95 protein-coding genes and 1 pseudogene (1 of these 96 running past the window's edge) are annotated in these 115,343 nt (G+C 63.2%); 69 read left to right on the top strand and 27 right to left on the bottom strand.

Going from position 1 to position 115,343, the window contains the following annotated elements:
• From G3574_RS28855 to G3574_RS21960, 3 genes are all read left to right on the top strand, one after another.
• A protein-coding gene (locus tag G3574_RS28855) for a methyl-accepting chemotaxis protein (protein WP_163967679.1) crosses the window boundary here: on the top strand, positions 1 to 1,021 show its 3' portion. The gene continues 695 nt to the left of window position 1, outside the view; the window shows 1,021 of its 1,716 coding nt (coding positions 696-1,716); the start codon falls outside the window, past its left edge; it ends in the stop codon at positions 1,019 to 1,021.
• Between the two features lie 96 nt (positions 1,022 to 1,117).
• Positions 1,118 to 1,861: an alpha/beta fold hydrolase gene (locus G3574_RS21965; protein ID WP_163967678.1), complete on the top strand. Its 744-nt coding sequence runs from the start codon at positions 1,118 to 1,120 to the stop codon at positions 1,859 to 1,861.
• The gene (locus G3574_RS21960) at positions 1,858 to 4,359 is read left to right on the top strand and encodes a sensor domain-containing protein (RefSeq protein WP_235953556.1); all 2,502 of its coding nucleotides are present in this window, start codon (positions 1,858 to 1,860) and stop codon (positions 4,357 to 4,359) included. Before G3574_RS21965 ends, G3574_RS21960 begins: the two co-directional genes overlap by 4 nt.
• Before the next feature lie 157 nt (positions 4,360 to 4,516).
• Here G3574_RS21960 and G3574_RS21955 read toward each other — a convergent pair whose 3' ends face one another.
• The 3 genes from G3574_RS21955 to G3574_RS21945 all read right to left on the bottom strand — a co-directional run bounded on the left by G3574_RS21955 (position 4,517) and on the right by G3574_RS21945 (position 8,607).
• Complete coding sequence (locus G3574_RS21955; protein ID WP_163967677.1) at positions 4,517 to 5,071, bottom strand: GAF domain-containing protein; 555 nt, start codon at positions 5,069 to 5,071, stop codon at positions 4,517 to 4,519.
• Between the two features lie 640 nt (positions 5,072 to 5,711).
• Positions 5,712 to 7,706, bottom strand: coding sequence for an N-6 DNA methylase (locus G3574_RS21950; protein WP_163967676.1), 1,995 nt, complete (start codon positions 7,704 to 7,706; stop codon positions 5,712 to 5,714).
• The gene (locus tag G3574_RS21945) at positions 7,690 to 8,607 is read right to left on the bottom strand and encodes a LysR family transcriptional regulator (RefSeq protein ID WP_163967675.1); all 918 of its coding nucleotides are present in this window, start codon (positions 8,605 to 8,607) and stop codon (positions 7,690 to 7,692) included. The genes G3574_RS21950 and G3574_RS21945 overlap by 17 nt, the downstream gene beginning before the upstream one ends.
• Positions 8,608 to 8,870: 263 nt before the next feature.
• On the opposite strand from G3574_RS21945, the gene G3574_RS21940 reads away from it, so the two are divergent.
• The 6 genes from G3574_RS21940 to G3574_RS21915 all read left to right on the top strand — a co-directional run bounded on the left by G3574_RS21940 (position 8,871) and on the right by G3574_RS21915 (position 15,808).
• Complete coding sequence (locus tag G3574_RS21940) at positions 8,871 to 9,569, top strand: RraA family protein (RefSeq protein WP_163967674.1); 699 nt, start codon at positions 8,871 to 8,873, stop codon at positions 9,567 to 9,569.
• On the top strand, positions 9,566 to 10,510 hold the full coding sequence (locus G3574_RS21935) for a hydroxyacid dehydrogenase (RefSeq protein ID WP_163967673.1): 945 nt from the start codon (positions 9,566 to 9,568) through the stop codon (positions 10,508 to 10,510). The genes G3574_RS21940 and G3574_RS21935 overlap by 4 nt, the downstream gene beginning before the upstream one ends.
• Positions 10,511 to 10,583: 73 nt before the next feature.
• Complete coding sequence (locus G3574_RS21930) at positions 10,584 to 11,897, top strand: MFS transporter (protein WP_163967672.1); 1,314 nt, start codon at positions 10,584 to 10,586, stop codon at positions 11,895 to 11,897.
• A gap of 87 nt (positions 11,898 to 11,984) precedes the next feature.
• Positions 11,985 to 13,508 (top strand): DUF4175 family protein, encoded by a 1,524-nt coding sequence (locus G3574_RS21925; RefSeq protein WP_163967671.1) that lies wholly within the window; start codon positions 11,985 to 11,987, stop codon positions 13,506 to 13,508.
• Positions 13,509 to 13,568: 60 nt separating this feature from the next.
• Positions 13,569 to 14,513, top strand: a complete 945-nt coding sequence (locus G3574_RS21920) for an amidohydrolase family protein (RefSeq protein WP_205609879.1) — start codon at positions 13,569 to 13,571, stop codon at positions 14,511 to 14,513.
• 164 nt (positions 14,514 to 14,677) lie between these two features.
• On the top strand, positions 14,678 to 15,808 hold the full coding sequence (locus G3574_RS21915; protein WP_163967670.1) for a porin: 1,131 nt from the start codon (positions 14,678 to 14,680) through the stop codon (positions 15,806 to 15,808).
• A gap of 6 nt (positions 15,809 to 15,814) precedes the next feature.
• Here the strand turns inward: G3574_RS21915 and G3574_RS21910 are convergent, their stop codons facing one another.
• Both G3574_RS21910 and G3574_RS21905 read right to left on the bottom strand, forming a co-directional pair.
• On the bottom strand, positions 15,815 to 17,497 hold the full coding sequence (locus G3574_RS21910; RefSeq protein WP_163967669.1) for a class I adenylate-forming enzyme family protein: 1,683 nt from the start codon (positions 17,495 to 17,497) through the stop codon (positions 15,815 to 15,817).
• A 96-nt stretch (positions 17,498 to 17,593) separates the two neighbouring features.
• Complete coding sequence (locus G3574_RS21905) at positions 17,594 to 18,838, bottom strand: branched-chain amino acid ABC transporter substrate-binding protein (RefSeq protein WP_163967668.1); 1,245 nt, start codon at positions 18,836 to 18,838, stop codon at positions 17,594 to 17,596.
• Between the two features lie 615 nt (positions 18,839 to 19,453).
• Here G3574_RS21905 and G3574_RS21900 point away from each other — a divergent pair.
• From G3574_RS21900 to G3574_RS21870, 7 genes are all read left to right on the top strand, one after another.
• Positions 19,454 to 20,278, top strand: a complete 825-nt coding sequence (locus G3574_RS21900; RefSeq protein ID WP_163967667.1) for a helix-turn-helix domain-containing protein — start codon at positions 19,454 to 19,456, stop codon at positions 20,276 to 20,278.
• Positions 20,279 to 20,301: 23 nt separating this feature from the next.
• Positions 20,302 to 20,979: a TetR/AcrR family transcriptional regulator gene (locus G3574_RS21895; RefSeq protein ID WP_163967666.1), complete on the top strand. Its 678-nt coding sequence runs from the start codon at positions 20,302 to 20,304 to the stop codon at positions 20,977 to 20,979.
• Positions 20,976 to 21,740 (top strand): SDR family NAD(P)-dependent oxidoreductase, encoded by a 765-nt coding sequence (locus tag G3574_RS21890; protein WP_163967665.1) that lies wholly within the window; start codon positions 20,976 to 20,978, stop codon positions 21,738 to 21,740. Before G3574_RS21895 ends, G3574_RS21890 begins: the two co-directional genes overlap by 4 nt.
• A 62-nt stretch (positions 21,741 to 21,802) precedes the next feature.
• Positions 21,803 to 22,567: a crotonase/enoyl-CoA hydratase family protein gene (locus G3574_RS21885; RefSeq protein WP_163967664.1), complete on the top strand. Its 765-nt coding sequence runs from the start codon at positions 21,803 to 21,805 to the stop codon at positions 22,565 to 22,567.
• Between the two features lie 105 nt (positions 22,568 to 22,672).
• Positions 22,673 to 23,251 (top strand): transglutaminase-like domain-containing protein, encoded by a 579-nt coding sequence (locus G3574_RS21880; RefSeq protein WP_163967663.1) that lies wholly within the window; start codon positions 22,673 to 22,675, stop codon positions 23,249 to 23,251.
• Between the two features lie 157 nt (positions 23,252 to 23,408).
• Positions 23,409 to 23,915: a hypothetical protein gene (locus G3574_RS21875; protein WP_163967662.1), complete on the top strand. Its 507-nt coding sequence runs from the start codon at positions 23,409 to 23,411 to the stop codon at positions 23,913 to 23,915.
• A 199-nt stretch (positions 23,916 to 24,114) separates the two neighbouring features.
• Positions 24,115 to 25,149, top strand: a complete 1,035-nt coding sequence (locus G3574_RS21870) for a SurA N-terminal domain-containing protein (RefSeq protein WP_163967661.1) — start codon at positions 24,115 to 24,117, stop codon at positions 25,147 to 25,149.
• A 5-nt stretch (positions 25,150 to 25,154) separates the two neighbouring features.
• Here G3574_RS21870 and G3574_RS21865 read toward each other — a convergent pair whose 3' ends face one another.
• Entirely contained in the window at positions 25,155 to 27,710 is a 2,556-nt protein-coding gene (locus G3574_RS21865) for a bifunctional diguanylate cyclase/phosphodiesterase (protein WP_163967660.1), read from the bottom strand.
• A gap of 21 nt (positions 27,711 to 27,731) precedes the next feature.
• Here G3574_RS21865 and G3574_RS28980 point away from each other — a divergent pair, with 21 nt between their 5' ends.
• Positions 27,732 to 28,160 (top strand): hypothetical protein, encoded by a 429-nt coding sequence (locus G3574_RS28980; RefSeq protein ID WP_163967659.1) that lies wholly within the window; start codon positions 27,732 to 27,734, stop codon positions 28,158 to 28,160.
• A gap of 493 nt (positions 28,161 to 28,653) precedes the next feature.
• On the opposite strand, the gene G3574_RS21855 is transcribed toward G3574_RS28980, so the two are convergent.
• Positions 28,654 to 29,106 (bottom strand): YaiI/YqxD family protein, encoded by a 453-nt coding sequence (locus G3574_RS21855; protein WP_163967658.1) that lies wholly within the window; start codon positions 29,104 to 29,106, stop codon positions 28,654 to 28,656.
• An 87-nt stretch (positions 29,107 to 29,193) separates the two neighbouring features.
• Positions 29,194 to 30,102, bottom strand: a complete 909-nt coding sequence (locus tag G3574_RS21850; protein ID WP_163967657.1) for a DMT family transporter — start codon at positions 30,100 to 30,102, stop codon at positions 29,194 to 29,196.
• Positions 30,103 to 30,311: 209 nt separating this feature from the next.
• Between G3574_RS21850 and G3574_RS21845 the strand changes: the two genes are divergently transcribed.
• The 16 genes from G3574_RS21845 to G3574_RS21770 all read left to right on the top strand — a co-directional run bounded on the left by G3574_RS21845 (position 30,312) and on the right by G3574_RS21770 (position 49,380).
• Positions 30,312 to 32,426: a 3-hydroxyacyl-CoA dehydrogenase NAD-binding domain-containing protein gene (locus G3574_RS21845; protein WP_163967656.1), complete on the top strand. Its 2,115-nt coding sequence runs from the start codon at positions 30,312 to 30,314 to the stop codon at positions 32,424 to 32,426.
• A 43-nt stretch (positions 32,427 to 32,469) separates the two neighbouring features.
• Complete coding sequence (locus G3574_RS21840) at positions 32,470 to 33,654, top strand: acetyl-CoA C-acyltransferase (protein WP_163967655.1); 1,185 nt, start codon at positions 32,470 to 32,472, stop codon at positions 33,652 to 33,654.
• A gap of 94 nt (positions 33,655 to 33,748) precedes the next feature.
• Positions 33,749 to 35,329: a long-chain-fatty-acid--CoA ligase gene (locus tag G3574_RS21835; RefSeq protein WP_163967654.1), complete on the top strand. Its 1,581-nt coding sequence runs from the start codon at positions 33,749 to 33,751 to the stop codon at positions 35,327 to 35,329.
• Positions 35,330 to 35,531: 202 nt separating this feature from the next.
• Positions 35,532 to 37,091 carry an acyl-CoA synthetase gene (locus G3574_RS21830; RefSeq protein ID WP_163967653.1) on the top strand — a complete coding sequence of 520 codons (1,560 nt, stop codon included), beginning with the start codon at positions 35,532 to 35,534 and terminating at the stop codon, positions 37,089 to 37,091.
• 54 nt (positions 37,092 to 37,145) lie between these two features.
• Complete coding sequence (locus G3574_RS21825) at positions 37,146 to 38,348, top strand: substrate-binding domain-containing protein (RefSeq protein WP_163967652.1); 1,203 nt, start codon at positions 37,146 to 37,148, stop codon at positions 38,346 to 38,348.
• A 241-nt stretch (positions 38,349 to 38,589) separates the two neighbouring features.
• A complete protein-coding gene (locus G3574_RS21820) occupies positions 38,590 to 39,390 on the top strand; it encodes an ABC transporter ATP-binding protein (protein WP_163967651.1) in 801 nt (266 codons plus the stop codon).
• On the top strand, positions 39,383 to 40,114 hold the full coding sequence (locus G3574_RS21815; RefSeq protein ID WP_163967650.1) for an ABC transporter ATP-binding protein: 732 nt from the start codon (positions 39,383 to 39,385) through the stop codon (positions 40,112 to 40,114). Before G3574_RS21820 ends, G3574_RS21815 begins: the two co-directional genes overlap by 8 nt.
• Before the next feature lie 58 nt (positions 40,115 to 40,172).
• Positions 40,173 to 41,165 (top strand): branched-chain amino acid ABC transporter permease, encoded by a 993-nt coding sequence (locus tag G3574_RS21810; RefSeq protein WP_163967692.1) that lies wholly within the window; start codon positions 40,173 to 40,175, stop codon positions 41,163 to 41,165.
• A gap of 8 nt (positions 41,166 to 41,173) precedes the next feature.
• Positions 41,174 to 42,253, top strand: a complete 1,080-nt coding sequence (locus G3574_RS21805) for a branched-chain amino acid ABC transporter permease (RefSeq protein WP_163967649.1) — start codon at positions 41,174 to 41,176, stop codon at positions 42,251 to 42,253.
• A gap of 223 nt (positions 42,254 to 42,476) precedes the next feature.
• Positions 42,477 to 43,244 (top strand): glucose 1-dehydrogenase, encoded by a 768-nt coding sequence (locus tag G3574_RS21800; protein WP_163967648.1) that lies wholly within the window; start codon positions 42,477 to 42,479, stop codon positions 43,242 to 43,244.
• Positions 43,241 to 44,257 carry a phosphotransferase family protein gene (locus G3574_RS21795; protein ID WP_328804829.1) on the top strand — a complete coding sequence of 339 codons (1,017 nt, stop codon included), beginning with the start codon at positions 43,241 to 43,243 and terminating at the stop codon, positions 44,255 to 44,257. The genes G3574_RS21800 and G3574_RS21795 overlap by 4 nt, the downstream gene beginning before the upstream one ends.
• Complete coding sequence (locus G3574_RS21790) at positions 44,257 to 44,649, top strand: DUF6285 domain-containing protein (protein WP_163967647.1); 393 nt, start codon at positions 44,257 to 44,259, stop codon at positions 44,647 to 44,649. The genes G3574_RS21795 and G3574_RS21790 overlap by 1 nt, the downstream gene beginning before the upstream one ends.
• Positions 44,649 to 46,334 carry an AMP-binding protein gene (locus G3574_RS21785; RefSeq protein ID WP_163967646.1) on the top strand — a complete coding sequence of 562 codons (1,686 nt, stop codon included), beginning with the start codon at positions 44,649 to 44,651 and terminating at the stop codon, positions 46,332 to 46,334. Before G3574_RS21790 ends, G3574_RS21785 begins: the two co-directional genes overlap by 1 nt.
• A gap of 40 nt (positions 46,335 to 46,374) precedes the next feature.
• Positions 46,375 to 47,154, top strand: a complete 780-nt coding sequence (locus tag G3574_RS21780; RefSeq protein WP_163967645.1) for an SDR family oxidoreductase — start codon at positions 46,375 to 46,377, stop codon at positions 47,152 to 47,154.
• 13 nt (positions 47,155 to 47,167) lie between these two features.
• Positions 47,168 to 48,391 carry an acyl-CoA dehydrogenase family protein gene (locus G3574_RS21775; protein WP_163967644.1) on the top strand — a complete coding sequence of 408 codons (1,224 nt, stop codon included), beginning with the start codon at positions 47,168 to 47,170 and terminating at the stop codon, positions 48,389 to 48,391.
• Positions 48,388 to 49,380 carry an NADPH:quinone oxidoreductase family protein gene (locus tag G3574_RS21770; RefSeq protein WP_163967643.1) on the top strand — a complete coding sequence of 331 codons (993 nt, stop codon included), beginning with the start codon at positions 48,388 to 48,390 and terminating at the stop codon, positions 49,378 to 49,380. Before G3574_RS21775 ends, G3574_RS21770 begins: the two co-directional genes overlap by 4 nt.
• Before the next feature lie 226 nt (positions 49,381 to 49,606).
• Here G3574_RS21770 and G3574_RS21765 read toward each other — a convergent pair whose 3' ends face one another.
• Together G3574_RS21765 and G3574_RS21760 are read right to left on the bottom strand one after the other, a co-directional pair.
• Positions 49,607 to 50,569, bottom strand: a complete 963-nt coding sequence (locus G3574_RS21765; protein ID WP_163967642.1) for a cupin-like domain-containing protein — start codon at positions 50,567 to 50,569, stop codon at positions 49,607 to 49,609.
• Between the two features lie 910 nt (positions 50,570 to 51,479).
• The gene (locus tag G3574_RS21760) at positions 51,480 to 53,675 is read right to left on the bottom strand and encodes a hybrid sensor histidine kinase/response regulator (protein ID WP_163967641.1); all 2,196 of its coding nucleotides are present in this window, start codon (positions 53,673 to 53,675) and stop codon (positions 51,480 to 51,482) included.
• 581 nt (positions 53,676 to 54,256) lie between these two features.
• On the opposite strand from G3574_RS21760, the gene G3574_RS21755 reads away from it, so the two are divergent.
• From G3574_RS21755 to G3574_RS21695, 13 genes are all read left to right on the top strand, one after another.
• Positions 54,257 to 54,724 (top strand): cache domain-containing protein, encoded by a 468-nt coding sequence (locus G3574_RS21755; RefSeq protein WP_163967640.1) that lies wholly within the window; start codon positions 54,257 to 54,259, stop codon positions 54,722 to 54,724.
• A gap of 37 nt (positions 54,725 to 54,761) precedes the next feature.
• Positions 54,762 to 55,136 carry a response regulator gene (locus tag G3574_RS21750; protein ID WP_163967639.1) on the top strand — a complete coding sequence of 125 codons (375 nt, stop codon included), beginning with the start codon at positions 54,762 to 54,764 and terminating at the stop codon, positions 55,134 to 55,136.
• 566 nt (positions 55,137 to 55,702) lie between these two features.
• Positions 55,703 to 55,945, top strand: a complete 243-nt coding sequence (locus G3574_RS21745) for a hypothetical protein (protein WP_163967638.1) — start codon at positions 55,703 to 55,705, stop codon at positions 55,943 to 55,945.
• Between the two features lie 59 nt (positions 55,946 to 56,004).
• Positions 56,005 to 56,787, top strand: coding sequence for an enoyl-CoA hydratase-related protein (locus tag G3574_RS21740; protein WP_163967637.1), 783 nt, complete (start codon positions 56,005 to 56,007; stop codon positions 56,785 to 56,787).
• A 59-nt stretch (positions 56,788 to 56,846) separates the two neighbouring features.
• Positions 56,847 to 57,647 carry a TIGR03084 family metal-binding protein gene (locus G3574_RS21735; protein ID WP_163967636.1) on the top strand — a complete coding sequence of 267 codons (801 nt, stop codon included), beginning with the start codon at positions 56,847 to 56,849 and terminating at the stop codon, positions 57,645 to 57,647.
• A 19-nt stretch (positions 57,648 to 57,666) separates the two neighbouring features.
• Entirely contained in the window at positions 57,667 to 58,578 is a 912-nt protein-coding gene (locus G3574_RS21730; RefSeq protein ID WP_163967635.1) for a phosphatidylglycerol lysyltransferase domain-containing protein, read from the top strand.
• Between the two features lie 94 nt (positions 58,579 to 58,672).
• On the top strand, positions 58,673 to 60,304 hold the full coding sequence (locus tag G3574_RS21725) for an acyl-CoA carboxylase subunit beta (RefSeq protein WP_163967634.1): 1,632 nt from the start codon (positions 58,673 to 58,675) through the stop codon (positions 60,302 to 60,304).
• Positions 60,305 to 60,347: 43 nt separating this feature from the next.
• Positions 60,348 to 61,502, top strand: a complete 1,155-nt coding sequence (locus G3574_RS21720) for an acyl-CoA dehydrogenase family protein (RefSeq protein WP_163967633.1) — start codon at positions 60,348 to 60,350, stop codon at positions 61,500 to 61,502.
• Positions 61,503 to 61,555: 53 nt separating this feature from the next.
• On the top strand, positions 61,556 to 63,532 hold the full coding sequence (locus G3574_RS21715; protein WP_163967632.1) for an acetyl-CoA carboxylase biotin carboxylase subunit: 1,977 nt from the start codon (positions 61,556 to 61,558) through the stop codon (positions 63,530 to 63,532).
• Positions 63,533 to 63,555: 23 nt separating this feature from the next.
• A complete protein-coding gene (locus G3574_RS21710; protein WP_163967631.1) occupies positions 63,556 to 64,329 on the top strand; it encodes an enoyl-CoA hydratase/isomerase family protein in 774 nt (257 codons plus the stop codon).
• A gap of 15 nt (positions 64,330 to 64,344) precedes the next feature.
• On the top strand, positions 64,345 to 66,159 hold the full coding sequence (locus G3574_RS21705) for an acyclic terpene utilization AtuA family protein (RefSeq protein ID WP_163967630.1): 1,815 nt from the start codon (positions 64,345 to 64,347) through the stop codon (positions 66,157 to 66,159).
• Entirely contained in the window at positions 66,160 to 66,981 is an 822-nt protein-coding gene (locus G3574_RS21700) for an SDR family oxidoreductase (RefSeq protein ID WP_163967629.1), read from the top strand.
• 43 nt (positions 66,982 to 67,024) lie between these two features.
• On the top strand, positions 67,025 to 67,837 hold the full coding sequence (locus tag G3574_RS21695; RefSeq protein ID WP_328804826.1) for a crotonase/enoyl-CoA hydratase family protein: 813 nt from the start codon (positions 67,025 to 67,027) through the stop codon (positions 67,835 to 67,837).
• 108 nt (positions 67,838 to 67,945) lie between these two features.
• Here G3574_RS21695 and G3574_RS21690 read toward each other — a convergent pair whose 3' ends face one another.
• Positions 67,946 to 68,554 (bottom strand): methyltransferase domain-containing protein, encoded by a 609-nt coding sequence (locus G3574_RS21690; RefSeq protein ID WP_163967628.1) that lies wholly within the window; start codon positions 68,552 to 68,554, stop codon positions 67,946 to 67,948.
• Positions 68,555 to 68,714: 160 nt separating this feature from the next.
• Between G3574_RS21690 and G3574_RS21685 the strand changes: the two genes are divergently transcribed.
• The 3 genes from G3574_RS21685 (at position 68,715) to G3574_RS21675 (ending at position 72,339) form a co-directional block, all read left to right on the top strand.
• Positions 68,715 to 69,779 (top strand): phosphotransferase, encoded by a 1,065-nt coding sequence (locus tag G3574_RS21685; RefSeq protein ID WP_163967627.1) that lies wholly within the window; start codon positions 68,715 to 68,717, stop codon positions 69,777 to 69,779.
• Between the two features lie 26 nt (positions 69,780 to 69,805).
• A complete protein-coding gene (locus tag G3574_RS21680; protein WP_205609878.1) occupies positions 69,806 to 71,014 on the top strand; it encodes an acyl-CoA dehydrogenase family protein in 1,209 nt (402 codons plus the stop codon).
• Positions 71,015 to 71,154: 140 nt separating this feature from the next.
• A complete protein-coding gene (locus G3574_RS21675; RefSeq protein WP_163967626.1) occupies positions 71,155 to 72,339 on the top strand; it encodes an acyl-CoA dehydrogenase family protein in 1,185 nt (394 codons plus the stop codon).
• Between the two features lie 8 nt (positions 72,340 to 72,347).
• On the opposite strand, the gene G3574_RS21670 is transcribed toward G3574_RS21675, so the two are convergent.
• Entirely contained in the window at positions 72,348 to 74,132 is a 1,785-nt protein-coding gene (locus G3574_RS21670) for an acyl-CoA dehydrogenase (protein WP_163967625.1), read from the bottom strand.
• 269 nt (positions 74,133 to 74,401) lie between these two features.
• On the opposite strand from G3574_RS21670, the gene G3574_RS21665 reads away from it, so the two are divergent.
• From G3574_RS21665 to G3574_RS21645, 5 genes are all read left to right on the top strand, one after another.
• Positions 74,402 to 75,898 (top strand): methyl-accepting chemotaxis protein, encoded by a 1,497-nt coding sequence (locus G3574_RS21665; RefSeq protein ID WP_163967624.1) that lies wholly within the window; start codon positions 74,402 to 74,404, stop codon positions 75,896 to 75,898.
• Between the two features lie 214 nt (positions 75,899 to 76,112).
• Positions 76,113 to 77,765: a 3-(methylthio)propionyl-CoA ligase gene (locus tag G3574_RS21660; RefSeq protein ID WP_163967623.1), complete on the top strand. Its 1,653-nt coding sequence runs from the start codon at positions 76,113 to 76,115 to the stop codon at positions 77,763 to 77,765.
• A gap of 289 nt (positions 77,766 to 78,054) precedes the next feature.
• Positions 78,055 to 79,767 (top strand): carboxylesterase/lipase family protein, encoded by a 1,713-nt coding sequence (locus tag G3574_RS21655; RefSeq protein ID WP_163967622.1) that lies wholly within the window; start codon positions 78,055 to 78,057, stop codon positions 79,765 to 79,767.
• 117 nt (positions 79,768 to 79,884) lie between these two features.
• Positions 79,885 to 81,108: an ABC transporter substrate-binding protein gene (locus G3574_RS21650; protein WP_163967621.1), complete on the top strand. Its 1,224-nt coding sequence runs from the start codon at positions 79,885 to 79,887 to the stop codon at positions 81,106 to 81,108.
• A gap of 164 nt (positions 81,109 to 81,272) precedes the next feature.
• Positions 81,273 to 82,382, top strand: coding sequence for an ABC transporter substrate-binding protein (locus G3574_RS21645; protein ID WP_163967620.1), 1,110 nt, complete (start codon positions 81,273 to 81,275; stop codon positions 82,380 to 82,382).
• Positions 82,383 to 82,409: 27 nt separating this feature from the next.
• Here the strand turns inward: G3574_RS21645 and G3574_RS21640 are convergent, their stop codons facing one another.
• From G3574_RS21640 to G3574_RS21625, 4 genes are all read right to left on the bottom strand, one after another.
• On the bottom strand, positions 82,410 to 83,342 hold the full coding sequence (locus tag G3574_RS21640; RefSeq protein ID WP_163967619.1) for an AraC family transcriptional regulator: 933 nt from the start codon (positions 83,340 to 83,342) through the stop codon (positions 82,410 to 82,412).
• Between the two features lie 210 nt (positions 83,343 to 83,552).
• On the bottom strand, positions 83,553 to 85,721 hold the full coding sequence (locus tag G3574_RS21635; protein WP_163967618.1) for an amylo-alpha-1,6-glucosidase: 2,169 nt from the start codon (positions 85,719 to 85,721) through the stop codon (positions 83,553 to 83,555).
• Complete coding sequence (locus tag G3574_RS21630) at positions 85,718 to 86,800, bottom strand: glycosyltransferase family 4 protein (protein WP_163967617.1); 1,083 nt, start codon at positions 86,798 to 86,800, stop codon at positions 85,718 to 85,720. The genes G3574_RS21635 and G3574_RS21630 overlap by 4 nt, the downstream gene beginning before the upstream one ends.
• Positions 86,801 to 86,893: 93 nt before the next feature.
• A complete protein-coding gene (locus tag G3574_RS21625) occupies positions 86,894 to 87,103 on the bottom strand; it encodes a hypothetical protein (RefSeq protein ID WP_163967616.1) in 210 nt (69 codons plus the stop codon).
• On the opposite strand from G3574_RS21625, the gene G3574_RS21620 reads away from it, so the two are divergent.
• Positions 87,102 to 90,017: a beta-phosphoglucomutase family hydrolase gene (locus tag G3574_RS21620; protein ID WP_163967615.1), complete on the top strand. Its 2,916-nt coding sequence runs from the start codon at positions 87,102 to 87,104 to the stop codon at positions 90,015 to 90,017. The genes G3574_RS21625 and G3574_RS21620 overlap by 2 nt on opposite strands.
• Positions 90,014 to 90,877: a universal stress protein gene (locus G3574_RS21615; RefSeq protein ID WP_163967614.1), complete on the top strand. Its 864-nt coding sequence runs from the start codon at positions 90,014 to 90,016 to the stop codon at positions 90,875 to 90,877. The genes G3574_RS21620 and G3574_RS21615 overlap by 4 nt, the downstream gene beginning before the upstream one ends.
• 340 nt (positions 90,878 to 91,217) lie before the next feature.
• Here G3574_RS21615 and G3574_RS21610 read toward each other — a convergent pair whose 3' ends face one another.
• Positions 91,218 to 92,138, bottom strand: a complete 921-nt coding sequence (locus G3574_RS21610) for a LysR family transcriptional regulator (RefSeq protein ID WP_163967613.1) — start codon at positions 92,136 to 92,138, stop codon at positions 91,218 to 91,220.
• A gap of 149 nt (positions 92,139 to 92,287) precedes the next feature.
• On the opposite strand from G3574_RS21610, the gene G3574_RS21605 reads away from it, so the two are divergent.
• Complete coding sequence (locus G3574_RS21605; RefSeq protein WP_163967612.1) at positions 92,288 to 93,043, top strand: SDR family oxidoreductase; 756 nt, start codon at positions 92,288 to 92,290, stop codon at positions 93,041 to 93,043.
• Positions 93,044 to 93,442: 399 nt separating this feature from the next.
• Here G3574_RS21605 and G3574_RS21600 read toward each other — a convergent pair whose 3' ends face one another.
• From G3574_RS21600 to G3574_RS21585, 4 genes are all read right to left on the bottom strand, one after another.
• Positions 93,443 to 94,048 (bottom strand): DUF938 domain-containing protein, encoded by a 606-nt coding sequence (locus tag G3574_RS21600; RefSeq protein ID WP_163967611.1) that lies wholly within the window; start codon positions 94,046 to 94,048, stop codon positions 93,443 to 93,445.
• 276 nt (positions 94,049 to 94,324) lie between these two features.
• The gene (gene mctP / locus G3574_RS21595; RefSeq protein WP_163967688.1) at positions 94,325 to 95,836 is read right to left on the bottom strand and encodes a monocarboxylate uptake permease MctP; all 1,512 of its coding nucleotides are present in this window, start codon (positions 95,834 to 95,836) and stop codon (positions 94,325 to 94,327) included.
• Positions 95,836 to 96,015 carry a DUF3311 domain-containing protein gene (locus tag G3574_RS21590; RefSeq protein ID WP_163967687.1) on the bottom strand — a complete coding sequence of 60 codons (180 nt, stop codon included), beginning with the start codon at positions 96,013 to 96,015 and terminating at the stop codon, positions 95,836 to 95,838. Before G3574_RS21590 ends, mctP begins: the two co-directional genes overlap by 1 nt.
• Positions 96,016 to 96,040: 25 nt before the next feature.
• The gene (locus tag G3574_RS21585) at positions 96,041 to 96,514 is read right to left on the bottom strand and encodes a helix-turn-helix domain-containing protein (RefSeq protein ID WP_163967610.1); all 474 of its coding nucleotides are present in this window, start codon (positions 96,512 to 96,514) and stop codon (positions 96,041 to 96,043) included.
• A gap of 547 nt (positions 96,515 to 97,061) precedes the next feature.
• Between G3574_RS21585 and G3574_RS21580 the strand changes: the two genes are divergently transcribed.
• Entirely contained in the window at positions 97,062 to 97,526 is a 465-nt protein-coding gene (locus G3574_RS21580) for a cache domain-containing protein (protein WP_235953553.1), read from the top strand.
• A gap of 143 nt (positions 97,527 to 97,669) precedes the next feature.
• Here G3574_RS21580 and G3574_RS21570 read toward each other — a convergent pair whose 3' ends face one another.
• The 6 genes and pseudogenes from G3574_RS21570 to fdxA all read right to left on the bottom strand — a co-directional run bounded on the left by G3574_RS21570 (position 97,670) and on the right by fdxA (position 102,092).
• On the bottom strand, positions 97,670 to 98,599 hold the full coding sequence (locus tag G3574_RS21570; RefSeq protein WP_163967609.1) for a DMT family transporter: 930 nt from the start codon (positions 98,597 to 98,599) through the stop codon (positions 97,670 to 97,672).
• An 11-nt stretch (positions 98,600 to 98,610) separates the two neighbouring features.
• Positions 98,611 to 98,829: a hypothetical protein gene (locus G3574_RS21565; RefSeq protein WP_163967608.1), complete on the bottom strand. Its 219-nt coding sequence runs from the start codon at positions 98,827 to 98,829 to the stop codon at positions 98,611 to 98,613.
• Positions 98,830 to 98,920: 91 nt separating this feature from the next.
• Positions 98,921 to 100,129, bottom strand: a complete 1,209-nt coding sequence (locus G3574_RS21560; protein WP_163967607.1) for an amidohydrolase family protein — start codon at positions 100,127 to 100,129, stop codon at positions 98,921 to 98,923.
• Between the two features lie 45 nt (positions 100,130 to 100,174).
• Positions 100,175 to 100,900, bottom strand: coding sequence for a TetR/AcrR family transcriptional regulator (locus tag G3574_RS21555; protein WP_163967606.1), 726 nt, complete (start codon positions 100,898 to 100,900; stop codon positions 100,175 to 100,177).
• A 60-nt stretch (positions 100,901 to 100,960) separates the two neighbouring features.
• Positions 100,961 to 101,734 (bottom strand): ferredoxin--NADP reductase, encoded by a 774-nt coding sequence (locus G3574_RS21550; RefSeq protein WP_163967605.1) that lies wholly within the window; start codon positions 101,732 to 101,734, stop codon positions 100,961 to 100,963.
• A 35-nt stretch (positions 101,735 to 101,769) separates the two neighbouring features.
• Positions 101,770 to 102,092, bottom strand: a pseudogene (gene fdxA, locus G3574_RS21545) (ferredoxin FdxA).
• 141 nt (positions 102,093 to 102,233) lie between these two features.
• Between fdxA and G3574_RS21540 the strand changes: the two are divergent.
• The 11 genes from G3574_RS21540 to G3574_RS21490 all read left to right on the top strand — a co-directional run.
• On the top strand, positions 102,234 to 103,850 hold the full coding sequence (locus G3574_RS21540) for a 6-hydroxynicotinate reductase (RefSeq protein ID WP_163967604.1): 1,617 nt from the start codon (positions 102,234 to 102,236) through the stop codon (positions 103,848 to 103,850).
• 16 nt (positions 103,851 to 103,866) lie between these two features.
• Positions 103,867 to 104,796, top strand: coding sequence for a UPF0280 family protein (locus G3574_RS21535; protein WP_163967603.1), 930 nt, complete (start codon positions 103,867 to 103,869; stop codon positions 104,794 to 104,796).
• Entirely contained in the window at positions 104,793 to 105,434 is a 642-nt protein-coding gene (locus tag G3574_RS21530) for an amino acid synthesis family protein (RefSeq protein WP_163967602.1), read from the top strand. Before G3574_RS21535 ends, G3574_RS21530 begins: the two co-directional genes overlap by 4 nt.
• 40 nt (positions 105,435 to 105,474) lie before the next feature.
• Entirely contained in the window at positions 105,475 to 106,059 is a 585-nt protein-coding gene (locus G3574_RS21525) for an amino acid synthesis family protein (protein WP_163967601.1), read from the top strand.
• A gap of 57 nt (positions 106,060 to 106,116) precedes the next feature.
• Positions 106,117 to 107,325 (top strand): ABC transporter substrate-binding protein, encoded by a 1,209-nt coding sequence (locus G3574_RS21520; RefSeq protein WP_205609876.1) that lies wholly within the window; start codon positions 106,117 to 106,119, stop codon positions 107,323 to 107,325.
• Between the two features lie 61 nt (positions 107,326 to 107,386).
• Positions 107,387 to 109,282, top strand: a complete 1,896-nt coding sequence (locus G3574_RS21515; protein WP_163967600.1) for an ABC transporter permease — start codon at positions 107,387 to 107,389, stop codon at positions 109,280 to 109,282.
• Positions 109,279 to 110,058: an ABC transporter ATP-binding protein gene (locus G3574_RS21510; protein WP_163967599.1), complete on the top strand. Its 780-nt coding sequence runs from the start codon at positions 109,279 to 109,281 to the stop codon at positions 110,056 to 110,058. The genes G3574_RS21515 and G3574_RS21510 overlap by 4 nt, the downstream gene beginning before the upstream one ends.
• Positions 110,058 to 110,834, top strand: a complete 777-nt coding sequence (locus tag G3574_RS21505) for an ABC transporter ATP-binding protein (protein ID WP_163967684.1) — start codon at positions 110,058 to 110,060, stop codon at positions 110,832 to 110,834. Before G3574_RS21510 ends, G3574_RS21505 begins: the two co-directional genes overlap by 1 nt.
• Positions 110,835 to 110,847: 13 nt before the next feature.
• Complete coding sequence (locus G3574_RS21500) at positions 110,848 to 111,348, top strand: (2Fe-2S)-binding protein (protein WP_163967598.1); 501 nt, start codon at positions 110,848 to 110,850, stop codon at positions 111,346 to 111,348.
• Positions 111,345 to 114,965, top strand: a complete 3,621-nt coding sequence (locus tag G3574_RS21495; protein ID WP_163967597.1) for a molybdopterin cofactor-binding domain-containing protein — start codon at positions 111,345 to 111,347, stop codon at positions 114,963 to 114,965. Before G3574_RS21500 ends, G3574_RS21495 begins: the two co-directional genes overlap by 4 nt.
• Positions 114,966 to 115,024: 59 nt before the next feature.
• Positions 115,025 to 115,343, top strand: a 319-nt coding sequence (locus tag G3574_RS21490; protein WP_205609875.1) for an acyl-CoA dehydrogenase family protein, incomplete at its 3' end; no start/stop codon positions are given.

Below are 115,343 nucleotides of genomic sequence, written 5' to 3'. Positions count from 1 at the left end.
CGCCTCCGGCGACCTGGCGGTGGACGTCGCGGTGCGCCCGGGCGACGAATCGAGCATGCTCTACGCAATGAAGAGGATGCGCTCCAGCCTGGCGGAAATCGTTGCCGAGGTGCGGGCGGGTACGGATTCCATGGCCTCCGCCGCGACCCAGATCGCGACCGGCAACCTCGACCTGTCGTCCCGGACCGAGGAACAGGCATCCTCCCTGGAAGAAACGGCGTCCTCGATGGAAGAACTGACTTCCACCGTCAAGCAGAACGCGGACAACGCGCGCCAGGCCAATGCGCTCGCGTCAACCGCATCGCGCGTGGCGGCGGAAGGCGGCCAGGTGGTCCAGAGCGTGGTGCATACCATGGGCGCCATCCATGATGCATCGACGAAGATCGTCGACATCATCGCCGTCATCGATGGCATCGCCTTCCAGACCAACATCCTCGCGCTGAACGCCGCGGTGGAAGCCGCCAGGGCGGGCGAACAGGGACGCGGCTTCGCCGTCGTCGCCACCGAAGTGCGCACCCTCGCGCAGCGCAGCGCCAACGCCGCCAAGGAGATCCGCCACCTCATCGATAATTCCGTGACCCAGGTGACGGCCGGCACCGACCAGGTGAACCGCGCCGGCGCCACCATGGAGGAAGTCGTTGCCAGCGTCAAGCGCGTGACCGACATCATCAGCGAGATTTCCACCGCCAGCGCAGAACAGACGTCCGGCATCGAACAGATCAACCAGGCGATCACCCAGATGGATGACGTCACCCAACAGAACGCTTCCCTGGTGGAAGAGGCGGCAGCGGCATCCGAAGCCATGCAGGAACAGGCGCACAAGCTATCCGACCTGGTCAGCATCTTCCGGCTCGACGCAGCCAGCGCCGCCGCAAGGTCCTCCGCAAGCGCCGCGATCCCGACAAGGCGACCAGCGAAGGCCAGCCAGCCAGCGCAGCTGCCGCCTCCCGCGAAGACGACGTCGCTTCGCCTGCCGGCGAAACCGGCGGCCGGGCAGGCGTCTTCGCTCCGTGCCGCATGAGCGGACAGGTTCGCTGAACGGCGCCGCCATTGCAGGAGGGACTCTGGCTTGATTCGCTTCAACATTCACCGCTCGGGGAAAGGGCCGCAGCCGATCATGTTCGCGCATGGATTCGGCTGTAACCAGACAGTGTGGCGCGACATCGCGCCGGCATTCGAACAAACTCGCGAGGTCGTGCTGTTCGACCAGGTCGGCGCGACCCTGAGCAACTGCTCCTATTTTGATCCGCACGAGTACAATTCACTGGAGCGCTATGCCGACGATGTGATCGAGATCATCGATGCACTGGACCTGCCGCCGGTCAATTTCGTCGGCCATTCCGTGGCTGCCATGATCGGCCTGATCGCCGCGGTGCGGGCGCCCTACCTGTTTTCGTCGCTCGTGCTCGTCGCTCCTTCGCCTTGCTACGTCAACGACGAACACTACCTCGGCGGATTCAGCCGGGCCGAGATCAACGACATGCTCGCGGCGCTGGACGACAACTATCCGCTGTGGGCGCAATCGATCGCCAGCACGATCATGGCCAACCCGGACCGGCCCCTGCTCAGGAAGAACCTCGCGAGCAGTTTCTGCGAGACCGATCCGGACGTGGCGCGGCACTTCGCCCGCCTGACCTTCCTGTCCGATTCGCGTTCCTACCTTCCGCTCGTCAGCACGCCAACCCTGGTCATGCAATGCAGGAACGACGTCGTCGCACCGGAGTCGGTCGGGCGTTATCTCTGCGCCATGATTCCCGGCGTGAAGCATGTCTTGCTGGACGCAACTGGTCATTGCCCCCACCTGAGCGCCCCGGCCGAGGTCGTCGGCGCGCTCACCGATTTCCTGAAAGGCGAGCCATGATCATCAGTCCAGTCCTCGGCGCTTCTTCGCATGCCGACGCGCAAGACGGGCGCGATGGCGGACCGCATGCGGGCTTGCCCGCCGCCGTCCTGGAACTGTCCATGGATGGCCAGATCATCTCCGCCAATCGCACCGCGTCGAACTGGACAGGCTATTCGTGCCTTCTACTGGCAACGATGCGCATCCACGACCTGATCGGCGCGGGGAAGGGCGTGTTCTTCGAAACGAATGTCGCGCCGCGCGTGCAGTTCGATGGCTTGATGGAAGAGGTCGCGCTCGACCTGCGCACGACCCGCGGAGACCTCATCCCCGTGCTGGTGAACCTGACGCTGACCAGGCCCGCCCGAAACGGTCCGGCATGCATGACGGCGGTCATGATGCGGGCAACGGAGCGCCGGCGCTTCGAGCGTCTCCTGCGAAGCAAGGAAGCCCAGTTGCAGCATAACGAACGTCTTCTTGGCATCGCTTGCCGCATGACCCGGGTCGGCGCCTGGGAATACGATCCGGCGAAGGACCGCTTCACCTGGTCGCGCGAACTCATCGAATTGCTTGGCTTGAACCTGTCCGGCCTGCAGACCGGCCTGGATGGCATGCTTGGCCTCGTCGCCCCGGCTTCGAGAGATGCTGTCGTTCCCGCATGGCGGCAGGCCGTCATCGCGGGCGAATCCTTCGACGCCGAACTCGGCCTGACGCGGCACGATGGCACACCCATGTGGGTAAGGGTCGCGTGCGAACCCGTGAGCCGTCCGGAAGGCCATGTCATTGAAGGCGTGATCAAGGATCTGTCGGTGGTGCGCGCGGCGCAGGGCGAAGTGCGGCGCCTGTCGAACCGGCTTTCCACGACCCTCGAGGAATTGACGGACGCATTCTTTTCCCTCGACAAGCAATGGCATTTCACCTTCGTCAATCATGAAACCGAGCGCGTGCTGCAGCGTCCCCGCGACGAGATCATCGGCAAGGAAATCTGGGAGGCGTTTCCCAAGCTTCGCGGCACCGCTTTCGAGGCGGGATACCGGCAGGCCGTCGAAAGCCAGCGCAAGGTGACCTTCGAGGCGTATTATCCGCCGCGCCATGCCTGGTTCGAAACGACCGTCTATCCTTCCGAAGAAGGACTCACCGTGTATTGCCGCGACGTCAGCGAGCGCAAGATCGCCGAGGAAGAAGTGCAGCGCCTCGCCTTCTACGACCCCTTGACCGGGCTCGCGAACAGGCGCCTGCTCATCGACCGACTCAAGCATTCGCTTGCCCGCCTGCGCCGCCAACAGCGTTGCGCGGCGCTGCTCCTGATCGACCTGGACAACTTCAAGCTTCTCAACGACACCGCCGGCCATGACCGTGGCGACGCCCTGCTTCGCGAGGTGGCGACGCGGCTACGCCAAAGCGTGCGCTCCTCCGATACGGTCGCGCGGATCGGAGGAGACGAATTCGTCGTGCTCGTCGAACTGCAGACACGTTCCGGCGAGGTCAGCGCACGACGCGCGGCCTCGGTTGCCGACAAGGTGCTCCGTGCGATGTGCGTCCCTTTCCCTCTAACCGACCTGCTTCATCATGCGTCCGCCAGCGTCGGCGTGACGCTGCTGGACGGGACGATCAATGACGTCGGCGAGGCGTTGCGACAGGCAGACCTTGCGATGTACCAGTCCAAGTCGCGCGGGCGCAATGCGGTGAGCTTCTATGATCCCGGCATGCAGGCCGCGGTGGCGGAAAGAGTCGCCTTGCAGGGAGACATGCTCCGCGGCATCGAGGTTGGTCAGTTCCACCTGCACTACCAGCCGCAGGTCGATGAACATGGCAACGTGACCGGCGCCGAGGCGCTGCTGCGCTGGCAGCATCCGCAGCGCGGGTGGATCAGCCCGGCGACCTTCATTCCGATCGCGGAAGAATCGGGACACATCATTTCCCTCGGCAACTGGGTGCTGGAAACGGCGTGCCGGCAGGTTGCGGACTGGCGCAGGATGCCGGGCCGGGAACGCATGACCATGGCGGTCAACGTGAGCGCGGTGCAGCTCCGCCGCCCCGATTTCGTTCAGACGGTCATGCAGACCCTGTGCGCGACCGAAGCGCCGCCCGACAGCCTGCGGCTGGAGTTGACCGAGTCGCTGCTGCTGCATGACATCGACGACACCATCGCCAAGATGGAAGCCTTGCGGGCCCATGGCGTGGGCTTCGAGATCGACGATTTCGGAACGGGGTATTCCTCGCTGTCCTACCTCAAGCGCCTGCCGATCAATGTGCTGAAGATCGACCGGACCTTCGTGCGCGACCTGCTCGAGAACGATCGCGACGCCGCTATCGTTCATACCATCATCACGCTTGCGGATAGTCTCGGCATCGGGGTCATTGCCGAAGGCGTCGAAACCAAGGAACAGTACGACGACCTGCAGCGCCTGGGCTGCCGTGCCTTCCAGGGCTACCTGTTCGGTTATCCCGTACCCGCTGGCGAGTTCTGCACACGCAAGGACCTGGAAGCAGCGTGCGGAGCAGTGCCGGCCGCCTGAGCGGAATCCTTGCATCGAAAAAAGAAAACCCATGCTCTGCGAGAGAGCATGGGCTCAAATGTGCGCACATGCATGTGCCAAAGCGGCAGGGGTCTCCTTTCATTTGCATGGACGCACGGCCGGACAGGACCGAACTTCCTCAAGGCGTGCAATGCGGTCAATCGGTAATCAAGGTGGCGGCATGGGCCGTAAGCAGTGACATGATGCGCAGGTCATCGATGCTGAAGCGCTTCTCGAGGTCATGCGTCAGCGCCCAGATCACGCCGTAGGGACGTATCGTTCCGGGGTAGTGCAGCGGCACGACCAGTCCCTCGAAGACGGTCATCTCGCCCTTTTCCATCCAGTTGAAATAGCGTGCCGGACGCTCGAACAATTGCGCGGAATTGCGGTCGATGGTGTAGCCGCAGGGGCTGTCGAAGCGCGCCGACGCGCCTCCCTCGTAACGCTCGAAAACGCCCGTCACCACATCCCACCGGAGATCTTCGTCGAGCAGGCCGAGCCTGCTGAAGCCGGCCGATCCGCACTTGCACAACGCGAGCACGGCAAGGCAGGTGGCGCGCAGCACGGAATAGTCGCCGAGCGAAGCATGCGCGGTGATCAGCCGGAATGACGGCGTCAGGTCGAGAGGATAGGTTCCCTGCCGCGGCCGGTGCAGCAGTTCATGCGTGATGACGACGTCTTCCAGACGCAGCTCGATTATTGTCTCGTTCATTTCTCCCCCTGTCTTTTAATGTTCTGCATTGCCGCAGCATCGCCGCGTGCGGCAATGACTGCATGTCTGGCTGATGACCATCCGGCTGCGTAGAACATGTGGGGGATCGAATCCATGGCCGCCGATAACCAGACATTTGATCAGGCATTCGCACAAGCGTGATGCGATGCCGTGGTTGATGCTGACTACCCTGCGCCCCGACTGTTCCTTCTCATTAGTAGGAACCATACTAGCAGCGTAAAACGTAGTGTCAATGAATTTTCGGAGCTTTGATGATTTCGTTAGTTCATGCTTGAAGAGGGTAAGGTCCGATGCTGTAAATGACGATCATCGCAATTAAATTGCACGCTATTTATTTGCGCCGTCTTTGTCATGGACGAAGCAATATGGCCATTGCGATTGCTGGGTGTACTAAGTTTTTGTGTCAGATCACGCTGGCGGCCGGCATGCCTGTCGTTGCGGGAACATGCATAGGGTTTTGATGACTTGGGAAGAGAAGCGAAGCCGGCTTCGCCTGATACGGGACGCTGCAATGCCGGCGTGGCAAAGTCGTGAATGCGATGACCGGGCGGCATTGTCCACGTCAAAGGAAATGGCACTTGGGCGCACGGATGTTTAGTTCGGGAGCAAGTCCCGACCATCACTCCGGCTTGATGATGGCATCCGCTTTTCGCACCGCTTCTTGCACGAGGGATTCGGCTTCCCTGTAACGATTGGCCGCGATCGCGATGGCATGTGAACAGCCCGCCTGGTTTTCAAGCAGCGACGAGGGGAGCGGCAAGGACAGCAGGACCGATTCGTCGAACCTGGGATGATGTCCGCCTTCCTGTGCTGCCGCGAGGACCTCCTGGACAGGAGCGGACAGGAGATATGGCACGAGGAATCCGATGTCCATGCCGGACTTCGACCTGAGCACGAAGAATTCGGTCGAGCAGGCGAGTTCCGCGCCATTCGCGTTCAAGACAAATCCATGGTCGGCGATGCCGACCTGCCTCAGGTAGGGACGAAGCCTTGATACGAGAACGTCGCCTTTCGCGAAGGTCTTCTTCGTGCTTCCGATCGACGTCCCCGCCACGCGGACCTTTCTGCCAACGATGAATCCCTCGCGCACGTCGGAGGTGTCCAGGACGATGAATGTTCGTTCGCTTGCGGCTTTCGATGCGGGACTGACCGTGCGCGTGACGATGTCCACGATGTCGCCCAGGACAACGTGCTGCGATTCATCTCCCGCGCGATGAAGGGCGCTGCGCCGCATATCGTATCGTTCCGGCGCGAGCACCAGCGCCGGTCCCAGTTCGCTGATGCGTTTGGCCGTGATGCCAGCGGAGCCTGCACCGAAGCTGATCGTTTCTCCGGCACGACAAGCTGAAAACGCGCGCTCGATGTCTTCGAGATCATGATCCACCCATGTCCACTGCGGTCCGTTCGATGCGGCCCCAGGCCTTCGGCGCAGCTTGCCCTTCGTATTCTTTCCTTCCCGCTCGCTGACCGCAAGGAAGATGTCTTCGTCCGGCTGCATGTCGCCGCCGGAAGCCCGCTTCTGCAGGAACAGGATGCTCGCCTTTTGATGAGTGTGCGGCAGGAAGGTATTCCTGGGCAGCGCGACCACGCCGAGCACCTTGCAGGTGTTCAGCAAGCGCGCCCTGTCATTCGCGAATTCGCTCGACGCAAATTTATTATGCGGCAGGACCATCGCCAGGCGCCCCCCCGGCCTAAGCAGATCGACGCATCTTTCGATGAACAGCACGTCGCGTTCCACCCGCTGCTTGCCGCGGCTCGCGTGATAGCCATCGAGGATGTGGCGCTCCATCACTTCTCCCGCGAAGGGCGGATTGGTGAGGATCACATCGAATCCCTCGTGGCTGGGACGCCTCTCCGCGACCACGTGCTCGACGGTAAGGTCGGCGAAGTCGCCTGATGTCGATTGGCCGGACAGGAATGCCATGTCGGGTCGCAGCAGGCTATTCAAGCGGAAGAGCTGGCTCCGGCCGTCGCCGGCGAGAACCATCAATGCTTTCGCTACCCGGATCGCCCTGGGGTCGATGTCGAATCCCCACAAGCTGGCGCTGCAATAGCGTGCCGCTGCCGCTTCGTCCAGACGTTCGGCTTGCCGCACGTAAGCCAGCGCGTGGAACAGGAAGCCGCCCGATCCGCATGCCGGGTCCAGCACGGTTTCATCGCTGCGCGGCTTCAGCATGCGGACGCAGAAATCCACGACATATCGCGGCGTGAAGTATTGGCCCTTGTTACCCTTTGCCGTTCGCGACACCATGAATTCAAAGAAGCTGTCGAGGACATCCAGTCCATCCCTGGACACGTCGTGCATGGCCAGCGCTTCGACGCAGACGTGAAGATGTTCGTCCACGAGACGGAAACGCGCATCCTCCTCGAGGATGCCGGGCCATTTTTCCAATGCGTCCCGCAGCAGGGCGTGAATTTGCCGTGCTGTCTCGCGCTGCGTGCCCTTGGCGGTGAATCGTTCTGCCTGTCCCGTCAGTTGCGCATACAGCTTAGCGACGAGCAGCTTGAAAACTTCCTCGAATTCGTCTTCGCCGGAATTCGCGAGGACCAGTTCCTCGAGCCGCAGGAACATGGACTCGAGGTTGCCGCCGTGGTTGCTATGCCGTTTCGCCATCGATGCGTCCGTCCTCGTTCATGCCTGCCGCTTTCCGGCGCAGCAGATTGACCAGGCGCTGGGTAGCAGGAGGGAGGTAGGCGTCGCTGCGGTAAGCCATCCCCATGCGGCGGTTCATCGTGGTGAGGTCGAAAGGCACTTCCTTCAGCTGGCTTCGCCCCATGCGCAGGTTCAGCTCGGAGGCAAAACCCAGCAGCCCGGTTTGCTCGATCATGGGCAGGATCATGTTGAGGACGGTAGGGCAGATCTGTACCCGCGGCCCGGACAATCCATGCTGGTCGAAGACGTTGTCCAGCCATTGGCGACTGGCGACCGACCGTGCCGGCAATACCCAGTCGTATTCGAGCAGGGTCTCGAGCGTGACGGGACGGGAAAAAATGGCGTGCCGCGCACTCGCCATCACCACCATCTTGTCGCGCATGATTTCTTCCGAGACGATGGCGGCGTCATTCTGTACCACAGGCCCGAGCACGAGGTCGAGTTCGCCGGCGCGCAGGCCCTCCAGCAGCGCATCGTTCATTCCGACCTTCAAATCGATCGTGACCTTCGGCGCTTCCGCCAGCAATTCCTGGCAGACCTGCGGCAACAGGTGCTCGGCGAGGGTGGGTACGCAACCCAGCCGGATGTGTCCCTCGACGCCCTTGGCGTGGTCGCCGATTTCGCGGACGGTGTCGTCCATCATCAATGCCATCTGCCGCGTGCGTGCCAGCAGCACCTCGCCAAGCGGCGTCAGGCGCAAGCCGCGCCCCGCGCGCTCGAAGAGTTTCGCGCCAAGTTCGTCCTCCAGGCGGTCTATGCATTTCGTCAATGCCGGCTGGGTGCGGAACAGCTTTTCGGCGGCCCGCCCGAGGTGGCCTTCCTCGGCGATGGCTTCGAAATACTTGAGGTCCCGGAAATCCACGACTTATTCCTCGGATTCATACAACACGAAAAAAAAGAAAATATACATTATCAGTGGTGCTTCGTACACTTTCTTCCAAGCCGCTCCACCCAACAACAAGAACATTTTCCGGGGCGCCAACAAGGAGACGCCAATTCCCGCCGAACGCCATATCCGCCGACCACGACGAAGCTTCCTCCACGAGGCATGCACCCGCCTGATGGCGGCCGCGATTCGCGCAACGCATCGGCCTCTCCATTCCACCTGACTTGCAAGGAACCAGCATGACCGTTATCAATCAGCAACCCGATGTCGTGCGCGACATCGAGCGTGTCGATGCCGACACCGTCAAGGACGCTTCGCGTTTCGCCGCCTCCATTCTCGCCGACGTCGCGGGCCGCCGCGGCACCCTCTGCAGCCGCATTGCGCCGCTTTCTCCCGGCATGCGCATCGCCGGGCCAGCCATCACCGTTGAAGTGCGCCCCGGCGACAACCTCATGATCCATGCCGCCATGGCAATCGCCAAGCCGGGCGACGTGCTCGTGATCGACGGCAAGGGTGACGAGACCTGCGCCCTGATGGGTGAAATCATGGTGTCGCAGTGTAAGGCGATCGGCCTGGCCGGCATCGTGATCCATGGCTCCGTGCGCGACACCGAGGCCATCCGCGAGATCGGGTTCCCGGTATATGCGGTGGGCGCCAATCCGAACGGCCCCACCAAGCTCATCCCCGGCCGGGTGAACTGGCCGATCTCGGTGGGCGGCACGGCGGTGAATCCCGGCGACCTGATCGTGGGCGATGCCGACGGCGTGGTCGTGGTGGAAAAGGAAAAGGCCGCGTCGCTGCTAGGCGCAGCCGCGCAGAAGGTCGTCGACGAAACCAAGCGCATCGCCGGCATCCGCAGCGGCGAACAGCTGCGCCCCACCTGGCTGGACGGCGCATTGCGCAAGGCCGGCGTGCTGAAGGAAGGAGAAACGCTATGAGCGACGCCGCCATCCGTCCGGTGATCCTGGTCACCGGCGCCGACCTGGCTCCGCAAGCCGTTGCCATGTTGGAAGGTTTCGCCCTCGTCTATGCGGGCAAGGCGCCCACCGAGGACGAACTCGTCGCCTTGTGCGAACGGCATCAGCCGACGGCGATCATCGTGCGCTATGGCCGCATCACGCGGCGCATCATCGACGCATGCCGCCAGCTGCAGGTGATTTCAAAGCATGGCACCGGCATCGACACCATCGACGTGAAAACGGCCGCCGAACGCGGCATCGCCGTCAAGGCGGCGGCCGGCGCGAACGCGGCGGCGGTGGCCGAGCATACCTGGGCGCTGATCTTCGCCTGCGCCAAGAGCGTGGTGACGCTGGACCGGCGCATGCGCGAAGGACACTGGGACAAGTCGACGCACAAGAGCATGGAATTGAAAGGGCGTACGATCGGCCTCGTCGGCCTGGGCGCGATCGGTTCGCGGGTGGCGGACGTCGCCCTTGCCCTCGGCATGCAGGTTCTTGCCTACGATCCGTTTGCCTCCGCCGCGCGCGACGGCGTACGCCTCGCGGACCTGGACACCTTGCTGCGCTCGTCGGACGTGGTATCGCTGCATTGCCCCCTGACCTCGGACAACAGGCACATGATCAACCAGGCAAGCCTGGCGCGCATGAAGGAAGGCGCGATTCTCGTCAATACCGCCCGCGGCGGGCTGATCGACGAAGCGGCACTGGCCGCGGCATTGACAGCGGGCAAGCTGCATTCCGCCGGCCTCGACAGCTTCGAGCAGGAGCCTTTGGCGGTGCCGCATGCCCTTCAGGACATCCAGAACGTGATCCTGAGCCCGCACATCGGCGGCGTGACGGCAGATGCCTACATCGGCATGGGCACCGGCGCGGCGAACAACGTGCTGGCCGTGCTGAACGCGGCGGGCGTGCCGGCCTGACGCCAATCCATCGCCAGTGCAGCGCCGCCGGCGATGGACCGAGCCTACAAGAAAGCCTATATTGGAGACTATCATGCACGACGATCAACAACTGGAAAAGGAAACCATCCGCAAGGTCAGCCTGCGGCTGATTCCCTTCCTGATGGTGTGTTACCTGTTCGCCTTCATCGACCGCGGCAACATCGGCATGGCTTCATTGCAGATGAACCATGACCTCGGCCTCTCGCCGAAGATGTTCGGTTTCGCCAGCAGCCTGTTTTTCTTTTCATATTTCCTGTTCGAGGTGCCGAGCAACCTGGCGCTGCAGCGTTTCGGCGCGCGCAAGTGGCTTGCCCGCATCATGATCACCTGGGGCCTCGTTTCCGCTTGCACCGCCTTCGTGCAGGGCGCCAATTCGCTCTATGCCATCCGCTTCATCCTCGGCGCGGCCGAAGCCGGCTTCTTCCCCGGCGTGCTGCTTTACCTGACCTACTGGGTGCCGGCGGCCTACCGCGCGCGCATCGTTGCCGTCTTCATGGTCGCCATTCCCGCCGCCAGCTTCATCAGTTCGCCGGTGTCGGCGATGCTGCTGCAGATGGATGGCACGCTCGGCCTGCGCGGCTGGCACTGGCTGTTCCTGCTCGAAGGCTTGCCGACCGTGCTGCTGGGCCTGGTCTGCCTCGCCTTCCTGACCGACACGCCGGCCGAAGCGAAATGGCTGACCGCACCGCAGCGCGAATGGCTGGTGCGCCGCATGGACCATGAGCGCGGGGAACGCCATGCCAGCGAGCGCGTCTCTACCTGGAAGCTGTTCCGCAACCCGGTGGTATGGGGCATGGCCCTGGTGTGTTCCTGCGCTTCCGCTGCCGGCACGGTCCTGAACGTCTGGCAGCCCCAGTTGCTCAAGTCCTTCGGACTGACCGTAATGCAGACCGGCCTGCTCAATTCCGTGCCTTATCTTGCCGCGTCCATCCTGATGATCTGGTGGGGCCGCCACTCCGACCGCACCGCCGAACGCCGCTGGCATACCGCCATTCCGCTGCTGCTGATCTCATGCGGCCTGGGCGCCACGCACCTGAGCTCTTCGCTTGCCCCGGTGGTCGTCATGCTCTGCATGATCCTGATCGGCGCCTATTCTTTCAAGGGCCCGTTCTGGGCGCTCGCATCCGGCTGGCTCGCCACCGGTTCCGCCGCGGCCGGGCTGGCCGCCATCAATGCCGTTTCCAACCTCATCGGCGGCGGCCTGATGGTCAACGTCTACGGGTGGGTCAAGGAAGAGACCGGCAGCTATGCGCTCGCCTTACTGCCGCTCGCCATCCTGTCTTTCCTGAGCGTCACCGTGCTGCTCTACCTGAGCCGCAACGCCAGTGCCGCCGAAGCGGCCGCGCCGCAACGGCGTACCGCCTGAAATCTACCCGCTCGTGCCGCGTGATCCCGCGGCACGGGCCCTCGCTACGCGACTTCCTCCTTCCCCTCGACACGACCGGGATATTCCATGCACAGCTTCGCTGACCTGCCGATCGGGCGCCGGCTTGGTGCCGGCTTCGCGCTGACCATCGCGTTATGCCTGGCAATGGCAGCCGTCGGGTGCTGGCGCATGGCTCGCCTCGCCGGCGACACCCGGACGATGATGCAGCTTCCTCTTGCCAAGGAGAGGATGGTTGCCGACTGGTACCGCAACATCTACAGCGGCATCCGCCTCGGGCCATTCTTTTCGAAGGACGCGCAGTCCGCCGCCAACAGCGCCGCAATCAGCGACCTGCAGAAAAACATCGAGGCACTGCTCGACAGCGACGCCGAAAGGGCTGCGTTCGCGGAAATCGGCCGCCGGCGCAAGGCCTACATCGCGGCCCGCGACGAAGCGAAGCGCCTCAAGCAAGAGGCAGACGAGGCAACGCTCGGCCGGTTTCTCGAAACGGCGTACCGCCCGGCCGCGTCGGCCTACCAGGAAGCGGTGCAAGGCCTCCTGGAATTGCAGCGCCGGACGATAGGCGAGATCGCGAACGGCATCGACAAGGAGGCGGCGCGCAGCCAGACGGTGCAGGCGGCACTCGGCTTGCTATGCGCGGCATGCGGCGCGCTGTTTGCGGTGTTCCTTACGCGAAGCGTGACCGTGCCTCTGAAGCTCGCCGCCAGCGTCGCGCAACGGGTGGCGGAGGGGGACCTGACGTGTGAAGTCGCCGCAGGCTCCCGCGATGAAGCCGGGCAGCTTCTTGAGTCGCTGCAGGCCATGACACGCAGCCTGCGGCGGATCGTGACGGATGTGCGGAGCGGGACTGACGCCATCGAAACGGCATCTGCCGGCATCGCCGCCGGCAACCTGGACTTGTCTGCGCGTACCGAACGGCAGGCGAGCGCGCTTGAGCAGACCGCGTCCACCATCGAGGAGATCACTGCCGCCGTGGCGCATAACGCCGACAACGCGCGCGCGGCGAGCGCGTCGGTACAAATTGCGTCCGGTGTCGCGCAGGAAGGCGGGGTCGCGGTGCGCAAGGTTATCGACACCATGTCGTTGATCGGCCGTTCCTCCAGCGAGATCAATGCCATCACCGCAACGATCGACGGCATCTCCTTCCAGATCAACCTGCTCGCGATCAATGCGGCGGTGGAAGCCGCCCGCGCCGGACCTGCCGGCCGCGGCTTCGCAGTGGTGGCCTCAGAAGTGCGCCACCTTGCGCAACGGTCTGCGGCGTCGGCGCGTGAAATCAAGAACCTGATCCAGCGCTGCACGGGTGAGGTCGGGCAGGGCAGAGAGCATGTCGACGATGCCGGAAGAACCATGGATCGCGCCGTCACGAGCGTGGCGCACGTCCGGGAACTGGTCGGCGACATTGCCGCGGCGAGCGACGAGCAACGGACAGCCATCGAACAGATCAACGGCGCCATTGCCGACCTGGACCAGGTGACGCAGCAGAACGCCACGCTGGTTGAACAATCTGCGGCTGCGGCGCAGGCGATGAATGAGCAGGCAAGGATGTTGAAGCAACGAGTCAGCGTTTTCAGAATGACGGCGGCCTGAGAGATGCCCTTCGCCGCCGGCATCCCGTGACGATTCCACCCAACAGCAACAGAGATCATCATGACCAACCGAAACCAGTCCCGCCGGACCTTCCTGCGCAATGCAAGCATGATCGCCCTTGGAAACGTGCTTGCATCGGCGGCACGCGCAGCCGACACGCTGATCCCGTTCTCATCGTACAGCCACGCCGCGGCACACAAGCTGCCAGCAAATGCATGCGATTGCCACATGCACATCTACGACAGCCGCTTCGCGCCGGCGCCGCAAGCCAAGCTCAGGCCGCCCCCGGCGACCGTGGACATGTACCGGGTGCTGCAACGCCATCTTGGAACGCAGCGCACGGTCGTGGTCACGCCCTCGACCTACGGTACGGACAACGGCTGCACCCTGGATGCGCTGGCAACGTTGGGCAAGCAGGCGCGCGGCATCGCCGTCGCCGACACGTCCATCACGGATGCCGAACTTGAACGGCTGGACCATGCCGGCATCCGCGGCCTGCGCTTCAACCTGGCGGTCGGCGCCGTCACCACGCCGGACATGATAGAGCCGCTGGCAAGACGGATCGCGCCCCTAGGCTGGCATGTGCAGATCAACATGCCGGTCGGCGAACTCGAACAGCATGCCGCGATGCTGGGCAGGCTGCCCGTCCCCATCGTCTTCGATCACCTCGCGCGCATCCCGCTGCCCGCCGGCGAGGCGCATCCGGCCTTCGCCTTCATCCGGGGGCTCATGCAGGAGCAACGCGCCTGGGTCAAGCTGTCCGGCGCCTACATCGCCAGCAAGACCGGCGCGCCGCAGTACTGCGACGTCGGGCCGCTCGTGCAGGCATCCATCCACGCGGCGCCGGAACAGCTCGTCTGGGGCAGCGACTGGCCTCACCCGACGGAAACCCATAAGCCGGACGACGTCGCGCTACTCGATCTTCTGAGCGATTGGACCGCGAACGATGACCGGGTGCGCGACTGCATCCTCGTCGGCAATCCCGCCCACCTGTACCGATTCTAGTGCGGATTTTTCCTGGCCGGCTCAGTCGAGGCAACGCAATGCCCGGGCCAAGGCTGCCTGCATCGGCGGGCCAGTCGGGATAGATCCGCGCACACCACCCGCGCGCGCAAACAGCCTTTTTCAGGGAGGGCGGCGCGCGCCATTACCATAAGGAGAAATAACCAATGAAACGCCAATCGCTCGTCGCCGCCATCGCGGCGCTCGTTGCCGGAAGCGCCCATGCCCAGGCGGACAGCGTCACCATCTACGGCAGGCTCAACGTCGACGTCGAATCCGTCAAGGCCAGCGGTGGAAGCGGCGCCGGGGTCACCTCCACCGCGCGCCTGACCAGCAATTCGTCGCTGATCGGATTCCGCGGCGAGGAGGACCTCGGCGGCGGCATGAAGGCCTTGTTCCAGCTCGAGAATTCCGTTGGACTCGACACAGGTTCGGGCACCTTCGTCGGCCGCAACAGCGGCGTCGGCATCGGCGGCGCCTATGGCACGCTGATCATGGGCCAATGGGACACGCCTTACAAGGCGTCGACCACCCGCCTCGATCCCTTCGGCGACACGACCATCGCCGGCTATGGCGCGGTCCTGTATGGCGATGCATCGAACACGGCCGCCAATGCGGCAAACCGCAATTCCTTCGACCGCCGCCAGCGCAACGTGATCCAGTACTGGACGCCGAACGTGGCGGGCTTCTCCGGCCGTCTCGCCTATGGCGTGAATGAAGAGAAGGGGACTTGCGCGGTGGCTTGCGATCCGAAGCTCTGGTCGCTGTCGGCCGCTTATGAGCAGGGACCGCTCTTCCTCGGCGCGGCGGTCGAACAGCATGACGAGTACGCCAATACGGCAACCGCACGCACCCAGGATACGGGCTTCAAGCTGGCCGGATCGTACACCTTCGGCGCCACGACGGTCAGCGCCCTGGCCGAGCGTCTGCGTTTTTCGGGCAATCTTGCCGCGACCGGACTGCCCAAGGTATTCACGGTTGGCGCAGCGACCGAAGCAAAGCTCGACACCTTCTGGCTTGCCGCCGTGCACAGGATAGGCGCGCACAACCTGCGTCTCGCCCTTGGCAAAAGCCGTGAGCTGAAGCTCAACCTTGGAAGCGCGCCGGGAACCGATGCACGCTACGTGGCGCTCGGTTACGGCTACACGTTCTCGAAACGGACCGAGGCGTATGCCATGTTCACCAAGATAAGCAATGGCGGCAACTCGCGCAACGACTTTGCCGTGAACGGCATTGGCGGCGTCACGAATGGCGCCAGCCCGCAGGGCCTTGCGGTCGGCATGATCCATTCGTTCTGACGCGCGCTAGCGCAACTCGCGGCGGAGAATCTTGCCAGTTACGGTCTTGGGCAATTCATCCAGGATGATCACCTGCCGCGGGTACTTGTAGGCCGCCATCCTTTCCTTGCAAAACGCGATCAGCTCGGCCGAGTCGAGCGACATGCCCGGCTTGAGCGAGACCACCGCCTTGACGGTCTCTCCGCGATAGTCGTCCTTGACGCCGACGACGGCCGCTTCGCGGATCGCGGGATGGCCATAGATCACGTCTTCCACTTCCTTGGGCCAGACTTTGTAGCCGGATGCACTGATCATGTCCTTCTTGCGGTCCACGATGAAGAGCCAGCCTTCGGCGTTCATGTATCCCACGTCCCCGGTGCGCAGGTAGCCGTCGAAGAATGCCTCGCGCGTCGCATCCTCGCGCTGCCAGTATCCCGACACCACCTGCGGTCCGCGCAGGAAGATCTCGCCGACTTCATCCGGTGGCAGGCGCTTGCCGGTTTCGTCGGCGACATAGGCATCGGTGCCGAACACCGGCACGCCGATGGCGCATGCGCCGTTTGCGTCCACGGGCGTCGTGCGGTCGCGCGGCACCGCGACGGCAAGCGAGGTGCTTTCCGTCAGGCCGTAGGTGGACCGGATGACGATGCCGAACTTGCGGCCGAATTCGTCGACGACGGATGCCGGCACGGGCGCGCCGCCTGTGTATGCCTTTTCGATGGTCCGCAGATACTCGGGCCTGACCTCCGGCGAATTCATGATGGCAATGAAAGCAGTGATGGCGCCGACCGCGAATTCGGCCTGGTATTCTGCCGCGCTTTCGGCCATGACTGCGGGATGGAAGCGCTTCGACAGGATCATCGCCGAATTCGTGGCAAATGCCGCGCCGATATGCCCGACCAGGCCGGTAATGTGGAACAGGGGCGCGATCGCCAGGATGGGACCGCCTTCCCGCAGGTCCATCCAGGCGCGCCAGATGTCGGCATCGACCGCGAAATTGCGGTGCGATACCACCGCGCCCTTCGGCACGCCCGTGGTGCCGGAGGTGTAGACGATGATGGCCGGCTGGTCCGCGTCGGCCTGGGTGCGCAACGGCGTCGGCGCCGAGGAGGAAGCGGTATCTGCTGCGGAACCGAGCAATGCCATCAAGTCATGCGTTCCCGGGCAGCTTTCCGGTTCGGCTTCGCCGAGCACGCGCGGATCGTCGCGGCCCTGGAAGTCGCGGGCGGATGTCGTGACAGCCAGGATGCCGGGGAAGTCCTGCAAGACCTCCCTCGCCACTTCCTCATGCAGGTCGCGGTGGGCCACCAGGACACGGGCGCCGCTGTCCGCCAGCAGCAGCCGCAGTTCGCGCGACCGGTTCATCGGGTTGATGGTGACGGCGATGGCGCCCAGCTTCCATGCAGCCAGCATGCCGATCAGAAACGAGGGCACGTTCTGCAGGTAAAGCGCGATGCGGTCGCCCTCGGCGATGCCTTGATCATAAAGGAAACGCGCGAACGCGTCGGACATCCGGTCGAGCCCGGCGTAGTCGATGCTCCGGTCGAAATAATGGATCGCGGCGTTGGCGGGCCTGGTGGCCACCGCATGCCGGAAGAGCGACAGCGCGTCCGCGAAGCGGGCGGAAAACGGGGCGCGCCCGGCCTGGGCGGCGTCGATGCCATCGGAAGGATAGAGCGCCAGCCAGGGGCGGGGCAGGTCGTCGGTCATGCGGTCTCCTCGACAGGAAAGCCCGGGGCGCGTCTCGATGGAAGACGTCGTCCCCGGGCCGGGATCGCGGAAGGCGTGAAAGGATGCGGGAAGCGTCTACGCCCCGGGCCGCTTCATCTTGCAGCTTGTCGGCTGCGTCGCGACGTCGGCCGGGACCTTCTTTTCCGTCTTCCATCCGTAGCCGGTGTTTTCCTGGTCGAACCGGACGTCCTTGCCGCCGGCCTTGGACCACACCGCGATGTAAAGCGGCTGCTGCATCTGGTGGTCGCTCGCGCGCATGGTCACGTCGCCGTTGAGGCTCTTGACGGTCATGCCTTCCATCTTGCGCGCGACCTGCACCGGATCGACCGACTTGCTCTCACGGATTGCCTTGGAGAGCATCGTTACCGCCGAGTGGGTCTGCATCCAGGTGTAGTCATCGTTGTACTTGGCCTTGAACGCTTCGACGATATCCTTGCCCGCATAGGTTTCATTGTTGACGTTCCACACGCCGACATACTTGACCTTGCCGGCGCCGTTGCTGCCCATGGCCGTCGGCGCGCCTTTCAGCACCGCGTAGTAGGTATAGAAGTTGGCATCCACGCCGGCCTCCTTGGCCGCCTTGATCAGCAGGGCCAGGTCGGCGCCCCAGTTGCCGGTGATGACAGTGTCTGCGCCCGAGGCCTTGATTTTCGCGACGTAGGGCGCGAAATCCTTGACCTGGCCGATCGGATGGAGGTCGTCGCCGACGATCTCCACGTCAGGCCGCCTGGCCTTCAGGTATTCCTTGCCGGACCGGCTCACCGAGCGCCCGAACGCATAGTCCTGGCCGATGATGTAGACCTTCTTCATCGCCTTGTCTTGGGACATGTGGTCGACCAGCGCCTGCATCTTCATGTCGGAGTTGGAATCGAAGCTGAAATGCCAGAAACTGCACTTGCCGTTGGTCAGCTCCGGATCCACCGCGCCGTGGTTGATGTAGATGATTTCCTTGCCGGGATTGCGCTCGTTGTGCTTGTTGATGGCATCGATCAGCGCCAGGCCCGCGCCGGACCCGTTCGCCTGGGCGATATAGCGAAAGCCGCCATCGATCGCCCGCTTGAGCTGGTTCAGGCTTTCCTGCGGGCTGGCCTTGTTGTCGAATGGAACGAATTCCAGCGTATGCTCGCCGGCCCATTTTTCCTTGTTGGCGATCTCCGCCATGATCTGCCAGCTTTTCAGCTGGTTCTCGCCCAGCGCCGCAAAGGGGCCGGAGAGCGGATCGATCACGGCGATCTTTACGGTGTCCGCCATCGCGGACGTTGCGGTCAGGACGAGCGCCGCGGCAATGGCGCGGGCGAGGTTGGAAGAGCTGAGGGGCATCGTGTTTTCCTTCGTCTGCGTGGCGTGTTGGACTTTTATGCAGAGGCAATCTAGCACGGCGGTGTCGGGGAGACTTGTGAAAACGTGCTATTTCGCCTGGGGCGGAGGGATGGGAGCGACGCGCTCAAGCAAGCAGGATGGTACCAAGCAGGTGTTCGGTATTGGGGTCGATGCTTCTTTATTTCGTTTTTCGCCGATGATTACTCCGCCTACCTGGCTCGTACTGCCGTGCTCCCTCCCCTTCAAGGGGAGGGTTGGGGTGGGGATGGGTGTCGGTTGCGAGCAAAGAACAGGCTGAGAGATTGAATGAGACGTACTGGGCTTGCCCTGAGAAGAAAGGCTGTTCTCTCATCGCGCCGGAAACCCATCCCCACCCCAGCCCTCCCCTTGAAGGGGAGGGAGCGAAGTTGGAGCGCAAGGGAGCGCGCGGGGGTAAGCGGCTGGGAGGCAGCGCCTCCCTCAACACCAACCTTTGACAATTCTCAACCCTCAACCAAAACCAAGCAATTGCTTTGTCAACGCACGCGTGGCATGCTATAAAAAATTACCGAGCTGCACATCGCCCCGGAACCCGATTCCGCCAGCGACCGCCGGCACCAGACAAGGAGACAGGCAATGCCCATGACATCCGCGTTGAACACCCAGCAACTCACCGGGCGCAGCGACAAGCTGATGCTGATCACGCCGGACCGCATCTGCTATGCCGGCGCGCTCGGCAGGCCGCACACCCGGCAGTTCGGCGCGATCACGGTGTATGTCTCGCTCGGGTCGCCGCTGCATATCCTGTTCCAGGATGGCAAGCGGTACAGCACGGACATCTGCGTGGTGCAGCCGGACACGCCGCACGAGATCGCCACCGTGGACCGCAGGATCGGCGTCTACATGATCGAGCCGGAAAGCATCGACATGGACAGGTTGCCGGAGTGGTTCACGGCCGACCAGGCCGCGCTGCCGGCGGCCCTGCACCAGCGCCTGCGCGATGCCTTCCTGTCGCTGGCCGACGGCTCGGTGCACGTCAATGCCATCCGGCCCCGCCTGGACGAGTTTTTCCTCGGCCATGCCTTGCCGTCGCGGAAACTGGAGTGGCGCATGGCCGCCGTCGTCAACCGCATCAAGCGCAATCCCTCCGACAGCGTGGGCGCGGAAGAATATGCCGACCAGGTCGACCTCTCGTTCTCGCGCTTCCTGCATCTGTTCAAGGAAGAAGTCGGCACCACATTCCGGCGCTTCCGCGCCTGGAAGCGCGCCCGCAATTTCATGTCGTATGTCAATACCGAGCGCAACCTGACGGACATCGCGCTGGAAACGGGTTTCCCAGACTCCTCGCACTTCAGCCATACCGTGCGTCATTACTGGGGCCTCACTCCGCGCGACATCATTGCCGGTTCGCGCCGGCTGGCAGTGATTAATGACGCCAGCTTCGTGTCGACGGCGCACTAAGCAAACTGACGGCGAACCACGCGATGGACCAGAAACTGGACACGAACGAAGCCCGCAAGGCCCGGCGCAACGCCAGGGCGGAGCGGCGCACCGTCGATCCGGCGGTGCCGCGCGAACGCATCCTCAACGTGGCTGCCTCGCTATTCAGGCAGCGCGGCTACAACGGCACGACGGTGCGCGACATCGCCGCGGAAGTCGGCATCCTGTCGGGCAGCCTGTTCCATCATTTCCAGTCGAAGGAAGAAATCCTCCTGGAGATCATGCGCGAGGCGGCGTTCACCATCTGCGTACGTGCGGAAAAGACGCTGGAAGATGCGGAAACGCCATGGCAGCAATTGCGCGAGCTGGTCCGCCTGGAACTCGAATCGATCGTGGGCGGCGTGCGCAAGGACTACCACGCGGTGCTGTTCTTCGAGTGGCGGGACTTGCCCGAGGCAGCCAAGCCGGAACTGACTCGCCTGCAGAAGCGCTACAACCGCAGCTGGCGTCAGGCGGCAGAGGCCTGCCACGCGGCCGGACTGCTGCGCTGCGAGCCGGATGCGGCGGTGCTGATCCTGCATGGGTCGGTGCGCGGCGCGATGACCTGGTTCAGGCCGGGCGGACGCTACAGCACAGACGAATTCGGCGACATCCTGACCGCGCTGGTCGCGATCGACATCAAGGACAACGGTAAAGACAACCACAAGGGCAGCAAGCCATGACGGATTCCCTCTTCAGCCTGCAAGGCAAGACCGCGCTCATCACAGGCGCTTCCAGCGGCATCGGGTTGCACATTGCCGGCGTCTACGCCCGTGCCGGCGCGCATGTGGTGCTGGCTGCGCGGCGCACGGATCGCGTCGACGAAGCGGCAGCGGCATTGCGGGCTGCCGGCCACGCCGCCAGCGGCATCCATCTCGACGTCACGCGCGGCGACACCATCGCCGCCGCCTTCGACGCGGCGGAGCAGGCGGCCGGCGCGCCGGTCGACATCCTGTACAACAATTCCGGCGTGATCTATACCAAGCCCTTCATGGAGCAGGAAGAGGCCGAGATCGCCCGCGTCTTCGACACCAACCTGAAAGGCGCCATGCTGGTCGCGCAGGAAGCGGCGAGGCGCATGGCCGCACGGCGCAGCGGCATCATCATCAACATCGCCTCCACCGCCGGCCTGCGCGCGGGCGGCACGCTGTCGAGCTATTGCGCATCCAAGGCGGGGCTCATCCATCTCACGCATGTGATGGCCCTGGAACTGGCAGGCAAGGGCATCCGCGTCAACGCGATCTGCCCGGGCAACATCGAGACCGACATGCAGCAATCGCTCAAGGATTTCGAGCAAGCGCTGGTCAAGCGCACGCCGATGCGCCGATTCGGCCGTCCCGACGACCTCGACGGCGTTTCGCTGCTGCTGGCGAGCGATGCCGGACGCTACATCACCGGCGCCGCCATCCCGGTGGACGGCGGCCAGGCGTTGACCTGGATGTAGTTGCCAGGACGGGCGCTGCCGGCGCCTTCAAGCATTTCATTTCCATAGAGAGGAAGCCTGCCATGGCTGACGAGATACTCGCGCGCGCCGAGGGCGCGGTGCTGATTTTGACCCTGAACCGCCCCGAGGCGCGGAATGCCGTCAACGGCGCCCTGGCCCACGCTCTTGCCGAAGCACTGGCCCGCTACGATGCCGATCCAGCCTTGCGCATGGCGGTGCTTACCGGCGCGGGCGGCAGCTTCTGCGCCGGCATGGACCTGAAGGCCTTCGCCCGCGGCGAGCATCCCTGGGTTCCGGGAGCCGGATTCGCCGGCATCGCCGAACGTCCGCCAACCAAGCCAATCATTGCGGCGGTCGAGGGCTACGCCGTGGCCGGCGGGTTCGAAATCGCCCTGTCCTGCGACCTCATCGTTGCCGCCGACAATGCCCGCTTCGCCCTGCCCGAGGTGAAACGCGGCCTCGTCGCGGCAGCCGGCGGCCTGCTGCGCCTGCCGCGACGCCTGCCTTATCACCTGGCGATGGAGCTGGCCCTGACCGGCGACACCATCGACGCGCCGCGCGCCGCCTCGCTCGGCCTGGTCAACCGCATTGCCGCCCCGGGAGACGCCCTTGCGACGGCCCTGCGGCTGGCAACCGCGATTGCCGAAAATGCGCCGCTGGCCGTCGCCGCGAGCAAGCGCCTCATCGCGGAGTCGGTATCGTGGCCTGTGGAAACTATGTTCCGGCAGCAGGCGGCCATCGCCGATCCGGTGGTGAAGTCGGAAGACGCGCAGGAAGGGGCGCGGGCATTCGCCGAGAAGCGGCCGGCGGTCTGGCGCGGACGTTGAACGGTTTGTGGCTGCACCGGGGTTGGCGCCGCGCTTCCTGCCGTTCGAATGCGGCACCGGGCATATCCTAGTATGCTGCACGCTTTCCTGTCCGACGCATCCGTGATGAAACAGTATCTCTCAGCCAGCAAATACATCGACTTCGACCATCCCGACGTGGCGGCGCTGGCGAAGGAACTGGCGCTTGGCGCCGCCGGGGAATTCGACCTCGTGCGCCGCTGCTTCGAGTACGTCCGCGATGACATCCGCCACAGCTCCGACTTCAAGCTGAACCCGGTCACCTGCCGTGCCTCCGAAGTGCTGAGGCACAAGACCGGCTATTGCTATGCCAAAAGCCACCTGCTGGCCGCACTGCTGCGGGCGAACGGGATTCCAACCGGCTTGTGCTATCAACGGCTATCCGTGGGCGACGCGGGCGCGCCTTACTGCCTGCATGGCTTGAACGCAGTGCATCTCCCGGACCTGGGCTGGTATCGGCTGGACCCCCGGGGCAACAAGCCGGGTATCGACGCGCAGTTCTCTCCTCCTGCCGAGCGCCTTGCGTTTGCGATCAAAGCGGCGCAGGAGCGCGACCTGCCGGAGATCTGGGCGGAGCCGCTTGCCATCGTGGTCGAGACGCTTGAACGCCACGACAGCTACGACCAGGTCCTCGCCAACCTGCCCGACGTGGAGCTTGCCGGCTGATTTCAGGCCGCGCGCAAGTCTTGCGGTCTGACAAGCTGCGCGAGGCATTCGATCCGGGGTTGACGATTACAATGCGGTTATGCCAATCCGCGCGATTGCGTGAATCCGGCAAAGACTGCCTGTACGGCGCACGCGGACCTCCATCCAGGAAAAGCTAATGAAAAGCCTGATACGCCTGTCTTCCGCGATTCATGCCTTGATCACCGTGTTCTTCGTGGCTGCGGCGCTCTGCCTGATCGTCATCGCCGCCAATACCGGCCTGCAGGCCATCCTCGCCGATGGCTTGACCAGCAAGGCGGCGCAGGGATTGATCGAGGCGATCGGCCTGATGGCCGCGGCGGTCGTCGCCGTGCAGATCGCGCAGACGATCGGCGAAGAAGAGGTGATCCGCGATGCGCACATCAGCAGCCCGACGCGGGTGCGCCGCTACCTTTCGCGGTTCACGGTGGTCATCATCGTCGCGCTCTCGGTCGAGGGCATGGTGGGCGCGTTCAAGGCGCTGCACGAGAACATGCAATTGCTTCCCCACGTCGCGGCGCTGCTCGCCGGCGTGGCCTTGCTGCTCGCCGCATGGGGCGTCTTCGTCAAGTTCAATCGCGACGCCGAGGAACTCGAACCGGATGAAATGGAAAAGGCGAAGGCCGAGGACAGCAAGCTGGAGTAAGGGAAGCTTGCCGGCGCATCAGCTCAGGTCAGCCCGAATGCAGTAATATGCTTGGCTTTCGACGTTCTGCCACGCCTATAGTTGACTTCGGGCAACATCTCATCCCGCATTTACATTTTCCATCAGCAATGCATAATGGCAACCAGAGCCCGGTGCCTTGATCCCGGCTTGTCCATCGTTAACCACTCGAGGAAGCCACATGGAAATCGCACACCTTCTCCGCTCGGGCAGCAAGGCATTAGTCACGATTGGCCTGGTCCTTCTGCCATTCGTCAGCACTGCACAAGTATCGATCGATAATGAAGCAGGCAGCTCGTTCAATGGCACGAAGCGCGTCGCGATTGCCCAGTTCGGCATCGAGTATTACACCCAGCTGACGCTCGTCGGAAGATCGGGCGGGAACACCGCGGTCCAGGTCTCGAATCTATCTGGAGTCTCAGACCAGGCCATGCAGGCGATGGTCGACCAGTTGTATGCGCAGACCATTGAAAAGCTCAAGTCCGCCGGATTCGAAGTCGTGGACCAGGCGCTGGTAAAGGCCGACCCGGGCTACCAGGAACTCGTCGCTTCGTATGCCAAGCCGTCTCCGATGGTGATCAATGACAGCCAGGGCGTGCTCAATGGAAATCACCAGAGCAAGGTTTTCGCACCGACGGGAATGATGGCGTTTTTCGCGACGGGCGGTTCGAGCGGTCCGCTTCGCGGGAACATGAGTGACCGCATCAATTCCCAGAATTACGGCATCGCTTCGCGTGAAGCGGAAGTGGCGAAGCGCCTCAATGCAACGCTCCTGAAGTTCAGCTTCCTGGCGAACTACGGCATGATGCAGGCAAGCAAGAATGGCTTTCTTGCGACCTATGCCAACGCGGCGGCAAAGGTCGCGCTGGAAACGGCGGCGGTACTGCAGCCTTACGATACCCAAGTCCAGTGGGTCGACGCTTCCGGAGCACGGGCCTTTGGTAACGTACGCCGTTCTGGCGCAACGGGCGCGTTCTATCTCGACAAGCCCCTGAAAGGCGCGGAAGCATTCACGGTCGTGGAAACCACCAGTGCCGAAAGCAAGGGCAGCGACAACATGGTGAACGCCGTGTTCGATCTCCTTGGTTCGAAGAATGCCAAGAAAAACCAGGCTATCCAGGTCAATTCCACGGATGAGGCCTATACCGCAGCGTTCACGCCCATTCTTGGCGCGGCCGACGATGCGCTGATCTCTGCCCTGAAGAACGGCCGCTGATCGATTCAAACGCTTGCATGGGAACGATGCAGCCACAATTTGACGGGCACCGGGGGTGACAGCAGATATCCCTGCAGCAGGTCACACCCGGCCGCCTGGAGGAATTCAACCTGTTCCCGGGACTCGACGCCTTCCGCAACCACCTTCAGGTTCAGGTTCTTGGCGAGGGAGAGTATCGATTGAACGATTGCCGTATCTCCCGGATCGTGCGGTGTCGATTTGACGAAGCTTCGGTCGATCTTCAATTCGTACAGAGGAAGCCGGCGCAGGTAGGCAAGGCTCGAATATCCCGTTCCGAAATCGTCGATGGAAAACCGGATGCCGAGCGCTGCCAGTTCGTGCATGCGGGCGATGGTGTTCTCGATGCCTTCGATCAGCAATCCCTCGGTCACCTCGAAGATCAGCCTGGAGGCCGGGGCTCCCGTTTCGGCCAGGATGTGGCGCACCTTGCCAACGAATCCGGACTCGTGAAACTGGCGCGGACTGACATTAACGGAAACCGTGATCGGATTCGTTTCGGATTGCAGCGCCAGAAGGGCGTTGCATCCCTCCCGGATCGCCCATTCGCCCAGGCGGCAGATCAGGTCGGATTCTTCCGCGATCGGGATGAACGCGGCAGGAGAAAGCCTGCCACGCACCGGATGCGTCCAGCGCACAAGCAGTTCACCGCCAAGGACCTGGCCATTCACATCGAACTGGGGCTGCAGAAACATCTCCAGCTGGACCGTGCCGAGGGCGCGGGCGAGTTCGTTTTCCAGCGACAGGCGTTCCTCGACCTGCGCCTGCATGGAGTCCTCGAAAAACGCGATACGGTTTCTTCCGGACTGTTTCGCCCGATACATGGCGGTGTCCGCCTCCCGCAGAAGATCCTCGGCGGTCTGGTTAGGCTTCGGCAGCATCGTCACCCCGATGCTCGCGGCCGCGCTGTAGGCCTGTCCGTTGATGTCGAACGGCTGCCCAAGCGCCTCGCGAATCTTGTCCGCGACCGCCATCGCATGCTGGCCGCAGCTTTGCAGCTCGTTCCCCAGGTCGGGAATCAGTACCACGAACTCATCGCCGCCGATCCGGGCGACGGTATCCTCGGCGCGCATCAGCAGTGAAAGGCGTTTCGCCACTTGCTGCAGCAAGGCGTCGCCGGTCGCATGGCCGCGCGCGTCGTTGACATTCTTGAAGTGGTCGAGGTCGATGTACAGCACCGCGCCTATCTGGTTGTTGCGCTGTGCCGCCGCATGCAGCAAGGCCAGCCGGTCCATCAGGAGCCGCCGGTTGGGCAGCTGGGTCAAGCCATCGAAGAACGCCAGAAGGTGGATGTTCTGCTCCGCCTTGAGCCGTTCCGTAATGTCCCGCAAGATGAGGCTGCCGATCAGGTTTCCGTCGTCATCCTGATAAACCGAGGAAGCCAGTTCCGCCTCGAAATGCGTGCCGTCTCCACGCACCATCGTCAGCACGCCGCGCGCCTGGCCGAACCTGTCCCGTTCATTCAGCAGTGCAGCAAGGCGAGGATCGCCCCGGAGTACCACCCCGTTTCGTCCGCGCGCGATCAGCTCCGCTTCCGACATGTCAAAGATCCGGCAGGCTGCGGGGTTGGCCCGCAGGATGCTGCCATCGGGCGCCGTTTGCAACACGCCGTCGAGGCTGTTCTCGAAAAGCAGCCGGTAGCGGTTTTCATTGGCACGCGTTTCCTGCTCGGCCAGCTTTCGGTCGGTGATGTCCTGTATGGCGCCGGAATACGACACCGGTACGCCATGCTCATCCTTCTGCAGGAATCCGTAGCCGTCGATCCAGCGTATCGTGCCATCGCTCCGGACCAGCCGGTATTGGAGCCGCAGCGGCTTGCCACCCGCAAAGAGCATGTCCCGATGCTGGCTGACGAGTTGCCGGTCGTCGGGATGGATCATGGATTGATACTGTTCGATCGTGAGAGGACCGATCGCCGGGTCCAGGCCCAGGATGTCGTAAACGATGGGAGAGGCTGAGTAAAGCCGGTTCTGCAGATCGAGCTGATAGAAGCCAACGCGGGTGATCTGCTGCGCCCGCATCAACTGCTTCTGGTTTTGTTCCAGCTTCGACAGCATGCTGGAAAAGACATCGTTCAGCTCGGCGAACTCGACGTTGGTGGCAAGTGCCGGCGGTCCCGCCTCGAAGCCGTTTCCTTGTTCCACCGCCCGCATCCGTTCAAGCAATGTCGTGACCGGCCGTGCAAGATGTCGCTGGGCAAACATCCATGCCGCCAGCAATCCGATCAGGGAGGCCAGCCCCATCAATGCAAGCTGGGTATTGAAGTGCTTGTTGATAGCGGACACCACGTCGGACTGCTTCACGCTGACCGCGGCGAAAAGAGACTGGCCAGCGTTGCCGTCGATGGCTTTCAGGGTATGGAACCAGGCTGTCCCTTGCACATCGGTACTCGTATAGTCGCCGCTGGCGCGATTGCGGATGGCGGCGAGAACGACCGGGTTCGATACCGTCGTCGCTGGCTTCGCGGATCCCTTGGCGGTCGATGCGAGGACGCGGCCGTCCGCGTCGACGATACTGATGTCAATCTGGTCTGGCAGGTCCACGGATCGGAGCTGGCGGTTGACGTGCTCCAGATCAAGCAAAGCGAAGGCAATGCCACGCGGATGCCCGGCATAGTCATGAACCGGCATGCCGAAGGCAATCGATTTTCTGCCGTCCGCCAGGTCGACAGCGTTTCCGCCTACGGTAAATTGTCGAGCTTCAATGGTGGCTTTGAAGAGGGTCTGGAGGCCTGCTTCCGCCATTTCCGCAATCGCCTTGCCCTGGCAAGCGATTCTTCCCTCTATGTCGAGGAAGCCGATGTTGAAATTGTTCGGGGCAGCGGCGAGGACATTCCCCAGGAATTCATTGCACAAGTATTGCAGGTCATCCCGCCGGACGGACGGGCCGCTTGCCACCGTGGCGAGGATCTGGCGCTCGCCTTCCAGCAGCTGCCTTTGGTTCGCGACGACGAGACTGGCGACCGACTCGATCTCCGCTTTGCCATTGTTTAGCTCATCCCGTTGAATGATCCTTGCGGAATACAGGACGGCGATCAGTCCAGGCGCAAAGGAAATCAAGGCCAGCAAGCTCAATAGCGAACGTAACCGAAACTTCCGGTTCGACGCGCGCAACTTGAAGCGTTTGAAAGAATCGTCCATCTTGCGTGGCAAGTGATGTCCCAGACCGTTCGCTTTGGATTCGTGTCGACGATGCCATGCGGAGGACATCTCCCGGAGTTCACTCCACCGCCTCTGCCTCCGAGGCTGGGAGCAGTTGGAGACGATCCAACCACGGTAACGCATTCATGGTATCGCCTGGATAAGCGAAAGTGCATGATTCAAGCAAATTTATGCCTGCTTTGTCGCTTTTGCAATATTCGATGTCGTTGCTCCGAGGGAGCTTGCAGGCCTGTATTCGCCCAAGTGTGTATCGTTGCCGAAGATGACTTTCTGATGGTTGATCCTCATCGGGGGGCAACGCCTCCAGACGTCCAGGACACCATCGTCATGGACGCTTGATCCGCGCGAGTTCGCGGTCGAGCGCATTGGCAAATTTCTGGCGGTCGGCGTGGCTGAATTTGGCAGGGCCGCCGGTGTCGACCCCACTGCTGCGCAGCTCTTCCATGAACGCCCGCATCGCCAGTTGCTGGCCGATACTGTCCTTGGTGAACCAGTCGCCGCGCGGACTGAGCGGCAAGCCGCCCTTGTCCAGCACCAGGGAGGCCAGGGGAATGTCGTTGGTCACGACGATGTCGCCGGGGCTGACGCGCTCGACGATCTTGTCGTCTGCCGAATCCGCACCCATCGGAACCTGGAACGCATGGATGAAGCGCGAGCCCGGCACGCGGATCAGCTGATTGGCAATCAGCGTGACGTCGAGCTGCAAGCGTTCGGCTACCCGGAACAGGATGTCCTTGATGACGGCGGGGCAGGCGTCGGCGTCGACCCAGATGTGCATGGCAAATTAAATGAGATCAGCGGAATGGCGCATTGTAACCGGCGATGCGCATTCATCTCCGGTTGGTTCGGCGCGAGGGCCGATTGCCTATGCCCTGGAAGCGCGCAGTGTGAAAGCGACTCCTGCAAGCGTCATGGACATTGCCAGGATCTCTTTCAGGCCGAGAGGTTCTCCCAGGCTGATGGCGGCCGCCAGCACCCCGACGACCGGTGTCAGGAGCGTTGCGACGGATGCCACCGCGGGCGGCAAGCGCCGGAGAGCGGCGAACCAGGTGACGTAACACAGTCCCATTGGCACGAGCGTCATGTACACCATGACGGCCAGTCCGGTTCCGCTGAGTCCGTGCAGGTCGGGGCGTTCGGCAACCAGGCCGATCAGGAACATCGGCAGGCAGCCGATGAGGAGCTGCCATGCCACGGAGGCCAGCGGAGGGAGGGCAAGCGGCTTCAGGGAGATGGTCCCGAAGGCAAACAGCAAGGCAGCGCCCAGCGCGAACAAGACCCCCGCGCCCTGGTCCGGGCGTATCCCCGATTCCGCTCCCGCAAACAACAAGGCGATCCCCGACAGGCAGAGAACCAGTCCGGCGATGCTTGCCATGGTGGGTCGTTTGCCCAGGACAGGCCAGGCGAGCAGGGTTGCCCAGACCGGCATGGTGTAGACCAGGAGTGCCCCCTGTCCGGCGTTCAGCCAACGCATGGAAAGCGTTGAAAATCCCATCCATGAGAAGACGTTGAGGAATGCGGCGAGGGTCATTTTCCCCCACAGGTGACGCGGCAGGGAAAGGCGCTGGCCCGACTTCGCGGCAAGGAAGCCGATCAGGATCGCGGCGCACAATCCGGACGTACCCCGGGCAAACAGCGGCGGCCATTCCTTCAGCAGGAACTTCATCGCCGGCCAGTTCATGCCCCATCCGACCGAGGTCACCAACAAGCAGAGCAAGCCGATGGCGCGCGAATTCGAAGCGGTCGAGGCGGAGGTCGTATGTGGATTATCCATTGCCAAATTTTACCTCCGGCACAGGAAATATCTCCGCCAGCCCGCAATTGCCTTTCGCCAATGTTCGTCTGGACAGCCGCCTTCCCGGTGTTGCGGCATGCCGGAGAGCCGGCACCGGAGCTGAATTCCCCTCCCGCCAGCAACTTAACGCAAGCCCCGGCGGCCCTATCCCTGATAGCGTGAGGTTTTCCTCACATTTTCGGTTCGACATGAGCAACCTGGTTACCCTGCAGGCCCACAGCAGCATTGGCGTGCTGCGCATCGCTTCTCCCCCCGTCAATGCCTTGTCGCGCGGCGTCGTGCAGGGCATCCGCGAGGCCGTGGACCAATTCGAGGCGGACCGGTCGCTGCAGGCGCTGGTGGTACATGCCGACGGCCGGACCTTCGTGGCCGGCGGCGACATCTCTGAATTCTCGAAACCGGATTTCGAGGCAAAAACCTACAACGCCACGCTGGGCCGCATCGAGAACCTCGACCGGCCGGTGGTCGCGGCCTTGCACGGCACCGTGCTCGGCGGCGGCCTGGAACTGGCGATGGCCTGCCATTACCGGATCGCGGTCCGCGATACCCGCCTCGGCCTGCCGGAAGTGCTGCTGGGTCTCCTGCCGGGGTCGCTCGGCACCCAGCGGCTGCCGCGCCTGGTCGGCGTGCGCCTGGCGCTCGACATGATGTTGAGCGGCAAGCCGATTACCGCGGCCAAGGCGCTGGAATGCGGCCTTGTCGATGCGGTGCTGGAGCCGATGGACAACGACGCGCTGCTGGCGGCGGCGGTGGCCCATGCACAAGCCCTGGTGAAGCAAGGCAAGGGGCCGCGCAGGACGCGCGAGCGCATGCCATCGATGGAGGGCGTCGCGCCGGACTTCTTCGCGAAGGCGTTGGAAGAGGCCGAGACGAAAAAGGCCGCGTATCCCGCCCCGCGCCGCATCGTCCGCTGCGTACAGGCCGCGGCCACCCTGCCGTTCGAGAAAGGCGAGGCGGTCGAGGCGGAACTGTTCGAGGAATGCCGGGCCTCGCCGCAATCCGTGGCCATGCGGCACCTGTTTTTCGCGGAGCGCGCGGCCGGCAAGATTCCCGGCGTGCCTTCCGATTTCACGCCGCGCGCCATCCGCAAGGTGGGCGTGCTCGGCGCGGGCACCATGGGCGGCGGCATCGCGATGAACTTCGCCAATGCCGGCATCCCGGTCACCATCGTCGAGACCGCCGCCGATGCCCTGGAGCGCGGACTGGGCATCGTCCGCAAGAACTACGAGGCGAGCGCCGCCAAGGGCAAGCTGCGGCCGGAGGATCCGGCCAAACGCATGGCGCTGCTCACCGGATCGCTGGATGTCGCCGAACTGGCGGACTGCGACCTCGTGATCGAAGCCGTCTTCGAAAACATGGACATCAAGAAGCAGGTTGCGAAGCGGCTGGGCGAGGTCTGCAAGCCGGGCGCCATCATCGCCACCAATACCTCCACCCTGGACGTGAACGTGCTGGCCGATGCCAGCGGCCGCGCCGGCGAATTCATCGGCATGCATTTCTTCAGCCCCGCCAACGTCATGCGCCTGCTGGAGATCGTGCGTGGCGACCGGACCGACCCGCAGGTGCTGGGCACCGTCGTCAGGCTGGCGCGCACCATCGGCAAGGTGCCGGTGGTCTCAGGGGTGTGCTACGGCTTCATCGGCAACCGCATGCTCGAACCCTACCTGCGGGAATCCGAGTTCCTGATGATGGAAGGCGCGAGCCCGGCACAGATCGATCGCGCCATCCAGTCGCTTGGCCTGCCGATGGGTCCGTGCCGGATGCTCGACCTGGCCGGACTGGACGTGGCCGCCAAGGTGGTGGTCGAACGCGGCAAGGCGGGCGGACTGCCCGACGACCCGTCCTACCGCGCCGTCGTGCAAAAAATGATGGAACTGGGCCGCTTCGGACAGAAAACCGGCGCGGGCTACTACCGCTACGAAGGCCGCACTCCCGTACCCGACCCCGAGGTGGAACGCATCTGCGCCGCGCTCGCCGAGCAATATGGCATCGCCCGCCGCAGCGAGATCAGCGACCAGGAAATCATCGAGCGCTGCGTCTACCCGCTGATCAACGAAGGCGCGAAGATCCTGGAGGAGGGCATCGCCTACCGTCCGGGCGACATCGACCTGGTCTGGGTGAACGGCTACGGCTTCCCCGATTTCCGGGGCGGTCCGATGCACATGGCGGACACCATCGGCCTGGACAAGATCGCGGACCGCCTCGACCACTACGCCGCCGAGCGGGGAAACCGGGACGGCTACTGGTCCCGCGCGACGCTGCTGGGCGAGATGATCGCCAGCGGACGAAAGTTTGCCGACTGATCCGCTCGACCATCCAAACCGACATTATCCTCCGGAGCCCGACATGACTGAAGCCGTCATCGTATCCACCGCACGCACCCCGATCGGCCGCGCTTTCCGCGGCGCGCTCAACAACATCAAGTCGCCCACGCTGATGGGCCATGCCATCCGCCATGCCGTCGCGCGGGCTGGCGTGGAGGGCGGGGAAATCGACGACGTGGTCATCGGCGCCGTGCTGACCGCCGGCACCGCCGGCGGCAACCTCGCCCGCACCGCCGCGCTCGCCGCAGGCCTGCCTATTACCGTGTCCGGCCAGACGCTCGACCGCCAGTGTTCCTCCGGCCTGATGGCGATCGCCACCGCCGCCAAGCAGATCATGGTGGACGGCATGCAGGTGGCCGTCGCCGGCGGGCAGGACAACATCTCGGCGGTGCAGCAGCGCTACATGGCCTGGACCGCGGAAGAGATCGACCCCAACGTGGTGGCGGCCGCGCGCCATGCCTACATGCCGATGCTGCAGACCGCCGAGTTCGTGGCGAACAAGTACGGCATCTCGCGCGAGATGCAGGACGCCTATTCGGCCGAATCGCAGCGGCGCACCGCCCTGGCGCAGCAGCAAGGCTTGTTCGACGACGAGATCGTGCCGATCTCCGCCAGCATGGCGGTGGTCGACAAGGAAACCAGGGCGGTCAGCTACAAGGACGTCACCCTTTCGCGCGACGAAGGCAACCGGCCCGAAACGACGCGGGACAGCCTGGCCGCGCTCAAGCCGGTGATCGACGGCGGCGTGGTGACCGCCGGCAACGCCAGCCAGCTGTCGGACGGCGCGTCCGCCTGCGTGCTGATGGACGGCAAGCTCGCCGAGCGCCGGGGGCTGGCGCCGCTGGGCATCTACCGCGGCATGGCGGTCGCCGGCTGCGCGCCGGAAGAGATGGGCATCGGCCCGGTGTACGCCATTCCCAAGCTGCTCAAGCAGCATGGCCTGACGGTCAAGGACATCGGCCTGTGGGAGCTCAACGAAGCCTTCGCCTGCCAGGTGCTTTACTGCCGCGACAAGCTCGACATCGACCCCGGCAAATACAACGTCAACGGCGGCGCGATCTCTATCGGCCATCCCTACGGCATGACGGGCGCGCGGCTGGTGGGGCATGCCCTGATCGAGGGCAAGCGCCGCGGCGTCCGCTACGTGGTGGTGTCGATGTGCGTCGGCGGCGGCATGGGGGCGGCGGCGCTGTTCGAGGTTGCTTGAGCGGATGTGTTCCCTCCCTTTCAAGGGGAGGGGACATGCGATGGGCAAGCGGAAAGATCACACCACACCGAACGACATGAGACGAGGAGACGACATGCGCGATACGACGCTGACCGAAGCCGTGCGCCGGCAGTCCCGGGAGCGGCCCGGCGACACGGCCTTCATCACCCCGGAACGCACCTGGACGTTTGCGCAGATCCACGAGGAATCCAGCCGCGTGGCCCAGGGCCTGGCCAGCCTCGGCATCGGCCCCGGCGACCGGGTTGCCTGCCTGACCAAGCAGACCGACCGGGCGGTGGTGCTGCTGATGGCGGCCTGCAAGGTGGGCGCCGTCGGCATGCCGGTCAACTGGCGCCTGGCGCCGCCGGAAATCGAATACGTGCTGAACAACGGCGAGGCGCGGTTCCTGATGATCGACGAAGTGTTCCAGGAAGCGCTGGCGCGGATTTCCGTGCCCAGCCTGCGCCTGACCGTCGCAAGTGATGCTAAGGCTGACGGAAAGAACCTGCCCCTCTTCGACGCGTGGCGGGCCGGCTTCCAGCCGGAAGATCCGGGTCACGAGGCAAACCCCGACGACACGGCGCTGCAGCTGTTTTCCTCGGGCACGACCGGACTGCCGAAGGGCATCGAGCTGACCCACGCCAACCTCACGCTCATGAACGAGCTTTATGCCGAGTCGACCGGTTTCGACGGCGCGCGCTCGGTTTTCTTCAACGCCTTGCCGATCTTTCACATCGCCGGCATCAACAGCGCCTTCATGCCGCTGATCGAGGGCGGCCGCAACCTGCTGCTGCCGGATTTCGATCCCGCCCGGGTCATTGCCGCCATCGGCGAGCACCGGGTCAGCCATACCTTCCTCGTGCCGGCGATGATGCTGTTCATGCTGCAGACGCCCGGGGTGGAGAAGGCGGATTTTTCCTCGCTCGAGCTGATCGCCTATGGCGGTTCGCCCGCCGGCGAAAAGCTGATGATCGACGCGCAGCGGGTGTTCGGCTGCAAGCTGCTGCAAATCTACGGCATGACCGAAGCCGCCGGCACGCTCACGGCGCTGTCGCCGGAAGACCATGATCCGGGCGGGGCGCGCGCGCACCTGCTGCGCTCGGCGGGCAAGCCCATCCGCAGCGTGGACATGCGCATCGTCGATCCGGGCACGCTGGAAGAGGTTGGAGAAGGCGAGGTCGGCGAGGTGGTGGTGCGCGCCCTGCACAACATGAAGGGATACTGGCGCAATCCGCGCGCCACGGCCGAGGTCTTCCCGCATGGCCGCGACGAGCGCGGCGGATGGATGCGCACCGGGGACGCCGGCTACCTGCGCGAGGGGTATCTCTACATTCACGACCGGATCAAGGACATGATCATTTCCGGCGGGGAAAACATTTATCCGGCCGAAGTCGAGAATGCGCTCTCGTATCATCCCGCCGTCGCCGAATGCGCGGTCATCGGCGTGCCCGACGAGAAGTGGGGCGAGGCCGTCAAGGCTTGCGTGGTGCTCAAGCCGAATGCCAGCGCCGACGCCCGGGAAATCATCACCTTCACCCGCGAGCGGCTCGCGCATTACAAGTGCCCGAAGTCGGTCGACATCGTCGCCGCTCTGCCGCGCAATCCTTCGGGAAAGCTGTTGAAGCGCATCCTGCGGGAACCCTACTGGAAGGACGCCGCGCGCCAGGTCAGCTAAGCCCGCGCAAATGGAAGCGGCCCGCCTGTCCCTGCGTATCCCCGGGGACAGGCGGGCCGCTTTCATTACGCTTTCGGACGACAATCCCATCCCGGCGCATAGCATGTTTACGCAAGACAGCGTCGCTCCCGCCTCGTAACCTGCTTCAAACGGCGCGGCATCAGCGTCAAGCCGCGATGCCGCACGACACCAGGAGACGAGCATGCGAGTCACACCCGCCATTGCGCTTGGCCAGTGGATCACCGAAAGGGCGGACCGCGCCCCGCAGCGCAAGGCCCTGAGCTTCGAGGACGCGACGTGGACCTATGCCGAGTTCGTGGACCATATCGACCGGCTGGCGGCGGTGCTCAGGCAGGGCGGCGTGGCGCGGGGCGACCGCGTGGGCTTCCTCGCATTCAATCATCCGCTCTTCCTCGTCACCCTGTTCGCGGCCTCCCGACTCGGTGCGATCTTCGTGCCGCTCAACTTCCGCCTCACCGGCCCTGAACTCGAATTCATCATCAACGACGCCGGCGTGCACAGCCTCATCGTCGGTCCGGACCACCAGGCGGTGATCGGCCCGGTGCGTCCGGCGCTGCGCTGCCAGCGCTACTACGGTTTCGGCGGGAAGGATGGCCGCAATGGCGCCGAAGCCTGGCCCGACCTCGCCGGCTTCATGGCAGAGTGCCAGCCGCTGCGGGACGCCGCCGAGCTTGCCGAGGACGACGTCGCCGCCCTGATGTACACCTCCGGCACGACCGGCCACCCGAAGGGATCGATGATGACCGTCGGGAACATCTGGTGGAACATGGTCAGCGAACTGGTCACGGTGGACATCAGCAGCAACGACGTGCTGCTGACCTATGCGCCCCTGTTCCATGTCGGCGGACTCAACGTCCTCACGCTGAGCTGCCTGCTCAAGGGCGTGCACGTGGTCCTGCATCCGGCCTTCGATCCGGCGCGGGTGATCGCCGACGTGCCCCGCCACGGCGTCAGCCTGATGTTCGCGGTGCCCGCGATGCTGCTCTTCATCAGCCAGCATCCGGATTTCGAACGGGCCGACATGTCCACCGTCCGTTCGATCATGGTCGGCGGCGCGCCTTGCCCGGAAACCCTGCTGCGCCTGTTCAACGAACGCGGCATCGCGGTCAACCAGGGCTACGGCCTGACCGAGACGGCCGCCATGGCCAGCTTCCTCACGCCCGAATGGTGCTGGGACAAGATGGGCTCCGTCGGCAAGCCGCCCATCCTCACCCGCATGCGCCTGATCGACGCGGACGGCAAGGTCATCACCGCGCCCCATGTGAAGGGCGAGGTCTGCGTGCGCGGCATGAACGTGACGCTCGGATACTGGAACCGCCCCGACGCCACGCGCGACGCCATCGACCCGGACGGCTGGTTCCGTACCGGCGACATCGGCTACGTCGACGAGGATGGTTTCTACACCATCTGCGACCGCGTCAAGGACATGGTCATTTCCGGCGGCGAGAACGTCTATCCGGCCGAGGTGGAAAGCGTGCTGTACGAACACCCCGCCATCGCCGAAGTCGCGGTCATCGGCCAGCCCGACGAAACCTGGGGAGAAAAGGTGGTCGCGGTGGTGGCGCTGAAGCCGGGCGCCCGGCTCGACCTCGAAGCGCTACAGGCCTTCGCCGGCAGCCGGCTGGCGCGCTACAAGGTGCCGCGCCAGCTTCGCATCGTTCCCGGCTTGCCGCGCAATCCGACCGGCAAGGTCTTGAAATACCGGCTTCGCGAGCAGGTCGAATTGGCCCTGCCGGAATAAAGCAGCGGCGCCCCGGTTCGCCGGCGGCGGTCATTCATCGTTAAGGAGACAAGGATGTTCAGGTCAATTGCAGTCACGCTCGGCGCAGTCGCCGCCATGTCAGCCGCCGGAGCCGCCTTCGCGCAATCCAGCGGGCCGATCCGGATCGCGCTCATCGCGAGCAAGACGGGTCCCTCGGAAACTTATGCCCGCGACACCGAGCGGGGCGTGCGGCTGGGGCTGGAGTACCTCACCAACAACACCATGGCGATCAATGGCCGCAAGATCGAGCTGATCGTCAAGGACGACCAGTTCAAGCCGGAACTCTCCAAGGCCTTGCTGGCGGAAGCCTATGGCGACGACAAGGCCGACATCGCGATCGGCACCAGCTGGTCCGGCGGCGCGCTGGCGATGATGCCCGTCGCGGCGGAATACCGGAAGATATTCATCGCGGAGCCGGCGATCGCCGACTCGATCACCGGCGAGAAGTCCAACCGCTACGTCTTCCGCGCCAGCCGCAATTCTTTCCAGGACGCGCTCGCCACCGCGGTGACCGCCGGCAAGGGCGCCAACATCGCCTTCCTCGCGCCCGACTATGTGTATGGCCGCGATGGCGTCAAGTCGTTCAAGGAAGCGCTCGCCGCCATCAAGAGCGATGCCAAGGTGGTGCACGAGGAATACATCCCCTTGTCGACCAGCGATTTCACGGCGTCCTACCAGCGCATCGTCGATGCCCTCAAGGACAAGCAGGGACCGAAGAAACTTTATGTGGTCTGGGGCGCGCCCAATCCCATCAAGAAGATCGCCGACATGGGGCCGGAACGCTACGGCATCCAGATCGGCTCGGTGGGCGGCGCCAGCCTGGATTACCTGAAGAACTGGCCCGGCCTCAATGTCGAGGGCGGCACGTTCTACTACTACAACTTCCCGAAGAACAAGATGAACGACTGGCTCGTGGCCGAACACCAGAAGCGCTACAAGGTACCGCCTGACCTGTTCACCGCCGGCGGCTTCACCGCGATCGCCGCTGCCATCGAAGGCATCCGCAAGGCAGGGTCCACCGACACCAACAAGCTGATCGCCGCCATGGAAGGCATGACCTTCGACACGCCCAAGGGACCGATCACCTTCCGCAAGGAAGACCACCAGGGCATGCAGTCGCAGTATTACTTCCGCACCAAGAAAGCCGGGCAGGATGAATGGGATCTGCTGGAGCTGGTGCGCGAGATTCCGGCGTCGGAGATGCCGGTGCCGATTGGCCGGCGGAATGGTAACTAGGCAGGTTTGGCGGCGTACATGGGATCAGCCCGCAGGCGCCTGAACAACCTCTGCCGTGTCCCCTCCCCTTCAAGGGGAGGGCTAGGGTGGGGATGGGTTTCGGTCGCATGCAAAGAACAGACTTCGGATAGCTCGTGATGTCCATATTGTTCTATGCGCACTCCCGAAACCCATCCCAACCTTCCCCTTGAAGGGGAAGGAGCTCAACCCAGACCGCGCAAACACCCACGAACACATGGACATGAAAACGCTTCCGGGCGACCCCGCCACATCGGATCGCCAGCCGGCCCTGGAAACACGAGGCCTGACGATCCGCTTCGGCGGCCACGTCGCCGTCAGCGATGTCAGCGCGGCCTTCCACGCCGGCACCCTGACCGCCATCGTCGGCCCGAACGGGGCGGGCAAGACCACGTATTTCAACCTGATCTCCGGCCAGCTGCGGCCGACATCCGGCAGCGTGCTGCTGGCGGGCGAGGACGTCACCCGCACGCCGCCCTCGCATCGCACCCGGCACGGCATGGGGCGCGGTTTCCAGCTCACCAATCTTTTCCCCGGCCTGTCGGTGCAGGAAAACATCCGGCTGGCGGTGCAAAGCCGGCGCGGCGGCCGGGTCAACCTCACTTCCATGTGGTCGCGCCATGTCGCGCTGATCGAACGCGCCGACCATTGCCTCAACGAAGTCCGGCTCTATGACAAGCGGCATGCGCTAGCGTCTTCCCTGTCGCACGGCGACCAGCGCAAGCTGGAGGTCGGCATTCTGCTGGCGCTGGAATCCGAGGTGTTCATGTTCGACGAGCCGACCGCCGGCATGAGCGTGGACGAGGTGCCCGTCGTTCTCGACCTGATCCAGAAGATCAAGCAGCAGAAGGGCAAGACGATCCTGCTGGTGGAACACAAGCTAGACGTCATCCGCTCCCTCGCCGACCGCATCGTCGTGCTGCATAACGGCTGCAAGGTCGCCGACGGACGGCCGGAGGACGTGATGGCCTCGGCCATCGTGAAGGAAGCCTATCTCGGATCCAAGGTGGCCGCCCATGCCTGACAACAGCGACATCCTGCTGCAGCTCTCCGGCGTGCACATGCACGTCGGCCAATACCACATCCTCCAGGGCGTCGACCTGGTCGTGCCGCGACGGGGATTGACCGTCCTGCTGGGACGCAACGGCGCCGGCAAGACCAGCACGCTGCGCACCATCGTCGGCATGTGGAAAGCCAGCTGCGGCACGGTGCGCTTCGACGGCACCGACATCACCCAGGCCGCCACGCCCGACATCGCGCGCAGCGGCATCGCCTACGTCCCGGAAAACATGGCGATCTTTTCCGACCTGACGGTGCGCGAGAACCTGCACCTCGCGGCCCGCGCCGGCAAGATGGACCAGGCCAGGCTCGACTGGATCTTCGGCATCTTCCCCGCGCTCAAGCGCTTCTGGCAGACCCCCGCCGGAAACCTGTCGGGCGGGCAGAAGCAGATGGTGGCCATCGCCCGCGCAATGATCGAGCCGCGCAAGCTCCTGCTGATCGACGAGCCGACCAAGGGACTCGCGCCCGCCATCGTGCAGCACCTGATGGATGCCTTGCAACAGCTCAAGGCAACGGATACCACCATCCTGCTGGTGGAACAGAATTTCAACTTCGTGCGCCACCTAGGCGACACCGTGGCGGTGATGGATGACGGCCATGTGGTGCATGCCGGCACCATGGCCGATCTCGCCGCCGACGCCAGCCTGCAGGAGCGCCTGCTCGGGCTCAGCCTGACCGAACATTGAAGCAACGTTGAAGGAAGACATCGTGAGCGCGACACCCGAATCGATTGCCGCCGTATCCATGCCCGAACTGCCGCCGGTGCGCACCGACCTGCTGCCCATCTGGCTGCTGCTTGGCGCCATGGCCGTCGCCTTGCCGCTGGTGGGCGGCGTTCCGGCATGGGTCACGCTGACCGTGGCGGGACTTGCCATGGGCATGATGATCTTCCTGATGGCGAGCGGCCTCACGCTCGTCTTCGGGCTTATGGACGTGCTTAACCTCGGCCACGGCGCCTTCGTCTCGATCGGCGCCTTCGTCGGCACGCTGGTGCTGTTTCCGCTGCGCGCCTGGCTGCAGGCCGATTCCATCCTGCTCAACCTCGCCGTGCTGCTGGCGGCGCTGGTGGTTTCCATGCTGGCGACCGGCATCGTGGGCCTGGTATTCGAACGGCTGGTGATCCGCCCGGTGTACGGCCTGCACCTGAAGCAGATCCTGATCACCATGGGCGGCATGATCGTGGCCGAGCAGATGCTGCTGGTGCTCTGGGGGCCGCAGAACCTGACGATGCCCGAGCTGAAGGCCTTCGCCGGCAGCTTCGCGCTGGGCGACATCGCCGTCGAGAAGTTCCGCCTGATCATCGTCGTCGTGGGCCTGCTCGTGTTCTGCGCCATGCATGCCGTCCTCAACCGCACCAAGGCCGGGTTGCTGATCCGCGCGGGGGTGGAGAACCGCGAGATGGTGGAGGCGCTGGGCTATCGCATCCGCCACCTGTTCGTCGGCGTGTTCATGGCGGGCTCGGCGCTGGCCGGCATGGGCGGCCTGATGTGGGGCCTGTACCAGGTGACCGTCACCTCGGCCATGGGCTCGGAAATGCTGGTGCGGGTGCTGATCGTGATCGTCATCGGCGGCATGGGCTCCGTCGGCGGCTGCTTCATCGGCGCGCTGATGCTGGCCCTGGTCACCAACTACGTCGGCTTCCTCGCGCCTACCTGGGCACCGCTGACCGACATCCTCCTGATGGTCGCCATCATCATGTGGCGTCCGCGCGGACTTTATCCCGTTGCCAAGCGTTAGGACACGTCATGCTCAATACCTTGTTTTCCGGCGATCTTCCGCGCAGCCGCTTGCTCGCCGCCATCCTGGTGGCGATTGTGCTCAGCCTGCTGGCGCTGCCCTTCCTCGTGTGCGGCGTGCGTCCGCTCAATACCGCCGCCACTATCTGCATCTTCATCCTGCTGGTGGCGTCGTACGACCTGATCCTGGGCTATACCGGCATCGTGTCCTTCGCGCACGGGATGTTCTACGCCATCGGCGCATACGGCATCGCGATTGCGCTCAATGCGCTGGGTGGCGGCTGGACCGCGGTGTTCATCGGGCTGGGCGCCGGGCTGGCGGTATCGGTGCTGGTGGCGCTGGCGGTCGGGGCGTTCGCGCTGCGGGTGCAGGCGATCTACTACACCATGATCACGCTCGCGGTCGCGAGCGCCTTCTCCGTCATGGTGATCAAGCTGTCGGGCATCACCGGCGGCGAGGACGGGACAGGCTTCGAGATCCCCGAAGCGCTGAGCCCGGGATTCCGGCTGGTCGAGGAGGAAGTCCTCGGCGCGGTGGTCAACGGCCGGATGATTACCTACTACCTGATCCTGTTCTCGGTCATCGTGCTGTTCCTCGTCATGCTGCGCGTGGTGAATTCGCCCTTCGGCCGCGTGATGCAGGCTCTGCGCGAAAACCAGTTTCGCGCGGAAGCGATCGGCTTCCGGGTGACCTTCTACCGCACGCTCGCCAACTGCATCGCGGCGGCCGTCGCCACCTGCGCCGGCGCGCTGATGGCCTTGTGGCTGCATCACGTCGGGCCTCAGACCACGGTGAGCTTTTCCATCATGATGAACATCCTGCTCATGAGCGTCATCGGCGGCATGGGCACGCTGTACGGCGCGGTCGTCGGCGCGGCGCTGTTCGTGGTGGCGGAGAACTATCTGCAGTTGGGCATGAAGCAGATCAGCCAGGCGATGACGGGCGTGCCCGTGCTGGAGAATCTTTTTCACCCGGATCGGTGGATGCTGTGGCTGGGCGTGCTGTTCGTGTTGTCGGTGTATTTTTTTCCGACGGGGGTGGTGGGGAAGTTGCGGGAGCGCAGGGCGGCGCTGGGTGCGGGGAGATGAGCGCGCATAGCGGGAATGTTGCGAGGATTGCCTGCCTTCGCCAAGGCTTCCTGCCGCCGATCTTTTTTGTCATTCCCGCGAAGGCGGGAATCCCATTTCAGCCGTCGGGGAAATGCACAATGGGATCCCCGCCTTCGCGGGGATGACATCGAAGCGCACGGGAATGACACCGGCAGGCGGAAATGACATCGGCACCTAAATCGATTCAACCCGGAGGACCAGCATGACCATCAAGAACCCCTTCGACCTCACCGGCAAAGTCGCCCTCGTGACCGGCTCAACCATGGGCATCGGCGAAGGCACCGCGCGCGTGCTGGCGGAGCAGGGCGCGGAAGTCATCATCAGCAGCCGCAAGCAGGAGCAGTGCGACGAGGTGGCTGAAGCCTTCCGCGAACAAGGCCTGAAGGCGGAAGGAAAGGCCTGCCACATCGGCCGCATGGAAGACATCGACGCCATGTACCGCCACATCAGGGACCGTTACGGCCGCCTCGACATCCTCGTCAACAACGCCGTCCTAAGCCCCTGGCGCACCATCGAGGACACGGATGTCGGCCTGTTCGACAAGACGGTGGAAGTCTCGCTGCGGGGCTACTGGTTCATGTCGACGGAAGCCGCAAAACTCATGAAGACCCATGGCGGCGGCAGCATCATCAACATCGCCTCGGTGGCGGCGCTGCATCCCGACCGCATGCTCAGCCTCTACTCGACCCTCAAGACCGCGCTGATCGGCATGAGCCGGTCCTTCGCGCTGGAATACGGACGCGACAACATCCGCGCCAATACCATCCTCCCCGGCGTGTTCCCGACGAAGCTGGCGGACGCGTTCGACGACGAAGCGCGCCGCAAGATACTCGACAAGACGGCGCTCGGCCGCCTCGGCAAGGTGGAGGAGATCGGCTACGCCGTGACTTACCTGTGCTCCGACGCCGGCGCTTACGTGACCGGCAACAACCTCGTCGTCGATGGCGGGATGACCGTCGGCTTGATGTGATTTCGACGGCGCGACAGGAAGACGTGGTCGGCGAGCGCCTGCCGGCGCTGCTGCGCCGCCTCCTGCCCGGCATCACCGGCATCGATGGCCTGCGCGCCATTGCCGGCGGTGCGAGCCAGGAAACCTGGTCGTTCGACGCCGTAGATGCTGTCGATGCCGAAAGACGCCGGCCCCTCATCCTGCGCCGGGCGCCGCCTGGGTCCGCGCCGCCCGCCGAAGCCATCGGCCTGCGTACCGAAGCGCGCCTGCTCGACCAGCTTGCCGCGTCCGGCGTCCCGGTGCCGCACGTGACCGGCGTGCTGGAACCGGAGGACGGACTGGGAGAAGGCTACGTGATGTCGCGCCTCGCCGGCGAAGCCAACCCGCGGCGCATCCTCGGCGACGACCGCTATGCCGGCGCACGCGCCCGGCTCGCGCGGCAATGCGGCGAGGCGCTGGCACGCATCCACGCGCTCGACGTCGAACGGCTGCCGTCCCTGCGCGCCGGTGGCGCGCATGAGGACGTCGCCTACTACCGCCAGCGGCACGACACCGTCGGCACGCCCCGTCCCGTCTTCGAGCTGGCATTGCAATGGCTGAAGCGGCGCCTGCCGGACAGCCCGGCGCGGCGCACGCTGGTGCATGGCGATTTTCGCAACGGCAACATCATGATCGACGAAAAAGGCTTGTGCGGCATCCTCGACTGGGAAATCGCCCACCTCGGCGATCCGATGGAGGATCTCGGCTGGATGTGCGTGAATTCCTGGCGCTATGGACGCGAGCTTCCCGTCGGCGGCTTCGGCACGCGCGAGGAGTTGTTTGCCGGCTACGAGGCGGCGGGCGGCCATGTCGACCGGGCACGGGTGCGCTTCTGGGAAGTGCTAGGTACGCTCAAGTGGGGCGTGATCTGCGAATCCATGGCGGTGTCCTGGCAGCGCGGCGACGTGCGTACCGTGGAACGTGCGGCCGTGGGGCGGCGCGCTTCCGAGGCGGAGATCGACCTGCTGTGCCTGATCCAGGAAGGAGACGCCTGATGCGCGAGCAACCCGCGGCCACCGAACTGCTGCAGGCCGTCACCGACTTCCTGCGCGACGATGCGCTGCCCCGCCTGGACGGCCTCACCGCCTTCCACGCCCGGATCGCCATCAGCCTGCTCGGCATCGTCATGCGCGAACTGGAGCAAGGACCCGAGGCAGAGGCGCGCGAACATGCCGCCCTGCGCACGCTGACCGGCAGCAAAGGCGACCTCGACGCGCTCAACCGCGAACTCTGCGCACGCATCGCCAGCGGCGAAATCGATGTGCAAACGCCCGGCCTCCTGCCTTTCCTGCTGCGCACCGGCCTCGCAAAACTCGCCATCGACCAGCCGACCTATTCGACCTATCAGCGGCTGAACAACCAACATGACAAGGAAGGAGGACACTGATGCCAGTCCAACAAGGCGTATCGTATTGGATACCGGCGGCCGAGGAGCTCGCGCAAGTCCGCGACATGACGGTCGGCGACCTGCTCGACGACGCCGCCCGCAAATGGCCGGACCAGGATGGCCTGGCCTACGTGGCTTATGCGGACCGCGGGCTGGCGCTGCGCTGGTCGTTCGCCGAATTGCGCAGCCGCAGCCGCGAAGTGGCGCGCGCCCTGATTGCGTCGGGCATCGGCCACGGCGACCGCGTCGCGGTGTGGTCGACCAACCTGCCCGAATGGCTGCTGCTGGAATTCGGCGCGGCCTACTGCGGCGCCGTGCTGGTGCCGATCAACCCCTTGCTGCGCGCCGGCGAAGTCGCCTACATCCTCAAGACCGCCGGGGTCTGCGCCTGCTTCGCCCTCCCGGAAAGCCGGGGTTCCTCTCTTTGGACCATGCTCGACGAGGCTGCGCGCGACGTGCCTTCGTTGCGCTTGCGAGTCGCCATCGGCCAGTCGCCGGATGACAAGGGAATCGACTGGAACGACTGGCTTGCCGGCGCCGGATCGGTAAGCGAAGAGGCGCTGGAGCAGCGGCGGGCCGGAGTGACCCCGTCCGACACGGTGCAGGTGCAGTTCACCTCCGGCACCACCGGCTTTCCGAAGGGCGCGGTGCTAAGCCATCGCGGCGTGGTTAACGATGGCCTCCTGTTCGCGCAACGCGCGGCGCTGGAGGAGGGCAGCCGCTGGGTCAACCCGATGCCCCTGTTCCATTGCGGCGGCTGCGTCATCGCCACGCTCGGCGCGCTGGCCTGCGGCACCACCCAATATCCCATGGTGACCTTCGAGCCGGACCGCGTGGCCCGGACCATCGCCGCCGAGCGCATCAACGTCCTGAGCGCGGTGCCCACGATGCTGATCGCCCTGGAAGAAGCGGCCGACCGCGAAGGCCTCGACCTGTCGAGCATCGCGCGCGTGATCAGCGGCGGATCCACCGTGCCGGTCGAGCTGCTGCGCCACTGGAACGCACGCTATGGCACGCGGTGTTCGATCACCTACGGACTGACCGAGGCCTCGCCGATCATCACCCAGAGCGCGCCCTACGACCCGGACGACTTGCAGATGGGCAGCTGCGGCCAGCCGCTGCCGGCGGTCGAGGTCGACCTGGTGGACGCCGCGGGAAACCGTGTCCCGCCGGGACAGGTGGGCGAGGTGCGCACCCGCGGCTGGCTGGTGATGAAAGGCTATTTTGGTAATGCGCAGGCCACGCAGGACGTCCTGTCGGATGACGGCTGGCTGCGCACCGGCGATCTCGGCCACATGGATGAACGCGGCTACCTGTGGATCAGCGGCCGCGCCAAGGACATGATCATTCGCGGCGGTGAAAACATTTCCCCCCGCGAAATCGAGGAAGCCTTGCTGGCGCTGGACGAGGTGACCGACGCCAACGTGATCGGCGTGCCCGACGCGCGCTACGGCGAGGAAGTCTGCGCCTACGTGCGGCTGCGGCCCGGGGCGGCGATGAGTGCCGGACAGATGCAGGAACGCCTGCGCGAACGCATCGCGCGCTACAAGATCCCGAAATACCTGCGCGTGGTGGAGCAGTTTCCCCTGACGCCCTCGGGCAAGGTACAGAAGTTCAGGCTGCGCGAACTCTTCGCGGCCGAAGCGGCACAGGCCGCGCCCGAGCCGGTGCCCGCTGGCAAATGAGGCAGGCGCAGACAAGACAACGCACACGAAAGGACGAGACATGAAGGTCAGGAACAAGGTGGTGGTCGTGACGGGAGCCGGCAACGGCATCGGCGCCGCCATGGCGCGCCGCTTCGCCGCAGAAGGCGCCCAGGCGGTGATCGTTGCCGATCTCGATGGCGCGGCCGCCGAGCGGGTGGCCGCGGAGATCGGCGGCACTGGCGTCGCGGTGAACGTGGCGGACGAGAAGGCCGTTGCCTCGCTGGTCGAACGGACGATCGCCGACCACGGCCGCATCGATCTGTTCTGCTCGAACGCCGGCGTGTCGATCGGCAAGGGCCTCGAATCGACCGACGCCGACTGGGACAAGGCCTGGACGGTCAACGTCATGGCCCATGTGCATGCGGCGCGGGCGGTGGTGCCCCACATGCTGGAGCGCGGCGAGGGCTACCTGCTGCAGACCGCGTCGGCAGCCGGATTATTGTCGATTTCCGATGCCTCCTATGCCGTCACCAAGCACGGCGCGGTTGCCTTCGCGGAATGGCTGTCGATCACCTACGGCGACCGCGGCATCAAGGTAAGCTGCTTCTGTCCCATGGGCGTGCGCACCAACATGCTGCTCGGCAGCGTCAGCGAAGTCGACCAGCCGGCCCTGCTCGCCGCTGCGGTCGAGCCGGAAGATGCGGCCGAGGCCATCGTCAACGGCCTCGACGCCGAGAGTTTCCTGATCCTCACGCATCCCGAGGTGCTGGAATACATGCGGCGCAAGGGCGCGGACTACGACCGCTGGCTCAAGGGCATGCGGCGCTTCCAGCAGCAGCCCCGTCCGCAACAGGCCTAACCGGAGACACACGATGGATTTTCAGCACAGCGCCAAAGTCCGCGACCTGCAGGACAAGCTCAATGCCTTCATGGAAAGGCATATCTACCCGGTCGAGCAGCGCTACTACGACGAGGTTTTCCAGGGCGACCGCTACGCCACCGTGCCGTTGATGGAAGAACTGAAGGGCAGGGCGCGCGACGCCGGCCTGTGGAACCTGTTTCTTCCCGGCGGCCACGGCGCGGGGCTCAGCAATCTCGAATACGCGCCGCTCGCGGAAATCATGGGGCGGGTCGAATGGGCATCGGAGGTGTTCAACTGCTCCGCGCCGGACACCGGCAACATGGAAATCCTCACCCTGTTCGGCAGCGACGAACAGAAAAGGACCTGGCTGGCGCCCCTGCTCGACGGAGAAATCCGGTCGGCCTTCTCGATGACGGAGCCGGAAGTGGCATCGAGCGACGCCACCAACATCCGCTGCGAGATCCGGCGCGACGGCGACCATTACGTCATCAACGGCCGCAAGTGGTTCACCTCGGGCGCGCTCAACCAGCGCTGCAAGGTGCTGATCGTCATGGGCAAGACCGACCCGGACAATCCCGACACGCACAAGCAGCAATCGATGATCCTGGTGCCGAAGGACACGCCCGGGGTCAGGATCGTGCGCGACATCACGGCCTTTGGCTACGACGACGCGCCGCTGGGCCATCCGGAAATCGTGTACGAGAACGTGCGGGTGCCGGCAACGAACATCTTGCTGGGCGAGGGACGCGGCTTCGAGATCGCCCAGGGCCGGCTTGGCCCCGGCCGCATCCACCACTGCATGCGCCTGATCGGCGTCGCCCAGCGCGCGCTCGAAACCATGTGCGCGCGCGCCGATTCCCGCGTCGCTTTTGGCCGCAGGCTGTCGGAGCAGGGATCGGTGCGCGAGGACATCGCGCATTCCTGGTGCGAACTCGAACAGGCGCGGTTGCTGACGCTCAAGGCCGCCGACAAGATGGACCGCGAAGGCAACAAGGCGGCGAAGGACCTGATCGCCGCCGCCAAGATCGTCGTTCCGAGCATGGCGGCGCGCGTGATCGACCGCGCCATCCAGGTTCATGGCGGCATGGGCGTGTCGCAGGATACCTTCCTGCCCAAGGCATACGTCTATGCGCGCTTCATCCGCATCGGCGACGGGCCGGACCAGGTGCACCTTGCCGCGGCGGCCAAGCAGCTTGTGAGGCAGTACGGCGCCAATGCGGGAGCGCGGCAATGAAGGCCGTGCTCTGCAAGCAGTTCGGGCCGCCGGAATCCCTGGTGATCGAGGATGTCGCTCCCTTGCAGCCGGGACCCAGCCAGGTTCTGGTCGCGGTGCATGCCGCCGGGGTCAACTTTCCCGACACCCTCATCATCGAAAACCGCTACCAGCTCAAGCCGGCGCTGCCGTTTTCGCCTGGCGCGGAAGTCGCGGGGCTGGTGGAAGCGGTGGGGGAGGGCGTGACGCGGTTTCGGGCGGGCGACCGGGTGATCGCGGTGCCGGGGTATGGCGGGTATGCCGAGCAGGCGCTGGCCAGGGAAGAGGATGTCTTTCCGCTTCCCGAGGGGATCGATTTCGGCGATGCGGCGGCGTTCCTGGTTGCCTATGGCACGACACATTACGCGCTCCAGGAGCGGGCTGCCATCAGGACGGGAGAAACCTTGCTGGTGCTCGGCGCGGCTGGTGGCACCGGCTTGTCGGCGGTGGAGTTGGGCAAGCTGCTGGGTGCACGTGTCATTGCTGCTGCCTCCAGCGACGAGAAGCTGGCGCTGTGCCGGGAGCATGGCGCGGATGAGGTCATCAATTACAGCCGGGAGGACTTGCGCCAGCGCTTGAAGGAAATGACTGGCGGACGCGGGGTGGATGTGGTTTATGACCCTGTCGGCGGCAGCTACAGCGAAGCCGCGCTGCGCAGCATGGCATGGAATGGGCGGTTCCTGGTGATCGGCTTTACTGCCGGGGATATTCCGCGGGTGCCGTTGAATCTTACCCTGCTCAAGGGATGTTCCATCGTCGGCGTGTGGTGGGGCGGGTTCCTGCGCGCTGAACCGCAACGCGCGGCGGCGTTGACCCAGGAACTGGTCGAGTGGTTTCGGCAGGGGAAGGTGAGGCCGCATGTGTCGATGCGGTATTCGCTGGATCAGGCTGCTGTGGCGTTGAGCCAGGTGGCGCAGCGCAAGGTAACGGGCAAGATGGTGTTGTTGCCCGAGGCGGTAACGCGGATTTAACGCGTGGGGAGGGGAACGCGCATCGCCCTAATTGCACTCGCTCCCACTACTTATCAATGGCTAAGCCACTATGTAAGCTTACTTGCTTTCGAGGGGGAAACTTCGGGTTCAACCCTCATCCGAAGGTCTGCTTTGCGCATCAATGCAGGCGCAATTTCGAATGAATTGACTGCCTCAAGTCGATCCAAAGCGGAAGTGGAATTTTCAATTTAACCGACTCCCAAACTTAGTCTGACAACCGCATTCGCTGCAGGGATGGGTCGCCGTTCAGCGCAAGCGGCAGTGCCCGGGCCCACCGATTGGCGGATAGAGAAAACGTCAGCGAGCGAACATGATGATACCAACCGGCAGGCAAATAAAGGAGTTCACCGGGGTTGACAATGCACTCGATCATTGACGCCTGACGCGCCAGCGGAAATTTCTCGAAATCCGGTGCCTCAGGGTTAACTGGAGAGCCGAATAGGACGGCATTCGCCTCGCTGGTGTAGAGAAATTCGTCGTGGTGGGGCGGAGACAGGAAAATACGTTTGGTGCCCCATATCTGCGCAAAAATATTATCGTCATAGTCGCAATGCAGTGGCGTCACCGTTCCTGAAGGGCCAAGCCAAAAGCGAGGCGGACCCATTTTGCCAAAATACGCGGGCCAGTAACACATCCTATTCAATTCGCGTAATTCCAAATTACCTATATAGGGAGGCAGGTCCTGCGTGCCAGTAGAGACAAGGTCCAGATACTCAATCATCGACATATCCTGCATGGCTCGATCAGGCGCGAATGCCTTGTTGACATAGTCGCCCACTCGCGCACGCACTCGCAGATCGCCATAGCGATCATGGAGCATTTGCGGCGTGAGAGCAGACAATGGCCACCGGCTGACAAGCCCAGTGATCACGAAGGGCAAACCTTCTACGGCACGCGTGCGAAACGTCGCCGCATCAAGCATGCTTATACGTGGCACTGCGGAAATAGCCGGGATGTTGCGTCCGACGCGCCTTATTGCTTCACGCACTTCTTGAATCGAAGTGACTCCGCGAACTAGCGCATCCTTTTGCTCTCGCCTCTGCTTTTCGGCGATAGCGTCCTCTGGCGACCTGGAAATCAATGCAGGCACAGGTGGCAACAACCGTGGCGATACCCGCGCCTGCGACTGTTCTTGATTATGGACTACCGAATTTTTCGCTCTTGACATAGATCTTCACCATCTTCTCGTTCCCAAACTCGAAGCGATCACCAGCGATATTTTTGCTCAAGAAATATTTTTTCCTTGATCGATGTTTGGGCGCGTGCTGGAAAACATGACTGGACATACCTTTGCCGCTGCTGGGCGATTGTACGCGTTCGCAAACAGGCGCAACCGACCAGTCATGCCGTAAGGGTGTGGGCCCGCAAGATACTGCAAACTGTCATTCCAAATTGTTTGGTGAAGGGCGGCATCCGCCCAGATCGGCCAGAGTTATCGCCAGGAAGCGGACGTTCAGCGACTTCCATCACCGCACGGACATTTAGCAAGCAGTATGGGCCATCCAAAACCTACGTCGGCCAACATAAACCGTATGTCTGCCGCATGCGTCGACACCATGGATTGCTCTTCCCCGAAATTTTCCTTTACACGTGCCGTTCGCACATGTGAGAAGGAAGTGATCCTGCAGGCCATAACAGGACAACGCGCTGGCTAGCATGCAAACCAGTAAAAGCATTACATGAAGTGCTGCACTACGAAGACGAATTAGCATTTTTCGGCTACCGGCAACAATGAGAATGACCAGCAGACGCATGCTTATAGAACGTAACCGATTATGGGCGGCAGAGATCGCACCATGGGAATATTGTTAAAGCAATACCGGCTTCCCGGCGTTGTTCGATGCGTTCTTGTGGCCGCCACGACGTCCACTTTAAATTGATTCGTTTGAAACGATGAACGAACTAGGCAAGCCAAAGTCTGCCCTGGCCGGCGCCTATCCTGGCCCGGTCGGCAGCCGCCTGGTTCTCCTGCATACAGTCCATCATGCAGCGAGAGGGCAATTATTTTGTTGTCGCGGGCGCCGAGTATAGGCCCGGCCGCGCCACGTGGTAGCACCGTTAATACAAGTCGAGATCTTTCATGCTGGCTGGACACTGGCCGGAGGCGTGGCGCAGCTTTGCAGCAGCTCGCGCAGCGCGGGCATGCCAAACGGTTTGGCCAGAATGCGAATGCCGAGTTCTTGGGCGTCCTCAAGGCGCTCGGCGTAGCCGGTCATGAGAACGATGGGTAGGGACAGGTAGCGCTCCCGAACCTGCTTGGCCAAGTCGATGCCGTTCATGGATCCTGGCATTTGCACGTCACTCAGGATGAGATCTAGTTCCAAGGCATCCACTTTCAGGAGTAGGACCGCCTCTTCGGCGTTGCCGCAGTGTATGACGGTGCATCCTAGCGACTCCAGAGCAAGCTTGGTTGCCTCGGCAATCTCGATGTTGTCTTCAACCAGCAATACCCGAAGCGGCGTCACGGCCGTGCATGCCGGCCCAGTATTAGGCGTTTGCGTAACCTCGTCCTTCGCGGGCAGCAGCAGACGAACGATGGTGCCATGGCCGGGTTCGCTGCTGAGATGCACCTGGCCGCCGACCTGCTCGCACATCGCCTTAACCTGGCTCAGCCCAAGTCCGGTACCCTGGCCGTTCTTGCGTGTCGTGAAGAACGGCTCAAACACCCTGGCAAGCGTCTCCTGCGTCATGCCAGAACCTGTATCGCTCACTAGAATTTCGACGTATTGTCCGGCGGTCGCGGCATCCCCGCTGGCTGGCCGGGCCATGATTTCGAAGATGCCGCCGTCGGGCATCGCATGACGGGAGTTGATGGCCAAGTTCAGGATGGCCAGCTCGAACTCCGAGCGGTCGAGCAAGGCCGCCGGCGTTAGCGGGTAGACGAGCAGTCGACCCTGAACGCTGCTGCCCAGGACAGGCCTGCATAAGTCCATGATCGCAGGAAGGAGCTCATGCAAGGAGACAGCCGCCGGCGCAATCGGCTGGCGCCGCGAAAAGCTCAGCAGTTGTCGGGTGAGCTTGGCGCCGGTATCGACCGCGCGCTGGATGGCGGTAAGTCGTTCGGGGCCATTCAGTGACGGATTGGCTTCGGCAATGATGTGCGTGCTCATGTCCACCGTCATGAGCAAGTTATTGAAATCATGTGCGACACCGCTGGTGAGATGGCCCAGCGCCTCCATTTTCTGGGATTGAAGCAAGGCCTTCTCGGCGGCTTGGCGCTGCACGACCTCAGCATACAAGGTGTTGGACAGGCTGAACTGCTGTCTTGTCTTACGAACGAGCCAGAATCCAAGGCACAAAATGACTGCGATTGCCGCTAACGCCATCACCGTCAGCGGGGCCATTTCCTTGCGCCAGCCAGAGATAACATCATCCCTGGTGACGCCAACTGCGACATACACCGGGTAATCACCCACTTTTCGAATCGCCACTTTGCGCAGGATGCCGTCCACGCTGGAGACCGTGTCGATCACGCTACTTTTCGTATTTTCCGCCATGGCGCGGGCGACGGTGCTGGTTGCCGGGATGCGCGCCTGGATTTCCGCGGTCTTGGGCCAGCGGGCAATGAAGGTGCCATCGTTGCGGACCAGGGCGATCGCGGTTTGCGAACCCGCGGGCACCATGCTCGCATAGAACTGCTCAAGATACTCGGGATAGAGGCTGACTTGCACGGTCCCGGCGAACTTGCGATCGCGGGTTTCTCGCCGGACGGTCAAGTCGAAAAAGATCTCCCTTGTTTTCTTGCCCAGCAGGGCGCCCGTGATAAACAGGCCACGGTAACCTCGCAAATGGGCCTGGAACGACTCTCGATCGGCCAAGTCAAGATTGCGTGGCGCGGGAAGATAGCGGTTCGACAGGACAGGGTGACCCGCATCATCCAAAAGCCAGATGGACTGGACTTGGGGCAGGCCTGTAACCATGCTCTTTATTTTTTCGTGCAATTGCGGCTCAAGAGCTGCAATGTCGGCGTTGCTCTTGTCCTCGACCAGGTCCGTCAAGCGGTCCAACAGCACATGGCTGGTATCGAACAATTTCAGGGCATGTTCGGATCCTACATGCGCTGTTCTCTCTGCAGCCTGAATCTCCTCCTTCCAGTTCTGCTCATACTGGCTCTGGGCAAGGTAGGCAAGAAACAGAACCACGGTGACAGCAGTAAGGATTACGCCCGTCATCAGAAGACGCAGCGTGCGCATCTGCCCGGCGGACAGACCCTCAGTCAGGCGCGCAAGAGGCGCTGGTCCACCTGGTACCTCACGGGAATGGCTCAGAGTCATGACGAATGTGCGCTGGCAGGTGCCGATGAAGCGCGAATTTTACTTGAGCCGTACCCGTTTGGAGCGCAGCGGAAGCAAACACTAAAAATATATTCGTGGACCGAATGTGACGATTAATTAAGCTACTTGGACTTGTCCAGGGTCGAATTTTCATTTTCATTCATGAACGTTGGACAAATGAAGAAAGGTGCAAGAAACCTCTTGATTTAGGGAAATGAACACTTTATGGTCAGGTCCATACATTCGCAATGACGCGACACGTCGGGTAACGATGCCCAACGCATTTGTCAGGCATCTGAAGATGCTTCGGTGCGCTGCGTGGAATCGGTTTGCTTGTGTGTTGCGTCACCGTACGAACAACAAGGACTCCCGATACCTCGCATGGATCATCACTTTTCATCGTTTTCCGGATGCCGGCTCGCGTTGCCGCCAATCCCCATCTCATCTTGGGCTGCGAACCTACCTCTTTTTCGCCAAACCTCCTTTCCGCTTCAAGTCGTTCCAGGCGTGACGCCTTTCTGCCTGACCGCGTCTTTTTCCAGTTTGTCCGTTCGTTCATCCCAACCTATCACGGAGGTCGTATGATCAAGCACTTCGCAGCGGTTTTCGCAACTCTGATGTTCATTGCCGGCACACCGAGCGCGGCACTGGCGTCTGAACGCGCCACGCCCGATGAAGCGGTGGCGATGGTAAAGAAAGCGGTTGCTGCGATCAAGGCCAATGGCAAGGACAAGGCCTTTGCCGACTTTGCCGATCCCGCGAACAAGGACTTCCATGATCGTGACCTGTACATCTATGTCTACGACCTGAGTGGCAATAACGTCTCACATGGCAACAACCCGAAGATGATTGGCAAAAACCTGTTGGACATGAAGGATGCCGACGGCACGGCGATCATCAAAAGCTTCATCGACACGGCCAACAGCAAAGGCAAAGGCTGGGTGGATTACAAATGGCCCAACCCGGTGACCAAGGCGGTTGAAAAGAAATCCGGGTATGTCGAGAAAGTGGACAACCTGGTGGTGGGCAGCGGAATCTATAAACCCTGATCTTACCGCGGACCTGTAGAGAAGGAGCCGTCGATACATGACCCGCAAGAAAGTCCTTATCGTTGATGATAACGAACCGCTCTGCACAACGATTCTGGAGTTGTTGTCACTCCGGGGCTTTGATGGGGTTGCGGCGTACGACGGACAGGAGGCACTGCAGGTGCTGCGGGTGGATGAAAACTTTGGCCTGATCCTGCTCGACATCCTGATGCCGGTCATGGATGGCATGCAGTTCGTCGAAAATATGCGTCAGGAATTCCCGCGGCTCTTTGAGTCGATCCCGATCGTCATGCTGTCGGCGATTGCGGACCACATCACGACGCCGGAATGGGCGAAGGAAAAAATCAAAAAACCAGTCACGACGTCGCAGCTGCTTGAGATGGTTGAGCAGTACTGCCAGGGACCGGCATGATCATCACGGAAGATCATCGAATGCTCCTTGAGGATGTTCTCATTACGCCGGCGCTGCTGCAGCGGTCGCCGGTGCCCATCGACTTTATCCGATCGAAGGTATTCTTTCTGTGATCGCCGCACAGGCAGGAAGCGCCTTCCTGCGCGATTTTGGTCATGTCCCATTTCGCCGACAAACAGTTCAATCGGCAAGACCTGTACATGCTCTCCACGCTGGATCTCTCGCTGCTACGGTGAGGCCAGCTCGCGAGAGATCCAGCGGCGGCTCCCGGGGAAAGGGTCATCCAAAGCGAGCCGGCCAGCCTGGATGGCGAAGTCATCCTGCCGCGCAAGACTTATGAACCCTATTTCAATGAGGTTGGCCTTGCAGCGTTGATCCATCCGAATGGGGCAAGCCCGGCGAACTGAGCAGCACATCATCATGACTCGATTCCGCCCGATTCCAAGTCGCCTCGACATTCTTGCCCTGCTCCTGCCGCAACTGGCCAGCGGTGCTTACCTTACCTAAAAACGCACCATCACAGAACAATTACTTCTCAACGAGGATGGCAGCTACTTGCGCCCACCATGCCCTTCTTGGTCAAGCAGCGGTTTGCCATTGACCGTCAAACTGGGCGCCAGATTGGCCCTCAGCCGGCGTTCTCATTCACAGATTCCAAATACCAAGCTCTGGCTGCCGGCAACAAGGATAATGCCTATGTGACCACGAACTCTACCGTCGCCAAGGGCGAGGGCATCCACCTTGCCACGGTTCATGTAAAGGAATTCTATGGGGGCGGTCGTCAAGCAGCTTGCACTCCAGCCATTTGACACAAGACATCCCCCCGCTGCCGAGTTAAGCTCGCCCGCAACCATGAAAGGGATGCCACATGTCCAACCTCGTCCTCTGCGACCTACGCGAAGGCGTCGCCACCATCACCCTTAACCGTCCCGAGGCGGGCAACGCCATCGACGAGGCGCTCGGCAAGGCATTCGCCGCTGCCGTCGACCGGATCGCCTCCACCGAAGGCCTGCGCGCCGTGCTCCTCGCGGCGAACGGCAGCAAGTTCTGCGTCGGCGGCGACATCGCCGAGATGATGCAGGCGGACAACCTCCCCGGCCTGATGCGGGCGTCTATCCCGCGCCTGCACGAGGCCGTGGCCAGATTGGCAGCCCTCCCTTGCCCTGTCATCACCGCGATCAACGGCCCGGTCGGCGGCGGCGGTGTCGGCCTGGCCTTGTGCGGCGACGTCGTACTGGCCGCCCAATCAATGAAGTTGCGCGGCGGATATTCCGCCATCGGCCTGTCGCCCGACCTCGGCGCGTCCTGGTATCTGGCGCGCCGCGCCGGCGCCGCCCAGGCCAAGCGCATCCTCTTCCTGAACGAACCCCTGGTCGCGGAGGACTGTCTCCGGCTCGGCCTGGTCGACGCGGTCTACCCCGATGAAAGCCTCGCCGAGGAAGCCCGGGTGCTGACCGCAAGGCTGGCCGCCGGCGCCACGGCTTCCTATGGCAAGATCAAGGAACTGATCGACGGCGTACACGCGCGCACGCTGGAGCAACACCTCGCCCTGGAGGAACGCCACATGACCGCCTGCGCCGGCAGCGAAGACGGCGCCGAAGGCATCCGCGCCTTCAGCGAGAAGCGCGAAGCCCGCTTCCGTGGTCGATAGCAACCACCGCGCCTGCAACCAAACCAACCATCCCAACCATCCCAACGACAGGAGACAGCATGAAAGACCTCTGCGCGGACCTGCTGGCCGAATACGATGCGCTTGCCGGGCTTTGCGCGACGCTCACCCCCGAGCAATGGCGGCGCAAGACGCAATTCTTCGGCTGGACGCCATGGGATGAAATCGCCCACCTCTGCTACTTCGATGAAACCGGCCTGCTCGCCGCCACCGATGGCGAGGCCTTTGCCGAGGACACCCGCAAGCTGATGGCGGAGCAGGAGGGCGGCAAGGAAATCAGCCAGATCGCGCGCGAACGCTTCGGCCATCTCGACGGCGAACAACTGCTGGCGCGCTGGAGCGAGCGCTACCATGACCTGGTCGACGCCCTGGCGAAACTCGACCCGAAGGCGCGCCTGCCGTGGTACGGCCCGACCATGAGCGCCCGTTCCTTCGCCACCGCGCGGATGATGGAAACCTGGGCGCATGGCCAGGATGTGTTCGACATCGTGCCCGCGCGGCGTCCGCTCGACGGCCGCCTGCGCCACATCGCGCATCTCGGCGCCACCACCTTCGGCTGGACCTTCGTCAACCGCGACCTGCCGGTCCCCCCGGTCGCGCCTTTCATCTCCCTGACCGCGCCGGGCGGCGACACCTGGACCTGGAACGCCCCGTCCGACACAGACTACGTTCGCGGCAGCGCGGAAGACTTCTGCCTCGTCGTCACGCAACGGCGCAACGTGCGCGACACCGGCCTGGAATATGCCGGCGCCGGCGCGGAAGCCTGGCTGCCGCTCGCCCAGTGCTTCGCCGGACCGCCTGCCGATCCGCCGGCGCCGGGCGTGCGCGCAATCCGCTACTGACGTGGCGGCGGCCTCACCCATGAGGAAAAGCGCGGACGACGCCATTCCAATGGCGCCGGGGTCAGCGCTGGAATTAAGCCATCGGCAGGAGATCGATGCCAGGCTGGCCCCGCTGCGCGAAAGCCTGGGCAAGGACTGCCTGTCGGAATTCGCGTTTCCCAATCTCTACCTGTTCCGACAGGCGCATGATTACCGCTTCCTGCCCGGGCGCTGGCCATGCGTCGCCGGGCTGACCTATGACGGCGCGCGCCACCTCATGCCCCTGTTCGACCTGGCGGAAGCGCCGCTGCAGGTGCTGCGCGACTTGCTGCAGGGCTACGACTGCTTCTACCCGGTGCCTGCGGCCACCGCGCGGCGGCTCGATCCGGCGCTGTTCCAGGTCACGCAGTTCGACGCCGATGCCGACTACCTCTACGCCGCCGAAAACTTCCGCAGCTATCGCGGCGAGGTGCTGCGCAAGAAGCGCCAGCTGATGCAGCAGCTCCTGCGCCAGCACCAGGTCACCCACGCGCCCCTCGACGCCAGCCGCATCGACGATGCCCGCATGCTGCTGTCCGGCTGGATGCGGGACAAGGACAAGGGCGCGGGCGAGGCGGACGAGTCTTCCTGCCACGAGGCCCTGCAACTGGCTGGGCACTTCGGCTTCGACGCCAGCATCTACTACGCCGACGGCGCGCCCGCCGGCTTCATCATCGCGGAACACCTCAATGCCGGCACCGCCGCGATGCGCTTCGCCAAGGGCAGCGACCGCTACAAGGGCATTTACCAGCACATGTTCCATGACTTCGCCATGCGGGCGAAGGAGCTGGCGTGGATCAACTTCGAGCAGGACCTCGGCCTGCCCAACTTCAGGCAGACAAAGCGGTCTTACCAGCCTGCCGAACTGCTGCAGAAATGCCGCGTTGCACTGCGATACCCATCAGCCACTTGACGCAAGACGACAAGAAGGCGGGCGGGTAGCCTGTCAAGCATGATCGCAGCAAGCGGGCCTCCCCGGCCCGGCGCCAATACTGGGTACAGAAAATATGGCAATCATCGAGACCAACATTTCGACAGGCAACGACAACTTCCAAGGCAACCGGGAGGGCATGCTGGCGCTGATCGAGCGCATGCGCATGCTGGAGGAACGTACCCGCCGCACCTCGTCGGCATCCAAGCCGCGCTTCGAGAAGCGGCACCAGCTCCTGCCGCGCGAACGGCTCGCCATCCTGCTCGACCACGGCACGCCCTTCCTGGAGCTGTCGACGCTGGCCGGCTACGGCCTCGACGTCAGCGATCCTGACCGCAGCGTGCCGGGCGGCGGCGTGATCGCGGGCATCGGCTACGTCTCCGGCGTGCGCTGCATGGTCTGCGCGTCCGACTCGGGCATCGATGCCGGCGCGCTGCAGCCGCGTGGCCTGGACAAGCAGCTGCGGGTGCAGGAACTGGCCTTGGAAAACAAGCTGCCTTACGTGCAGCTGGTGGAAAGCGCCGGCGCCAACCTGATGGCTTACCGCGTCGAGGATTTCGTGCGCGGCGGCAACCTGTTTCGCAACCTCGCGCGTCTGTCGGCCGCCGGCCTGCCGGTGCTGACCGTCACCCACGGATCGTCAACGGCGGGCGGCGCCTACCAGACCGGCCTGTCGGATTACATCATCATGGTGCGGGGCCGCTCGAGGGCCTTCCTGGCGGGGCCGCCGCTGCTCAAGGCGGCGACCGGCGAGATCGCGACCGAGGAAGAACTCGGCGGCGCGGAGATGCACACCAGCATCTCCGGCCTCGGCGACTACCTCGCCGAAGACGACCGCGACGCGCTGCGCATCGCGCGCGACATCATGAGCAAGCTGGAATGGAACCGCGGCATTCCCGCCGCACAGGATCGCAAGGAACGCGTCGTCAAGCCGCCGCGCTACGACAGGGAAGAACTGCTCGGCATCATGCCGATGGACCACAAGCGTCCGGTCGACATGAAGGAAGTCATCGCGCGCATCGTGGACGATTCCGATTTCCTCGAATTCAGCCCGCGCTACGGCTCGGCCACGGTGTGCGGCCATGCGATGCTGGATGGATATCCGGTGGGCATCATTACCAACAACGGCCCGATTGACCCGGCCGGCGCGGCCAAGGCGACCCATTTCATCCAGGTCTGCTGTCAGGCGCAGGTGCCCATCCTCTACCTGAACAACACCACCGGCTTCATGGTCGGCCGCCACTACGAGGAAGCCGGCAGCATCAAGCACGGCGCGAAGATGATCCAGGCCGTCACCAATGCCACCGTGCCGCAGATCACCCTGTACTGCGGCGCTTCCTTCGGCGCCGGCAACTACGGCATGTGCGGCCGCGGCTTCCATCCGCGCTTCTGCTTCTCCTGGCCGAACGCGAAAACGGCAGTCATGGGCGGGGAGCAGGCGGCGCAGACCATGGCCATCGTCACCGAGGCCGCCATGAAGCGCAAGGGCGCCGAGGTGGACCACGAACAGCTCGACAAGCTGCAGCGCAAGATCGTCGACAACTTCGACAGGCAGATGGACGTCTTCACTACCAGCGCGCTGCTGCTCGACGACGGCGTCATCGATCCGCGCGACACCCGCTCGGTGCTGTCCTACGTGCTGTCGGTCTGCCGCGAAGCGGAAGCCCGCAAGCCGCACGCGATGCAATTCTCCGTGGCGCGCCCCTAAGTGGCGGAACGAACAAGGCAATCCAAGAGCAGGGAGACAAAGCATGAAACTCACGCCGGAACACGAGGAAATGCGGCGCACGATCAAGCGCTTCATCGCCGAGGAAATCAATCCCCGCATCGACGCCTGGGAAGACGCGGAAATTTTTCCCGCGCATGAGCTGTTTGGAAAGATGGGCAAGCTCGGCTTGCTCGGCCTGAACAAGCCTGTCGAATTCGGCGGCATGGGCCTCGACCATTCCTATGCGGCGGTGCTGGCGGAGGCGCTCGGCGACGTGAACGGCGGCGCGGTGCCCATGGCCATCGGCGTGCAGACCGACATGGCGACCCCGGCGCTGGCGGAGCGCGGATCCGATGCGCTGCGTCGCGAATTCCTCGCGCCCGCCATCTCCGGCGAGATGGTCGCCTGCCTTGGCGTGTCCGAAGTCGGCAGCGGCTCCGACGTCGCCTCGATCAAGACGACCGCACGCCGCGACGGCGATGACTACATCATCAACGGCGGCAAGATGTGGACCACCAACGGCACCCAGGCGGACTTCTGCGTGGTGCTGGCCAACACCTCGGATGGGCCGGTGCACAAGAACAAGTCGCTGATCGTGGTGCCGATGAAGACGCCCGGCGTCTCGGTCGCGAAGAAGCTGCGCAAGATCGGCATGAACGCCTCCGACACGGCGCAGCTTTACTTCGACGAGGTGCGCGTGCCGCAGCGTTATCGCATCGGCGAAGAGGGCATGGGCTTCATCTACCAGATGGAACAGTTCCAGGTCGAACGCCTGTGGGGCGCGCTCAATGCCGGCGGCATGCTGCTGCGGGTCATCGACGAAACCATCGACTACACCCGCCAGCGCAAGGCCTTCGGCAAGTCCATCCTCGACAACCAGTGGGTGCACTTCAAGCTGGCCGAGCTCAAGACCGAGGTCGAGGCCCTGCGCGCCCTGTCCTGGCGCGGGGTCGAGATGATCGCCAATGGCGAAAACGCCACCGAGGTCGCCTCTATGGCCAAGCTCAAGGCCGGCCGCCTGATGCGTGCGGTGCCGGACGGATGCCTCCAGTTCTGGGGCGGCATGGGCTACGTCTGGGAAAGCCCGGTATCGCGCGTGTTCCGCGACGGGCGCCTGACGTCCATCGGCGGCGGCGCCGACGAGGTCATGCTGCAGATTATTTCGAAGTACATGGGCATCTATCCCCGGTCCGAATAGGCGTGGCCCTCCATAGCAAGCGCCGTCTTCCCTCTTTCAACGCGTTCACAGCCATGTCGACATCCACTCCGTTCCACAAGATCCTCATCGCCAACCGCGGCGAAATCGCCCTGCGAGTCATGCGCACGGCGCGCGCGCTCGGCTATCGCACGGTCGCCGTGTTCTCGACCGCGGACCGCAATGCCCGGCATGTGCGCGAGGCGGACCAGGCGGTCTGCATCGGCGAAGCCCTGCCGGCCCAGTCCTACCTGAACATTCCGGCGATCATCGAGGCGGCGCGCCTCAGCGGGGCGGACGCGGTCCATCCCGGCTATGGCTTCCTCGCCGAGAACGAGGATTTCGCGCAGGCCTGCCGCGACGCCGGGTTGGTGTTCATCGGCCCCTCGCCGGAAGCCATCGTCTCAATGGGCAACAAGGCGGGCGCGAAGCGGCTGATGATGGAGGCCGGCGTGCCCTGCATCCCGGGTTACCAGGGCGCGGACCAGGGAGAAGGGCGGCTGCACGAGGAAGCGCTGCGGATCGGCTACCCGGTGATGATCAAGGCCACCGCGGGCGGCGGCGGGCGCGGCATGCGCCTCGTGACCTCCCACGACCGTTTCCTGGATGCCCTGCGCAGCGCGAAGTCGGAAGCCCAGAGCGCCTTCGGCAATCCGGAAGTCATCCTGGAACGCGCCATCGTCGAACCCCGGCATATCGAGATCCAGGTCTTCGCCGACCGCCATGGCAATGCCATCCACCTCGGCGAGCGCGACTGCTCGGTGCAGCGGCGCCACCAGAAAGTGGTGGAGGAAGCGCCTTCGCCCGCCGTGGATGCCGCGCTGCGCGAACGCATGGGCGAGACCGCCGTGGCCGCCGTGCGCGCCATCCAGTACGAAGGCGCGGGCACGCTGGAATTCCTGCTCGATGCCGAGGGCAATTACTACTTCATGGAAATGAATACCCGGCTGCAGGTCGAACATCCGGTCACCGAGGCCATCACCGGCCTGGACCTGGTCGAGCTTCAGCTTCGCGTCGCCGCCGGCGAACCGCTGCCGATCCGGCAAGAAGACGTGCGCTGGATCGGCCATGCGATCGAGGTGCGCCTGTGCGCGGAAGACGCCCGCAGCGGCTTCATGCCGCAGAGCGGCGTGATGGCGGACTGGCAGATGCCCACCGCCATCCGCGTGGAGGATGCGCTGGAAGCCGGGGCGGAAGTGCCGCCTTACTACGATTCGATGATCGCCAAGCTGATCGCCTATGGCGGCACGCGCGACGAGGCGAGGCGCAAGCTGCATTCGGCGCTGCAGGATGCGGTGGTGCTGGGCGTGCGCACCAACCAGGCATTCCTCGCAAGTTGCCTCGCACACCCGGTGTTTGCCGCGGGCGGTGCCACCACCGCCTTTATCGGCCAGCATGGCGAGGCGCTGCTGGAGGTCGATGAGGCCGCCGCGCTGCGCGCCCGGGCGCTTGCCTGCGCCTTGCTCTACAGCACGGATTCGCCCGCTGCGGGCAATGGCATGGACATCGCGCACCGCCTGCCGATCGCCTTCTACATGGAAGTGGACGGCGAGGCCTGCGTCGCCACCCTGGTCAATAGCGGCGGCGGTCGCTTCGGCATCAGCGTCGGCGGGCAGGAGCAGAAAGTGCAAATCATCGCGCAGCAGGAAGGACGGGTTCGCTTCAGCTGCGGCGGATTGATGGAAAGCGCCGCCTTCAATCGCGACGGGGATGTCCTGCACCTGCAGTTCCGCGGCGAGGCTTACCTCGTTGCCGACCTGACCCACGCCGCCCAGACGCAAGGCGAGGATGCCAGCGACGGACGCATCCGCGCGGCGATGAACGGCCGCGTGGTCGCGGTGCACGTCGCGGTCGGGGACGAGGTAAGGGCCGGCCAGCCGGTGCTGACGCTGGACGCGATGAAGATGGAGCACGTGCATGCGGCGCCGGTGACCGGTCGGGTGAAATCGCTGTCCGCCGCGATGGGCGACCAGATTGCCGTGCACCGCATCGTTGCCGAGATCGAATCCGCCGAGATGGCGCAGACGGCCTGACAAACTGCATTCACGAGACCACGATGAACGAATCCGTCCTCCACGAAAAGAAATCCTCCGCCTTCTGGATCACCATCAACCGCCCCGACAAGCGAAATGCGATCAACCAGGAGGTGATCGACGGCATCCGCGAAGGCTACCGCCTTGCCCATGCCGACCCCGAGGTCCGCGCCATCGTGCTGACCGCGGCGGGAGAGAAGGCCTTCTGCGCCGGCGGCGACCTGCAGCCGGGCAAGGGCTTCGCATTCGACTATGCCAAGCCTAGCATCGACTATGCTGACCTGCTGCGCGAGGCGCAGTCCGCCACGCTGCCTTGCATCGCCCGCATCAACGGCACCTGCATGGCGGGCGGCATGGGCCTGCTGTGCATGGTCGACATGGCCGTGGCCGCCGACCATGCGCTGTTCGGCTTGCCCGAGGTGAAGGTCGGCGTGTTTCCGATGCAGGTCCTGAGCCTGCTGCAACGCCTCGTGCCGCCGCGCGTGCTGCGGGAATGGTGCCTGACCGGCGAGCCCTTCGATGCGCGCGCCGCCCAGGAATTCGGACTGCTGAACTACGTCGTGCCGGCGGCCAGCCTCGACGAAAAGACGCAATGGCTGGTGGAACGGCTGACCGACAAGTCGCCCACCGCGATCCGACGCGGCAAATATGCGATGCGCGCGATGGCGTCGATGTCGTTCGAGCAGGGCATCGCCTATACCGAAAGCCAGATCGCCCTGCTGGCGCTGACCGAGGATGCGAAAGAAGGCCTCGCCGCCTTCAACGAGAAACGCAAGCCGGTCTGGACCGGCCGCTGAATAGGAGAAGGGCACATGCAAGCAAACCGGGCAAGCGGCAAAGTGGTCCGCATCGGCGGCGCCTCGGGTTTCTGGGGCGACAGCGCGGTGGCGGCGGAGCAACTGGTGAATGGTGTCACCGGCGGCGCGCGCATCGACTACCTGGTATTCGACTATCTCGCCGAACTGACCATGGCGATCCTCGCGTCGGCGCGCGCGAAGAAGCCGGAACTCGGCTACGCCACCGACTTCGTCGACGTGGCCATGAAAAGCGTCCTGCCCGTCCTGGGCCGGCACGGCATCAAGGTGGTCAGCAATGCCGGCGGCATCAATCCGCGCGGCTGCGCCGACGCGCTGGCGAAGCTGGCCGGCGAGATGGGCGTGTCGCTGAAGATCGCGGTGGTGGAAGGCGACGACGTCAGCGCCCGCATCCCCGCGCTGCGCGAACGCGGACTCAAGGACATGTTCACCGGCGAACCCGTGCCGGAACGCATCCTCAGCGCCAACGCCTACCTCGGCGCGCTGCCGGTCGCGCAGGCGCTGGCGGCGGGCGCGGACGTGGTCATCACCGGTCGCTGCGTCGACAGCGCGGTGACCCTTGGCCCGCTGATGCATGAATTCGGCTGGCGCGCCGGCGACCACGACCTGCTCGCGGCTGGCAGTCTCGCCGGCCACATCATCGAATGCGGCTGCCAGGCGACCGGCGGGCTGCATACCGACTGGGAGAACGTGCCCGACTGGGCCAACATCGGCTACCCCGTCATCGAATGCCACGCGGATGGGGGCTTCGTCGTTACCAAGCCGGACGGCACCGGCGGCCGGGTGCTCGCGCCGGCGGTAGCGGAGCAGATGCTGTACGAGATCGGCGACCCGGGTGCCTATGTGCTGCCCGACGTGGTCTGCGATTTCCGCGAGGTAAACATCACCCAGGAAGGCGACAACCGGGTGCGGGTGACCGGTGCACGCGGCAAGCCGCCCACCGATTCCTACAAGGTCTCGGCCACATACATGGACGGCTACCGCTGCGCCGGCACGCTCGTCATCATCGGCATCGATGCGGCGGCCAAGGCAAGGCGCACCGGCGAAGCCATCCTGGAGCGCACGCGGGGGATGTTCCGGAAACTGGGGCTGCCGGACTACAGCGCGGCGCACGTCGAGGTCATCGGCGCCGAGACATCCTACGGACCGCATGCACGCACCGGTGCTTCGCGCGAGGTGATGATGCGGGTCGCGGTCAACCATGCGTCCAAGCAGGCGCTGGAAATTTTCGCGCGCGAGATCGCGCCCGCCGGCACGTCCTGGTCGCCCGGCACCACCGGTCCTGCGCTCGCCCGGCCTTCGGCGTCGCCGCTGATCAAGCAGTTCGCCTTCACGCTGCCCAAGCGGGAGATCAAGATCGGTTTCGCCATGGGGGGCGAGACGACCGAGGTGGAAGTGCCGCTGGGCGGCGCTTCGCTCGTACAAACCGTTCCCGATGCCGCCGACGGTTCCTCATCCGCAGCGGGGTCGCGCAACGTGCCGCTCGTACGGCTGGCCTGGGCGCGCAGCGGCGACAAGGGCAACATCTCCAACATCGGCGTCATCGCCCGCAAGCCGGAATACCTGCCCATCATCCAGGGTGCGCTGACGCCCGCGGCGGTGAAGGCGTATTTCGCCCACCTGGTGCGCGGTGAAGTGGTGCGCTATGCCTTGCCCGGCATCCATGCCTGCAACTTCCTGCTCTACGACGCGCTCGACGGCGGCGGCACGGCGTCGATGCGCATGGATCCGCTCGGCAAGGGCATGGCCCAGATGCTGCTCGACATGCCGGTCGCCGTGCCGGAAGCGCTGGCCCGTGAACTGGAGAAGTAAATGACGAGCTTGAAGGACAAGGTGCTGTTCATCACCGGCGCCAGCCGGGGCATCGGCAAGGCGATCGCATTGCGGGCCGCGCGCGACGGGGCACGAATCGTGATCGCGGCCAAGACCGCCGAGCCCGATCCACGCCTGCCGGGCACGATCTTCAGCGCCGCCGAGGACATCGAGCATGCCGGCGGCCAGGCCTTGCCGGTGGTGGTGGACGTACGCGACGAAGCGCAGGTCCAGGCGGCGGTGGAACGCGCGGCCGAACGCTTCGGCGGCATCGACATCCTCGTCAACAATGCCAGCGCCATCAGCATCACCGGCACGGCGGAAACGCCGCTGAAGCGCTATGACCTGATGATGGACATCAACATGCGCGGCACCTTCGCCTGCGCCCAGGCCTGCCTGCCTTACCTGAAGAAGGCGGCCAATCCCCACGTATTGGTGCTGTCGCCGCCCATCGACCTCGACCCGAAGTGGCTCGGGCCGCATCCGCCCTACACCGCCTCGAAGTACGGCATGAGCCTGCTGGCGCTGGGCATGGCCGAGGAGCTGCGGCAATCCGGCATCGCGGTAAATGGCCTCTGGCCGCGCACCATCATCGCCACCGCGGCGCTCAACGTGGCCAAACAAGGGCTGGCGGAGCGCGGCCGCACGCCGGAGATCATGGCGGACGCCGCCTATCAAATCTTGATCTCCGACAGCCGGACCTGCACCGGCACGCTGCTCCTCGACGAGCAGGTCCTGCGCGAGGCGGGCGTCAGCGACTTCGAGCAATACAGCGTCACGCCCGGCGTGGCGCCGCAGATCGACCTGTTCGTCAATCCATGACGCAATGGATGCAATGAACGCCATGAACGGCAGGGGAGGGCATGTGGAAACGACGACCATACGTTGCTGGCAGGACGGACCGCTGGCATACCTGGAGCTGAACCGTCCCGAAAAAGCCAACGCGATCGATGAACGCATGTGGCAGGAATTGCGTGCCGCCATGCAATGGGTGGACCGCACGCCGTCGATACGCGTCGCCATTCTGTGCGGCGCCGGCCGGCATTTCTGCGCCGGCATCGACCTGTCGATGCTGCATGCCCTGCAACGCTTCGCCGCCGCCGAATGCCGCGGCCGCGGCGCCGAGCAGGTGCGCCTGATGATCCTCGACCTGCAGGACACCGTGACCGCCATCGAACGCTGCCGCAAGCCGGTGATCGCCCGCATTCATGGCGCTTGCGTCGGAGGCGGCATCGACATCTCTACTGCCTGCGACCTGCGCTATTGCAGCGACGACGCTTATTTTTCGGTGAAGGAAGTGGATGTCGGGCTGACGGCCGACGTCGGCACCCTGCAGCGCTTGCCCAGGCTGATCGGCGAAGGCATGGCGCGGGAGTTGTCGTATACCGCGCGCCGTTTTTCTGCTGCCGAGGCGCGGGAGATGCGGCTGGTTAACCGGGTCTATGCGACGGTGGAGGAATTGACGAGCGGCGTGGATGAGCTTGCGCGGTCGATTGCCGCGAAGTCACCGCTGGCGGTGCGGGGGACCAAGGAAATGATCACCTATATGCGCGACCATTCGATTGAAGACGGGTTGAATTACATCGCGACGTGGAATGCCGGGATGCTGTTGTCAGCTGATCTCGAGGAGGCGCTGGCGGCGCAGCGGGAGAAGCGCGGGGCGGTGTTCGGGGATTAGGCTGGTCGAGGCGGTTGCCGGCAGTTGCATGCCATCATGACGCGTATGCCGGAGCGCTCCGAAAAGCTCCCTCTCCTTGAAGGAGAGGGGACATGGCGGCAAGATATATCACCGCCGAACCAGCACCACCGCCAACTCCGCAATCGGCCCCGTCTCCAGACGCGGATACGGCGGCTTCGGCCAAACCCACTCCGATGCCGGAAACAGCGCCCGCACCGCATTGATATCGCAATGATAAGGCGGCCCCTTGATCACGCCATGCTCAGCGTCCGGCGACGGCACCTGCGCCAGCAAGGCAAGCAGCTTGCCGCCCGGTTTCAGCCAGTCCCGCAACTGCCTGGCATACGCCTGCCAATGATCGGGATGCAATGCGCACAGGCAAGTCTGCTCATAAACCGCGTCAACAGGGCTGGCGGGCTTCCAGGCAAGCACGTCCGCCTGCTGCAAATCCGCCTTTAGTCCTCGGGCGTCCAGCATTTCCCGGCAGGCGCTGATCGCCCCGGCTGCAAAGTCGAGGCCGGTGACGGCAACGCCCGCCGCGACCAGTTCCGCGACTTCCCAGCCGCGTCCGCATCCCGGCACGATCACTTGCTGAGGCGGTGCAATCTCCCCGCCGTCGATCCATTGCCGAAGCTGCGGATTCGGACCGCCGCGGTCCCAGGGCGTAGAAGAAGTCGCGAAACGCTCTTCCCAGAAATCGCGTGTGGGTCCTGCCATGGCCGTCTCCGAAGGTGGTGATGCGCATACGATACCTTATCCGGCGCCGAAGGCTTTGCGTTAACCTGCTGAAAGGCCGCCCGGCCGCGAGAACCGGCCTACACTTCCTGCAGGGCGCCTGACTTGCGGCGCCTCTTGCACCAGAGACAGGAGATCCGGGATGAGCGCTACCGCAACCGAGGACCAGCCAATCAGCCAGCGGCAGGACTTCGACGCCGGCCGCCTCGAGCAATACCTCGAAGGTCATGTGGCAGGCTTCCGCGGCCCGCTGCAGGCCAGGCGTTTTTCGGAAGGCCAATCCAATCCGACCTACCTGCTGGAGACGCCGGACCGGCGCTACGTCCTCCGGAAGAAGCCGGCGGGCACGTTGCTGCCGTCGGCCCACGCGGTGGAGCGGGAATACCGGGTCATCAGCGCGCTGCGGGACAGCGGCGTGCCCGTTGCCCGCACCTACTGCCTGTGCGAAGACAGCGCGGTGATCGGCACCCCGTTCTACGTCATGGAATTTGTCGGCGGCCGGGTACTGTGGGATCCCACGCTCCCCGGCATGCAGCCATCGGAACGCGCCGCGATCTACGATGACATGAACCGCGTGATTGCCGCACTGCACGGCATCGACCCGGCAGCGGTCGGACTGGGCGACTTCGGCCGTCCCGGCAATTTCTTCGAGCGCCAGATCGCCCGCTGGACGAAGCAGTACCGGGCGTCGGAGACGGAAACCATCGACGCCATGGAATCCCTCATCGGCTGGCTTCCGGCAAACATTCCTCAGTCGGAAGAAACCGCCATCGTGCACGGCGACCTGCGGCTCGACAACCTCATCTTTCATCCGGCCGAGCCGCGCATCGTCGCGATGCTCGACTGGGAACTATCGACGCTGGGACATCCGCTGGCCGACTTCGCCTACCACGCGCTGACGTGGCGCCTGTCGGCCGACGAGTTCCGCGGCATGCGCGGCGCCGACCTTGCATCCCTCGGCATTCCCGGCGAGCAAGCCTACCTGGGGCAATATTGCCGGCGCACCGGCCGCGCCGCCGTTCCGCAGGCCGAGTGGAATTTCTATCTTGCCTACAGCATGTTCCGCCTCGCGGCCATCCTGCAAGGCATCCTGAAGCGCGCCCATGACGGCAACGCATCGAGCGCGCAGGCGTTCGAGACTGGCCGCAAGGCGCGCGCGATCGCGGAAGCCGGCTGGCGCCAGGTCACCGCGACACGGCAACAATGACACGACCTCTTATCTGAAAGGCACACATGGAATTGCTCGATCCTTCCCCCAAAGTGCAGGAATTGCAGGCACGCCTGAACGCGTTCATGGACCGGCATATCTATCCGAACGAAGACCGGTATTACGCCGAGTCGACCGCCGAAGGTCCGTGGGGCGTGCAACCGGTAGTGGAACAATTGAAGACCCTGGCGCGGGAAGAGGGCTTGTGGAACCTCTTCCTTCCCGCTTCCGAGCATGGCGCCGGGTTGACCAACCTGGAATACGCGCCGCTGTGCGAGATCATGGGCAGGTCCCACCTCGCGCCGGAAGTCTTCAACTGTTCCGCGCCCGACACCGGCAACATGGAAGTCCTGGCCCGGTACGGCACCGAGGAGCACAAGCGACAGTGGCTGCAGCCCTTGCTGGAAGGACGGATCCGCTCCGCCTTCGCCATGACGGAGCCGGCTGTCGCGTCGAGCGATGCAACAAACATCCAGGCCTCCATCCGCAGGGACGGCGACGAGTACGTCATCAACGGCCATAAGTGGTTCACCACCGGGGCTACCGATCCGCGCTGCAAGATCATGATCTTCATGGGCAAGACCGATCCCGACAACCCTGAAAAGCACAAGCAGCAGTCGATGATCCTGGTGCCGCTGGAGACGCCCGGCGTGAAGGTGATCCGGCCGCTGCCGGTGTTCGGTTTCTATGGCGTGCCCGATCGCGCCGCGGAAGTCGTGTTCGAGAACGTGCGCGTACCGGCAACGAACATCTTGCTGGGCGAGGGCCGCGGCTTCGAGATCGCCCAGGGCCGGCTTGGGCCAGGCCGCATCCATCATTGCATGCGGCTGATCGGCCTCGCGGAACGCGTGCTCGAGAAAATGTGCCGGCGCACCAAGGAGCGGGTCGCCTTCGGCAAGCCGGTGGCGGAACAGACCGTGACGCTCGAGCGCATCGCCGATTCCCGCATCATGATCGACCAGTGCCGCCTGCTGACGCTGCATGCCGCGCACATGATGGACACCGTAGGCAACAAGGGTGCGAGATCGCAGATCGCCATGATCAAGGTGGCTGCGCCCAACATGGCATGCCAGGTGATCGACTGGGCGATCCAGGCGTTTGGCGGCGCGGGGGTGACGAATGACTTTGCGCTTGCTTCGGCTTACGCGACCGCACGGCTGCTGCGGATCGCGGACGGTCCGGATGAGGTGCATCGGAACCAGATCGGCAAGCTGGAGTTGCGCAAGTACGGGTAGAGAGTATGGAGACGATATTCGGCATCTGTTTTTATCTCCGTCATTCCCGCGCTGGCAACGTGCGACGCGCGCGATGCCGAAGGCGAGACATAATCCTCTCCCTTTCAAGGGGGAAGTAAACACCGACCAGAGACACCACCATGACCGACAACCTCCTCCTCGCAGCCGCCCGAAACACCAACTACTACACCCCGGAACATGAACAATTCCGCGACATGGTGCGCCAGTTCGTCGCGAACGAGATCACGCCCTTCGTCAACGAATGGGACGAGGCCGGCTCCTTCCCTCGCGCGCTGTACAGCAAGGCCGCCGAGATCGGCCTGCTCGGCATCGGCTATCCGGAGCAATATGGCGGCACGCCGGCCGATGTCTTCTACCAGATCATCGCTGCCGAAGAACTGGCGCGTGCCGGCTCCGGAGGCGTCAGCGCCTCCCTGTTCTCGCACACCATCGGCACGCCGCCGGTACTGCACGCCGGCAGCGACGCCCTGAAGGCGCGCATGCTGCCCGAGGTCCTGTCCGGGCAAAAGATTTCCGCGCTCGCCATCACCGAACCCGGCGGCGGCTCCGACGTCGCCAGCCTGCGCACGACCGCCATCCGGTCAGGCGACCATTACGTGGTCAACGGTGAAAAGACCTTCATCACCTCCGGCATGCGCGCAGATTATTTCACCGTCGCCGTGCGTACGAATCCGGAAGTCAAGGGCGCGGGCGGCGTCTCGCTGCTGCTGATCGATGGCGACACCCCGGGCATCGGCCGCACGCCTCTCGACAAGATGGGCTGGTGGGCTTCCGACACGGCGCACTTGCGCTTCGAGGACTGCCGGGTGCCGGTGGCCAACCTGCTGGGCGTGGAGAACGAGGGCTTTCGCATCATCATGCGCAACTTCAATGCCGAGCGCCTGTTCATGGCCGCCGGCGCTAATGGCTTCGCCCAGGTCTGCTTTGCCGACGCCCTAGACTGGGCGCGCGAGCGCAAGACCTTCGGTCTGCCGATCGTCGAGCGCCAGGTGATCCGGCACAAGCTGGTGGACATGAGCATGAAAATCGAATCGGTGCGCTGCATGCTGGAAGACCTTGCCTGGCGGGTCGAGCACGCCATCGGCGATCCGCGCCTGCTGGTTGCGCAGACGGCGATGCTGAAAAACCTGGCCATGCAAACGATGCAGTTCTGCGCCGATGAATCGGTGCAGATCCTCGGCGGCATGGGCTACATGCGGGGCACGCGGCCGGAGCGCATCTACCGCGAGGTGAAGGTCAACATGATCGGCGGCGGTTCGGTGGAAATCATGAAGGATCTCGCGGCGAGGCAGCTCGGGCTGTAGTGAATCGTCTACCAGCACTCATCGGGGAATCCCGTGACAGGTTTTGCCCCGAACTGGATCGCCGAAGACAGGGCCACCGCATGGGGCAGGACGTGCTTCGCATAATAGCTTGCCGACATGTTGACGGCGTCGGTTTCCCGGCTTGAATGCCCGATCGATGCCGCGCCCTTGAGCCGCAACGCGTGCATCCATCCGCCGCACAACATTCCCCACAACATCAGGTAGGGAACCGCTCCCGCATGCGTCGCGGCCGGGTTGCCCTCATGGTTGTCCTTCAGCCAGCGCAGGACCTCTTCCTGTAGGGTGCAGGCCTGAAGCAGCATGCCGCACAGGCCGACCGCGGCTGGCTGGTCGAGGTCCTGCAAGGCATTCGCATGCTGCCGGATGTCTTCCAGTACCGCCATGGCGACCGTTCCGCCGTCCCGCAGGGTTTTGCGGCCGACCAGGTCGTTGGCCTGGATCGCGGTCGTGCCTTCATAGATGGTCAGGATGCGCGCGTCGCGATAGTACTGCGCCGCGCCGGTTTCCTCGACATACCCCATGCCGCCGAAGACCTGCAAGGCATCGCTGGCAATGCGCACCGCGTTTTCGGTGAACCATCCCTTCAAGATCGGAATCATGAAGCCGAGCCTTTCCTCGGCGCGCTTCCTGGCCTGCGGAGAGGCGGCCTGCGAATGCGACAAGTCCTTCTGCATGGCGACATGCATCGCAAACGCGCGCATCGCGTCGATGTCGCTGCGCGCCGCCAGCAGCAGGCGGCGGACGTCCGGGTGATGCAGGATCGGGCTGGCGGACTCCCGCCCGCGGCCTATCGGCACGCCTTGCACGCGCTCGCGCGCGTAGGCGACCGCATGCTGGTAGGCGCGCTCGGAGATCGCCAGGCCTTGCAGGCCGACGGAGTAACGGGCGTCGTTCATCATGATGAACATGTATTCGAGCCCACGGTTCTCTTCTCCGACTAGGTAGCCGACGGCGCCCTCGGTTTCGCCGAATACCATGACCGCGGTAGGGCTGCCGTGAATGCCAAGCTTGTGCTCGAGGGCGGCGCAAACCAGATCGTTCCTCTCCAGCAGGCTGCCGTCCGCACCGACCATTCGCTTTGGAACGGCGAACAGCGATAAGCCCTTGACGCCCGCCGGGGCGCCTTCCACCCGGGCGAGAACCAGGTGCACGATGTTGTCGGTCAGGTCGTGGTCGCCATAGGTGATGAAGATCTTCTGGCCGAAAATCCGGTAGCGGCCGTCCGCCTGGCGCACGGCGCGCGTCTTCACCGCCGCCAGGTCCGAACCGGCCTGCGGCTCCGTCAGGTTCATCGTGCCGGTCCACTCGCCGGAGACGAGCCTGGACAGGAACAGCTTCTTTACATCGTCGCTCGCCGCCAGGGTAAGGGCTTCGACCGCGCCGTTGGTCAGCATGGGGCACAGCGCGAAGCTGATGCTTGCGCCATGCCACATTTCATCCACGGCTGCGGCGATGACCGCGGACAAGCCTTGCCCGCCATGGTCCGCGTCGAAGCGCAGGGTGCTCCACTGGCCATCCCGGTAGGCGGCATACGCCTCGCGGAAGCCTGGTGCCGTCACGACGCCGCCGTTTTCCATCCGCGCGCCATGCGTGTCCCCGGCACGATTGATCGGATCGATGCAGCCCGCGGCGAGCTTGCCCGCCTCCTCGGCGATCGCCATCACGGTTTCGGCATCGAGTTCGATTCCCGCCCGCGCGGCGTGATCGTCGATATCGAACACATGGGTTAGCAAAAAGCTCAGGTCCTGCAGAGGAGGCTTGTATTGGGTCATGGCGGTCGGTTGCCCGGGGATCAGGTCATGTCGCGTTGTGGAACGGATTCTATGGCCGTTGATCTGCGCGCAACATGCCGCCCCATCATTTTGTCTCGGGACGCCACTAGATTGGCTTTTCCTGCAAGCGCGATGTTTCCTTTCGGTAATTTATAGTAGACTCCAGCACATGAGTGGAGGTACATCCCAGATGCGGCCAGATTCCGATCCCCCTCTAGCAGGCACAGCCTTTCCATCGACATTAACGTACCTGCCTTGAGGAAAAGACGATGAGCAGACATCGATTCGGCAGCACCTTGATTACGGTTGCCAGCGCCGCCACGGCGTCCATCGCGGTGCTGTGCATTGCCGCCGGACTGCTCTCGGAAGTCGGGCTGACCCGCGCAGCCGCGAGCATGATTCTCATCGGTTCGCAGCTTGTATTGATCACGGGCCTGGCCTGGGGATGGCGGCGAAGCCGGCAGGAACTGGCACAGGCGGCCATGACCGCGCAACGCCTCGCCGCCGGGGATCTGGCGCGCGCCTCGGCGCCGTCCGGCCAGGCCTCGCTTCCGGAACTCCAGAAACTCCAGGACAGCATGATGGAGATCCGTCGCCGCATGTTCACGGTGATCGGCCGGCTGCGCCTGGGAACCACCACCGTCGCATCGGCATCCGGCATGATCGCCGGCGACAATACCGCATTGTCAAATCGTACCGCCGAGCAATCGGCATCCCTGGAAAGAACGGCTGCCTCGATCGAGGAACTGACGTCCACCGTGGCGCAGAATGCCGCCAACGCGGAGCAGGCCTTCAACCTTGCCACCGAGGCAGCCGACACCGCGGTGAGCGGCGGCACGGTCATGGCGAGCGTCGTGACGACCATGGCGGCGATCCAGGAAAGTTCGCGCAAGATCGTCGACATCATCGGCGTCATCGACGGCATCGCCTTCCAGACGAACATCCTGGCGCTCAACGCGGCGGTCGAGGCCGCGAGGGCAGGCGAGCAGGGGCGCGGCTTTGCCGTGGTCGCAGCGGAGGTGCGCACCCTGGCGCAGCGTGCGGCAAACGCCGCCAAGGAGATCAAGGAACTGATCGGCGATGCGGTGGCGAAAACCGATGCCGGCGGAACGCTCGTGAACCAGGCTGGCACCTCGATGCAAGACATCGTCGAATCGGTCAAGCACCTCGCCGGACTGATGGGGGAGATCACCTCGGCGAGCCGCGAGCAGCGGGCGGGAATCGAGGAAATCAATCTCGCCATCGGGCAGATCGATACCTTTACCGAAAAGAACACCAGCCTGGTCAAGGACATCGCCAAGGGGCTGGCGCACCTGCTCGAGGAAGCGGTGATCCTTACCGACACCGTCTCGTCCTTCGACCTGGGCGAGGATGAGTTCGGTACGGCAGACCAGGCCCGGGACATGGTGCAGCGCGCGATCGCGTTCGCGGAATCCCATGGCGAATCAGCCCTGGTCCAGGACGTGAACAGGCTGGGCAAGGGCCAGTTCATCGACCGCGACCTGTACCTGAGCGTGTACTCCGTCGATTGCATCGCCGTTGCGCACGGTGCAAATCCGCGTTTTGTCGGGATCGACGGCAGGCAGTTCAAGGACGTCAGCGGAAAATTCTTCGTCAAGGATATCGTCGAAACGGCGTGCTCCCGGGGCGCCGGATGGACCGACTACAAGTGGACCCATCCCGTCACGAAGGAAGTCATCGTCAAGACGTCGTACTTCGAGAAGACCGGCAACATCATTGTTTCCTGCGGCATCTACAAGCAATGAACTGAAGCAGAACCGAAGCAAAACCGAAGCCGTCCCGTTGATGTTTTGTCCTGTCCTGCAAGTCGATTGGCTCGGATCAACAGTGACGGCACATCCCCTCGACCCTATAGTTGCCTGCATCTGACGACACTGGAACGGGTCGCGCCGGTCATCGGCATGCATCGCGATGTCAACCCTTCCAGCCAGCCTAACTTGCAGCTTCTCGGGGGGTAACATGACGCATTTCGTATCGAATACTATCGCCGGGCTCATGATGAACGAGCCTCTCCTGGTGTCCAGCATCATCCGCCATGCCGACCGGCATTTCGGAAGCAACGAGATCGTGTCCCGGCGCGTGGAAGGGGATTTTCACCGCTACACCTACCGTGACTGCCACGCCCGCACCAGGAAGCTCGCCAACGCGCTTGCCGCTCTCGGCGTGCAGGCGGGCGAGCGCGTGGCAACCCTCGCCTGGAATGGTTACCGCCACATGGAGCTGTACTACGGCGTCTCCGGCTCCGGCAGCGTGATTCACACGATCAATCCGCGTCTTCATTCCGACCAGATCAGCTTCATCGCCAACCACGCCGAGGACGTTTGCCTGTTTTTCGAGCCGGGCTTCCTGAAACAGATCGAAGAGCTGGCGCCGCGCATGACGTCGGTCCGGCATTATGTCCTGATGTGCGACAAGGGCCAGATGCCCGAGCAGACGAGCATCTCCGGACTGCTTTGCTATGAAGACCTCATCGACATGCACAGCGACGCCTACGAGTGGCCGGTGCTGGACGAGAATGCCGCCTGCGGCCTGTGCTACACCTCGGGAACGACGGGCAATCCCAAGGGCGTTCTCTATTCCCACCGCTCGACCGTCCTGCATTCCTACGCCGCCGCATTGCCCGACTCCCTCGCCATGTCCGCGCGAGACTGCGTCATGCCGGTCGTGCCGATGTTCCATGCCAATGCCTGGAGCCTGCCGTACACCGCGCCGCTGACAGGGGCCAAGCTGGTGTTTCCGGGTCCCCACCTGGATGGGAAGTCGGTCTACGAGCTCATCGAACGCGAGAAGGTCACGTTCTCTGCGGGCGTGCCGACAGTATGGAAGGCGCTGCTGGATTACGTGGAGCAGAACAGGCTCATCTTCAGCACGCTGGAGCGCACCATCATCGGCGGATCGGCATGTCCGCCGGCGATGATCAAGACCTTCCGCGACCAGTACAACGTCGACGTGCTGCACGGCTGGGGCATGACGGAAATGTCGCCCATCGGCACGGTCAGCACCCTGCAGAACAAGCACTTCGCCATGACGCCCGAGGAGCAGCTCGGCGTTCTCGGCAAGCAAGGCCATGTGCTGTTCGGCGTCGACATGAAGATCGTCGACGACGACGGCGCGGAGCTCGCCTGGGATGGAAAGACGGCCGGCAGGCTGCTCGTCAAGGGGCCATGGGTGATCCGCGATTACTTCAAGCATTCCGGCGACGACGTGCTGGAAGACGGCTGGTTCCCCACCGGCGATGTCGCGTCCATCACCCCGGACGGATACATGCAGATCACGGACAGGAGCAAGGACGTCATCAAGTCGGGCGGCGAATGGATCGGCTCCATCGACATCGAGAATATCGCAATGGCCCATCCCGACGTGGCGCTCGCGGCCTGCATCGGCGTACCGCACCCGAAGTGGGACGAACGTCCCTTGCTGCTCGTGGTGAAAAAGCAGGGGCGCGCGATCGGCAAGGCGGACCTGCTCCATTTCTACCAGGGGAAGATCGCCAAATGGTGGACGCCGGACGACGTGGTGTTTGTCGATGCCTTGCCCATTGGCGCGACCGGCAAGGTGCTCAAGCACGAAATCCGCGGGCAGTACGCTTCCTATCCGCTGCCCACCGCCTAGCACTTGTGCCATGCGCGCCGGCGCATGGCACGGCCCGCATTTTGTCTCGCGACGCTAGCGGTTTGGCACGGGACGCAAGTGACGCGCGGAATGATCGCACTTACAGTGCATCGAACACATAACAAAAAAGAACTGACCGATTCCAGGAGACGCGCGTGCATTTTCGCGTTGCATCATGCCGATGCAGCCGGGATGCATGCCACTTCACACAACGATTCGACTTCGGCCGCGGCGGCATCTGAACCGTCACGGACGAAAGCCGCATTTCCATGAAAACGAGGAGACAAAGATGCAGTTCACAAAAACGGCAGTGGCAATCGCGTTGGCAGCCAGCCTGGGCGTAATGGCCGGATGCGGCGGCGGCGGAAACGATGCGCCGGAATTCAGGACCACCAGCTATGGCACGGTGCAGGGCGTCAATGACTCCGCGAAGTCGGGCACCTACTTCTGGAAAGGCATTCCCTTCGCCAAGGCGCCGACGGGCAACCTGCGCTGGAAGGCCCCGGTCGAGCCGGATACCTGGCCGCAGGCGCTGGCCACGCAGAAGTTCGGCAACGCATGCATCCAGAACGGGCGAATCTACGGCCCCGGAAGCAACAACACCTATGACGCAACGATCGGAACGACGCTCAACACCCCGGTGGGAAGCGAAGACTGCCTGACGCTGAACATCTGGCGTCCCGCGAGCGAAGCCAAGAATCTGCCGGTCATCCTGTTCCTGTACGGCGGCAGCAACATCTCCGGCTATACCGCCGACCCTGTCTATGATGGGGCAAACCTTGCCCGGTCCGCCAATGCGATCGTGGTGACGGCGAACTACCGCGTCGGCGTATTCGGCTTCTTCAACATGGCCCAGCTGAAAACCGGCGCCAACGCCGCCGAAGACTCGGGCAACTTCGCGCTCCTGGACAACATCCAGGCGCTCAAGTTCATCCAGAACAACATCGACAATTTCGGCGGCGACAAGGGCAACGTGACCTTGATGGGTCAATCCGCCGGCGCGATCAACGTATGGTCGCTCATCGCATCCCCGCTGACGGCCGGCCTGTTCCACCGCGCGGCGCCCTTGAGCGGCGGCATTTCGCTGGCAACCAATCTTCCCCAGGGTACGCTGCCCATCCTGAGCCCGGCGGCGACGTACGCCACCCAGTCTTCTTCCCTGCTGGCCAACCTCGTGATCGCGGATGGCAAGGCAACCGACACCAGCTCCGCGCAAGCCTATATTGCCACCCTGTCGAACCAGCAGGTCGCGGACTACATGCGTTCCAAGGACGCCAAGGGAATCCTGACGACGGTATTGACCAAGGGCTTGAATTCGTCCGGCCCGATCCCCGACAACGCGGTCCTGCCGAAGGATCCGATCGCGGCGATCTCCGCGGGCGCATACCGGAAAGTGCCGATGCTCGTGGGCAGCACGAGCGAGGAAGGAAAACTCTTCCAGGCCCTTTTCCCGCTGCTCCCCGGCCACAAGCCTGGCTTCCTGATCTCCGACGCGACCCGCTTCGCGACGATGATGAACTACAATCCGGACGCCGCGCCGGCCGTGTCCCTCAGCGACCTGATCGACGCGTCCTACCTCCCGCCGGAGACGGCAGGCACCGGCTACAACGCCACGGCCGCCTTCTTCACCAACAATTTCTTCTTCGCGAACCGCGACAACGCACTCAATGCGGTGAAGTCCCAGCAGCCGAACGTCTGGGCCTACCAGTTCAACTGGGCCCAGGAGCCCGCTCCCTGGAATGTCGTGTACGGCGCGGCCCACGCATTTGACCTGCCGTTCATCTTCCGCAATTTCGGTCCTTCGCTGTTCTCCAACGTCGTCAACAGCAAGGCCAATGAAGCGGGCAGGCTGGAGTTGTCGGATGCGATGATGAACTCCATCGGCGCATTCGCGAAGAACGGCGATCCCAACAATGCATCGCTGGGCGTGTCTTGGCAGCCTTGGCCGCAGAAGCTGATCTTCGACGCCACGCAAACCAAGAAGCAGATCTCCGCTCAGTAAGCGGCCGGGGAAGGCATACTGGGGCTTCGGCCGTGCCTTCCCGCCTGGCCATGCGGCGACGCGTCCGTCGCCGCCACAGTGATTCAGTTATTCAATTCAAGCTCATTGGAGTTCAACATGCATTTGAAGCATCTGGTGACGGCCCTGGCCGCCACCGCCGCGGTTTCTTCCTTGCCGGCGCAGGCGCAGCAGGGAAAAATTTCCGACGACGTCGTGAAGATCGGCGTGCTGACGGACATGTCGGGACTGTACTCCGACCTTAGCGGAGAAGGCTCCGTCGTCGCCGCCCGGATGGCGGTGGAAGACTTCGGCGGCAAGGTCCTCGGCAAGCCGGTCGAGGTCATCTTTGCGGACCACCAGAATAAATCCGACATCGCGGCATCGAAGGCGCGGGAATGGTTCGATTCCCAGAAGGTCGACATGATCACCGACCTCGTCACCTCGAGCACGGCCCTGGCCGTGGCTGACATCGCGAAGCAGAAGAACCGCATCGCGATGATCAATGGGGCTGGTTCCAGCAAGCTGATCAATGAAAACTGCACGCCCAACAGCGTGCTGTACTCATGGGATACGTATGCGCTGGCAAATGGCACGGCCAACGCGGTTTACAAGCAGGGCGGCGACTCGTGGTATTTCGTCACCGCGGACTATACGTTCGGCCATTCGCTCGAGAAGGACGCCAGCGACGTCATCAAGGCGAACAATGGCAAGGTCCTCGGCGCGGCGCGGCATCCGCTGAATGCGTCGGACTTCTCGTCCTACCTGCTGAAGGCGCAATCGTCCGGCGCCAAGGTGATCGCGCTTGCCAATGCCGGCGGCGACACCGTGAACGCCATCAAGGCGGCGAACGAGTTCGGCATCACGACCTCCGGCAAGCAAAAGCTGGCGTCGCTGCTGATGACGATCAATGACGTGCATAGCCTCGGCCTGAATGCCGCGCAGGGCATGTATGCGACCGATGCGTTCTACTGGGATCTCAACGACGATACCCGCGCCTGGTCGAAAAAGTTCTTCGCGAAGATGAAGAAGATGCCGAACATGATCCATGCGGGCGTGTATTCATCGACGATGCATTACCTGAAGGCGATCCAGGCTGCCGGCACGGACGACGCCGGGGTGGTCATGAAGAAGATGAAAGAGACGCCGATCAACGACTTCTTCGCCAAGAACGGCAAGATCCGCGAAGATGGCCGGATGGTGCACGACATGTACCTCGTGCAAATCAAGAAACCGTCCGAATCCAAGTCGCCGTGGGACTATTACAACATTCGCGCCGTCATTCCGGGCGACCAGGCATTCCAGCCTCTGTCGAAGAGTGCCTGCCCCCTCGTCAAGAAATGAGTTGAGGCTCGATGAGTTGAGGCTCGTATTGGCAGCCGCGCCACCGGTCCCGGCCGGTTCATTGTCCGCGGCTGCCTGTTCCTGACATTCCGGATCTTGTCTTGCGTCCCTGGTTCGCATTTGGGTAACTTGGAGAGCATATGCTGCGTTGCGCGTTGAAGTTAATGGCTGTATTGACTGCCTGTCTTTCCTTTACCGCCGCTGGCGCGAGCGAGATCCGGATCGGTTTCGTGAATGGCATTACCGGACCTATCTCCGAGACCGCCAAGGAACTGGAAACCCTGACCGCCGGCTACCTCGAGATGGTGAATGCGCAAGGCGGGGTGCATGGCAAGCGGCTGAAACTGGTGGTGAGGGACGATGGCTACAATCCGGCCCGCACCGCGACGCTGACCGAAGAACTGGTCGAGAAGGAAAAGATCGTGGGCCTGGTGAACAGCGCCGGGACCGCGCCCACGCTCTCGGTCATCAAGTCCGGCGTCCTTTCGAGGAACCGGGTGCCGCTGGTCGGCGTATTCAGCGGCGCCGACGCCATCCGCGGCCCAGGGTCGGAAGAGATTTACCATACCCGGCCGACCTACGGCCAGGAAATTCGAAAGATCGCCCAGCTCGCCTCGACGCTTGGCTTGAAGCGCATCGCCGTCCTGTACCAGGACGATGCGTTTGGCCAGGGCATCCTGAAACGCCTCGAGGACAGTGAGAAAGAGTTCGGCCTCCAGGTGATGGCGAAGGTGGCCTACAAGCCGGGCACCAAGGACTTTGCCGCGCAAGCCCGATCCGTCGAATCGGTCAGTCCCCAGGCGATCTTCCTGATGGGCGTTCCGGATTCGACCTATCAGTTCATGAAGGCGTATGACGCTCCCGCCGGGGCCGCGCAAATCTACGCGCTGTCATTCGTCACGCCAAAGCTGCTCGCCGACACCGCCGGCGATGCCAAGGCGCGCGGTATCGGAATTTCCCAGGTCGTGCCCAATCCGAATTCGGCGACGATCCCGCTGATCAAGGAGTTCCGGACCTTTCTCAACACACCGTATGGCAAAGGCATCACCCCGAGTCCGGTCACCCTCGAAGGATTCCTCAACATCCGGTTGCTGCTGGATGCCATCCGCATGGCCGGGCCGCAGCCGACGGGGGAGAAGGTCCTGCAAGCCTTGAGCGGCATGCAGCGCTACTCCGTTGGCGGCTTCCAGGTCGACTTCGCCGACGGCAACCGCAATGGGTCGAACTTCATCGACATCGCGGTCGTGGGACGCAATGCCAGGCTGCAGTATTGATGCCCGCATGAAAAGCACCCCGGGCGGCTAGTCCGGCCGGCTGCGGTAGTCTCCGGGCGAGGTTCCGAACCAGCGCTTGCAGGCCCGGAAGAAGGTGCTTTGATCGGCGAATCCCAGGAGATACGCGGTCTGGGCAAGCGTGATCCTGTGGATGCGCAGGTACTGGTCGGCGAGATCGCGGCGCGTCGTATCGACGAGCTCATTGAAGGAGGTGCCTTCTTCCTGCAGCCGGCGCTGCAAGGTTCTTTCGCTGAGGCACATTTCCCGGGCGATATCTGCGCGCAGCGGGTCGCCGTCCGGAAGACGCCGCACCACGAGCTCCTTGACCCGGGAAGTCAGTTTCGCCGCGTCGAGCCGGTGCAGGTGTTCACCCGCCATCCGGTCGTTCAGCGCCGCCAGGGCAGGGTTCGCCATCGGCAGCTCCGCCTTCAGGGCGTCTTCTGAAAAATGGATCTGGTGCACGCTTGCGTCGAAGCGCAGAGGACAGCGGAAGGCGAGATGGTAAGGCTGCAGGTCCGATGGTTCCGGATAGGGAAAGTCGACGGACAGCGGCCGCAGGTTCAGGCCGGTGATCCAGCGCAGGATGTTGAGAATGGTAAGGACCACAAACTCGATTCGCGCGCGGGGAGGGGAGTGCCCGGTATCCACCAGCGCGATCGTCAAACCATGGCCGATGTCATTCTTGACGAGCCGGATGTCAGCCGCGTCGCTGACGATCCGCATGTAGCGCAGGAAGCGCTCCAGCGCCGCCATCAGGTCGGGGCAAGTCATCATGACATGCACGATCACGTCGAAGCTGGCGGGATGCGCGATATCCGGCATCGCCAGACCGAGATACGGGTTCTTCGATCTTTCGACGGCCAGTTCCCAAAGGCGGCTGATGCTCTCGGGAGAAAAACGGGCATCCGGATTCCGGGTTTCATCGAGACAGATGCCTGCATCCCGGAGAAGACCCGGCACGTCAAGCTCGACCGATTCGAAAAGCCGGATAACACCCTTTAGCCAGGAAACAGCCACTGTGGGAAGCGGAAGCGCACTCATCTCTAACCGGTTGTCGACAACAATTAAGCAATTCTTGTTGGCAATCGGTTTTTAGTCAATATGATTCCTGGCAATTGTTTCGTCGCATCCAGAGGCGATGCCTGTCAAAGCTCCCTGGCGTACCGGCCCTCAGGCCACGCTCACCACGTTCACCGCGTCGTCCTTGCGGATCACATTGACGCCGACATTGTTCGGATAGCGCTGCAGCCGCAGGTCGACCGTGGAATCGCCGATCGCCAGGTCGCGAATCTCCACCGCATCCAGGAAGGAGGGCAGCTGCGGCTTGCGGAAGCGGATCTCGCGCTGCTCGGGATTGAAAGACAGGCCGAGGCAGGCCTGCAGCAGGTAGAACACGGTGGTTGCCGCCCAGGCCTGCGGAGAGCATGCAACCGGATACAGCGTAGGGCCTTCGTCCTCGCGCTTCTCGAAGCCGCAGAACAGTTCCGGCATGCGGTGCTGGTCCATGTACAGGATGACGTCGCGCATGGCGTTGAAGACCTGCATCGCGCTGTTCGTGAGGCCGTAGCGGGCCATGCCGGCCGCGATGATGGCATTGTCGTGCGGCCACACCGACCCATTATGGTAGGCCATCGGGTTGTAGCGGACTTCATCGTTGCGGATGGTACGGATCCCCCATCCGGAAAAGAAATCAGGCTTCAGCAGCCGGTTGGCGGTGCGCAGCGCATATTCTTGCGTGGCGATGCCGCTCCACAGCGGATGGCCCGCGTTCGAGGAACCGACCGCGCACTGCCGTTTCTTGCCGTCCAGCGCCAGCGCATACATGTCCAGTTCTTCGCACCAGAAGGCTTCGTTGAAATGACGCTTCAGTTCGCGCGCCTGTTTTTCCAGGTCGGCGGAGAGCGCATCCTCGCCGAGCAGGCGGGCGAGGCGTGCCGCCTGCAGCTTGGCGTCGTACACGTAGCCCTGCACCTCGCAGAGGGCGATCGGCGCGGCGGCCATCTCGCCGTCGCTGTGGAAAATGGAATCGTGCGAATCTTTCCAGCCCTGCTGCGCCAGGCCGCTTTCGGTGTAGCGCGCGTATTCGACGAAGCCATCGCCGTCGCGGTCGCCGAATTCATCGATCCAGCGCAGGGCGTTGCGGATGTTGCCCCAGATCGACTTGATGAACGCAAGGTCGCCGGTGCGCTCGTAGTACGCGCCGGCGAGGCCGACGAACAGCGGCGTCGCGTCGACCGTTCCGTAGTAGCGGCGGAAGGGAATCTCGCCGAGCTCTGCCAGCTCGCCCTGGCGCGCTTCGTGCAGGATCTTGCCGGGTTCGGCGTCGCGTGCCGGGTCGGCTTGCGTCGCCTGCGCATCCGCAAGGAAACCGAGCACCCCCTTGGCGAGCCGCGGATCGATCCACAGGTACTGCCAGGCCGTCAGGATGCCGTCCCGCCCAAAGGTAGTGGAGTACCACGGCAGGCCGGCATAGGGATAATCGCCCTGCGGCTGCCGCGTGGTCAGCATGAGGAGATCGGCGTTTGACCGGTCCACCCAGCTGTTGAACAAGGTGTCCGAGCTCTGGACCTTGGTGCGGTGCTCCTGCCGCGCGCGGGCCGACTCGCTGGCGCGGGTGTACGCGTCGAAATAGCTGAGGACGGGCGCGGCCGGAGCTTCGCCCAGTTCGCATTGGATCGCGAAGTAGATGTGCACCTCGTCCTTGGGCGGCAGTTCGAGGTCGAAGTCGGCGCGGTCGGCGGCCAGCGCATCCGGCACGGGCTCGAAGCTGAGGGCCGTGCGGCGCACGGTATTGTCCAGGCCGCGATAGCCGATGGTCACGCCGGCGTCCCGCACTTCCGGCTCCAGCGCCTTGCCGCGCTTGCCGCGCTGGAATCCGCGCACCTCGAAGATGTCCTTGTAGTCGCCGCCGAACAGCAGGGAAAGACGGGTCTCGACCGGCTGCAGGCCGAAATTGATCACGCGCACATGCTCGTAGCAGGCGCCGTCGTACAGCAGCTTGGCCCGGAAGATATGCACCGTGCCCTTGGGAATGTAGGTCTTGTCATCCGGATGCAGGTCGGGATTCATCAGCTCGATGACGAACAGGCCGTTCTCGTCCTTCACCGTGGAATTGAGGAACATCGGCCGGGCGCCGCCTATCTGCAGTTCGAGATGGGAAAGGAAACAGGTATCTCCGCGGTAGATGCCTTCTTCGCCGAGGCCGATCGGCTGGATATCGCCGAAACGGTCGAACAGGCCGAAGATTTCATCCGCCTTGAGCACGCGGCGCCGGTCGTCCGCCGGCGATGAGGTCGCGAGGATGTACCACTGCTCTTCAATCCGGATTTTCTGGATCATGCGATCGTCCTCTTTGCGGTAACGGCCCGCACGGCCATGGACGACACCTCGTCGAACGCGCGAATGCAAAGTTCATACACGCGCAGATAGTCGCGGGCCATGCGATCCGCGGTGAAGCGGTCTTCGAAAGCTCTGCGGCAGGCGTGACGGTCGATGCTGTCGATGCGCAGGGCCGCTTCCACAGCCTGCTCCTGGTTGTCCACGATAAAGCCGGTCACGCCATCATCGATGATTTCCTCGACCGAGCCGTTCCGGTACGCAATGACCGGTGTGCCGCAAGAGAGTGCTTCGATCATGACCAGTCCGAATGGTTCGGGCCAGTCGATGGGAAGCAGCAATGCCCTGGCGCGTTCCAGCAGCTTGCGCTTTTCTTCCTGCGACACTTCGCCGAGGTAGGTGACGCAGGGCTTGCTGAACAGGGGCGCGATCTCGTCTTCAAAAAAAAGCCTGTCGGCATCGTCGATCTTGGCGCCGATGCGGATGGGAACGCCGCTGCGTTCGGCGATCTCGATGGCCCGGTCCAGCCGCTTTTCCCGCGATATCCGGCCCACGAAGGCAAAGTAGTCGTCGGCCTCCGGCGAAAAACTGAACAGGTCGTCCGGCAGCCCGTGATGGACCGTCGCCATCCATCGCGCTTCTGGAAGCGGCTTGCGCTGCGCTTCGGAAATGGAGACGAGGGGCGTATCCGCGAAATGCCCGTACAAGGGCGCGAGAAAAGGCAGGTCGAGCCTGCCGTGCAAGGTGGTCACGTGCGGCACGTCGAGCATGCGCGCAAGGGGAAGGTGCGTGATGTCGGTGTGAAAGTGGAGGATATCGAACCGGGGCGCGTCGCGGCACAGCATGTCGAGCTGCATGGCATGGTAGGCCATCCAGCTGATGTCGCCGAGCGCCGGCCGGATGCTTTTTTCCACCGGTGAAACCAGCCGCGCTTCGGTGACGGAATCGCCTGCGGCGTAGAGCGTGACCTCATGGCCCTGCCTGACCAGTTCTTCCGTCAGGTAGGAAACCACGCGTTCGGTCCCGCCATAGCCTCTGGGCGGAACGCTTTCAAACAAGGGAGCGACTTGGGCTATCTTCATGGTTATCCTGGTCAATGCCAGTCGGTAACGCGCTTTCTCGCAGCACGGGCTCGTTAAGTATCGAGCCGAGCCCCGGAATGAAATTGATACCGCTCAAATTTTCCTGCCGGCCCCCGATTCGCAATCATTGCAGGATTGGCGCAGTGAAAGATTTTCGCTGGTGCTTTGTTCCTGAAATTTGATCTGGATGCCGGCGCGCTGCGGCGGCCCGGCAATAGCATGGCGTTGAAGGAAGTCGCCGTGCACGGAAAGGAAACATTCCCGTGCGAATGAATGAATTCCGGGCGCCGGGGGAATGACCATGACTGCCCATGAAATGCTTGCCGCTGCGATGAATGGCAGGAAAGAAACGGCTGTCGAAGAAGGCGGTTCCGCGGCGCGGACAGGCGCGCTGGAAGCCGCCATCTTCGACATGGATGGCGTCGTGACCCGGACCGCCGGCCTGCATGCCGAGGCATGGAAACAGACTTTGGATGACATCCTGCGCCGGCACGCGCCTGACGGGGCGAGCTGGCAGGCTTTCGACGTCCGGGCCGACTATCTGGCCTATGTCGATGGAAAGCCGCGCCGCGACGGACTGCGCTCCTTTTTGCGGGCGCGCGGCATCCAGCTCGGCGACGCGGAAGAGGAGGCGGCCGCAGAGCGCAAGGACCAAGCCTTCATCACGCTGCTGCGGGCGCAGGGTGCAAGCACCTATCCCGGCACCCTGGCGCTGATCGGCGCGCTGCGCCGGCGCGGCATCAAGACGGCGGTGGTCACTTCCAGCCGGCATGGGCGGCAGGTGCTGGGCGAGGCGGGTGCCGCCGGACTGTTCGATGCGTGCATGGATGGCATGGACCTGCAGGCCATGGCGCTGGCGGGCAAGCCTGATCCGGCGATGTTTCTGAAAGCGGCCCAGAGACTCGGCGTGCCGCCAGCGCGCGCGATGGTGGTGGAAGATGCGGCAGCCGGCGTGCAGGCCGGCAGGCGCGGCGACTTCGGGCTGGTCGTGGGCGTGGACCGCGGCGGCAATGCGGACGCGCTGCGGCGCGCAGGCGCCGATCTCGTGGTGAAGGACCTGGACGAACTCGATACGGACCGGGTCGAAGCCGCCTACCGCTCGCGCCAGCGGGAAGTCGCCTGGCGCATCGAACAGGAAGGCTTCGATGCGGCGCGCGAGCCAGACATGGAAAGCCTGTTCGCCGTGGGCAACGGTTATCTCGGCGTCCGCGGCGTCTACGACATTCCGCCGCCGGGGGCGCAATGCGACCTGTTCGTCGCCGGCATCTATGATGCGAAGCGTGGCGACTTGCCGTACTCCGAACTGGAATTCCTCGCGCCCGAGCGCGACGGCGACCCCTTCGCCGAACTCGTACCCTTGCCATTTCCCTTCCGCCTGCAGGCCTCTGTGGGAGGCGATCCGCTCGATCTGTCCGGGCCCTCCGGACGGGGGCTGAAACGCGTGCTCGACCTGCGGCGGGCGGTACTGCATGCCGATGCGCTGTTCGAGACCGCTGGCGGGCGTCAGACTTCCCTGCGTACCCGGCGCTGCGCCTCGCTGGCTGACCCGCACCTGCTGTTGCAGGAAGCCATTGCCGTTCCGCTGAACCACTGGGCATCCGTTGAATTCGACGCCGCGCTGTTTGATAGCGCGCGGTTCGCCGCCGACCATCCACAGTTGCGCCTGCTCGAGCATATGGCGACGCCGGAGCTGGAACTGCTGTGCTTCGCCACCCGCGCTTCGCGTTTCGACATCGCCATCGCCTCGCGCGTGGTCCGCATTCCCGGCGGCATCCGCCGCTTGCTGTCGATCTTTACCAGCCGGGACGCCGCGGACCCGAAGCAGGCGTGCCTGGCGCATTCGCGCGCCTTGTCCGGCGCGGACTTCGAGCAGCGACTCGATGAGCACGCGGCCCAATGGGACCGCTTCTGGGAGGCGGCGGACATTCAGGTGCCCGGCCACCCCGCGGTGGAACAGGCGCTGCGCTTCGGCAGCTACCATCTCAGGCTTCCGGCCGGCGACGATCCGCGCGTGTCCATCGGCGCGCGGGGGCTCAGCGGTCGCGCGTATGAAGGCCATGTGTTCTGGGACACGGAAATCTTCATGTTGCCTTTCTTCCTGCATGCCGATCCCGCGCGCGCCCGCACGCTGCTGATGTACCGCCACGGCACGCTTCCGGGCGCGCGCGAACGCGCGGCGGCAACAGGATTCCGCGGCGCGTGCTTTGCCTGGGAATCCACCTTGACCGGCCGCGACGTGACGCCGGACAAGGTCATCCTGAAAAGCACCGGCAAGGAAATCCCCATCTTCACCGGCCGCCAGCAGATTCATGTCACGGCCGATGTCGCCTATGCGGTCTGGCGCTACTGGGAGGCAACTGGCGACGACGGCTTCCTGCTTGGACCGGGCGCGCAGATCATGTTCGAGACCGCGCGCTTCTGGGCCAGCCGGGTCGAGCGCGATGGCCGGCAATATCACATTCGCGGCGTGGTCGGACCCGACGAGTATCACCACGACGTCAACGACAACGCTTACACCAACTGGATGGCGCGCCACAACCTGGATCGCGCCGCGTTCCTGGCCCGGCAAAGCGGCGTGCATGCCGGCGAGGCGGACGAATGGGCGGACATCGCGCAGGCGATGCACGTACCGCAACCCGGCAAGGATGGCGTGATCGAGCAGTTCGAAGGCTTCTTCGCGCTCGACGATTATTCGCTGCCGGTCGCGGAGCGCTTCAAGGCGCCGGTCAACCGCCTGTTCGACTGGGAACAGGTCAATCGCAGCAAGCTTCTCAAGCAGGCAGACGTGCTGATGCTGCCGCTGCTTTTTCCGGACGCCTTCAGCGATGAGGTGGTGGTGGCGAATTATCGCTACTATGAGCCGCTTACCGACCATGGCAGCAGCCTGTCGCCCGCCGTGCACGCGGCGATCGCCGCCCGCGTCGGCATGCGTGACGACGCGGAGCGTTACTGGAAGCAAAGCCTGTGGCTCGACCTGTCGAACGCGATGGACAACAGCATGCTCGGGGTGCACCTCGCCGCAATGGGCGGCACCTGGCAAGCCTTGGTATCGGGCTTTCTCGGCGTGCGCATGACGGCGCAAGGGATCAAGTCCGACCCGCGCGCTGCCAGCCGGCTGCCGCGCGACTGGGAAAGCGTCACGTTGCGGATGGCTTACCGCGGACACACGCATGCCATCTCGGTTTCGCGCGAAGCCGCAAAGGACACAGGATCATGAAAACGTTCGACACGCTGCTGTTGCCGCTCGACGGTTCGCCGGAGGCGGCGAAAGGCGTCGGTTGCGCCTTGTGGCTGGCCGAGGCGCTTGGCGCCACCTTGCATGTGCTGCACGCCGCAAGACAACCGCTGGCCGCGGCCGAGGCCCTCGCACGCCTGCACCTTCCGGGAGGCCACGCGCGCGTGATACTGCACCAGATGCCCGGCCAGGCAGACGCGGCGACCCTGGAGGCGGTCAGTGCGCACGGCGTGGACCTGGTGATCATGAGCGCGCGCGGCGCGTCCGCATCGGCGGGGCGCAACCTCGAGCAGCGCCTCGGCAGCATCGCGCAGGTCGTGATCGAGCGCAGTCCGGCGCCGGTCCTGCTCCTGCCGCTGCAATACCGCGAAGTCTTGCCCTGGACTTCCATGCTGGCGGCGGCAAGCGGCGAAACGGCGGCCGATGAAGCGCTCAAGGCCGCCGTCGGCCTGGCGGCGGCACTGCGCATCCCGCTGACCATCATGCATGCCGACGATGCCGCGCAAGCGGACAACCGGCGTCCGCTGCGCACTTATGCCGATGCCGCCTACCATGAATATCCCCACCGCATGGAAGCGCTGGTCAAGCGCGGACTGTCCGGCCGCAGCGCCGACGAGAGCGGCTGCATCGAGCAGGTCTTGCTCCGTCACGGGGATCCGGCCGACATTCTGCTTGCCCAGGTCGAATGCCAGGGATGCAGCGTGCTTGCGCTCGGTTGGCACGGTGCGCTCGGCGCGGGCCGTGCGCTTGTCCTGAAGCGACTGCTCGAAGAGGCGGGCTGTGCGCTGTTGTTGGTAAGGGGCGTGGAACGCCAGGCGGTGAAGCTTAACGTTGGGGAATGAAGGGAATAACGCAAATGGCGAGGAGCACGACGGCCTTGCCTGGCTCGGAATTGCAGTCGGGGGGAGATGAAATGTGAGCTGCGGACGGTCCAGCTCGCGTGTTGTCAATGTGACCGCTCCGGTTCTTTCCGTGGCCGCTTCCAAACCCGTTCATCGTGATACGGCTAGCTTGCTTAATTATGTACCGCCTATAGAGTCCGCCGCACTACGCCCTCTGACGTCCAGAGGCTGATACCGTCAGGCGACGGAAGGAGCCTTGTCCAGCGGCCGTGCATGACGTCGCTTTTTATGGAAATGGCAAAGATTGAGAACCTGCGTGGCAGGTCTGCGGATAGCGCCTCTACCAGTCAACGATCCTCCAGCTGGGCTCGCTCAAGTGCCGTACGAAGAACTCGGACAACGCTTCAATCTTGGCCGGCCGCGTGCGTGCCGAGGGTGTCACGAAATACAGGGCGCCGCGAGGCAGCGTCCAATCCCGCAAAATCGGTACGAGCCGGCCTTCGCGAACTTGGTCAGCACAAATGAATTCGGGGAATTCTGCGATCGCCAGGCCATCCAGCACGGTCGGCATCAATGCGTCGGCATTGGTCACGCGCAGTGGGCCGTTTGGCCTGATGTTGACTTCCTCGCCCGCATCATTGGTGAATCGCCAGACGTCACTGCGTGAGCGGTAGGCATATCCCAGGCAGGCGTGCTTATTCAAGTCAAAGGGGTGCTGCGGCGTACCGCTCCGTTCGAGATAGGCAGGCGAAGCGACCACTACCGGCGCGACTGGACACAAGCGGCGAGCCACCAGGGAAGAGTCCTCCAGCACGGCAATGCGCAGGGCCGCATCAAAGCCTTGTCCGACAAGGTCGACCTGGGCATCAGTCAGGTGGAGGTCGACCGAGACTTCCGGGAATTCCCTGAAAAACGCCGGCATCAGCGGCGCTACCCAGCGCAAGCCAAAAGACATCGGTACTGACAGCCGAACCAACCCCCGCGGCCGGGCAGACATTTCACGCGCCGTACCTTCAGCCGCTTCCGCTTCGCGATACACCTTAAGCGCGCTCTCCGCGATCAAGTTGCCAAATTCCGTTAGCGCGAGTTGCCGCGAGGTCCGGTTGAACAGGCGCGCGCCGAGCCGTTCCTCCAATCGTGCAACGGCGCGCGAAACCGTTGCTACCGACACGTTCAGTGCGCGGGCGGCGCCAGCGAACGAACGCTCCTCGGCGACCTTGGCAAACATGGCCAAGCCCTCGAAATCGGGAAGTGTCGACATCGACCTGTGCCTCCAAAATTGCAACGATGGTTTTCAATGATTGCTATTTTAAACTGGTTCCATCGTCGGTACGATGCTTCACATCGGAACACGCAATACAACAAGCGGCCCGAACAACCCACAACCGACATTGATTCTAGGAGCCCTTCATGACCCGCAAACTCGACGACAAGATTGCCCTGATCACTGGCGCTACCAGCGGCATTGGCCTGGCCACCGCAAAGCGCTTCGCCCTTGAAGGCGCCCAGGTGATCATTACCGGCCGCCGCCAGGCCGAGCTTGACGCCGCCATAGACGCCATCGGCCACCACGCCCTAGGCCTGCGCATCGATTCCAGCAACCTGGCTGCCCTCGACACGCTTTATGACGAGATTCGTGAGCGGTTTGGCCGTATCGACGTGCTGTATGCCAATGCCGGCGGCGGGTCAATGTTGCCGATTGGCGAGATCACCGAGGCGCAGTTCGACGACACCTTCGGCCGCAACGTGAAGGGCACCTTGTTCACCGTGCAGAAGGCGCTCCCGCTACTGTCCCGCGGGGCATCCGTCATCATGACCGGCTCTACCGCCGCCAGCACCGGCACGCCGGCCTTCAGCGTGTACGCTGCCAGCAAGGCGGCCGTGCGTGCCTTCGCTCGCAATTGGATCCTTGACCTGAAGGACCGCGGCATCCGCATCAACACCATCAGCCCGGGCCCAACCCGTACCCCGGGCCTGGTCGATCTGGCTGGGGACGACGCCCAGCAGCAGCAAGGTTTGCTGGACTACCTGGCGTCGCAAGTCCCGATGGGTCGCGTTGGTGACCCGGACGAAATCGCGAAGGCCGCGGTGTTCCTGGCTTCCGACGACGCCAGCTTCATCAATGGTATCGAGTTGTTCGTCGATGGCGGCCAAGCCCAAATTTGACCGGCCCTTGCTCGACTTGTTGCCGAGAAGATCGCCATTATTGAACTTCGCCCCTGCGCTGCCCTCGGAGGCAAGGACCTGGACTGGTTGAAGGCACGCCTGCATGGGGCGATTTCCAGCCGCGGCCGCCCTGAACATGGGCCGGTCGGCGTGCTGCGCGCCTGGAACGACGGCGAGTTCGCGCCGGGTTCAGGTTTTCCGATGCACCGCCACCAGAATGTCGAAATTTTTGACCTATGTGAGGCATGGTGCCCTTACCCACGAAGATCATTGGCGCTAGTCGCCCCAAATCATCCAAACCTGATTCACCCCACGCGCGAAGTACGCGGCACAAAAAAGGGCACGGCCAGCCGCCAGTTGCGAGAACGAGCCGGTGGCAAGGGGAGAAATGCTGCATGCTTATGCGGCGCGAGCGGACTTCCTGAACAGCAGCAGACGATTATTGGCCGGCAAGGCATGGTCGTGTACCAGTACCAGACCGTATTCGCTGGCAGTGTTGACGACCTGTTCGAAGTCCCGTATCCCGCTTGACGGATCGCGCTGCCGAAGCATCTCGTCGAACGCTCGATTACTCTCGCTGGTGTACGCCCCGTTGTAATTGAACGGACCATAGAGCGCCAGCATGCCCCCGCCCGGGAGATGTTGCCCTGCCAGATGGAACATATTTTCGACCAGCGACCAAGCAACAATGTGGGCGGTGTTCGCCGAAAACACCGCATCGAAACCCTCGGGCCAGACGCTGTCGCGCAAGTCCATCAGGATTGGCGGCAGAAGATTGTCGGCGGGATATGCCTGTTGCCAGGCAAGAATGCCATCATGGTTCTCTGCCAGATCACTTGTCTGCCAGATCAAGTGCGGTAGCGCCGGGGCAAAATAGGCTGCATGCTGGCCGGTGCCTGATCCGATTTCCAGCACGCGCGAACTGCTGGAAAACGCTTCTTTCAGCACCTTGAGAATGGGCTCCCTGTTATTCATGCAAGCCTGGGAAAAAGGTAGTTGCGACATAGGTATCGATGAATCGAAAGAATTGGTGGCGACGGCTGCCGTTACAACGTATGAATCGTTGTCAGGATAGTGCCCATTGCGTTGTCGAGTTTACTATGCGGCCGGAATGCGGTCTTCCGGTAACCGCGAGTGAGTGAGAAGCTGGTGAAAACGGCGCTTGCGATGGAGGATGCTGCTAGGAACCAACGCTCGCCGTCAAGGCTGTTTCATATAAAAAAGGCCCGCCGACAAGCGGCGGGCCGAAGTTCCATTGCTGGAGCGGAGGATGTAAATGGATTAGACGGGCTCGACGGAGTCCCACACTTCCTTCTTGGGGGCTGCTTTGTTTCCGAGAATCGCCTGCAGCACGACGGCGACCAGCACATTGAGCGCCAGCGCAGCCAGGCCTGTGTACATCGCAAAGCTGGCATCGCCCACCACGAAGGTGTGCACAGGCTTGATGCCATCGGAAAACACCAGCCAGCTTCCCACCGCCATGCCGGAGGCCCAGCCGCACAGCAGGGCAGGGGCGCGGAACCAGCGCACGAACAAGCCGAAGACGACCGCCGGGAAGGTCTGAAGGATCCAGACGCCGCCCAGGAGCTGCAGGTCCAAGGCAAACTTGGTCGGCAGCATCAGGATAAAGACCAGGGCGCCGAACTTCACTACCAGCGACACGATCTTGGCGACCTTTTCCTCGCCTGCCGGCGTGACGTTCGGATTGACGTAGGGCTTCCAGAAGTTGCGGGTGAACAGGTTCGAGGCGCCGATTGACATCACGGCGGCGGGAACGAGCGCGCCGATGGCAATGGCCGAGAAGGCAAAGCCGCTGAACCAGCTAGGGAAGAGCGTATTGAACAGGGCGGGCACCACGTCGTTATTGCTCTTGATGGAGATTCCGGCGGCATAGGCCATGAAGCCCAGCAGCGCGATCAGGCCCAGCAGCACCGTGTAGGCGGGCAGGAACACGGCATTCTTGCGGATCGTATTGGCGTCCTTGGCCGCGAAAATGCCGGTCAGGGTATGCGGGTACATGAACGCTGCCAGTGCCGAGCCGATGGCGAGCGTTGCAAACGGCAGGATCTGCGAGCCCTTCAGCGTGAGGCCGGTGGCGCCGCCCTTTGCGGCAAATGCCGTACTGGCCGAGCTGAACACCGCGCCATAGCCACCCAGCTTTGCAGGCACGACGATCACGGCAACGAGCACCACGATGTAGATCATCACGTCTTTCACAAAGGCGATCAGCGCCGGCGCGCGCAGTCCAGCGGAGTAGGTGTAGAGCGCCAGAATGACGAAAGCCGCGGTGATGGGCAGTTCGCCCGTCAAGCCAAGTGCCTTGATGACGACTTCCATGCCGATCAGTTGCAGGGCGATGTAGGGCATCGTGGCGATCACGCCGGTCAGGGCGACCGCCAGTTCCAGCGAGCGCGAACCATAGCGGCCATAAACCACGTCGGCTGCGGTCACGTAGCCCTTTTTATGGGCAACGCGCCAAAGCGCCGGCATGATCATGAAGACGATCGGGTACACGAGAATGGTGTAGGGCAGGGCGAAGAAGCCGTAGGCGCCCACCGCATAGACGAGGGCCGGCACCGCGATCACCGTATAGGCGGTATAGAAGTCGCCGCCGACCAGGAACCATGTGATCCAGGTGCCGAAATTGCGACCGCCCAAGCCCCACTCATCGAGGTGGGCGCCTTTGTCGGTATCGCCGCGCCGCCACTTGGATGCGACGAAGCCAAGGATGGTGACGAGCGCAAAGAAGAAGATGAAGACGCCAAGCGCCGTCCAGTTGATTTGGCCACCCATCATTGTTCTCCCTTGCGAACGCCGTCACGGTAGACGATCCAGATCAGCAGCGACGTGATCGGCACCCACATCAGCTGGTACCAGTAGAAGAAGGGAAATCCGAACAGCGCCGGCCCTTCATGGTTATAGAGCGGCACCCATAGCAGCCCGAGAAAGGGCAGTGCCAACAGCAGTTTGATCATGTGGTTTTCTCCAGTGTGGTCGTTAGAACTGTTTGTTGATTGGATAGCTGTGGCGGCGCAGATAGGTCAGCAGGGCGGTGCGGTGAACCAGGTCGAGCGTGCGGTAGCTGTCAAGCAGTTCACGTTCTTCCTCACCCAGTTCGCTGGGGCAGGCGACGGCGATCATGGAGCCGGTACCGAAGCGCAGCCATTCGGGCGACACATCGAGCAAGGCCGCAAGCGCCTGCAGCTTTTCCTGTGATGGTATTGCCGCACCGGTCAGCCACTTGCGCACCGCAGCAACGGTGACGCTGCGGCTGTTTTGCGATTCGTTATAGAGGCGCATGACGCCGGTTGGATAGGTGCGGTGGCCGCGGTATGCTAGGGCGTTAATGAGCCGGTCGCTAAAGGCGCGACACTCCATTTCGCTGGACATCATTTCTCCTTCGGTCTTCAGTTTCTGATCGGATTGTTTGCCGCACATCGCCATGTCGGGTTCTGAACGTGACTTTTCCATCAATGCCGGGCATTGAAACGAGGTTCTTTCAGCGCCAGGGACATGAAGGAAAAAGTACCCGTGTTACCACGGGCAAAACCCACTCGGAGCCGAGTTTGGGGAGACGATCGATGCTTACCGCTGAATGCTGAACTCCAGCCGGAAGACGTTTAGGGAGGCGATTCGAAAAGCGGAAGAAAAGAAGGGCATGCGGATCTCCTGGATTATTTTTTTCTAGCAGTGGGGTTGCGTGCGCCGCATGCCGATTCGATGCTGCGGCTTCACGCTTACCTCTGACAAGTGGAAGTATTGTCGATCACCCGACAAGCGCCAATCGCGAGAACTACGCAACCGCATCACGTAGAAACACGCAGGCGAATCCCAGCAAGCCTTTGCTGGGCGTGGGTAAAATCCGACGAACGCCCGGTCAGAAATAGAAACTGTTAGTTCACATGCTGTCGTTTGATCTGCCGGTACTTGTTCGCCGCAATTCGTTTCGTTACCCTAAGGAAGCGACGCCGACTGGTAGGTATGTGCGTCGTTTCAAACAATATTAGGAGACTGCAGAATGAAAAAATGGATGAGCATGATGGGCATGACAGCATGCCTGGTAATCGCTTGCGGTACGGCGTCGGCAAACGAGCGCGCCAGCGCAGACGAGGCGGTGGCCATGGTCAAGAAAGCGGTTGCCGCGATCAAGGCCAACGGCAAAGACAAGGCGTTCGCGGAGTTCGCCGATCCGGCCAACAAGGACTTCCATGACCGTGACCTGTACATCTACGTCTACGACATGAATGGCACTAACGTCTCCCATGGCAATAACCCAAAGATGGTCGGCAAGAACCTGATGGATATGAAGGATGCCGATGGCACCGCGATCATCAAGACATTCATCGATGTGGCCAACAGCAAGGGGAAGGGCTGGGTGGATTACAAATGGCCCAATCCCGTGACCAAGGCGGTTGAGCGCAAATCCGGCTACGTGGAGAAGGTGGACAACCTGGTGGTCGGCAGCGGCATCTATAAACCTTGACGAGGTGATCCGGTGAGGTGGCCGCCTTGGAATGGATGGCTTGGTATAACCACCACCGGCGCATGGAAGCGCTAGGCTATATCCATCCCGCCGAAGCTGAGGCAAACTACTACAGAAAACTCAGAACTGTGATTCGGCGTGGTTCAGCGCGACGAGGCACCCAGACGCTTGCCAAGATATACCGTGACTACCACGGCGGCGCCGAAGCCCACGGTGAGGGTGTCGAGTTGTTCGCTAAGCAGCGGTATGGAAAACAGCATCGCAAAAAAGGGTTGCAGCAACTGCACCTGACTTGTCCGTACGGTGCCGCCAATGGCGAGCGCGCGATACCAGATGACGAGCGAGAGCCACATTGAGAACAGGCCAAGATAGGCGAAGCCTATCCAGGTGACGGCACTGACCGCCGTTTGCGGCCAGCTCATGATTGAGCCCGGCAAGGTCAGCGGAAGCGAAATGATATTGATCCAGCAAATTACCTGCACGGCGCCGAGTTCCGGAGTAACGAGTGCGCCGTGTACGTAGCCTATCGAAGCTGCCAGCACCGCAATCACCAGCACCAGGTCGGCCCGTTCAAGGTGAAATGCCTGTCCCGCCTGATAGGAACGAAGCAGAGAATAGACAACTACCAATGCGGTGCCGGCAGCCGCGCATGCCCAGAAGCTGTTGCTGGCCCTCTGGCGTAACATCCAGACCGCACACACCGCCGTCACCAGCGGCAGCAATGCCGTGATCACTGCCGCATGGCTGGCTGTCACCGTACGCAGCGCAAATGCCAGCAGCAGCGGATAGCCGAGCACGTTGCCGAGCGCAGCGAAGACCAGCATGCGCCAGTGGGGGCGCTTGGGCCAGGGCGCGCGCTTCCACCACAAAAATCCGATGGACAGGAATGCGGCTACCACGGCACGTCCGAACGTCACGAACCACGGCGACAACTGGGTCGTGGTCCCGGTCCCCATCGTGAGCCGCGTTACCGGAAGCGTAAGTCCGAACATCATCATTGCGATCAGCCCGAGCCACAAACCTTTCGTTTGAGGGCTGAGTCTGTTGAAGCGCCGTAAAAACAGGTCGGCCATGGATCGTCCAGTTAGAGCACTGCTGCGAGCTGCGGCGCGAGCCCCAGCCGGTCGTCGGCCATTCCGTAATCCGCCAGGGCAAGGATTGGCACTTCCGGATTCTTGCCGACGGCGATGATAATCTTCGAGTCCTTGATGGCGCCCACGATGTCCACGCCATTGCCAACATATTCGAGCCGGACCTTGACGTCGCAGCCCGCAGCGCGCTTCGCTGGTGCCAAAACTTTCATTGCTTTGCCTTCTGTTTACGGCAATTCAGTTCCATGCCGGGCGCAGGTGCTGCGTCCGGCATGGAACTGAATTGCCGAGAGATCTGGATGCTCAGTGAACCGCGTGGGTGCTGGCAACGACCACCGGAATTTCCGTCGCGGGTGGGGTATTGCGGCTGCGGCCGCATCGGACAATGCCGTCGATCATGACCATGCCGACGCCGGGAATATCACCGAGCTGGACGCTGTCGAGCAGGTCGCGTCCTGGCGAGTGCTGAGCCTTGTCCATGAAAACGAAGTCAGCCGCGCGGCCAACTTCGATCAGCCCGCAATTTAGTCCGCGGATACGGGCAGTGTTGCCGGTGGCGAAGCAAAACACGAGTTCGGCGGGTAGGCGGCCCAGGCTCGACAGTAGCGCAATCATGCGCAGGATGCCGAGAGGCTGCACGCCTGACCCGGCCGGGCCATCGGTGCCAAGGATGACGCGATGGGGACACTTGAGCTGCATTGCTGTCTGCGCGGCCGCAATCGCGACCCGCTCGTTACCATTGTGGACGATCTCGATGGCACGGCTCGATTTTTCGCATAGCTCGCAGACATGGGCCTCCGGAAGCGACGTGTGGCCGCCATTGATGTGGCCGATCACGTCGGCGTCGGCTTCGAGCACCACATCCTTGTCGATCAGGCCCGAGCCGGGGATCGAGGGGCCGCCAGTGTGAATCGTGCTTTGAATGCCGTACTTTCGCGCCCAGGCCACCATTCTTTGCGCCTCTTCACCGGCCTTTACCGATCCAAGCCCGACTTCGCCGAGCAACTTGACGCCGGCCTCTGACAGGTCCTTGAAGTCCTGCTCAGTCATGCCTTTTTCAATCACTGGGGCGCCGGCGAGCACCTTGACGCCGCCCGGCCGAAAATTGTCGAACGCGCGCTGGGCGGTGATCGCCAACGCCTTCAGGCCAACGATATCTTTCGGACGGCCCGGGAGGTGGACTTCGCCGGCTGAGATCATGGTGGTCACGCCGCCGTTCATCGTGGAATCAATCCAGCCCAACTGGCTCTGGCGCGGCGTCCAGTCGCCAAAAACGGGGTGGACATGGCTGTCGATGAGACCCGGCGCAACACAAGTCCGGCGGACATCGATCACCGTGTCGGCGCCTTCGGTGTCGCAGTCCGCTGCCTTACCCACGGCACTGATCAGGCCATCCTGCACGACGATGGTATCGGCATCCAGGATGGGTTGGTCGATGTCTCCGGACAGTAGAAGACCGATGTTCTTGATGACTACCTTGCCGGATTTCTGGGCGCTGACTACGTCTGCCATGTTTGTCTCCTGTTTTTTAATCAAAGAAAGGAAAAAGGCCCTGGTTCACGAGGCTGTCGCTATTGTCGGGATTGTTGGGGCCGTCTCGTCCGGCGCGGCCGAGACTTGGCGCACGACGGCGGCGGTAATGAACGCCTCCCAGTGCGTTAGCGCTTCAGGCGCTTCGAGGTTTTCGCCGAGAAATGCTGACAGCGTGAAGCGATTCGACAAATAGAAATAGGCCAGCGCCGCGCTCATCAGGTAAAGGTCGCGTGCCCGCACTTCCGGACGGAACAGGCCAAGTTCAACTCCCTTCGCAAGGACGCGGCCAAGAAGAGAGATGGCTGGGGAAGAATACTCGCGGGCACGCACGGATTTGGAAATGTGCTTGCCCAGGTGCAAATTCTCACTATTCAACAAGGTGATGAATTCGGGATGCTGCAAATAATAGGTCCACATGAAGCGCACAAGGGTCTTTAAATCCTCGACCGGATTCTCCAGGTTCAGGGCAAGCTTGGATTCAGCCTCGTTGAACTGCCGGTAGGTGTCTTCGATCACCGCGATGAACAGTCCCTCCTTGCTGCCGAAGTAGTAATAAATCATGCGGTCATGCGACTTCGCCGCTTTCGAGATCTGCTCGATGCGCCCCCCCGCAAAGCCGTGCTTCGCGAAAACCTTGGTTGCTGCGCGTAGGATATTGTCCTGCGTCGCCAAGGCGGCCTGCTCACGCACGCGCGGCCGGCGAGTGGTGCTTGCAGTGCCGGCGGCACGCCGGGGAATAGAGGTTGCCATGTTCGTTCTGGGCTGGAATGATGCCTCCCGGCGGCGTCAAGCTCCGGGCGGCACCCTTGATTACTGTTCGGCGAAGGCGCGTTCGATTACGAAGTCGCCTGGCGTTGTGGTATTACCCTCTTTGAATCCATTCGCTTCGAGCATCTTCTTCAGGTCGCGCAGCATGCCAGGGCTGCCGCAGATCATTACGCGATCGTTTTTCGGATCGAGGGGCGAGACACCAAGGTCGGTAAACAGCTTGCCGCTTTCGATCAGGTTGGTGATACGACCCATGTTCTTGTACTGTTCCCGCGTCACTGTCGGGTAGTAGCGGAGCTTGCTGCTGACAAGCTCTCCGAGGAATTCGTGGTTTGGCAGGTGTTCGACCAACATGTCGTGGTATGCCAGCTCGTCGACTGTCCGCACCCCATGTACCAGGATCACCTGCTCGAACTTCTCATACGTCTCCGGGTCCCGGATAATACTCATGAAAGGCGCTAGCCCGGTGCCGGTGGATAGCAGGTACAAGCGCTTTGCAGGCAACAGGTAATCGATTAGCAGCGTGCCGGTCGGCTTGCGACCGACGATAATCGTGTCCCCGGCCTTGATGTGCTGAAGATGCGAGGTCAAAGGTCCGTCAGGCACTTTGATGCTCAGGAATTCGAGATGATCTTCGTAATTGGCGCTGACGATGCTGTAGGCGCGCAGCAGCGGCTTGTTGTTAACGCGCAGTCCGATCATCGTGAAGTGCCCGTTGCTGAACCGTAGCGACGTGTCGCGTGTGGTGGTGAAGGTAAATAACGTATCCGTCCAGTGGTGGACGCTTAATACACGTTCTTCATTGAAGGCGCTCATCTGTTCTCCATTGCAAGCATAAAAACCGTCTGCGTTCAACGTTCAAGTTGCCCGATCTTGTCCTTCCGCAATTTCCAGGCTTCCGCATCAGGCAAGGGGCTTTTGCGCTTGGAAATGGTGGGCCAGTCAACGGCCAACTCAGCATTGAGTTGCGTGAAAAGCTGCATATTTTCCGGCAAATCGTCCTCGGCATAAATAGCGTTCACCGGGCATTCCGCGATACAGACAGCACAATCGATGCATTCCTCCGGATCGATGACCAAAATGTTCGGCCCTTCCTTGAAACAATCCACGGGGCATACATCGACGCAGTCGGTGTATTGCAGCGAATGCAGGCTTGAGTCACTACGTGAGTCATCAGGGCTTCCTCGCTGCCATCGACGAATTTTTATGTAGCGCGTACAACATGAATATGTAGCTAACACTGAATGAAAATGTAGTGTACACTACATTGAGTGGATGCCAAGCATAATTAATCTATTCAGGAGACGCCAGCACCATGACCGAGCACACCAAGACCGACGGGCTGCCGGGCATCGAGCCGCCAATGCTGGAGCGGGCCAAGCCGCGAAGCGAGCGCATGGCCGGCGACAAGATTGAATGCAATGCCTGCCCGGTCCTATGCCAGATCACCGCTGGCCGTTCCGGCGCCTGCGATCGCTATGCTAATGTTGACGGCACGCTGGTGCGTGTGGATCCGGTTGTCCTATTGCGCAAGACCGTCGCTTCCGAGGATGGTGTGCTGGTGCCCTTTGCCGGGCGCCAGCAGTCGGGCACCGGCGCAGGGCCGGAAGGAGAGAGCAGCGCCTCCCCTGCAACCTGGGATGGCAACCTGCTGCACGCCGGTGAAGTGTTCGTGACTGGCGTTGGCTCATCCACCACCTATCCCGATTACAAGCCTGCCCCGTTCATCGTGTCGTCTCCGGCCGGCGGGGTAGACATTGTCACGGTCGTCACCGAAGGGATCTTCAGCTACTGCAGTTTCAAGGTAAAGATCGATACCGACCGCTACCTCGGCCCTGAACAGGCCAACGTCCGTTACAAGGGCGAAGTGGTGGGGCATGTCACCACCGCCGAGTACGGCTCGCAGATGCTATCCCTCGGCGGAGTGCATCATCTGACCGGCGGAAGCAAGAAAGAAGGTCGTCTGACCGCCGAAATCATGCAGCTGCTGGGCAACAAGCAGGCGGCCGAAGTCACCATTGACGGCGGCTCCCAGATCGTGATCCAGGCCGGCCGCGCGCCAATCGTAAATGGCGTCGAGGAGCAGCGCATGCGCGTTGGCTGCGGCTCGGCCACCATAGGCATTTTTGCGCGCCAGCTGTTCGGCAAAGTCGACGAGGTGATCGTGGTCGACGACCACATCACCGGCGTGCTGACCGAACACCAGGCAGGACGCTGCCTTGACATCCCGCCTTCCGGCGTAAAGATCCGTGGCCGGAAATCCACGCCGGGTCGCTATTTTCAGGTTGCGAACCCCGGCACTGGCTGGGGTGGAACCGATATCGCCGAACCCCTGAGCATCATTGAAGGTTGGGATGCCACGGTGGCAAGGCCGGGATTGCGCCTGCTGATGACTTCCACCACCGGCGAGCACGCCGCTTGGTACCTCCTGGATGATAATTTGCGCCCCGTCGAACAACCGATGCCGGCGGAGGTGCAAAGGGTGGTCGAGCGCATCGGCGAAAACTGCGAGCCGTCGCTCACGACGGTATTGTTCCTGGCAGGCGCCGGAGGGAGCCTGCGCGCTGGTGTTACTGAAAATCCCATCCTGCTGACGCGCTCGATCAAGCAGACCCTGGTCAATGTCACCTGCGGCGGCGCTCCAGCCTATGTCTGGCCGGGCGGCGGCATCACGATCATGACAGACGTCATGCGCATGCCCGACAATAGTTTCGGCACGGTGCCGACACCGGCCATCGTGGCTCCGATCGAATTCACGATGCGCCTGGAGGATTACCAGGCGCTCGGCGGCCACATGGACTACGTCCGTCCGCTCTCTTCCGTGCTGACGTCCGGCGCATGGCACAACGAAGGCGCGCCGACCCAGCGCAAATGGCTGCACCAGCCTGCCGTCAATGTCTGGCCGGCCGCTGCCGGCCCGATGCTGGGCTAGGCTTGGGAGGCGCGAAATGAGCCCGCAGCACACGACGCTTGCCGACGGCCGCCTGCATTTTTCGCATGGACCGATCGACCTGGTAATCCAGGCCGACGGCCGTGCCGATGCGGTCCAGGCAGCGCATCGCAGTGCCTGGCAGCGGTTTGAGACCGTGCTGGCGGAGCTCGTGAGCGAATTGCGTGAATTGCGGCGTCCGGTGGGCGACGCGACGGCGCTGACTGGTGTTGTCGCCCGGCGCATGTGGAACGCCTGCCATCCTTTCCGATCCGGCTACATCACGCCGATGGCAGCAGTCGCCGGCGCCGTCGCGCAGGAAATCATTGCCTGCTACGAGCGTCCCGGCATTATTCGCGCCGCCGTCAATAATGGCGGGGACATCGCGCTTCATCTGGCTCCGGGCGCCTCGTATCGCGTCGGAATCTGCTCGGATTTGGCGAACGCCACCCGCGAAGCGGTGCATGGCCACCTTGAACCTGATGCGGACATGGAAATCGAGGCGGCTTTGCCGGTTCGAGGCATCGCCACCAGCGGGTGGCGTGGACGGAGCTTTTCGCTAGGTATCGCCGACAGCGCAACCATCCTGGCCGCAACCGCGGCGCAGGCGGATGCAGCGGCGACCGTCATCGCCAATGCCGTCAATATCAATGACTCCCGCATCAAACGAATTTCCGCCTGCGAGCTAAAGGACGATACTGACCTGGGCGACTTGCCCGTGACGGTCGACGTGCCGCAATTGGAACCCGAGCTGGTCCAGGCGGCGCTACATGCCGGCATCGCGCTTGCGCGCAAGCTAGAGCGTGCGGGCCTGATCTGGGGGGCGGTACTTGTATGCCAGAATCGAAGCGCATGCCTGCTCAACGAAAACCCTGATTGGGACCCGCGGCCCGCGGCGGCGCTGCCGTCACAAGCCAACCTGTTTCGCAACTTGAGGATTGCCCGATGATCGATATACGACGCGTATTCTTCCATGTCGAAGACATTTTCCATGAATTCGGGCCGCGGGCCGACGTGCCGCTGCGGCGCGGTTATGTCGCGGGAGTGCTCACTAATCCTTATGCCGGGCGTTACGAACCGGATATCCTGCCCATGATGGAGCAATTGAATGCGGTTGGAGTCGAGCTGGCGGGCGCGCTGCTGCAGCGCTTCGAGGTGCCGGCTGAAAAGATCGAAGGCTATGGCAAGGGTGCAATCATCGGTTCAGCCGGCGAAATCGAGCATGGCGCACTCTGGCATGTGCCGGGCGGCTATGCGATGCGCGAACTGCTTGGCTGGAAAGGTGACTCGGCTGCCTACGCGGCGGGCAAGAGCAGCGGTACCAAGGGCCAGCCTGCCAATGCACTGGCGATTGTACCGTCCACCAAGAAGGTGGCGGGTCCTGGGGCGACGCTGGATGTTCCGATGACGCACATTAATGCCGCTTATGTGCGCAGCCACTTCGACGCCATCGAAGCCCGAGTTCCAGGCGGCCCGCGTGCCGACGAAATGGTGGTGATTCTTGCCATGAGCACCGGTCCCCGCGTGCATGCCCGGGTCGGCGGCCTGAAAGCGGCCGACATCGCGAAGTGGGACGGCCAGCGCTGATTTCATCGGCATTTTCAACTTGTTACGGAGGTAGATATCCATGCCAGCAAAGATTCGCAAGCTCATCGTCCAGCTCGACGAGACCCGGGCCGAAATGGGCCAGGCGGTCAACCCGCCCAGCCGCAAGGCATTGGCGATGGCCGTCATCGAGAACCCCTACGCCGGCCGCTACGCCGATTCTCTTGACGAGCTGGTCGCCATCGGGGAAGAGCTCGGCGGACTGCTGGGAAGCCGTTGCGTGCAGGCACTCGGCATCGCACCGGAGCAGGCGCAAAGCTACGGTAAGGCGGCAATCGTCGGCGAGGCGGGCGAACTCGAGCACGCGGCTGCCATTCTGCACCCCAAGCTCGGCGCGCCTTTACGCCAGGCGGTCAGCAAGGGGGCTGCGCTGGTTCCGTCAAGCAAGAAAATGGGCGGGGTCGGTACCGCTGTCGACGTGCCGCTGGGGCACAAGGACGCGGCGTTCGTGCGCAGCCATTTCGACGCGATGGAAGCGCGGGTGGCAGACGCGCCGCGTGCCAATGAGATCGTGGTGGCCGTTGTCGTTACCGATAGCGGCCGCCCACTGCCCCGCGTGGGAGGGCTCCAGTCCCACGAAATCAAAGGCGAGGATGGCTTGCGCTAATTTCCGAACCGATTCGCTCCCGAACGTCATACACCACAAGCTAATAACAAGGAGACAATGATGAAGAAGACCAGCAGTATCCTCGCAAGCGCCGCCGTCCTCTGGGCCACCGGTATCGGTATCGCGGCATCTGCCGATAATGTGATCAAGATCGGTGAAGTGAACAGCTACAAGGCGCAACCCGCCTTTCTCGAGCCGTACCGCAAGGGAATGCAGCTGGCCCTGGACGAGATCAATGCGGCTGGCGGCGTCAACGGCAAGAAACTGGAGCTGATCAGCCGGGATGACAATGGCAATCCCGGCGATTCCGTGCGGGTCGCCGAGGAACTGGTGTCGCGCGAACACGTCGACGTGCTGACCGGGGGCTTTCTTTCCAACACCGGACTGGCCCTGACCGACTTCGCCAAGCAGCGTAAATTTTTCTTCCTGGCGGGTGAACCGCTGACTGACAAGATCGTGTGGCAGGATGGCAATCGCTACACCTTCCGCCTGCGTCCGTCGACCTACATGCAGGTAGCCATGCTGGCGCCGGAAGCCGTTGCTTTGAAGAAGAAGCGTTGGGCGCTGGTCTATCCCAACTATGAATACGGCCAGTCGGCAGTCGCCACGTTCAAGGAGCTGATGAAAGCGGCGCAGCCCGACGTGGAATTCGTGGCGGAACAAGCCACGCCGCTGGGCAAGGTCGATGCCGGCAGCGTCGTGCAGGCTCTGGCCGATGCCAAGCCGGATGCCATCTTCAACGTGTTGTTCGCTGGCGATCTGCTGAAATTTGTCCGCGAGGGGAACACGCGGGGCCTATTCAAGGGCCGCGAGGTGGTGAGCCTGCTTACCGGCGAGCCGGAGTACATCGATCCCTTGAAGGAGGAAAGCCCAAACAACTGGATTGTCACCGGATATCCGTGGTACGGCATCCAGACGCCTGAGCACACGGCGTTCCTGAAGGCTTATCAGGCTAAATTCAAGGATTATCCACGCTTGGGATCGGTGGTCGGCTACAGCGAGATCATGTCGCTTGCGGCCGGCATCAAGAAGGCGGGTTCGACCGATTCCGAAAAGCTGGCTGATGCGTTCAAGGGCTTGCAGGTCAATACCCCGCTCGGACCGATCGTCTATCGTTCCGAAGACCACCAGTCCACGATGGGTGGTTATGTCGGCCGGACCAAGGTCGAAAACGGCAAAGGCGTGATGGTCGACTATCGCTATCTGGACGGCGCGAAATACCTTCCGTCCGCGGCGCAGGTAGCGAAATTGCGTCCGGCGCAATAATGCCGGCTCCCCGGCCTGCGGGCCGGGGCGTTTCCGATCCACTCCGCTGAAAGAACGTTTCATGGGCTTCTCAAGTTTCGCGGTTCAGTTGCTCAACGGCTTGGCCAGTGCCTCTTCGTTGTTCATGGTGGCGGCCGGCCTGTCGCTGATTTTCGGTGTCACGCGCATCGTCAATTTTGCGCACGGCTCGTTCTTCATGGTTGGCGTCTATATCGCCTATTCGCTGGCCGAGCGCTTCGGGGGCATGGGCTTCTGGCCCGCCTTGCTGCTGTCCGCAGTGGCAGTCGGCGTGCTTGGCGCGCTGGTGGAAATCATCCTCTTGCGGCGTATCTATCGCGCACCAGAACTGTTTCAACTGCTGGCAACGTTTGCGCTGGTGCTCGTCATCCGCGACGCTGCGTTATGGTTGTGGGGACCGGAAGAGTTACTTGGTCCGCGCGCACCCGGCCTCAAGGGAGCGGTCGACGTCCTCGGCCGCCAGTTTCCTTCCTACGACCTGTTCCTGATCGTGGTCGGGCCGGTGGTGCTTGGCCTGCTCTGGTTGCTGCTCACCCGCACGCGGTGGGGTACGCTCGTGCGCGCCGCCACCCACGACCGCGAAATGGTAAGCGCGCTTGGCGTCAACCAGGCTTGGCTGTTCACCGCGGTGTTCGCGCTGGGCGCCATGCTTGCCGGCCTGGGCGGAGCGCTACAGTTGCCGCGCGAGCCGGCAAACCTGGAGATGGATCTGGTCAGCATCAGCTCCGCTTTCGTCGTGGTCGTAGTCGGGGGCATGGGTTCGATTCCAGGTGCCTACATCGCCGCCCTGCTGATCGCAGAACTGAAGGCGGTGTGTATCTGGCTCGGCGTGGTAGACATCTTCGGCATCACCATTTCGTTCTCCAAGTTGACGCTGGTGGTGGATTTCATCGTAATGGCCGTGGTGCTGGTGATTCGCCCATGCGGTTTGCTAGGGAAGCCACAAGCGGTCAGCCGCAACACCGGACCGGCCGAGCAGCCGCTGCGTTCCGCCAAACCGATGTACAAGCTTGCGGTCGCGGTGCTGGCCGCGGCCCTCGTGGCGCTACCATTGCTCAAGATCGGCTCATCCTACGTGACCGTGCTGGCCATCGACTTAATGATCGCCGCGCTGTTTGCTGCCAGTCTGCATTTCATCATGGGCCCGGCGGGCATGCATTCGTTCGGTCATGCGGCATATTTCGGGCTCGGTGCGTATGGCGCCGCGGTCGCGGTGCGCGCCTTCGGCTTACCGATGGAGGCCGCGCTGGTCCTGGCGCCGCTGGCCGCTGCGGCTGGCGCGTTCCTGTACGGATGGTTTTGCGTGCGGCTATCAGGCGTCTACCTCGCGATGCTGACGCTGGCCTTTGCCCAGATTACCTGGGCCGTGTGCTACCAATGGGATGCCGTGACCGGCGGTAGCAATGGCTTGACCGGTATCTGGCCAGCAAAGTGGCTTTCCGCGCCGGGTGCCTACTACTACTTGACACTGGTTGTGGTAGGGATCGCAATCCTGTTGCTGCGGCGCGTACTGTTCTCGCCGTTTGGATACGCGATGCGCGCCTCCCGAGATTCGGTGCTGCGTGCCGACGCGATTGGCATCGATGTCAAGCGCTTGCAGTGGGTAGCGTTCGTCATCGCCGGCCTGTTCGCCGGCATCGCGGGCGGCCTGTTCGCCTTTTCCAAGGGAAGCATATCTCCAGACACCCTGAATGTCGGCAAGTCCGTCGACGGCCTGGTGATGGTGATGCTGGGCGGGCTTCAGACGTTGACCGGACCGGTCGTCGGGGCAGTGACCTTCGGCTGGCTGCAAGATGCCGTATCGCGCAATACAGACTATTGGCGCGCCATGTTGGGCGGCATCATCCTGTTGCTGGTGTTACTGTTTCCGCAGGGAATTGCTGGCTTTGTGCGTCAGTTATATGACGGCTGGCAGGAAAAGAAGGAGGCCCGGCAATGAGTCTGATGACCGTAACGAATCTCGGGAAGTCCTTTGGTGGCATCAAGGCGGTTGACGGCATCAGCTTCGAACTTGCCGCTGGCGAACTGCTGGCGCTGATCGGGCCAAACGGGGCTGGAAAATCCACCACCTTCAATATGGTCAATGGCCAGCTGCACGCCGACGTCGGCTCCATCCGTTTCGACGGCGCCGAGCTGGTCGGGAAAAAGCCGCGCGAAATCTGGCGGCTGGGCGTCGGACGCACCTTTCAGATCGCCGAAACCTTTGCTTCGCTGACCGTCGTCGAAAACGTGCAGATGGCGCTGCTGTCGGCCGATGGCAAGCTGTTCTCGATGTGGCGCAGGGCGGCTGCGCATAAGCGGAACGAGGCGCTGGCCCTGCTCGAGCAGGTCGGCATGGCGGCGCAGGCCGACCGGCCCTGCAGCGTGCTGGCCTACGGCGACGTCAAGCGCGTCGAGCTGGCGATCGCCATGGCTAATCGCCCCAAGCTGCTCCTCATGGATGAGCCGACCGCCGGCATGGCGCCGAAGGAAAGAAACGAACTCATGGCCTTGACCAAGAAGCTGGTGGTCGAGCACAACATGGCCGTGCTGTTTACCGAACATAGCATGGACGTCGTGTTCGCCTATGCCGACCGCATGATCGTGCTGGCGCGCGGACGCTTGATTGCCGAGGGCAAGCCGAACGAAATCCGCGAGCATCCGAAGGTCCAGGAAGTGTATTTCGGCAGCGGCAAGACGTTTGAAAAATCCAAGGTTTCCAAGGAGTCCGTATGATGCGACCCGCAGCAGAAGGTGCGGTGCGGCAGACGGCGATCGATGCCGGGCGCGAAGCCCTGCTCGACGTCAAGGCGCTCAACGCCTGGTACGGCGCGGCGCAGATCCTGTTTAACGTCGACCTGCAGGTGCGGCGCGGCGAAGTGGTGGCGCTGATGGGGCGCAATGGCGCCGGCAAATCAACCACGTTCAAGGCGCTCATGGGCTTGCTGGCGAAGCGGCGGGGAAACGTTTCATTCATGGGCCATGACATCTCCGGTGCGCAGCCCCACGAAATCGCTGCCCGCGGCCTCGGCTTCGTACCGGAGGACCGCCGCATCTTTACCGATCTGACGGTGCTGGAAAATCTCGACGTCGGACGCCAGGGCAAGCGCCACTGGCCTGACAACACCGCCGCGCCGATATGGACGCCGGAGCGGCTGTTCAAGCTGTTTCCCAACTTGGGGGAAATGCCAAACCGGCTCGGCGGGCGCATGAGCGGCGGCGAACAGCAGATGCTGACAGTGGCGCGCACCCTGATGGGAAATCCCTATCTGGTACTGCTGGACGAACCGTCCGAAGGGGTGGCGCCGGTGATCGTGGAGCAGATGGCGCACATGATCCTGGAACTCAAGGCCGAGGGCGTGAGCATCCTGCTATCCGAGCAAAACATGCATTTTGCCGAGCTGGTGTCCGACCGCGCGTATGTGCTCGAAAAGGGACAGATCCGGTTCGAGGGCACGATTGACGAGCTAGCCGCCAACGATGCGGTCAGGCAAGCTTACCTGAGCATGTAAAGTGGCTGCAGTCATGAATCTTCGTGCCCCTTCCACCGTCTCCCTGGAAGTCAACGGACGTACGCACACGCTCGAGGTACCGGGCGACGCGCCGCTGCTGTTCGTCTTGCGCAACGACCTTCAACTCAACGGCCCCAAATACGGCTGCGGGCTGGGGCAATGCGGTTCCTGCACTGTGCTGGTGGACGGCAAGGCCGCGCGCGCCTGCGTGATCCCGGTTGGCGGCGTGGCCGGACGACAAATCACGACGCTGGAAGGACTTGGCAGGAGGGATGCGCTGCACGTGGTCCAGCAAGCCTTCATCGAGATGCAGGCCGCGCAGTGCGGTTACTGCCTGAACGGCATGATCATGACGACGGCGGCGCTGCTGCGGACCAATCCACGGCCCGACGATCGCCAGATCCGCGACGCGCTGGCGAACAACCTTTGCCGCTGCGGCACCCACATTGAAATCCTGCAGGCGGTGCACCGCGCGGTGGAGCTGCTTGCCTCCAATGAAAAGGGAACGACATGAGCCGCCGTGCCGATCTGCCGCACAGCCGGCAGGATTTTCACCAAGCGAAAGGCGTCCTGCTGATCGTTCGCGAGCCGCCGCCGCCGCCTCCTCCTGTCAAGGGACAGCCCGCTGCGGTGCCTGCGAATCCGGAAGAGGGCGTTGAGATTCTGGTTGCCGTCTGGGACGATGGCAGCGTCACGGCTCTGAACGGACATGTTGACCTCGGTACCGGCATCCGCACCGCGCTGGCGCAAATCGTGGCGGAAGAACTCGATGTGCGCATGGACCAAGTCAACATGGTGCTAGGCGACACCACGCGTGCGCCGAACCAGGGAGCGACAATCGCCAGCGCCTCGATACAAATCCACGCGCTGCCCTTGCGCACCGCCGCCGCGCAGGCTCGCGCGTGGCTGGTGGAGCAGGCGGCGCAACGGCTTGGCGTACCGCCGGCCGAGATCGAGATCGATGCCGGCGTCGCTCGCGTGCGTGGCCGGCAGGAACAGCAGGGGCAGCAGGGACAATCGATTCCTTATGGCGAGCTGGTCAGGGACATGCATGTTCAATTGCTGCTTGACCCTGCAATCGCCAGCAAGCGGCCCGAAGATTACCGCGTGGTCGGGCAAAGCGTGCCGCGCGTGGATATTCCGGGCAAGGCAGTCGGTGAACTGACGTTCGTGCATGACCTGCGCGTGCCTGGCATGCTCCATGGGCGAGTGATACGGCCGCCCTATGCCGGCGCCGATCATGGCGACTTCATCGGAAATACCCTGGAGTCGGTCGACGAGAAATCGATCGCACATATTCCCGGCATCGTCGCGGTGGTCGTGATCCGCGACTTCATCGGCGTTGTCGCCGAGCGCGAGGAGCACGCTGAACAGGCGATGCGCGAGTTGGCCATGCAATGGAAGGAGTGGCCTGCCTTGCCCGAGCTGGGCGACCTGGAAGCGGCGATCCGCAACAATCCGTCCACGCGCCGCGTGGTAGCGGAGCAGGGTGACGTCGATACCGCGCTGGCAAACGCCGCCCAGCGCATCGACCGCACCTATGTCTGGCCCTATCAGTTGCATGCGTCGATCGGGCCATCTTGCGCCGTAGCCCAGTGGCATCCCGAACGCCTGACGGTCTGGGCAGGCACCCAGAACCCGCATGTGCTGCGCGCCGATCTGGCGAAACTCATGGATATGCGGGATGTCGCGATCGACGTAATCCGCATGGAAGCGGCCGGCTGCTACGGTCGCAATTGCGCCGATGATGTCGCGGCCGACGCGGCGCTGCTGTCGCGTGCCGTCGGCCACCCGGTGCGGGTGCAGCTGACGCGCGACCAGGAGCACCTGTGGGAGCCGAAAGGCGCGGCCCAGCTCATGGAAATCAAGGGTGGGCTGAATGCCGATGGCAGTGCCGCCGGTTACGACTTCCAGACTTCCTATCCGTCCAACGGCGCCGTCACGCTTGCGCTGCTACTGACCGGGAAAGTCAGCCCGGCCCCGATCGCCTATGAAATGGGTGACCGCACCTCGGTGCCTCCCTATGACTACGAACACCTGCGTGTGTCGATCAACGACATGGCGCCGATCTTGCGAGCCTCCTGGTTGCGCGGCGTGTCGGCCCTGCCCAATTCGTTCGCCCATGAAAGCTATATCGACGAGCTGGCCGTCGCGGCCGGGGTCGACCCCGTCGAATATCGCTTGCGCTATCTAAAGGATGATCGCGCCGCCGAACTGGTGCGGGCTACCGCGGAACGTGCCGGCTGGCTTACTCATACCCAGCCCCGGCAGCAGCCGGCCGACGGCGAGTTCCTCAAGGGCCAGGGGTTCGCCTACGCCCGCTACGTGCACAGCCGTTTTCCCGGCTTCGGCGCTGCCTGGGCTGCCTGGGTCGCCGACGTGGAAGTCAACCGCAATACCGGCGAGGTCCATGTGCGGCGCGTGGTGGTCGGACATGATGCCGGCCTGATGATCAATCCGGCTGGCGTCAAGCACCAGGTCCATGGCAACGTCGTGCAAACCACCAGCCGCGCGCTCAAGGAAAGCGTACAGGTCGAACCGCTCACCAATACCGTGGCAACCAAGGAATGGGGCAGCTATCCGATCCTGAATTTCCGCGAGGTGCCGGTGATCGACGTGATGATGATGCCGCGCGTCGACCAGCCGCCGCAAGGCGCCGGCGAAACTTCCTCCGTGCCCGGGACGGCGGCGATCGCGAACGCAATCTTCGATGCCACCGGCGTGCGCTTTCGCCAGCCGCCTTTCACGCCGGAAGTCGTGCGGGCCGCGCTGAATCCGCCGTCCGAAACATCCAGGCCGCCCGACCCGGCCGCGCCGCCGCGCACCCGGCGTCGCTGGTGGACCGTTCCGGGCGCACTGCTGGCTGGCGCGGTTGGTATCGGCGCAGCGGCGTTCGGCGGCAAACCGGCGATTCCAGAGGTCGCACGGAGCAGCACCTCTCTCTATACGGCAGAAGTAATCGAGCGAGGCCGGATTCTCGCCGCAGCCGGCGACTGCATGGTCTGCCACACTGCGCCAGGCGGCGCGCCCAATGCCGGCGGCCGCGCGCTCGACACGCCATTCGGAAAAATCATTACCACGAACCTGACTCCGGATCCGGAGACCGGCATCGGCAAATGGTCGTTCACCGCCTTCCAGCGCGCGATGCGCGAAGGCATTTCGCGCGATGGAAAACATCTGTACCCTGCCTTTCCGTACACCTCGTTCACCAAGATCAGCGACGACGACCTGATGGCGCTGTACGCCTATCTGATGTCGCAGGAGCCGGTGCGCAACGCGGTGCCGGAGACCCAGCTGGCTTTTCCGTTCAATATGCGTCCGCTGATGGGGCTGTGGAATGCATTGTATTTAAAGCAAGGTGTCGACGCTCCCGATCCCTCGCGAACGGCGCTGTGGAACCGCGGCGCCTACCTGGTCAACGGGCTCGGCCATTGTACTGCCTGCCACAGCCCCCGCAACGCGATGGGTGCCGAACGAGGTGGCAAGGCTTACCTTGCGGGCGCCTTGGTCGACGGCTGGGAGGCTCCGCCGCTGACTTCGCTTTCCCATGCGCCGGTACCCTGGACCGAGGCGGAGCTGTTCCGTTATCTGCGTCACGGCCACAGTGAGCAGCACGGTGCGGCGGCCGGCCCGATGGTGCCGGTCGTGCAGGAACTCGCCAAGCTGCACGAGGAGGACATCAGGGCCATGGCGCATTACCTTGCATCATTCAATCAACCGATCGCGCCGCAGCAGGCCAAGACGATGGCAGACGAGCTGGTGGCAGCTTCCAGGAATCGTACTGAGGTCCGTTTGAACGCGGACAGCCGTCTGTTTTCCACGGCATGCGGCAGCTGCCATCACGACGGCGATGGTCCGTCACTGCTGGGGCTGAATCACCCGCTGGTGCTGAACAGCAACCTTCACAGCGGGACACCTGACAACCTGGTACAGGTCATCCTGCACGGCGTGCAGGAAACGCCGAGTCGGGAGATAGGCTTCATGCCAGCTTTCAAGCACAACCTGAGCGATTCGCAGATTGCGCAGATTGCGCGTTATCTGCGTCAGCGCTACGCGCCGGACAAGCCCGCCTGGAGCGACGTCGAATCGACCGTCGCCCGACTGCGGGCGCCAGATGGGCCACGACATTGACGGGCCGATAAATCAAAACAATCTTGAAACTAATCACCAATCCGATGGAGGGAGTTGCCATGAGTTTGACCAAGGCCGTTTTTCAATGGGACGACCCGCTGCTGCTGGACCAGCAGCTCACCGGCGAAGAACGCATGGTGCGCGACGCCGCCCAGGCCTACTGCCAGGACAAGCTGCAGCCGCGCGTGCTCGAAGCCTTCCGCAACGAAACCACCGACCCCTCCATCTTCCGCGAGATGGGCGAGCTCGGACTGCTCGGCCCCACCATCCCCGAACAGTACGGCGGCCCCGGCCTGAACTACGTCAGCTACGGCCTCATCGCCCGCGAGGTCGAGCGCGTCGACTCCGGTTACCGCTCCATGATGAGCGTGCAATCCT

Source organism: Noviherbaspirillum galbum, assembly GCF_010974945.1.
Lineage (GTDB): Bacteria > Pseudomonadota > Gammaproteobacteria > Burkholderiales > Burkholderiaceae_D > Noviherbaspirillum > Noviherbaspirillum galbum.
This window is presented reverse-complemented; position numbering and strand designations above follow the sequence as displayed.

Excerpts from the sequence above, each read along its gene's own strand:
- G3574_RS21930 (WP_163967672.1), top strand. The coding sequence starts at position 10,584 with ATGCACGACGATCAACAACTGGAAAAGGAAACCATCCGCAAGGTCAGC.
- G3574_RS21495 (WP_163967597.1), top strand. The coding sequence starts at position 111,345 with ATGAGCCGCCGTGCCGATCTGCCGCACAGCCGGCAGGATTTTCACCAA.
- G3574_RS21530 (WP_163967602.1), top strand. The coding sequence starts at position 104,793 with ATGATCGATATACGACGCGTATTCTTCCATGTCGAAGACATTTTCCAT.
- G3574_RS21820 (WP_163967651.1), top strand. The coding sequence starts at position 38,590 with ATGAAAACGCTTCCGGGCGACCCCGCCACATCGGATCGCCAGCCGGCC.
- G3574_RS21850 (WP_163967657.1), bottom strand. The coding sequence starts at position 30,102 with ATGGATAATCCACATACGACCTCCGCCTCGACCGCTTCGAATTCGCGC.
- G3574_RS21605 (WP_163967612.1), top strand. The coding sequence starts at position 92,288 with ATGACCCGCAAACTCGACGACAAGATTGCCCTGATCACTGGCGCTACC.
- G3574_RS21690 (WP_163967628.1), bottom strand. The coding sequence starts at position 68,554 with ATGGCAGGACCCACACGCGATTTCTGGGAAGAGCGTTTCGCGACTTCT.
- G3574_RS21610 (WP_163967613.1), bottom strand. The coding sequence starts at position 92,138 with ATGTCGACACTTCCCGATTTCGAGGGCTTGGCCATGTTTGCCAAGGTC.
- G3574_RS21950 (WP_163967676.1), bottom strand. The coding sequence starts at position 7,706 with ATGGCGAAACGGCATAGCAACCACGGCGGCAACCTCGAGTCCATGTTC.
- G3574_RS21565 (WP_163967608.1), bottom strand. The coding sequence starts at position 98,829 with ATGAAAGTTTTGGCACCAGCGAAGCGCGCTGCGGGCTGCGACGTCAAG.
- G3574_RS21600 (WP_163967611.1), bottom strand. The coding sequence starts at position 94,048 with ATGTCGCAACTACCTTTTTCCCAGGCTTGCATGAATAACAGGGAGCCC.
- G3574_RS21845 (WP_163967656.1), top strand. The coding sequence starts at position 30,312 with ATGAGCAACCTGGTTACCCTGCAGGCCCACAGCAGCATTGGCGTGCTG.
- G3574_RS21775 (WP_163967644.1), top strand. The coding sequence starts at position 47,168 with ATGGATTTTCAGCACAGCGCCAAAGTCCGCGACCTGCAGGACAAGCTC.
- G3574_RS21785 (WP_163967646.1), top strand. The coding sequence starts at position 44,649 with ATGCCAGTCCAACAAGGCGTATCGTATTGGATACCGGCGGCCGAGGAG.
- G3574_RS21830 (WP_163967653.1), top strand. The coding sequence starts at position 35,532 with ATGCGAGTCACACCCGCCATTGCGCTTGGCCAGTGGATCACCGAAAGG.
- G3574_RS21655 (WP_163967622.1), top strand. The coding sequence starts at position 78,055 with ATGCAGTTCACAAAAACGGCAGTGGCAATCGCGTTGGCAGCCAGCCTG.
- G3574_RS21510 (WP_163967599.1), top strand. The coding sequence starts at position 109,279 with ATGAGTCTGATGACCGTAACGAATCTCGGGAAGTCCTTTGGTGGCATC.
- G3574_RS21770 (WP_163967643.1), top strand. The coding sequence starts at position 48,388 with ATGAAGGCCGTGCTCTGCAAGCAGTTCGGGCCGCCGGAATCCCTGGTG.
- G3574_RS21870 (WP_163967661.1), top strand. The coding sequence starts at position 24,115 with ATGGAAATCGCACACCTTCTCCGCTCGGGCAGCAAGGCATTAGTCACG.
- G3574_RS21940 (WP_163967674.1), top strand. The coding sequence starts at position 8,871 with ATGACCGTTATCAATCAGCAACCCGATGTCGTGCGCGACATCGAGCGT.
- G3574_RS21840 (WP_163967655.1), top strand. The coding sequence starts at position 32,470 with ATGACTGAAGCCGTCATCGTATCCACCGCACGCACCCCGATCGGCCGC.
- G3574_RS21520 (WP_205609876.1), top strand. The coding sequence starts at position 106,117 with ATGATGAAGAAGACCAGCAGTATCCTCGCAAGCGCCGCCGTCCTCTGG.
- G3574_RS21725 (WP_163967634.1), top strand. The coding sequence starts at position 58,673 with ATGGCAATCATCGAGACCAACATTTCGACAGGCAACGACAACTTCCAA.
- G3574_RS21675 (WP_163967626.1), top strand. The coding sequence starts at position 71,155 with ATGACCGACAACCTCCTCCTCGCAGCCGCCCGAAACACCAACTACTAC.
- G3574_RS21535 (WP_163967603.1), top strand. The coding sequence starts at position 103,867 with ATGAGCCCGCAGCACACGACGCTTGCCGACGGCCGCCTGCATTTTTCG.
- G3574_RS21700 (WP_163967629.1), top strand. The coding sequence starts at position 66,160 with ATGACGAGCTTGAAGGACAAGGTGCTGTTCATCACCGGCGCCAGCCGG.
- G3574_RS21800 (WP_163967648.1), top strand. The coding sequence starts at position 42,477 with ATGACCATCAAGAACCCCTTCGACCTCACCGGCAAAGTCGCCCTCGTG.
- G3574_RS21815 (WP_163967650.1), top strand. The coding sequence starts at position 39,383 with ATGCCTGACAACAGCGACATCCTGCTGCAGCTCTCCGGCGTGCACATG.
- G3574_RS21580 (WP_235953553.1), top strand. The coding sequence starts at position 97,062 with ATGAAAAAATGGATGAGCATGATGGGCATGACAGCATGCCTGGTAATC.
- G3574_RS21760 (WP_163967641.1), bottom strand. The coding sequence starts at position 53,675 with ATGACTCTGAGCCATTCCCGTGAGGTACCAGGTGGACCAGCGCCTCTT.
- G3574_RS21685 (WP_163967627.1), top strand. The coding sequence starts at position 68,715 with ATGAGCGCTACCGCAACCGAGGACCAGCCAATCAGCCAGCGGCAGGAC.
- G3574_RS21935 (WP_163967673.1), top strand. The coding sequence starts at position 9,566 with ATGAGCGACGCCGCCATCCGTCCGGTGATCCTGGTCACCGGCGCCGAC.
- G3574_RS21500 (WP_163967598.1), top strand. The coding sequence starts at position 110,848 with ATGAATCTTCGTGCCCCTTCCACCGTCTCCCTGGAAGTCAACGGACGT.
- G3574_RS21710 (WP_163967631.1), top strand. The coding sequence starts at position 63,556 with ATGAACGAATCCGTCCTCCACGAAAAGAAATCCTCCGCCTTCTGGATC.
- G3574_RS21910 (WP_163967669.1), bottom strand. The coding sequence starts at position 17,497 with ATGACCGACGACCTGCCCCGCCCCTGGCTGGCGCTCTATCCTTCCGAT.
- G3574_RS21560 (WP_163967607.1), bottom strand. The coding sequence starts at position 100,129 with ATGGCAGACGTAGTCAGCGCCCAGAAATCCGGCAAGGTAGTCATCAAG.
- G3574_RS21550 (WP_163967605.1), bottom strand. The coding sequence starts at position 101,734 with ATGAGCGCCTTCAATGAAGAACGTGTATTAAGCGTCCACCACTGGACG.
- G3574_RS21625 (WP_163967616.1), bottom strand. The coding sequence starts at position 87,103 with ATGGTCATTCCCCCGGCGCCCGGAATTCATTCATTCGCACGGGAATGT.
- G3574_RS21920 (WP_205609879.1), top strand. The coding sequence starts at position 13,569 with ATGACCAACCGAAACCAGTCCCGCCGGACCTTCCTGCGCAATGCAAGC.
- G3574_RS21915 (WP_163967670.1), top strand. The coding sequence starts at position 14,678 with ATGAAACGCCAATCGCTCGTCGCCGCCATCGCGGCGCTCGTTGCCGGA.
- G3574_RS21825 (WP_163967652.1), top strand. The coding sequence starts at position 37,146 with ATGTTCAGGTCAATTGCAGTCACGCTCGGCGCAGTCGCCGCCATGTCA.
- G3574_RS21745 (WP_163967638.1), top strand. The coding sequence starts at position 55,703 with ATGCCCTTCTTGGTCAAGCAGCGGTTTGCCATTGACCGTCAAACTGGG.
- G3574_RS21855 (WP_163967658.1), bottom strand. The coding sequence starts at position 29,106 with ATGCACATCTGGGTCGACGCCGACGCCTGCCCCGCCGTCATCAAGGAC.
- G3574_RS21665 (WP_163967624.1), top strand. The coding sequence starts at position 74,402 with ATGAGCAGACATCGATTCGGCAGCACCTTGATTACGGTTGCCAGCGCC.
- G3574_RS21955 (WP_163967677.1), bottom strand. The coding sequence starts at position 5,071 with ATGAACGAGACAATAATCGAGCTGCGTCTGGAAGACGTCGTCATCACG.
- G3574_RS21650 (WP_163967621.1), top strand. The coding sequence starts at position 79,885 with ATGCATTTGAAGCATCTGGTGACGGCCCTGGCCGCCACCGCCGCGGTT.
- G3574_RS21810 (WP_163967692.1), top strand. The coding sequence starts at position 40,173 with ATGCCCGAACTGCCGCCGGTGCGCACCGACCTGCTGCCCATCTGGCTG.
- G3574_RS21890 (WP_163967665.1), top strand. The coding sequence starts at position 20,976 with ATGACGGATTCCCTCTTCAGCCTGCAAGGCAAGACCGCGCTCATCACA.
- G3574_RS21885 (WP_163967664.1), top strand. The coding sequence starts at position 21,803 with ATGGCTGACGAGATACTCGCGCGCGCCGAGGGCGCGGTGCTGATTTTG.
- G3574_RS21735 (WP_163967636.1), top strand. The coding sequence starts at position 56,847 with ATGAAAGACCTCTGCGCGGACCTGCTGGCCGAATACGATGCGCTTGCC.
- G3574_RS21790 (WP_163967647.1), top strand. The coding sequence starts at position 44,257 with ATGCGCGAGCAACCCGCGGCCACCGAACTGCTGCAGGCCGTCACCGAC.
- G3574_RS21875 (WP_163967662.1), top strand. The coding sequence starts at position 23,409 with ATGAAAAGCCTGATACGCCTGTCTTCCGCGATTCATGCCTTGATCACC.
- G3574_RS21570 (WP_163967609.1), bottom strand. The coding sequence starts at position 98,599 with ATGGCCGACCTGTTTTTACGGCGCTTCAACAGACTCAGCCCTCAAACG.
- G3574_RS21905 (WP_163967668.1), bottom strand. The coding sequence starts at position 18,838 with ATGCCCCTCAGCTCTTCCAACCTCGCCCGCGCCATTGCCGCGGCGCTC.
- G3574_RS21740 (WP_163967637.1), top strand. The coding sequence starts at position 56,005 with ATGTCCAACCTCGTCCTCTGCGACCTACGCGAAGGCGTCGCCACCATC.
- G3574_RS21525 (WP_163967601.1), top strand. The coding sequence starts at position 105,475 with ATGCCAGCAAAGATTCGCAAGCTCATCGTCCAGCTCGACGAGACCCGG.
- G3574_RS21715 (WP_163967632.1), top strand. The coding sequence starts at position 61,556 with ATGTCGACATCCACTCCGTTCCACAAGATCCTCATCGCCAACCGCGGC.
- G3574_RS21680 (WP_205609878.1), top strand. The coding sequence starts at position 69,806 with ATGGAATTGCTCGATCCTTCCCCCAAAGTGCAGGAATTGCAGGCACGC.
- G3574_RS21750 (WP_163967639.1), top strand. The coding sequence starts at position 54,762 with ATGACCCGCAAGAAAGTCCTTATCGTTGATGATAACGAACCGCTCTGC.
- G3574_RS21620 (WP_163967615.1), top strand. The coding sequence starts at position 87,102 with ATGACTGCCCATGAAATGCTTGCCGCTGCGATGAATGGCAGGAAAGAA.
- G3574_RS21960 (WP_235953556.1), top strand. The coding sequence starts at position 1,858 with ATGATCATCAGTCCAGTCCTCGGCGCTTCTTCGCATGCCGACGCGCAA.
- G3574_RS21615 (WP_163967614.1), top strand. The coding sequence starts at position 90,014 with ATGAAAACGTTCGACACGCTGCTGTTGCCGCTCGACGGTTCGCCGGAG.
- G3574_RS21730 (WP_163967635.1), top strand. The coding sequence starts at position 57,667 with ATGAGGAAAAGCGCGGACGACGCCATTCCAATGGCGCCGGGGTCAGCG.
- G3574_RS21805 (WP_163967649.1), top strand. The coding sequence starts at position 41,174 with ATGCTCAATACCTTGTTTTCCGGCGATCTTCCGCGCAGCCGCTTGCTC.
- mctP (WP_163967688.1), bottom strand. The coding sequence starts at position 95,836 with ATGGGTGGCCAAATCAACTGGACGGCGCTTGGCGTCTTCATCTTCTTC.
- G3574_RS21630 (WP_163967617.1), bottom strand. The coding sequence starts at position 86,800 with ATGAAGATAGCCCAAGTCGCTCCCTTGTTTGAAAGCGTTCCGCCCAGA.
- G3574_RS21705 (WP_163967630.1), top strand. The coding sequence starts at position 64,345 with ATGCAAGCAAACCGGGCAAGCGGCAAAGTGGTCCGCATCGGCGGCGCC.
- G3574_RS21505 (WP_163967684.1), top strand. The coding sequence starts at position 110,058 with ATGCGACCCGCAGCAGAAGGTGCGGTGCGGCAGACGGCGATCGATGCC.
- G3574_RS21965 (WP_163967678.1), top strand. The coding sequence starts at position 1,118 with ATGTTCGCGCATGGATTCGGCTGTAACCAGACAGTGTGGCGCGACATC.
- G3574_RS21880 (WP_163967663.1), top strand. The coding sequence starts at position 22,673 with ATGAAACAGTATCTCTCAGCCAGCAAATACATCGACTTCGACCATCCC.
- G3574_RS21900 (WP_163967667.1), top strand. The coding sequence starts at position 19,454 with ATGCCCATGACATCCGCGTTGAACACCCAGCAACTCACCGGGCGCAGC.
- G3574_RS21720 (WP_163967633.1), top strand. The coding sequence starts at position 60,348 with ATGAAACTCACGCCGGAACACGAGGAAATGCGGCGCACGATCAAGCGC.
- G3574_RS21895 (WP_163967666.1), top strand. The coding sequence starts at position 20,302 with ATGGACCAGAAACTGGACACGAACGAAGCCCGCAAGGCCCGGCGCAAC.
- G3574_RS21755 (WP_163967640.1), top strand. The coding sequence starts at position 54,257 with ATGATCAAGCACTTCGCAGCGGTTTTCGCAACTCTGATGTTCATTGCC.
- G3574_RS21670 (WP_163967625.1), bottom strand. The coding sequence starts at position 74,132 with ATGACCCAATACAAGCCTCCTCTGCAGGACCTGAGCTTTTTGCTAACC.
- G3574_RS21540 (WP_163967604.1), top strand. The coding sequence starts at position 102,234 with ATGACCGAGCACACCAAGACCGACGGGCTGCCGGGCATCGAGCCGCCA.
- G3574_RS21645 (WP_163967620.1), top strand. The coding sequence starts at position 81,273 with ATGGCTGTATTGACTGCCTGTCTTTCCTTTACCGCCGCTGGCGCGAGC.
- G3574_RS21780 (WP_163967645.1), top strand. The coding sequence starts at position 46,375 with ATGAAGGTCAGGAACAAGGTGGTGGTCGTGACGGGAGCCGGCAACGGC.
- G3574_RS21555 (WP_163967606.1), bottom strand. The coding sequence starts at position 100,900 with ATGGCAACCTCTATTCCCCGGCGTGCCGCCGGCACTGCAAGCACCACT.
- G3574_RS21925 (WP_163967671.1), top strand. The coding sequence starts at position 11,985 with ATGCACAGCTTCGCTGACCTGCCGATCGGGCGCCGGCTTGGTGCCGGC.
- G3574_RS21765 (WP_163967642.1), bottom strand. The coding sequence starts at position 50,569 with ATGTCAAGAGCGAAAAATTCGGTAGTCCATAATCAAGAACAGTCGCAG.
- G3574_RS21515 (WP_163967600.1), top strand. The coding sequence starts at position 107,387 with ATGGGCTTCTCAAGTTTCGCGGTTCAGTTGCTCAACGGCTTGGCCAGT.
- G3574_RS21835 (WP_163967654.1), top strand. The coding sequence starts at position 33,749 with ATGCGCGATACGACGCTGACCGAAGCCGTGCGCCGGCAGTCCCGGGAG.
- G3574_RS21635 (WP_163967618.1), bottom strand. The coding sequence starts at position 85,721 with ATGATCCAGAAAATCCGGATTGAAGAGCAGTGGTACATCCTCGCGACC.
- G3574_RS21585 (WP_163967610.1), bottom strand. The coding sequence starts at position 96,514 with ATGGAAAAGTCACGTTCAGAACCCGACATGGCGATGTGCGGCAAACAA.
- G3574_RS21660 (WP_163967623.1), top strand. The coding sequence starts at position 76,113 with ATGACGCATTTCGTATCGAATACTATCGCCGGGCTCATGATGAACGAG.